This is a genomic window from Planctobacterium marinum, from assembly GCF_020687805.1.
GTDB lineage: Bacteria > Pseudomonadota > Gammaproteobacteria > Enterobacterales > Alteromonadaceae > Planctobacterium > Planctobacterium marinum.
The window spans coordinates 1-91,513 of sequence record NZ_JAJEWQ010000007.1 but is presented as its reverse complement, the minus strand read 5'-3'; the positions used below and the strand labels follow the sequence as shown (position 1 = coordinate 91,513).

87 protein-coding genes are annotated in these 91,513 nt (G+C 47.4%); 37 read left to right on the top strand and 50 right to left on the bottom strand.

The annotated features are described in order from the left end of the window. Together LJ740_RS19900 and LJ740_RS19895 are read right to left on the bottom strand one after the other, a co-directional pair. Positions 1-824, bottom strand: an 824-nt coding sequence (locus tag LJ740_RS19900; RefSeq protein ID WP_229530886.1) for a bile acid:sodium symporter family protein, incomplete at its 3' end; no start/stop codon positions are given. 25 nt (positions 825-849) lie between these two features. Next, complete coding sequence (locus LJ740_RS19895) at positions 850-1,653, bottom strand: class II aldolase/adducin family protein (RefSeq protein ID WP_229530885.1); 804 nt, start codon at positions 1,651-1,653, stop codon at positions 850-852. A gap of 93 nt (positions 1,654-1,746) precedes the next feature. Between LJ740_RS19895 and LJ740_RS19890 the strand changes: the two genes are divergently transcribed. Next, the gene (locus LJ740_RS19890) at positions 1,747-2,658 is read left to right on the top strand and encodes a LysR family transcriptional regulator (RefSeq protein WP_229530884.1); all 912 of its coding nucleotides are present in this window, start codon (positions 1,747-1,749) and stop codon (positions 2,656-2,658) included. On the opposite strand, the gene trpS is transcribed toward LJ740_RS19890, so the two are convergent. After that, positions 2,642-3,649, bottom strand: coding sequence for a tryptophan--tRNA ligase (gene trpS / locus LJ740_RS19885; protein ID WP_229530883.1), 1,008 nt, complete (start codon positions 3,647-3,649; stop codon positions 2,642-2,644). The genes LJ740_RS19890 and trpS overlap by 17 nt on opposite strands. Positions 3,650-3,679: 30 nt before the next feature. Further along, the gene (gene rpe, locus LJ740_RS19880; RefSeq protein ID WP_229530882.1) at positions 3,680-4,357 is read right to left on the bottom strand and encodes a ribulose-phosphate 3-epimerase; all 678 of its coding nucleotides are present in this window, start codon (positions 4,355-4,357) and stop codon (positions 3,680-3,682) included. 281 nt (positions 4,358-4,638) lie between these two features. Between rpe and LJ740_RS19875 the strand changes: the two genes are divergently transcribed. The 3 genes from LJ740_RS19875 to LJ740_RS19865 all read left to right on the top strand — a co-directional run bounded on the left by LJ740_RS19875 (position 4,639) and on the right by LJ740_RS19865 (position 6,192). Further along, entirely contained in the window at positions 4,639-5,283 is a 645-nt protein-coding gene (locus LJ740_RS19875) for a TorF family putative porin (RefSeq protein WP_229530881.1), read from the top strand. A 397-nt stretch (positions 5,284-5,680) separates the two neighbouring features. Beyond that, positions 5,681-5,959 (top strand): hypothetical protein, encoded by a 279-nt coding sequence (locus LJ740_RS19870; RefSeq protein ID WP_229530880.1) that lies wholly within the window; start codon positions 5,681-5,683, stop codon positions 5,957-5,959. A gap of 14 nt (positions 5,960-5,973) precedes the next feature. Then, positions 5,974-6,192 carry a DUF2970 domain-containing protein gene (locus LJ740_RS19865; RefSeq protein WP_229530879.1) on the top strand — a complete coding sequence of 73 codons (219 nt, stop codon included), beginning with the start codon at positions 5,974-5,976 and terminating at the stop codon, positions 6,190-6,192. Between the two features lie 3 nt (positions 6,193-6,195). On the opposite strand, the gene LJ740_RS19860 is transcribed toward LJ740_RS19865, so the two are convergent. From LJ740_RS19860 to pilM, 12 genes are all read right to left on the bottom strand, one after another. Next, positions 6,196-6,381, bottom strand: a complete 186-nt coding sequence (locus LJ740_RS19860) for a hypothetical protein (RefSeq protein ID WP_229530878.1) — start codon at positions 6,379-6,381, stop codon at positions 6,196-6,198. A 276-nt stretch (positions 6,382-6,657) separates the two neighbouring features. Continuing rightward, the gene (locus LJ740_RS19855) at positions 6,658-7,497 is read right to left on the bottom strand and encodes an RNA polymerase sigma factor (protein WP_229530877.1); all 840 of its coding nucleotides are present in this window, start codon (positions 7,495-7,497) and stop codon (positions 6,658-6,660) included. A gap of 96 nt (positions 7,498-7,593) precedes the next feature. Further along, positions 7,594-8,109: a YybH family protein gene (locus LJ740_RS19850; protein ID WP_229530876.1), complete on the bottom strand. Its 516-nt coding sequence runs from the start codon at positions 8,107-8,109 to the stop codon at positions 7,594-7,596. A 571-nt stretch (positions 8,110-8,680) separates the two neighbouring features. Then, positions 8,681-9,508, bottom strand: a complete 828-nt coding sequence (locus LJ740_RS19845; RefSeq protein ID WP_229530875.1) for a Dam family site-specific DNA-(adenine-N6)-methyltransferase — start codon at positions 9,506-9,508, stop codon at positions 8,681-8,683. A gap of 67 nt (positions 9,509-9,575) precedes the next feature. After that, positions 9,576-11,489, bottom strand: a complete 1,914-nt coding sequence (locus LJ740_RS19840) for an SPOR domain-containing protein (RefSeq protein WP_229530874.1) — start codon at positions 11,487-11,489, stop codon at positions 9,576-9,578. A gap of 100 nt (positions 11,490-11,589) precedes the next feature. Further along, entirely contained in the window at positions 11,590-12,657 is a 1,068-nt protein-coding gene (aroB, locus tag LJ740_RS19835) for a 3-dehydroquinate synthase (RefSeq protein ID WP_229530873.1), read from the bottom strand. Positions 12,658-12,683: 26 nt separating this feature from the next. Next, positions 12,684-13,199, bottom strand: a complete 516-nt coding sequence (gene aroK / locus LJ740_RS19830) for a shikimate kinase AroK (RefSeq protein ID WP_229530872.1) — start codon at positions 13,197-13,199, stop codon at positions 12,684-12,686. 160 nt (positions 13,200-13,359) lie between these two features. Continuing rightward, positions 13,360-15,090, bottom strand: coding sequence for a type IV pilus secretin PilQ (locus tag LJ740_RS19825; RefSeq protein WP_229530871.1), 1,731 nt, complete (start codon positions 15,088-15,090; stop codon positions 13,360-13,362). 4 nt (positions 15,091-15,094) lie between these two features. Beyond that, entirely contained in the window at positions 15,095-15,622 is a 528-nt protein-coding gene (locus tag LJ740_RS19820) for a pilus assembly protein PilP (protein WP_229530870.1), read from the bottom strand. Further along, positions 15,619-16,218 (bottom strand): type IV pilus inner membrane component PilO, encoded by a 600-nt coding sequence (locus LJ740_RS19815; RefSeq protein WP_229530869.1) that lies wholly within the window; start codon positions 16,216-16,218, stop codon positions 15,619-15,621. Before LJ740_RS19815 ends, LJ740_RS19820 begins: the two co-directional genes overlap by 4 nt. Then, a complete protein-coding gene (locus tag LJ740_RS19810; protein ID WP_229530868.1) occupies positions 16,215-16,802 on the bottom strand; it encodes a PilN domain-containing protein in 588 nt (195 codons plus the stop codon). The genes LJ740_RS19815 and LJ740_RS19810 overlap by 4 nt, the downstream gene beginning before the upstream one ends. Further along, positions 16,790-17,848, bottom strand: coding sequence for a type IV pilus assembly protein PilM (gene pilM, locus LJ740_RS19805; protein ID WP_229530867.1), 1,059 nt, complete (start codon positions 17,846-17,848; stop codon positions 16,790-16,792). The genes LJ740_RS19810 and pilM overlap by 13 nt, the downstream gene beginning before the upstream one ends. Positions 17,849-18,226: 378 nt before the next feature. Between pilM and LJ740_RS19800 the strand changes: the two genes are divergently transcribed. Beyond that, positions 18,227-20,830, top strand: a complete 2,604-nt coding sequence (locus tag LJ740_RS19800; protein WP_377306595.1) for a penicillin-binding protein 1A — start codon at positions 18,227-18,229, stop codon at positions 20,828-20,830. Positions 20,831-20,943: 113 nt separating this feature from the next. Then, complete coding sequence (locus LJ740_RS19795; RefSeq protein WP_267498374.1) at positions 20,944-22,635, top strand: NAD-dependent malic enzyme; 1,692 nt, start codon at positions 20,944-20,946, stop codon at positions 22,633-22,635. Positions 22,636-22,660: 25 nt separating this feature from the next. On the opposite strand, the gene LJ740_RS19790 is transcribed toward LJ740_RS19795, so the two are convergent. The 6 genes from LJ740_RS19790 to argC form a co-directional block, all read right to left on the bottom strand. Further along, on the bottom strand, positions 22,661-25,666 hold the full coding sequence (locus LJ740_RS19790; protein ID WP_229530866.1) for a hybrid sensor histidine kinase/response regulator: 3,006 nt from the start codon (positions 25,664-25,666) through the stop codon (positions 22,661-22,663). Between the two features lie 193 nt (positions 25,667-25,859). Further along, on the bottom strand, positions 25,860-27,842 hold the full coding sequence (argH, locus tag LJ740_RS19785; RefSeq protein ID WP_229530865.1) for an argininosuccinate lyase: 1,983 nt from the start codon (positions 27,840-27,842) through the stop codon (positions 25,860-25,862). A gap of 14 nt (positions 27,843-27,856) precedes the next feature. Beyond that, the gene (locus tag LJ740_RS19780) at positions 27,857-29,074 is read right to left on the bottom strand and encodes an argininosuccinate synthase (protein WP_229530864.1); all 1,218 of its coding nucleotides are present in this window, start codon (positions 29,072-29,074) and stop codon (positions 27,857-27,859) included. An 18-nt stretch (positions 29,075-29,092) separates the two neighbouring features. Next, the gene (locus LJ740_RS19775) at positions 29,093-30,007 is read right to left on the bottom strand and encodes an ornithine carbamoyltransferase (protein WP_229530863.1); all 915 of its coding nucleotides are present in this window, start codon (positions 30,005-30,007) and stop codon (positions 29,093-29,095) included. Positions 30,008-30,034: 27 nt separating this feature from the next. After that, complete coding sequence (gene argB / locus LJ740_RS19770; RefSeq protein ID WP_229530862.1) at positions 30,035-30,826, bottom strand: acetylglutamate kinase; 792 nt, start codon at positions 30,824-30,826, stop codon at positions 30,035-30,037. Between the two features lie 10 nt (positions 30,827-30,836). Further along, positions 30,837-31,871, bottom strand: a complete 1,035-nt coding sequence (gene argC / locus LJ740_RS19765) for an N-acetyl-gamma-glutamyl-phosphate reductase (protein ID WP_229530861.1) — start codon at positions 31,869-31,871, stop codon at positions 30,837-30,839. 487 nt (positions 31,872-32,358) lie between these two features. Between argC and LJ740_RS19760 the strand changes: the two genes are divergently transcribed. The 4 genes from LJ740_RS19760 to LJ740_RS19745 all read left to right on the top strand — a co-directional run bounded on the left by LJ740_RS19760 (position 32,359) and on the right by LJ740_RS19745 (position 35,777). After that, complete coding sequence (locus LJ740_RS19760) at positions 32,359-33,426, top strand: Kelch repeat-containing protein (protein ID WP_229530860.1); 1,068 nt, start codon at positions 32,359-32,361, stop codon at positions 33,424-33,426. 22 nt (positions 33,427-33,448) lie between these two features. Further along, the gene (locus tag LJ740_RS19755; protein WP_229530859.1) at positions 33,449-34,594 is read left to right on the top strand and encodes a GGDEF domain-containing protein; all 1,146 of its coding nucleotides are present in this window, start codon (positions 33,449-33,451) and stop codon (positions 34,592-34,594) included. A gap of 7 nt (positions 34,595-34,601) precedes the next feature. Next, the gene (locus LJ740_RS19750; RefSeq protein WP_229530858.1) at positions 34,602-35,030 is read left to right on the top strand and encodes a methylglyoxal synthase; all 429 of its coding nucleotides are present in this window, start codon (positions 34,602-34,604) and stop codon (positions 35,028-35,030) included. Between the two features lie 210 nt (positions 35,031-35,240). Continuing rightward, the gene (locus tag LJ740_RS19745; protein ID WP_229530857.1) at positions 35,241-35,777 is read left to right on the top strand and encodes a DUF3016 domain-containing protein; all 537 of its coding nucleotides are present in this window, start codon (positions 35,241-35,243) and stop codon (positions 35,775-35,777) included. 52 nt (positions 35,778-35,829) lie between these two features. On the opposite strand, the gene LJ740_RS19740 is transcribed toward LJ740_RS19745, so the two are convergent. Then, positions 35,830-36,294: a hypothetical protein gene (locus tag LJ740_RS19740; RefSeq protein WP_229530856.1), complete on the bottom strand. Its 465-nt coding sequence runs from the start codon at positions 36,292-36,294 to the stop codon at positions 35,830-35,832. Positions 36,295-36,393: 99 nt separating this feature from the next. Next, entirely contained in the window at positions 36,394-36,708 is a 315-nt protein-coding gene (locus LJ740_RS19735) for a primosomal replication protein PriC (protein WP_229530855.1), read from the bottom strand. 164 nt (positions 36,709-36,872) lie between these two features. Between LJ740_RS19735 and LJ740_RS19730 the strand changes: the two genes are divergently transcribed. Next, positions 36,873-37,061, top strand: coding sequence for a hypothetical protein (locus LJ740_RS19730; RefSeq protein ID WP_229530854.1), 189 nt, complete (start codon positions 36,873-36,875; stop codon positions 37,059-37,061). 6 nt (positions 37,062-37,067) lie between these two features. Here LJ740_RS19730 and epmB read toward each other — a convergent pair whose 3' ends face one another. Next, complete coding sequence (gene epmB / locus LJ740_RS19725) at positions 37,068-38,093, bottom strand: EF-P beta-lysylation protein EpmB (protein WP_229530853.1); 1,026 nt, start codon at positions 38,091-38,093, stop codon at positions 37,068-37,070. A 44-nt stretch (positions 38,094-38,137) separates the two neighbouring features. On the opposite strand from epmB, the gene efp reads away from it, so the two are divergent. From efp to LJ740_RS19705, 4 genes are all read left to right on the top strand, one after another. Then, the gene (efp, locus tag LJ740_RS19720) at positions 38,138-38,707 is read left to right on the top strand and encodes an elongation factor P (protein ID WP_229530852.1); all 570 of its coding nucleotides are present in this window, start codon (positions 38,138-38,140) and stop codon (positions 38,705-38,707) included. Positions 38,708-38,782: 75 nt separating this feature from the next. Continuing rightward, entirely contained in the window at positions 38,783-39,748 is a 966-nt protein-coding gene (gene epmA, locus LJ740_RS19715; RefSeq protein WP_229530851.1) for an elongation factor P--(R)-beta-lysine ligase, read from the top strand. A gap of 174 nt (positions 39,749-39,922) precedes the next feature. Then, a complete protein-coding gene (locus tag LJ740_RS19710) occupies positions 39,923-41,920 on the top strand; it encodes an ATP-binding protein (RefSeq protein ID WP_229530850.1) in 1,998 nt (665 codons plus the stop codon). Beyond that, on the top strand, positions 41,917-42,960 hold the full coding sequence (locus LJ740_RS19705) for an HD domain-containing phosphohydrolase (protein WP_229530849.1): 1,044 nt from the start codon (positions 41,917-41,919) through the stop codon (positions 42,958-42,960). Before LJ740_RS19710 ends, LJ740_RS19705 begins: the two co-directional genes overlap by 4 nt. 464 nt (positions 42,961-43,424) lie before the next feature. On the opposite strand, the gene LJ740_RS19700 is transcribed toward LJ740_RS19705, so the two are convergent. The 4 genes from LJ740_RS19700 to hutC form a co-directional block, all read right to left on the bottom strand. After that, positions 43,425-44,225, bottom strand: coding sequence for an alpha/beta fold hydrolase (locus LJ740_RS19700; RefSeq protein ID WP_229530848.1), 801 nt, complete (start codon positions 44,223-44,225; stop codon positions 43,425-43,427). Between the two features lie 147 nt (positions 44,226-44,372). After that, positions 44,373-45,878 (bottom strand): histidine ammonia-lyase, encoded by a 1,506-nt coding sequence (hutH, locus tag LJ740_RS19695; protein ID WP_229530847.1) that lies wholly within the window; start codon positions 45,876-45,878, stop codon positions 44,373-44,375. 9 nt (positions 45,879-45,887) lie between these two features. Beyond that, positions 45,888-47,558, bottom strand: coding sequence for a urocanate hydratase (gene hutU / locus LJ740_RS19690; RefSeq protein WP_229530846.1), 1,671 nt, complete (start codon positions 47,556-47,558; stop codon positions 45,888-45,890). A gap of 32 nt (positions 47,559-47,590) precedes the next feature. Beyond that, positions 47,591-48,295, bottom strand: a complete 705-nt coding sequence (hutC, locus tag LJ740_RS19685) for a histidine utilization repressor (protein WP_229530845.1) — start codon at positions 48,293-48,295, stop codon at positions 47,591-47,593. 89 nt (positions 48,296-48,384) lie between these two features. On the opposite strand from hutC, the gene hutI reads away from it, so the two are divergent. Further along, positions 48,385-49,635, top strand: coding sequence for an imidazolonepropionase (gene hutI, locus LJ740_RS19680; protein WP_229530844.1), 1,251 nt, complete (start codon positions 48,385-48,387; stop codon positions 49,633-49,635). Here hutI and LJ740_RS19675 read toward each other — a convergent pair. After that, positions 49,632-50,792, bottom strand: coding sequence for a GGDEF domain-containing protein (locus LJ740_RS19675; protein WP_229530843.1), 1,161 nt, complete (start codon positions 50,790-50,792; stop codon positions 49,632-49,634). The two genes, hutI and LJ740_RS19675, sit on opposite strands and share 4 nt — an antisense overlap. A 168-nt stretch (positions 50,793-50,960) precedes the next feature. Between LJ740_RS19675 and LJ740_RS19670 the strand changes: the two genes are divergently transcribed. The 4 genes from LJ740_RS19670 to LJ740_RS19655 all read left to right on the top strand — a co-directional run bounded on the left by LJ740_RS19670 (position 50,961) and on the right by LJ740_RS19655 (position 53,447). Continuing rightward, the gene (locus tag LJ740_RS19670) at positions 50,961-51,866 is read left to right on the top strand and encodes a diguanylate cyclase (RefSeq protein ID WP_229530842.1); all 906 of its coding nucleotides are present in this window, start codon (positions 50,961-50,963) and stop codon (positions 51,864-51,866) included. 98 nt (positions 51,867-51,964) lie between these two features. Further along, positions 51,965-52,321 (top strand): ArsR/SmtB family transcription factor, encoded by a 357-nt coding sequence (locus LJ740_RS19665; protein ID WP_229530841.1) that lies wholly within the window; start codon positions 51,965-51,967, stop codon positions 52,319-52,321. Then, positions 52,318-52,893: an SRPBCC domain-containing protein gene (locus tag LJ740_RS19660; RefSeq protein WP_229530840.1), complete on the top strand. Its 576-nt coding sequence runs from the start codon at positions 52,318-52,320 to the stop codon at positions 52,891-52,893. Before LJ740_RS19665 ends, LJ740_RS19660 begins: the two co-directional genes overlap by 4 nt. Beyond that, the gene (locus LJ740_RS19655; RefSeq protein WP_229530839.1) at positions 52,893-53,447 is read left to right on the top strand and encodes a DUF4287 domain-containing protein; all 555 of its coding nucleotides are present in this window, start codon (positions 52,893-52,895) and stop codon (positions 53,445-53,447) included. Before LJ740_RS19660 ends, LJ740_RS19655 begins: the two co-directional genes overlap by 1 nt. A gap of 68 nt (positions 53,448-53,515) precedes the next feature. Here the strand turns inward: LJ740_RS19655 and LJ740_RS19650 are convergent, their stop codons facing one another. The 4 genes from LJ740_RS19650 to LJ740_RS19635 form a co-directional block, all read right to left on the bottom strand. After that, positions 53,516-53,989, bottom strand: coding sequence for an EF-hand domain-containing protein (locus LJ740_RS19650; protein ID WP_229530838.1), 474 nt, complete (start codon positions 53,987-53,989; stop codon positions 53,516-53,518). A gap of 196 nt (positions 53,990-54,185) precedes the next feature. Next, a complete protein-coding gene (locus LJ740_RS19645) occupies positions 54,186-54,542 on the bottom strand; it encodes a DUF1428 domain-containing protein (RefSeq protein ID WP_229530837.1) in 357 nt (118 codons plus the stop codon). Positions 54,543-54,650: 108 nt separating this feature from the next. Next, on the bottom strand, positions 54,651-56,747 hold the full coding sequence (locus tag LJ740_RS19640; RefSeq protein WP_229530836.1) for a PocR ligand-binding domain-containing protein: 2,097 nt from the start codon (positions 56,745-56,747) through the stop codon (positions 54,651-54,653). Positions 56,748-57,277: 530 nt separating this feature from the next. Continuing rightward, positions 57,278-59,629, bottom strand: a complete 2,352-nt coding sequence (locus LJ740_RS19635) for a TonB-dependent receptor (RefSeq protein WP_229530835.1) — start codon at positions 59,627-59,629, stop codon at positions 57,278-57,280. A gap of 216 nt (positions 59,630-59,845) precedes the next feature. Here LJ740_RS19635 and LJ740_RS19630 point away from each other — a divergent pair, with 216 nt between their 5' ends. From LJ740_RS19630 to LJ740_RS19620, 3 genes are all read left to right on the top strand, one after another. Next, positions 59,846-61,390: a trehalase family glycosidase gene (locus tag LJ740_RS19630; RefSeq protein WP_229530834.1), complete on the top strand. Its 1,545-nt coding sequence runs from the start codon at positions 59,846-59,848 to the stop codon at positions 61,388-61,390. Positions 61,391-61,494: 104 nt separating this feature from the next. Continuing rightward, positions 61,495-62,496 (top strand): LacI family DNA-binding transcriptional regulator, encoded by a 1,002-nt coding sequence (locus LJ740_RS19625; RefSeq protein WP_229530833.1) that lies wholly within the window; start codon positions 61,495-61,497, stop codon positions 62,494-62,496. 101 nt (positions 62,497-62,597) lie between these two features. Further along, positions 62,598-63,848, top strand: a complete 1,251-nt coding sequence (locus LJ740_RS19620; protein WP_229530832.1) for an MFS transporter — start codon at positions 62,598-62,600, stop codon at positions 63,846-63,848. Here the strand turns inward: LJ740_RS19620 and LJ740_RS19615 are convergent. The 8 genes from LJ740_RS19615 to aroQ all read right to left on the bottom strand — a co-directional run bounded on the left by LJ740_RS19615 (position 63,838) and on the right by aroQ (position 69,251). After that, positions 63,838-64,254, bottom strand: a complete 417-nt coding sequence (locus LJ740_RS19615) for a DUF6010 family protein (protein ID WP_229530831.1) — start codon at positions 64,252-64,254, stop codon at positions 63,838-63,840. The two genes, LJ740_RS19620 and LJ740_RS19615, sit on opposite strands and share 11 nt — an antisense overlap. Positions 64,255-64,406: 152 nt before the next feature. Further along, complete coding sequence (locus tag LJ740_RS19610; RefSeq protein WP_229530830.1) at positions 64,407-64,787, bottom strand: VOC family protein; 381 nt, start codon at positions 64,785-64,787, stop codon at positions 64,407-64,409. A 153-nt stretch (positions 64,788-64,940) separates the two neighbouring features. Then, positions 64,941-65,498, bottom strand: a complete 558-nt coding sequence (locus tag LJ740_RS19605; protein WP_229530829.1) for a hypothetical protein — start codon at positions 65,496-65,498, stop codon at positions 64,941-64,943. 185 nt (positions 65,499-65,683) lie between these two features. Continuing rightward, a complete protein-coding gene (locus LJ740_RS19600; protein WP_229530828.1) occupies positions 65,684-66,523 on the bottom strand; it encodes an MBL fold metallo-hydrolase in 840 nt (279 codons plus the stop codon). Positions 66,524-66,542: 19 nt separating this feature from the next. Further along, the gene (locus LJ740_RS19595) at positions 66,543-66,872 is read right to left on the bottom strand and encodes a DMT family transporter (protein ID WP_229530827.1); all 330 of its coding nucleotides are present in this window, start codon (positions 66,870-66,872) and stop codon (positions 66,543-66,545) included. A gap of 87 nt (positions 66,873-66,959) precedes the next feature. Beyond that, a complete protein-coding gene (gene accC / locus LJ740_RS19590) occupies positions 66,960-68,309 on the bottom strand; it encodes an acetyl-CoA carboxylase biotin carboxylase subunit (protein ID WP_229530826.1) in 1,350 nt (449 codons plus the stop codon). An 11-nt stretch (positions 68,310-68,320) separates the two neighbouring features. Further along, positions 68,321-68,773: an acetyl-CoA carboxylase biotin carboxyl carrier protein gene (accB, locus tag LJ740_RS19585; protein ID WP_229530825.1), complete on the bottom strand. Its 453-nt coding sequence runs from the start codon at positions 68,771-68,773 to the stop codon at positions 68,321-68,323. A gap of 34 nt (positions 68,774-68,807) precedes the next feature. After that, positions 68,808-69,251, bottom strand: a complete 444-nt coding sequence (gene aroQ / locus LJ740_RS19580; protein WP_267498373.1) for a type II 3-dehydroquinate dehydratase — start codon at positions 69,249-69,251, stop codon at positions 68,808-68,810. Positions 69,252-69,589: 338 nt separating this feature from the next. Here aroQ and upp point away from each other — a divergent pair, with 338 nt between their 5' ends. Genes upp through LJ740_RS19565 form a run of 3 tightly spaced genes read left to right on the top strand, consistent with a single transcriptional unit; the run spans position 69,590 to position 70,909 of the window. Next, entirely contained in the window at positions 69,590-70,219 is a 630-nt protein-coding gene (gene upp, locus LJ740_RS19575) for a uracil phosphoribosyltransferase (protein WP_229530824.1), read from the top strand. An 18-nt stretch (positions 70,220-70,237) separates the two neighbouring features. Further along, positions 70,238-70,483, top strand: coding sequence for a hypothetical protein (locus tag LJ740_RS19570; RefSeq protein WP_229530823.1), 246 nt, complete (start codon positions 70,238-70,240; stop codon positions 70,481-70,483). Continuing rightward, positions 70,484-70,909, top strand: coding sequence for a hypothetical protein (locus LJ740_RS19565; RefSeq protein ID WP_229530822.1), 426 nt, complete (start codon positions 70,484-70,486; stop codon positions 70,907-70,909). Positions 70,910-71,045: 136 nt separating this feature from the next. On the opposite strand, the gene LJ740_RS19560 is transcribed toward LJ740_RS19565, so the two are convergent. Together LJ740_RS19560 and cutA are read right to left on the bottom strand one after the other, a co-directional pair. Then, positions 71,046-72,872: a protein-disulfide reductase DsbD gene (locus LJ740_RS19560; RefSeq protein ID WP_377306613.1), complete on the bottom strand. Its 1,827-nt coding sequence runs from the start codon at positions 72,870-72,872 to the stop codon at positions 71,046-71,048. Beyond that, positions 72,869-73,186: a divalent-cation tolerance protein CutA gene (cutA, locus tag LJ740_RS19555; RefSeq protein ID WP_229530821.1), complete on the bottom strand. Its 318-nt coding sequence runs from the start codon at positions 73,184-73,186 to the stop codon at positions 72,869-72,871. The genes LJ740_RS19560 and cutA overlap by 4 nt, the downstream gene beginning before the upstream one ends. 148 nt (positions 73,187-73,334) lie before the next feature. Between cutA and LJ740_RS19550 the strand changes: the two genes are divergently transcribed. Beyond that, complete coding sequence (locus tag LJ740_RS19550; RefSeq protein ID WP_377306615.1) at positions 73,335-73,826, top strand: FxsA family protein; 492 nt, start codon at positions 73,335-73,337, stop codon at positions 73,824-73,826. 93 nt (positions 73,827-73,919) lie between these two features. Continuing rightward, complete coding sequence (locus tag LJ740_RS19545; RefSeq protein WP_229530819.1) at positions 73,920-74,756, top strand: type 2 periplasmic-binding domain-containing protein; 837 nt, start codon at positions 73,920-73,922, stop codon at positions 74,754-74,756. A gap of 13 nt (positions 74,757-74,769) precedes the next feature. Here the strand turns inward: LJ740_RS19545 and LJ740_RS19540 are convergent, their stop codons facing one another. Together LJ740_RS19540 and LJ740_RS19535 are read right to left on the bottom strand one after the other, a co-directional pair. Further along, positions 74,770-75,636 (bottom strand): MBL fold metallo-hydrolase, encoded by an 867-nt coding sequence (locus LJ740_RS19540; RefSeq protein WP_229530818.1) that lies wholly within the window; start codon positions 75,634-75,636, stop codon positions 74,770-74,772. A gap of 219 nt (positions 75,637-75,855) precedes the next feature. Continuing rightward, positions 75,856-76,473 (bottom strand): DJ-1/PfpI family protein, encoded by a 618-nt coding sequence (locus LJ740_RS19535; RefSeq protein ID WP_229530817.1) that lies wholly within the window; start codon positions 76,471-76,473, stop codon positions 75,856-75,858. Between the two features lie 263 nt (positions 76,474-76,736). Between LJ740_RS19535 and LJ740_RS19530 the strand changes: the two genes are divergently transcribed. Next, positions 76,737-77,027, top strand: coding sequence for a co-chaperone GroES (locus LJ740_RS19530; RefSeq protein ID WP_229530816.1), 291 nt, complete (start codon positions 76,737-76,739; stop codon positions 77,025-77,027). 39 nt (positions 77,028-77,066) lie between these two features. Next, positions 77,067-78,710 (top strand): chaperonin GroEL, encoded by a 1,644-nt coding sequence (gene groL / locus LJ740_RS19525; protein ID WP_229530815.1) that lies wholly within the window; start codon positions 77,067-77,069, stop codon positions 78,708-78,710. Between the two features lie 159 nt (positions 78,711-78,869). On the opposite strand, the gene LJ740_RS19520 is transcribed toward groL, so the two are convergent. Both LJ740_RS19520 and LJ740_RS19515 read right to left on the bottom strand, forming a co-directional pair. Beyond that, positions 78,870-80,825, bottom strand: coding sequence for a TolB family protein (locus tag LJ740_RS19520; RefSeq protein ID WP_229530814.1), 1,956 nt, complete (start codon positions 80,823-80,825; stop codon positions 78,870-78,872). After that, entirely contained in the window at positions 80,755-81,063 is a 309-nt protein-coding gene (locus LJ740_RS19515) for a winged helix-turn-helix domain-containing protein (protein ID WP_229530813.1), read from the bottom strand. Before LJ740_RS19515 ends, LJ740_RS19520 begins: the two co-directional genes overlap by 71 nt. A 207-nt stretch (positions 81,064-81,270) precedes the next feature. On the opposite strand from LJ740_RS19515, the gene LJ740_RS19510 reads away from it, so the two are divergent. Further along, entirely contained in the window at positions 81,271-82,509 is a 1,239-nt protein-coding gene (locus LJ740_RS19510; RefSeq protein ID WP_229530812.1) for a serine hydrolase domain-containing protein, read from the top strand. Positions 82,510-82,623: 114 nt separating this feature from the next. Here LJ740_RS19510 and LJ740_RS19505 read toward each other — a convergent pair whose 3' ends face one another. Continuing rightward, positions 82,624-83,250 (bottom strand): hypothetical protein, encoded by a 627-nt coding sequence (locus LJ740_RS19505; RefSeq protein ID WP_229530811.1) that lies wholly within the window; start codon positions 83,248-83,250, stop codon positions 82,624-82,626. A 275-nt stretch (positions 83,251-83,525) separates the two neighbouring features. On the opposite strand from LJ740_RS19505, the gene LJ740_RS19500 reads away from it, so the two are divergent. The 4 genes from LJ740_RS19500 to LJ740_RS19485 all read left to right on the top strand — a co-directional run bounded on the left by LJ740_RS19500 (position 83,526) and on the right by LJ740_RS19485 (position 86,865). Continuing rightward, on the top strand, positions 83,526-84,077 hold the full coding sequence (locus tag LJ740_RS19500) for a hypothetical protein (RefSeq protein WP_229530810.1): 552 nt from the start codon (positions 83,526-83,528) through the stop codon (positions 84,075-84,077). A gap of 167 nt (positions 84,078-84,244) precedes the next feature. Then, on the top strand, positions 84,245-84,619 hold the full coding sequence (locus LJ740_RS19495; RefSeq protein ID WP_229530809.1) for a hypothetical protein: 375 nt from the start codon (positions 84,245-84,247) through the stop codon (positions 84,617-84,619). Then, the gene (locus LJ740_RS19490; protein WP_229530808.1) at positions 84,616-85,119 is read left to right on the top strand and encodes a hypothetical protein; all 504 of its coding nucleotides are present in this window, start codon (positions 84,616-84,618) and stop codon (positions 85,117-85,119) included. Before LJ740_RS19495 ends, LJ740_RS19490 begins: the two co-directional genes overlap by 4 nt. Before the next feature lie 60 nt (positions 85,120-85,179). Continuing rightward, complete coding sequence (locus LJ740_RS19485; RefSeq protein ID WP_229530807.1) at positions 85,180-86,865, top strand: AsmA-like C-terminal region-containing protein; 1,686 nt, start codon at positions 85,180-85,182, stop codon at positions 86,863-86,865. A 99-nt stretch (positions 86,866-86,964) separates the two neighbouring features. Here LJ740_RS19485 and LJ740_RS19480 read toward each other — a convergent pair whose 3' ends face one another. After that, entirely contained in the window at positions 86,965-87,435 is a 471-nt protein-coding gene (locus LJ740_RS19480; RefSeq protein ID WP_229530806.1) for a hypothetical protein, read from the bottom strand. Positions 87,436-87,953: 518 nt separating this feature from the next. On the opposite strand from LJ740_RS19480, the gene LJ740_RS19475 reads away from it, so the two are divergent. Next, on the top strand, positions 87,954-89,666 hold the full coding sequence (locus tag LJ740_RS19475) for an ATP-dependent nuclease (protein WP_229530805.1): 1,713 nt from the start codon (positions 87,954-87,956) through the stop codon (positions 89,664-89,666). 1 nt (position 89,667) lies between these two features. Further along, positions 89,668-91,302 (top strand): UvrD-helicase domain-containing protein, encoded by a 1,635-nt coding sequence (locus LJ740_RS19470; protein WP_229530804.1) that lies wholly within the window; start codon positions 89,668-89,670, stop codon positions 91,300-91,302. Positions 91,303-91,513 lie beyond the last annotated feature (211 nt).

Sequence of the window (91,513 nt, the reverse complement as noted above, 5' to 3'; positions counted from 1 at the left end):
AACACCGCGCCGATGTACATGGTTACGCCGTAAACTCCGGCGGAAGTGGCGTAGGCCGGATTGGATAAAAAGGTAATAGCAATCAAAATAGCCATTGAGGCATTTTGAATGCCCACCTCAATACCCAGGGTAACCTTTTCAGGTAAAGCCAAGCCGGTGAGTTTTGCCAGCCAAACGCCGGTGGCGATAGCCGCAAAATTAAGTACCAGGGTGGCCCAGAAAATCTGATCAAAGGAGGCCAACAGCATATCGATTTCCTGAATTACGATGGCAATGATCAGGGCAACCATAAACAATAGTGATATTTTGCGGAAAATCCCTTCTATCGCCAGGGCGCGTTGCTCCCAACGGGCGCGAAACGCAATCCCCAAAATCACAGGTAGCAAAGTTAACAACATCAGTCCTAACGAAGTATTTAACAGCGAAAAGGATTGAACCTGATCGGCAGCAAACTGTTGAATGGCAAACTGAATAATCCAGGGAGTGGTAAAAACGCAGATCAACGTGGTTACCGCCGTCAGCGATACCGACAACGCCAGATTGGCTCTGGCTAACTGGCTGATCACATTGGATGTTGTGCCGCCGGGACAGGCGGCTAAAATCATCAGACCAATTGCCAGTTCCGCCGGTAAATTAAATAGTACGGCTATTCCCCAGGCCAATATTGGCAACAACAGAATTTGGCCCACCAGACCGACAAAAATAGGTTTTGGTGTTTGCCAGAGCCGGGAAAAATCCGCTCTGGTGAGACTCAGTCCCATGCCAAACATAATAACGGCTAATATGGCCGGAAGTAATACCTGAGTTAATACCGAATCCTGCATCTGCTACCCTACACCCGTTTAAATATCAGTTTTTAAAACTGTCATCCTGTGCCTGCACAATCTGGTACAGGGGCTGGAAATTACCCCAGGTTACCAAATCATTGGCATTCATGGCACGCGTTTTCAACGCGATATCATGAGGAATGGGTTTTATCTTTCCGGCTGCCTGCGCCAATAACTGACTTTCGCAACAACTGTCCATAATAACAAAGTTAGCGGTGGCTGCATCAACGGTATTACCCACGGTCAGTAAACCGTGATTCTGCAGGACTACGGCAATGCCGTCTGAGAGGGCTTCGGCAATCAAATCACCTTCATCCAGTTCGGCTACCACCCCGGTAAAGTGATCAAACAAGCCATGATTCTGATAAAACATACAGGCATCTTGTGAAATTGGTTGCAGCTTTTCACCCAGCGCCGAAAAAGCCCGGCCATTGCGCGTATGGGCGTGGGCCACAGCATTCACATCGGGACGTGCCATGTGAATGCGGGAATGAATGGCAAAGGCGGCATTGTTGATGGCGTGCTTACCCTCAATAATTTTTCCTTCATGGCTAACCCTTACCAAATCACTGGCCCGGATATGGCGAAAATGCACCGCCAATGGATTCACCCAAAAAGTGTCTTTTTCTACGGCATCACGCACTGTGATGTGTCCGGCCAGGCCCTCGTCAAAACCGTGTAAGGCGAAGACCCTGAAGGCGGCGGCAAGTCGAACCTTGTCGTATTCCCGTTGTTGCAGCGGCTCGGAAAACACCGGCGGCTGAGGCACTGAAAACTTTTCGGCACCTATGGTCATGTTGTCGATAGTGGCTTGATGAGCAGACATTCAATTCTCCGGTTGTTTTTTAAGCACAACTGGATTCTACGTCTGCAACTGATAAACTCAAATGATGAATATTTATAGTTAGACATGAATCTCATGCATAGTATTGACTACAATTTGTTTCAGGTATTACTGACGATCTATCACCAGGGTTCTGTCAGCCGCGCCGCAGATAAACTCCATCTGACACAACCTGCGGTCAGCCATGCTTTGAGTCGCTTACGGCGACACTTTGATGACGTGTTGTTCGAGCGTCATGGCAAAAAGATGGTGCCCAGTGATTTTTGTCAGCACATCATTGCCGATGTAGAAAACAGCCTGCGCACGTTGCAGCAAACAATGTCGCAGCCAAAACACTGGGATGTCAGGCAACTGAATCGCAGCTTCAATGTCGCGGTAAGGGATATACTGGAAGCTTTGTATTTTCCACGACTGCTCGCGCACCTGCAGGTCATCGCTCCGAATGTGCGAATTCGCAATGTCAGTATTGAGCCAAAGCATCTGCCCGAAGCGCTTAAAAGTGGTGATATCGATTTAGCCCTGGATTCGTTGATTGCCATGCCGGCAAATATCCACAATCAAACATTAGGACGCAGTCGTTTTGTACTGCTGTGCCGTCAGGGGCATCCCATCATTGAACGTTGTGATTTAGCCAGCTATCAACAGTGGCCACATGTGGTGGCCGCCCTGAAAGCCTCAGATATCAATCTGGTAGACAATGCGCTGACCGCGCAGCAACTGCATCGCAATGTGGTGCTGCGCTGTGAGAATTTTTACGGGGCGGTGCAGACTGTGTGTCATACGGATCTGATCATGACAGCGCCGGAAAAAGCAGCGCGACAATTTGCCAGCCATCTGCCTTTGCAAATTTTGCCCCTGCCACTGTCACTGCCAGATATCAGTATTCATCTTTACTGGTGGCAGGTGGCAGAGTCAGACCCTGCCATTCGTTGGCTCAGGGATGAAATTCAACAGCTATCCCGTCGTTTATTCAGGGACGACGAATAAAGCCTACCGCTTCGTAAACTTTCGCCAGTGTGACCGCGGCTCTGGCAGAAGCGCGCTCGGCACCACTTTTCATGATGGCATCCAGTGCAGCGCGATCTTCCCGCAGGGCTTTGAATTTTTCCTGAATCGGCTCAACCAGGGCCACAACCGCGTCAGCCACGTCCGTTTTAAGATGGCCATACATCTTGTCTTCGTATTCCGGCACCAGGTCTGCAACGGGGCGATTGGTTGCCAATGACAACAGGGTCAGCAAATTGGACACGCCGGGTTTTTCCGCTGTATCGAAATAGATACGAGCCTGTTCATCAGAATCGGTAACCGCGCGTTTGATCTTTTTCGCTAACTTTTTGGGTTCTTCCAGTAATCCGATAAAGTTGTTGGGGTTGTCATCGGATTTAGACATTTTCTTCGTGGGTTCCTGCAGGCTCATAATGCGCGCACCAAACTCAGGAATATAAGGATCAGGCAGAGTAAACAACTCACCGTAGAGATTGTTCATACGGGTGGCGATATCGCGGGTTAACTCCAGGTGCTGTTTTTGATCTTCACCCACCGGTACCTTATCGGCCTGATACAGCAAAATATCGGCTGCCTGCAATGCCGGGTAGCTATACAGGCCGACATTGATATTATTTTCGTTCCTGGCTGACTTGTCTTTAAACTGCGTCATGCGGTTTAGTTCACCCATTTGGGCATAACAGTTCATGATCCAGGCAAGCTGCGCATGTTCAGGCACGTGAGACTGTACAAACAAGGTACTTTTAACCGGATCAATACCGCAGGCCACATACAGAGCCAGGCCATCAAGACAGGCTTCGTATAGCGCTTTTGGGTCCTGACGCACGGTAATGGCGTGTAAGTCCACCAACATATACAGACAATCGTGATCTTCCTGCATGCTCACCCATTGCTTAAGGGCGCCCATATAATTGCCGATAGTCAGTTGTCCGGAAGGCTGGCAGCCACTTAATACAATAGGTTTACTACTCATCAGAATATCTCTTTGGTCTCTTTACAATAATTAATGGTTGTCTGTTTGCGCTAATTCATGGCGCATGGCATCGATGACCTGCTTGTAATCAGGCTGGTTAAAAATCGCAGAGCCTGCCACAAACATATCGGCACCGGCCTCAGCTATGGCGCGAATATTATCGACTTTCACGCCCCCGTCAATTTCAATTCGGGTTTTCAGGCCTTGTTCTCTTATCAGATGTTGCAAATCTCGCAATTTATCCAGGGTTTTAGGGATAAACGCCTGACCACCAAATCCCGGATTCACCGACATCAACAGCACAAAATCCAGTTTATACAAAACGTAATCCAGCACTGAGAGAGGTGTGCCGGGATTTAAAACTAAACCGGCTTTGCAGCCCTTATCTTTGATCAACTGAATACTGCGATCAACGTGTTCACTGGCTTCAGGATGGAAACTGATATAGCTGGCTCCGGCATCGGCAAACTGGCTAATCAAATCATCTACGGGTTTTACCATCAGATGTACGTCAATGTCGGCGCTAATACCATAGTCTCTGAGGGCCTTGCACACCGCCGGACCAAAGGTCAGATTGGGCACATAGTGGTTATCCATTACATCAAAATGAACAACATCGGCGCCCGCGTCTATCACCCTGGCTACGTCTTCACCGAGACGGGCCAGATCGGCGGACAGGATTGAAGGAGCAATTAAATAATCGTTCATAGCCAGTCATTCTCTGTAGCAAAATTGCCGCTAAAAATACCAGCTTCAACCGCAGAAGGCTAAGCCTTATTTTGGTGCGCTCGCCCCAAAAACGTGCGTCATTTTCCATTTCGCCCCCGTGTTGCTTTCAGTGCCGTGCCTTAAGACAGCTTATTAAATTTTGATAAAGACAATATTTTCAATAACTTAAGAAAGTTTTCAGAAAGCTGGCAAGTTAAAAATTAAACAGGCATTAGTTTTGCTCAATGAATGCCAGCACACATACAAAAACGGAGAAACACATGAAATTAACCAGAACAACTCAAGCGGTCGCTTTCGTTTTAGCCGCATCAGCATTTTCCCAGGCAGCTTACGCAGACTTAAGCGCCAATGTCGGTTTAGTCTCTGAATACCACTTCCGTGGTATCCAGCAAACCAGCTCGGCCTCTGCCAGCGCCGGTGTGGATTATGAAAATGGCGGCTTTTACCTGGGCACCTGGGTTGCCGACGTTGAAGACGGTCTTGAAATCGATGTCTACGGCGGATTTGGCTTTGATATCAGCGAAGATGTTTCAGCCAGTATTGGTGTCACTACTTACCAGTACACAGGTGATTTCGATTCAGCCTACAACGAAGTGAACTTTGGCTTTGGTTGGGGTCCACTTTCCGTAGAGTACACCATCGGTGAATGGGATGATGACCTGGATTTAGGTATCCCGGGTGGTGATTACACATTCTTAGGTTTAACGTTGGAACACGAAGGTTTTTACGGCACCTTTGGTACTTTTGGCGACGAATCTGACGGTGAATACTTCGAAGTGGGCTATGGCACAGAAATCGGTGGTTTTGACGCCGGTGTATCTATGGTATTTGCCGACAGCGATTTAGGTGGCGGCAGCAGCGATGAGACAATCCTGTTCAGCCTGAGCAAGTCCTTCGATCTGTAAGCACGGTTTCACTCAGAAGCAAGGATGCTTCATACGCTTTAAATATATATCTGTCGGATTCTGTAGGGTGAGTCCGGTGGATGTATTCTGGCAGCCATATCTCGTATATGGCTGCCACTTCCCTTCCTCGTAAAATAACCTTTTCCATTCAGTTAAAATTCACACCTGCTGAGTAAACTATTCCTCAATCTGGTCATATTTTTCACTTTAGTGAACTTTTGTTACTGGGGTTGTCCAAAACTGCAGTGAACATAAATGCACTGATAACAGCGTATTGCTGAGATAAACGACAGATTTTTAACGACCAACGTCCTCATCAAACAGAGGTTCAACAAGTATAATGAAACAAAGTGTTGCAAAGCGGGTAGCGAATATGATCTCCACAAGAAACCAAAAAATGCTGATACTAAGTACAGCATTGGTGGCTATGCTATCTTTTGCCGGCAATCTTGAAGACGAAGGTTTGCGCTTTTGTAGTTGTCCCGCAGACAGCCGTTTTGACGAGTCTCTGCCGATGAGCCACCCACAGAATCTGTGCGCCAAAGAGCAAGCTTCAGGGGTCAGCTGGGTTTCCTGGTTTTCCGGTAGCAGCGCCAGTAAGCAATTCCATTATCTGGATTTATTGGAGCTGTTGACAAGAGTCACCGACAGCGCTCAGGATAGCAGCACCAGTTAATTCGGAAAACAGCAATGAATGGTACCTCAGACTCATCCAGGCAAACGGAAAAGGCCTCTTTGTGGCAGGTAACCAAAAGTGTTGCCGCCAGTATGTTTGGTGTACAGACTCAAAAGAACCATCAGGCTGATTTTCAACAATCCTCCTTTCTTCCCTATGTGGTTATCGGCGTGATATTTGTATTAGTGTTTATCGCCGTGCTGGTTGGCGTGGTTAATCTGGTTCTTTCCTGACACTTATTTGATTTTCTGACACTTTTCTACAACACTCATTTTAGGTCCTTTGGGTAGTTTAAGTTGCCAATACAAATGCACCCAACCGTTTAGCGGCGACGATGGCTGTTGCGCTTTATCCGCGCGATCATCAGCAACTTCTCCTTGGGTCGGATTATAACCTAAAAACACTTTAGTATCGGCATACAAAAAATAAGCTTTGCTGGCTACTTACCTTCCATAAATCTAACATCTAATTATGTAGACGTCCTACCAATTATGCATCAAACGAAGCTTACACTACTTGTGAATAGCCCAAAAAAGAATTCTATATATAAATAAATTCTGAGAATGAACGCCCACTTTGAACAAAGCATATCGGATTTAAACTTTTAAGAAAGGCGTAAAAGCGCATTTATCGACTGTCGGTTTCCTATTCTATGTATTTTGTAGTGCGTAAAAAGCAATACGCGCATCAGTATTTATTCAACTAGCGTAGTGACGCATTCCTTGCTTCACTAGCTCTTCGATGACTTGGCCAAATACCTCTGGCGAGCGATACGCCGGTACTGCTTGCTGTAACCGAGTTGCTTTCAAATGCTGTTGGGTTTCAGCAATGGTTTGTTTGATTTGCTGGTAAGTGTCGCTAGTCTGCACCGAGAAAAACATCTCGCTAGCATTTATTCGACCTCGACTGACCGCACCTGTTAGCTTGTTTGGGCAGCTACACTTTGCTGCGCTATGTACCAAGCCACAACTAGTGTTCATAAACTCAATCACCTTTTGTCGAGCGCGGCTAAGTTGTTGACGAAAATTCGCTTTCTCAATACCTAGAATTTCAGCCGCCTGTTGCTGCTCTAATTCGTAAATATCCCCCAAGATGTAAGCAAGGCGATGTGCTGGATTCAAGCACAGCAGCATTGCCATGGTACACGAGATCCTTAGCTCATTAATCATGGCGTTATATTCTGGTCTTTGTATTAGCCCGTCACCTGGCTGTTGTAAATCCGATTCTAGATCGGCTTGATAATCGTCAAAGCCCATTTGAGGCTGACGTGCCAGTACCTTCTTTTCCGTTAGCAGGTAGTTAGCAGCAACGCGATACACCCAAGTTTTAAACTGACTTTTAAACTCAAAACGAGACAACTTAGTGATCAAGCGGATCAAAATCTCTTGGGTCGCATCTTGCGCATCTTCTGGGTTGACTAGCATGCGCAATGCAAGGGCATACACATCGTTTTGCACCTCAGATACAACCAATTGCAATGAAGCCTTGTTGCCTTGGGTCGCTTGGCGAATATGTTGGTTTAACTCAATGGAAATCATCGGTATTCCTTCACTACTTGCTCATAGCATGTCATTGCACATAAAAAAGTTACTACAGCTAACCCATAAAGTAAGCTTGTAACAGCACATAGCGAGTTAGTCTGCTTGAATTGATTCAGCGTTCAATAGCATTTGTCCATGGGGATTATCTAACACCATCAACCACTTGCCGTTTTCCTGCTTCCGCAGTACTGCTATAGATAACCCCGATTGCTTAATCTCACTTCCTTCAGGCCCTGTTGCCGACATATCCCAAGGGGCGATATGCATTGCAATATCGCCTACAACAAACACCTGATGCCCATTTGGGTATGTAAATTGCGGCTTCATAGTAAACCATTGTTTAAAGATAGCTTGAATCTGCTCAAGATCAGAAATGGCCGTTCCCGGTTCAAACATTATCGCCACATTCGATTCATAACTGCTCATGACAGTCTCTATATCTGCTTGGTGAAACGCATTGGTCATGGTGTGCACTACACTTACAATTTGCTGTTCGGTTGGTTCAATGCTTAATTCGCTCATTGTTTTATTCCCCGTTATATTGCCAGCCGCCCAGCTTACAGAGGTAAGTAATAGGCTTGTACTGGTCAAGTATTTCAAAATTTTCATGGTTTATCCCCTTCGTAAGTCGATGCCTGCACAGCGAATAAACTTCACTGCGTTACGCAACAGACATTTATTTAGACGATCCGCAATGAACAGGTGTGACAAATATTTTTGAGAAAACTAAATGAAAGGACTAAATGGGAGGAGAAAGTCGCAGCACAATAGAACGCACCAATGATGCATTGGTGTGAAGGAAGCTAGCCCTTACTCCAAGTTTTGTTAGGCCAGAAATTCAAGCCGCAATGTCGAGTATAAAATGAATAAAAGCTATCGACGAGCCCAGGTGTAAGGTGATTGTTGGTTTGGCTTGACGCTGTTGGTTATGCGTATTGAGAGAAGCTGTCACGAGTTCGGGGTTATCGTCGTTAAGAAGGCTGAACTATAGTACTGAAATCTTGATTATGGTGTGACCCGGCCCTTACGAAATTTCCCTCTGGTTTCCGCATACGTCCCTTTTTATGCATCAAAGTCAAAATCTTTTTGGATGATGTAATTGTCAATCATTTTGATTTTTTTTCGGTCGACAGTCGGAGGTGCTCGGCTCGAATTGGCGGTAATGCTTGCATATTGCGTGCTAAGCTTTTGGGCGATAAACCGCCAGTAATTCCGCCACCTTTTTGCGACTATCGCCTTTTTGACTGATAAAACGGGAAACGGATAGCTTGCGCAGTTTGGCCGGTTTGTAAATTCGACGGGTAAAAGCTGTGTCATGATTGCTCACCAATACAAAACGCCCCAGTTTGTCACTGGCATGCAGCGCTAACTGCGCCAGCTCCTCCTGTGAGTCCAGACCAAAGCCCTGTTTTGAATAAGCAGTAAAATAAGCGGTTTCACTGACCGGCGCATAAGGTGGATCGCAGTAGATCACGGAATCATCCGGAGACTGCAACATCACCTGTTGAAATGGCAGGCAGGTAAAGGTGGCTCTGGCAGCTTTTTGGGCAAAAAACTGCAGTTCTTTTTTGGGGAAATAAGGTGCCTTATAGCGGCCAAATGGCACGTTGAATTTACCCGATAAATTGTATCGACACAGCCCGTTGTAACCATGGCGATTCAGATACAAAAACAGTACCGAACGCTCAAACGGATCAGTGCTGCCATTAAACCGCTCCCGTTGCTGATAAAACACCGCTTCCTGGTTAAATTGCGGGGTAAAGTAGTGCTCTGCCTCGGCAATAAAATGCGTACTGTCGGTTTGCAAAATTTTGTACAGGTTGATCAGATCTTCATTGATATCGTTGAGGTGATAGGCCTCATACTCAGAATTTAAAAACACCGAGCCAGCACCCACAAACGGCTCCACCAGCACTTTAGCTTTGGGTAGCTCTTTGTTGATCTTTTCAATGAGGCTATATTTGCCACCGGCCCACTTCAAAAATGCCCGGTGTTTCGATTGTGGCATGTTGTTATTATTATCTGACTTAGATCTCTGAACGCTGAGATTGTACCTGACTGAAAAAAAATTACAGCTAGTTAACGGTGATTTCACGCCGAATCTGAGCGACCGATTTAGCAAACGGGGCGGTTGTGCTGAACTTATCAGGCAAAGACGCGGCGGCGGCCCGGGCAACATCCAGGCTGGCGTAGTTTTGCTTTACCAAAACCACAAACCAGTCTCCACCATAACGCTGAGTCTGATAAACCCAGACATCATTCAGCAACTGATTATCCACCAAAAACTCCTGCAACAGGGTTTCTGTGCTGATGCCTGATACCTGCAATACGTATTCGCTGTCTGCCAGTTCCAGTAACAACGGTTCGTGATACTGATATCTGGGCGACGAAATGTCCGAATTGTTCTGAGTACCAGACTCTATCGGTTCGAAGCTGGCAATGTCTTCCACCGGGTAGTCATTGACATTGACGTCAGTGTTTACCGCCTGGTTTTGGGTTTCTGCCGCGCTGTCTGGCGACTGCGTCCCGGACAATAAACTCGCATTCCGGGAGACTGTGGCAGAACTATCTGCAACCTCACCCTGAGTCTGGTTTTCCTGTACAGTGACATTCTGTGCTGCAGGATTTGCGCTATTCACAGCACTTTCCTGAGCGGCCGTTTCGTCAATGCGGCGATTCACCGATGCGGTGTCAGCGTTGTCTGATGGTGGGTTTGCACTGTCTCTTGGGGTTGACGCATTGTCATCTCTTGGGGTTGACGCATTGTCATTAACACCGCCGTCACTGTTGAGTAACTCAAGGGCCACCAGAGCATCCATTACAGAAGCGTTAAGCTGTGCCTCAGATGCGGTCAATGCACTGGCCTGTTCGTTATCTGACTTTGCCGCATTGTCGCTACGGCTACCAGATTGTGTATCGCGCTGCGCCGGTAATGTGCCGGTATCCCGCAACTGTTTTAATTGTTCGGCGCTGATATCGGCAATGTATTCCGAGCTGGGAGAATCGGCGCTTTGTTTGCTAAAGGTATTAACAACCACAGGGGCAGCAACAGCCTCCTCAATTGCTTTGTTGTCGTCAGCGCGGCTGTTTACCACTGATTCATTGTTGTCCAGGCGCTGCATCGCATCACTAAAATTCGCTGCTACCCGTTGATTATCCGAAGAGTTTACCGCGCTTTCCTCCCGCGCTTCTTCGTTGCTTTGCTGATTTGCCAGAGCCACAGCTGCTTCCAAAGATAAGCCGCTACTTTCGCTGCTGTCGGAAGACGCATTCTGCTGAGTATCAGGTTTGGACTGGAATAAAAACTGGCTAAATTCACTCACTGCCGCTGAGGTCACATCAAAATACTGCCAGATGAGTATAGACGAGAAGCTGCCAACGAAGACCATGGCCAGTGCCAGTTTTACCCACCACTTTTGCAAAGGTGCTGTACCCAGCGCAGGTCGGCTGGCACGGTGTTTCATGCGCTCCTGAAAAAGCTTGCGACGATTGGCGATCATCTCATCTAAATCGCCTTCCACTTCGGTTTCTTCATCGTACTCAAGGGTTTGCGTGGTCAACAGAACCGGTTTGTCGTTGTTGTTGGTGGGTAGCCAGGATTTCACATCTTCCGCCCAAAAGTGATCACCGAACATCAAAATATTGATTTGCTCACCATTTCGGGCAAAGCGATTTTGCAACACCAGATCCCAGAGTTCCCGCAATACATCTTCCGGCACATTTTCCGCGCTGGTAATGGCGATCAGCACCGGCTCGGTTTTGTTGTCTCGCGCAGCAAACGACTGCACTAAAGACTGGTTGCGTTGCCAGCTGCACTGCAGTTGTTCTGCCAGTAATTGCCGGTAATAATTGTCGCTCTTACCTTTGCGGGCATTCACCAATGCTACATTGGCGTGCTGACTCTGCTGCCCCAGAAACGCTTCAACAAATCCCTGCTGCACAGCCACATCCTCACCGGTAATAAATACCATCTGTGATGAATGCGCCACGAGATATTCCAACCTTTGTGAAATATCCGTGTATTCTGTTAGCAGAGTAGAATGTCTCATGTTTGCAACTTATTACTCTTCAGGGTATGCCTGTTCAATATTAATTCAAAACGTCTCGCAACAGCGCGTCGTCAATGTCAGAAGTCACCACCGCCTGGCCTATTCCCTGAGGAATAATAAAGCGGATCTGCCCGGCTTCCACTTTTTTGTCATGCTGCATATGTTGCATAAACTGCGCATAACCCATGGACTTTGGCGCGGATATCGGTAAATCAAAAGCCGCATGTAATGCAGTAATGCGACTAACTTCTGACGCTGATAACCAGCCTTTTTTCTGTGCAACAACTGAAGCAATAATAGTGCCAGCAGAAACCGCTTCACCGTGCAACCAGTTGCCATAGCCCTGTTCGGCTTCAATGGCATGACCAAAAGTATGGCCCAGATTCAGCAATGCACGCAGTCCTTTTTCCCGTTCATCCTGTGCCACGATCTCCGCCTTAATCTGGCAACAGCGATAAATCATCTTTTGTAAGGTGTCGGAGTTCAGGGCTTTGATCGCATCCAGATTATTTTCCAGCCAGGAAAAAAACTCGGCGTCATAAATAATACCGTATTTGATGACCTCGGCCATGCCAGCCGCAAACTCGCGTGCCGGGAGGGTTTTCAGGGTTTCGGTGTCGATGATTACCGCTTTAGGCTGGTAAAAGGCGCCAATCATATTTTTACCTAAGGCGTGATTAACCGCGGTCTTGCCGCCAACACTGGAATCCACCTGTGATAACAGGGTTGTAGGAACCTGAATAAAGGGAATACCGCGCTGAAAACTGGCGGCCACAAACCCGGTCAGATCCCCAATGACTCCGCCACCCAGCGCTAATAAGGTAGCGTCTCTGGCAGCGTGGCGTTGCAACAACTCACCTATCACGGATTCCATGGTTTGCAGGGTCTTGTATTCTTCACCGTCTGGTACCTGGATAAACTGCACATCGATGCCAGTTAACGCAGCGCTTAACTTGTCAGCCCATAAGCCATAAACCGTTGGATTGGTAACCACAAACACTTGTCGGGTTTTCAGGAAGTCTCGAATGAGGTGGGCTTGAGAAAGTGAATCTTCGGAAATGGTTATGGGGTAGCTACGCTCCCCCAACTCTACTGTTAAGGTCGACATGCGCGCTCCCCCCAAATGGTGTTTTTTTATAAGCCGATTTTACTGATGATCGCGTTGGCTACAGCACGAGCGCTCTGATCATCGGTTTGCACCGTGTAATCAGCGATTTCTTCGTACAGTGGATTGCGCTCCCCGGCCAAATCTTTCAATACGGCTTCAGGATCGTTATTTTGCAACAACGGACGGCGTTTATCGCGTTGTGTTCTGGCTACTTGTTTATCGATAGTAGTTTCCAGATACACCACAATACCACGTGCCGATAACCGGTTTCTGACGGCATTACGCACCACAGAACCACCGCCAGTCGCCAAAACGATACCTTGTTTTTCAGTTAAATCAGTGATGACAGACTCTTCTCTATCGCGAAAACCTTCTTCGCCTTCAATATCAAACACCCAGGAAATATCGGCACCAGTGCGCTTTTCGATTTCCTGGTCTGAGTCATAAAATTCTAAATGTAATTCATCTGCCAGATGTCTGCCAATGGTACTTTTGCCAGCCCCCATCGGCCCAATTAAAAAAATGTTTCTTTTTTCGGCCATTTTATCTACGTCAACAATCTAAAAAAATGGAAATTCCAACCTCGCTCGATTTTCGAGAGCGGGATTATCTCAGTTACAGGCGCGATTTGGCAACCCTTTTGCTTGCCTTATCTTCAGTTTGCTTTGAACAACCCGCCAGTTATGGGGCTATTTTTGTGCTTTACAAGGTATCAGTGAGTATTTTGGGGGTAACAAAGATCAAAAGCTCCCGTTTATCGTTAACTTGCTGACTCTGTTTAAACAAATTGCCTACCACAGGTAAATCCCCCAGTAAGGGCACCTTAGTATCGGCATCAGAGATGGTTTGCTGAAAAATGCCACCCAGTACGATGGTTTCGCCGTTTTCTACTAACACCTGAGTGGATATTTCCTGGGTATCAATGGCGACGGCGGGACCGGTTGGCGTTGATACGGTTTCGCCACGGGTGTCCTGGGTTACCACCAGATCCAGAATAATGCGATTGTCCGGGGTAATATGCGGCGTAACCATCATACTTAACACCGCCTTTTTAAATTCCACCGAGGTCGCGCCACTGGATGTGGCCTGAACATAGGGAATTTCGGTACCCTGCTCAATGTAAGCTTCGTGTTGATTGGCCACCGTAATTCTGGGACTGGCGATGATTTCACCCTTGTTTTCCGTTTCCAGTGCTGACAGTTCCAAATCCAGTATAGTGCCATCAACCAGACGGGCCACTGTAAAACCAATTCGCCCCGCCGGTGAGTTAACCGGCAGATTTACGTTTAGCCTGTCATCAATACTGGGAATTGTACCACCGGCGATGGAATCTGCGGCTTCCAGCGAACCGGATACCCCATCTTCGTCCTGACGATCACTAAAGCCCCAACGCACCCCAAATTGTTCGTCTACCCCGTCCCGTACTGTAACCATGCGCGATTCGATCAATACCTGGCGCACCGGAATATCCAGAATTTCGATCATTTCCAGAGCGTCAGCAATGGATTCATTGGCGTCTTTGATAATCAAGGTATTGGTGCGTTCATCGACAGTGACATTGCCTCTGGCGCTCAACACACTGCCTTCACTGGATTTCAGAATCAGCGCCAGCTCTGACGCTTTGGCATAATTAATTTGCACATGGCGGGTGCTGAGCGGGGCCAAATCCGCAGCCTGCTTCTTGGTTTGTAAAATCTGCGCTTCGCGGGCAGCCAGTTCTTCTGCCGGTGCCACCAGTAAAATATTGCCTTCCATGCGCTGATCCAGTCCTTTTATCCTGAGGATCATACTCAGAGCCTGGTCCCAGGGCACATTGGTAAGACTGATGGTAACATTGCCGGTCACCGAATCGGTTGTCACCAGGTTAAACCCATTTACCTGGGCTATTATCTGCAATACCTGTCGCACCGGGACATCCTGAAAATCTAACGATATGGGTTCACCGGAAAATTGCGCTTTATATTGGGCTTCCTGGTCATCTGATTTAATGTCGCCAATCTGGATTTTCAGCAGGTTGCCGTCTTTTTCGTGGCGATGGGTAAAATCACCCGCCATTTCAATCACAACAGAAGATTGCGTAGCATCCTGAAAAGTCTCTACAAACTGAATTGGCGTGGTAAATTCTGACACATTCAGGCGCATCAATTGTCCCTCGCCCAATCGGGTTCCGTGCAGATTGACATGCAATAACTTACTGTCTCTGGACATCAGCACCTGATAATCAGCAGAATCAAATTCAATCAATAGCTCAGCGCTGTCGTCGGGAAGTTGCTGAAATTCAATGTTGGTTAATACCGAATGGGCTGAAGCTTTGGACGAGGGAGCCGGATCTACCAATTGCACATCGTTTGGCTGCGCGAGCGCTTCGGTAACACAAAACTGCACAATAACGATGACTATGCTCATTGTGAAAAGTGATTTGCAATTACCCATGTTATTAATCTCCGGAGCCGGTTGATATTGTTATTCTCGAGCTTTTTTCCTGCCAACACCCTGCGCCATCTGGCAATTGCTCAGTAAAATACACGGCATTTTCACTGATACGCGTTATCTTTCCAAAAAATAACCCCAGATGATCGCCAACCGTCACCCGATGTAACGTACCATCATTTGCTGTAATTAACGCCCATTTTTGTCCCTTGCTGGTAAAAAAGCCCTGAATACTGAGGGCGTCCGTACCAAAGGCTTCCAGCGGATCTTTTGGTCGGCGAATGTCCGGTTGCAGGCAATTGCCGGTGGCCTGGTCCTGCAGCGCCAGATCCTGGTTGCGGGGGCGACTAAAGGGACTTCTTTCTTCCTGTGCGGCATAGACAAACGCCGGCACGGGTTTAAATTCGGGATAAGGTTCAATCGGCGGCGGTGTTGACGTTTGCACGGTGGCTATAAATTGCTGCAAATCAGAGGTATCCGCAGAACAGCCCCCCAAAGCCGCGAGCACGGTTAGAACCATCAGAGACTGCCTCATTGTGCCTCCACCTCTGGTGTCGCCCGATAGGTTTTAGCAGACATGATGAGGCGAAGTTCCTGACCTGAAGTCACCATTTCAAAATCGTGTACCGTGACAATTCTGGGCAGGCTGGCAATCTCAGAAAGAAATTCGCCAAACTCATGATATTCACCATTGACTTCAATGCGAATGGGCAGTTCGGTATAAAACTCTTTGGGAATTTCCTTCTCCCAGTTGATACCTTTAAATGTCAGACCTGACGATGTGCCCACCAGAGTGATGTCGTCCAGTAGCCCTGGAGTTTCATTACTGGTAGGCAGCGATTTAACCACTTTTTGAAAATCCAGTTTCAACTGTGCTAACTGCTTTTCATAGGCTTCCAGGTTAGCGGCAATCAGATATTTGGCTTCATAGGTGCCTCTGAGTTCAAATTCGCGCTTTTGTTCGGCATCCAGTACCGGCAGTTTATCTTTCACCAGAAAATAAAAGGCGCCGCCACTCACCATAATAAATACCATGAGTGCAAATACGGTTTTGACTTCAAAAGGCCAGTAGGCGATTTGTTCAAAGTCCAGGTCGTTCATTTCCTTGAGTTTAGCGAAATCAAACTTCATGGTGTCTGCTCCGCATCACTGAGACTGACCAAAGGCGGGGCCACTTTGGGACTGATCATAAAAGTCAGTTTAAAATCACTGACCGCTTCGGTAGTACTGGTATCCGCCACCACAGAAGACAGATCGTTACCGACAAATACCGGCGAGTTTTCCAGGCGACGCATAAAGTCCGCAAGGCGGTTATTCGATTCACTGACCCCGATAATTTCAATGCGATTTTGCTTGCGATTGAGCTGCTTAAACGCAATACCGGGAGGTACCAGGGTAGCCAGCTCGTTAAGCACAATTGGACTGACGTTGCGATGCTCCTGCAATTGCTGGATCAGGGAAATACGCTTTTCTATATCTTCTTTTTGCTTCTTAATAGTGGCAATTTTACCTATTTTGACGTCGAGAATTGCCAGTTCTTTTTCCAGAAACTGATTTCGCTGCTGTTGGTTTTTGATCAGGGTATCCAGAAAACTGCCGATGCCCAACACCAGGCCTACAGCCAGCAACGCACAAAAAGCCAAAGTGGCAAGATAGAGCTGCTTTTGTTTTTCCCGTTGTTTTTCACGCCATGGCAATAAATTTATGTATGACATGTGGAGAACCCCCTCCAGGCAAGCCCGGCAGCCACAGCAAACTGCCCACCATGGAACCCGTCTACGCTGACATTTTTAGCCGTATCCAGTTGCGCTAATGGGTCAAATAGGGCTATTTCGGTGTTCATGTCCATGGCCAGATCTTCCACTACCCCAGATAAGATGGTGGCACCACCTGACATATAAATTTTGCCTGGCGGTTCAGCGTTAAAGCTGTTGACATACAACTGCAGGATGCGATTGATCTGCATTTGTAAGGTTGATAAAAATTGCGGGTACAGCAGCTCTCGCCAGGTATCGGGTAAATCGCCGGAAATCAGTCCTTTCTGAACATCGTTAACACTTAAATTGAAGCTCGCGGCAATTTCGTTGGCTAACATGTCAGTGCCAAAAGCCAGCTCGCGACTTAAAATTACCTGCTTACCCCGTATGACCGTCAGTTGTAACTGGGCCGCCCCGACGTTCAGGCAAAAAATCACTTCTTCATCACCAAATTGCCCGAAATTTACCATGGCATTGCCCAGGGCATAGCCTTCGACATCCATTATCTTCACTTCGAAATCCACTTCTCGGGATATCAAGGTGCGATTTTCCACAATGTTTTTGTGAGCGACACTGAGCAACACATCGGCGCGCCCGGGTTTGCGCGCACAGGGGCCAATTTCCTCGAAGTCCATATACACTTCGTTGAGCGGGTAAGGAATAAGGCTGTCAGCCTCAATTTCGATTTGAGCCTCGAGATCGATATCGCTCAACCCCAACTCCATATCAACAACCTTAGTGAGCACCGTAGAGCCGGATATTGCGATGGCGATATTTTTGACACTGGTTTGCAGGGCTTTGCGCACTTTTTTGAGGGCATGATTTACCGCATCAAAATCTTTAATTTCCCGTTCCTGCATGACATTGCCATAGATTGGCTCGCAGGCGATTGCATCAATACAGTAACGTTTGCCTTTCTGAGATAACAACAAGGCTTTGACATAGCGGCTTCCTATATCGACACCCAGAATTTGTTTGTTATTGTTGCCTATACTCAGATTCAAGCTGTTGTCTCTTTTTTGTGCTTATCAGAGCGTGTTGACCTTCAAACCTGTACCGCAAAGAACAACACTCTCTTGAATCATAGTTTAAATTTAATCAGATGTAACAAAAATAGTTAGCTGCTGCCAAACTAACGTATTAATTTATATGCATTTCATCGTATTCTGAGAGCAAATCTTTAATTTCTTCACTGAATTGCCCGAAGATAGTGATTTGATGGCCAGATAATTGTGAACTGACGCTCATGATTACTTACAACACTATTACCGGGGCAGTTTCAATAACCCCTCGTTTTAGGATAAAATGTCGGGCTTGTAATTAAGCCTCTTGATTGACACTGGAATTGCCAGTTACACAACGACGCGGGATAACGCCTAAACGTGAGTAAATTTTTTAAATACGTCATCAGCCTCTTTGCTCTGGGATCGATTCTGGCGGTTGTTGCTATCGCTGGCGTGTATTTTTATATCCGTGCCGATCTGCCCAGTGTGGAAGTGCTGAAAGATGTCAAACTGCAAACCCCCATGCAGATATTTACCCGTGATGGCAGGCTGATTTCTCAGTATGGTGTAAAGCGGCGTATTCCTGTCACCCTGGATGAGGTGCCACAGCAACTCATCGACGCAATTTTAGCTACCGAAGACAGCCGCTTTTACGAGCACCCAGGCATAGACCCCATCGGGATCATGCGGGCGGCGTTTAATCTGATGATTACCGGCCAGTTAAGTCAGGGCGGTAGTACTTTAACCATGCAGTTAGCCCGGGGTTTCTTTTTGACACGGGATAAGACCTTTGTGCGCAAATTGAAAGAGATTTTCATTGCCTGGCATATTGAACGGGTGCTTTCCAAAGACGAAATCCTGTCGCTGTATATCAATAAAGTAGAGCTGGGCCACCGTGCCTTTGGCTTTGGCGCCGCCGCTCAGGTTTACTACGGCAAGGAACTCAACGAGTTGAGCCTGGCGCAAATTGCCACTTTGGCAGGGTTACCCAAAGCGCCTTCCACCATGAATCCCATCAGCCGCCCGGAACGCTCGGTAAACCGCCGTAAGGTAGTGCTGGGCAGAATGCTCAACGAGAACTTTATATCCAGAGAGCAATACGAATTTGCCGCACTTGAACCGGTTACGGCCAAACTGCACGGCGCCGAAATCGAACTGGATGCGCCATATCTGGCTAATGTCATCTACAACGAAATGACCAATCTGTACGGCAAAGAAGAAGCTGAAACCGGTGGTTATAAGGTCTACGCCACCGCAAGTTTTGCTATGCAAAGTGCTGCCATTGACGCCCTGCGCCAAAACCTGCATGACTATGATGAACGCCATGGCTATCGCGGCGCGATAACGCAGCTTTGGCGCAAAACGCCCGCAGCAAATGATCCGGATAAAGCCAGTTTTGTCCCCGACATGGGCTGGTCTGAGCAACAAATAGCCAGGCACCTTGCCGGGTTTTCCGCCTTCGGGCCATTGGTACCGGCTGTGGTGACTGACATTTTCGAACAGGCAATTGCTGTCATTGACAAATCCGGCGCTTACCGTCGCATTGAATGGGACGGTCTGGCCTGGGCAAGACCTTACATTACTGATAGCCGGCAGGGTACACCACCAGAAACCGCCGCGGATATCGTGCAGGAAGGCGCGCTGATTTGGATTCGGCAACGCAACGAAGATCAACGTTGGCAATTGTCACAATTTCCGGAAGCCAGTAGTGCGCTGATTGCATTAGATCCCAACAACGGTGCGGTCAGGGCATTGGTGGGCGGCTACAGTTTTTATCAGAGTCAGTTTAACAGGGCAACTCAGGCGAAACGTCAGGTAGGCTCTAACATAAAACCCTTTTTGTACTCCGCCGCACTGGACCATGGTTTTACGATTGCGTCGATTATCAATGATGCCCCCATTAACCAGTGGGATCGCAGTTCCGGCAGAGCATGGCGACCGGCCAACTCGCCGGCCGTATACGACGGCCCCATCCGGATGCGCATCGCCCTGGGTAAATCGAAAAACGTTGTGGCAGTGCGCCTGTTGCGCGCCGTAGGGATTGATAATGTGCGAAATCACATGCGTAAATTCGGCTTTCAGATGGAAGATCTTCCCCGCGACGAATCACTTTCTTTGGGATCTGCGTCAATCACGCCCCTGGAGGTAGCCAATGGTTTTGCCACTATCGCCAATGGCGGCTACGCGGTTGAACCCCATTTTATTGAGCGCATTGAAGGGCAGTACGGCGAATATGTATGGCAGGCTAATCCCGCAACAGCATGTCCGGTATGTGCCGAAACGGAAGGACTGACGGCGCAAATTAGCACGCCGATTCCCGGCGATGCGCCTAACAATGAAACGGTACTCAGCCCATTGCCACCGCAAGCTGAACAGGTGGTTTCAGGCCAGAATACCTTTTTAGTTTCCGAGATGTTGCGCACCGCGATTACCGGCAGTGGCAGCGTCAAAAACAAAACCTATTGGCGTGGCACTGGATGGCGCGCTAACTCTTTGATACGGCGCAAAGATCTCGCCGGCAAAACCGGTACGACAAACGACTCTAAAGATACCTGGTTTAGTGGCTTTAATCCTGACCTGGTGGCGACCACCTGGGTGGGCTTTGACGATGCCAGTCGCTCATTAGGCAGAACTGCTGCATATCCTTACCTGATCCGCAATAATCCTCACAACACCACGATTATCGGTAATGCGATGCAGGGCGGCGAAGATGGCGCCAAGGCAGCGCAACCAGCCTGGATCAGATTTATGGAAAAAGCCTTACAGGATGTACCAGAAGTCAGCAGTACCATACCGGAAAATATCGTTTCGGTGCGCATCGACCGGACCACCGGTAAGTTGACCAACCGAACCGATCACACGTCGCGATTTGAGTATTTTATTGCCGGCACTGAGCCCACAGAGTGGGTGGCCGAACACGAAATTGTCGATCAGACTTCTGATGAGCAACAAACGCCGTCATTGGAAGATGAGATTTTTTAACCACAATTTTGCCGGTAGGCGCAGCAACAGGCTCGTCCTACCAGCATAATTGCGCTCAACTCTGACCGATTTACCGTTATACTTTCAACAACATTGACCCTACATTTAAAACTATGCAGCAAGATAACAACGATCCACTTTACATTCCCTATGCCGGTCCTGCTTTATTGGAAACGCCATTACTGAATAAAGGCAGTGCGTTTAGTCATGAGGAACGGGTTGCCTTTAACCTGGCAGGTTTATTACCGCCCCGATATGAAACCATTGAAGAACAACTGGAGCGCTGCTGGGCACAATACTCCAGTTTCGCCGAACCCATTAACAAACACATTTATCTGCGAGCCATACAGGACAATAACGAAACCCTGTACTACCGACTGATCCAGGAGCACATTGATGAGATGATGCCCATCATCTATACCCCAACGGTGGGTGATGCCTGTGAACAGTTCTCTGATATTTATCGCAAATCTCGCGGCCTGTTTTTGTCTTACGCTGACCGGCATGATATCGACGACATCTTGCGCAACGCCACCAAACGCAATGTAAAAGTCATTGTGGTAACCGACGGTGAGCGCATTCTGGGCCTGGGCGATCAGGGCATTGGCGGCATGGGCATCCCCATCGGTAAGTTGTCCCTGTACACCGCCTGTGGTGGTATCAGCCCCGCCTATACCATGCCAATTATGCTGGACGTAGGCACCAACAACAAAAAACTGTTGGAAGATCCCATGTACATGGGTTGTCGTCACCCCAGAATCAGTCAGTCTGAATATGATGAGTTTATTGAATTATTCATGAACGCCGTAGAAAAACGCTGGCCCGGTGTGATGATTCAGTTTGAAGACTTTGCTCAGCATAATGCCACCCCAATCCTGCAGCGTTACCGCGATAAATTTTGTTGTTTTAACGACGATATTCAGGGCACCGCCTCGGTCACTGTTGGCACCCTCATGTGTGCCACCGGAGCTATCGATACACAACTCAAAGATCTGAACGTGGTGTTTGTGGGCGCCGGGTCGGCTGGCTGTGGTATCGCGGAACAAATCATTCAGCAGATGACCGCTGAAGGTATTGACCCGGAGCAGGCCCGCAGTCAAATTTTTATGGTAGACAGGTATGGTCTGGTGACCGACAAAACCCCAAATCTGCGAGATTTTCAACAATGCCTGGCGCAGGACAGCAGTGCCCTTGCTAAATGGCAATTTGCGGGTGAATATCCGTCGTTGCTGGAAGTGATCAACAATGCCAAACCCACAGTCTTGATTGGGGTTTCCGGCGTAGGAGGTCTGTTTACTGAAGAAGTGATTAAGGCAATGGCTACTCATGTGGAACGACCTATTATCTTTCCGCTGAGCAACCCGTCACGCCAGGTAGAAGCACACCCTGCGGATGTGATTCGCTGGACCGAAGGACGCGCCATTGTTGCCACCGGCAGTCCATTTTTACCGGTTGAGTTTGAAGGTAAAAAGTTCACTATTCCACAGTGTAACAACAGTTACATTTTCCCGGGCATCGGACTGGGCGTACTGGCCAGTAAAGCCAGCCGCATCACCGACGAAATGTTACTCACTGCCAGCTCCACCCTGGCGGAATGCTCGCCACTGGCAACCACCGGTGAAGGTGAATTGCTGCCGCCGCTGAGACAGGTACAATCGGTAAGCAGGAAAATCGCGTTTGCGGTGGCCAAAAAAGCTCAGGAGCAGGAACTGGCGCTACCGGTAAGCGATGAAGTCATACTGTCCCGCATCGATAAGTTCTTCTGGCACGCCGAGTACCGCCCTTACAAACGCGTCAGCTTATAGGCAGACGCAAGGCCGCGCGAAGACCTTATGGCAACACGGCGATAAAGTCTTCTACGTGGCCTGTAAACTGTTGATACAATGCCGTGATCTTAGCGGCATCTTCGGTTTTCGCCGCGTTTTCTATCTGTTCAGCAACCCGGGCCACTTTCACAGCCCCGAGGCTACCACTGGAACCTTTAACTTTGTGAGCCAGTTTGCCCAACTCCAGATATTTGTGTTGTTCGATATATTCACCAAACAATGCCATCTCCTGAGGCATAGAACTGCGAAACAGGCCTATCAGGCGGGTAGCCAGGGTTTCACTGTTGCCAATTCGCTCCATAAAACCTTGTTTATCCCAGACTTTCTCACCATCGTCAAAATCGACAGTGTGTTTTAGTGGCACATCCGGTTCGATATTTACTTCTTCAATCCCGTCGGTGCGGTCTTCCACGCCCAACCACATATCCAGTTTGGCACGTAACTCATCGGCTGAGACAGGCTTCGACAGGTAATCATCCATACCGGCATTGATACACTTTTCGCGGTCCCCTTTCATGGCGTTAGCAGTCATGGCTATGATTGGTATGGAGGTTTTCTCAATGCCCTGAGCGCCGTTGCGAATTGCCCGGGTGGCTTCATAACCATCCATTTGTGGCATTTGGCAATCCATCAGAACCGCAGAAATGGGCGGACCACTGGCGTCAGAGTCATTTGCCAGACGCTGCACGGCTTCAACGCCATTTTCCGCCACAATCACTTCGTAGCCCAATCCCGTCAACATACCTTTGGCCACTTCCTGATTGATGACATTGTCTTCCACCAGCAGCAGACGGCATTTGTTTTCCTTTAAATGCGGCTTGAGCTGTTTCAGCTGTTCTTTGGTAACCATGGCGCTGGCAGGAAAATTAGAGCCGCCGTCTAACACCACCACTAAAGCGTCGTACAAATCAGAGCATGTCACCGGCTTGGTAAAATAGCCTTTGAAGCCGATCTGAGCGAAAAAACTGGGCTCTTTGGCGGAACCAATGGAAGTCATCATGATCATGGGAATGCGTCTGACGATAGCGTCTTCCTGCATCATTTTGCCCAGTGACGCCCCGTCCATTCCCGGCATTTGCATATCCAGAATAGCCACATCAAACTCCGGATTGCGGCGCAGTAATTTTAATGCGCTGACACCGTCTGCGGCTTCGGCCACCTGCGCGCCCCATTTGCTCAGTTGTTTGTTGAGCACTTCGCGATTGGTGGTGTTATCGTCAACAATCAGGATATGTTTACCGCGAATAGATGCCTTAGAGCGCGGCACTTCAATTTGCTTACCTGGCAACAGCTGAATATCAAAACCAAACGTACTGCCTTTGCCAAACTGGCTCTTAACCCAGATTTCACCCTGCATGACAGCACAGAGTTGTTTGCAAATTGCTAGGCCTAATCCGGTACCGCCGTATTTTCGGGTGGTGGAGCTGTCCACTTGGGTAAACGAACTAAACAGGTGAGGCAATTTATCATCCGGAATGCCGATACCGGTATCAGTGACGATACAGCGCAACCGCCAGTTATCTGGCAGACGCTTATCCAGGCTGATGGTAACGACAATTTCCCCCTGGGCAGTGAACTTAATCGCATTGCCCACCAGGTTGTTGACCACCTGACGAATTCGGCCCGGATCGCCTTTTGCCCAACTGCGCTCCAGATCCACTTCATCGATAATCAGTTCAAGCCCCTTTTCCTCCGCTCTTTGAGCCAGGCTTTCGATAGCATCGTCAAACAGTGAACGCACATCAAAATCAATCTCTTCCAGTTCAATCTTACCGGCTTCCACTTTAGAAAAATCCAGAATGTCATTTATCAAAGCCAGTAACGATTCGGCACTGGATTGCGCCAGCCGCAGATAGCGGCTTTGTTGTGGTTGCAACTTGGTGTCCATTAACAAGCCCAGCATACCGATAACGCCATTCATGGGAGTGCGTATCTCGTGACTCATGTTGGCTAAAAAATCGCCCTTGGCCTTTACTGCCGATTCAGCCCGTTCCTTTTCAGTAATTAACAGTTGTTGATGCTCTTCTATCTGGCTATTGATCACTCTGGACAACACCACCGCCAGTGCCACAAACAGCAGCAACAGTGAAATAGCAACGATAACGTTCATTTCCAGCAGGTCACTGACCTCCTGCAAGATTTCGTCCTCGCGACTGACACCAATAAACTTCCAACCCAACTGTGGCGATTTATAGACAGATGCAAAATAATTCACACCATCAATATTTACCGCTGAATTCCCCGATTGCATGGCAAAAACAGGCGCAAAATTACCCCCGTAAATGGTATCAATGTGCTTAAAGTTGTTCCCCGGCATATTGGGATCCACCAATACCGTGCCATTGTCTTCCACTAACATCACAAATCCGGATTTACCCAATTTAATTTGCGCTATGCGCTGGGTCAGGTTTTGCATCGACAAGTCCATACCCAACACTCCTGTCAGGCTGCCATCATCCTGATACAGTGCTTTGACGGTACTGATAATAACTTTATCGCCAATTTTCCAGTAATAGGCATCGGTTCTTACCGTTTCACCATTGGCTGACAACGCGGTTTGATACCAGGGCCGGATGCGCGGATCATATTGTCGGGAAATGGCCTCCTGTGGCCATGAAACGTAACCACCGGCCTGATTTCCCATATAGATGTAGGTTAGATCGGGGTGGCTGTCGGCAAAATCTTCGAACAGGATAAACAGGTCGCGCTCGGTAGCGCTGCCGGAAAGCGGGCGCATCATGGTCGCTGAGGTGGAGGTGCGGTAGCTGGTTAACCCGGAATGGGCCGAACGAACCAGCTCGAGACCGGCAACATAATCGACACTCTCTGCAATTTTTTGCAGTAGTATGGTTAAACCATTATTGATTTGGCGAACTTCGCGCTCATTGGACAGGGTAAAATTTTCAATTGCCTGTCGCTTGCCGTGTTGTACCATCAATATACTGATGATGACAGTGGGCAATACCACTGCCGAAACAAAAGCAATAACTAACTTTTGCGACATTTTCATAGGCAGAATGTCTTTCCTGGCAACTTATCAATCCATTCCTTTGCCGCCTTTTACAGATACGTTTCAGAAATTGATTGCAGTAAATGTGAATTAACTTCTCCTTAACACTATAAGACAATTAAAAAAGCCGCAAGAAGAATACCTTAAAGTTAAACCTAAGTATTAGACTTGCGGCCAGATGTCGGTACTTTTTTTAGCCCACCAAGGCTTTGACAATCAAATTAGCATCCAGTTGACCCGGCGCCGGTAACCCGACCAGATATTCCATGGCAACTTCATCACAAGCTTGTTTTTTGGGACAAATATCACAATCCTTGATGACTTTTTCTGGCAGGCCATTCATGTCGGTTTTAACAAAGCCTAATTTGCCAAAAAACTCCGGTACCCTGGTCAGAACAATCACCCGCTTAAGCTCAATGTGGCGCGCCTGTTCCAGCAAGTACTGGATCATGGCTTTGCCCTGTCCTTTACCCTGCACATCATGCTGTACACCAACAGAGCGGATTTCTGCTAACCCGGTTTGGTAGATATAAAGGCAGGCGCACCCTATCACCTTGCCATCCAGTTCTGCGACGACAAAATTTTGGATATCATGCACGATATTGTCACGGCTTCTGGGCAGGGTTTCACCTTTTGCAGACCAGAAACGCACTATGGCATCAATCGCGTCGACGTCGGTCATTTTCGCCTGTCTGACACTCAAAGCCGCGGCTTTTTGCGCATTAAGACGCTGTTGCACGTGGCGCAAGGCGATTTGTATTTGTGGCTCCGACGGACTACCGGTTACCTGACTGGGGAATATCTCCGCCAGGTCGCGCCGGGACGAGTCCAGCGCCAGCTCCACCTGCTCCCGGGAGGTACCACCCAGCACCTGCCGTTTATCAAGACAGGACTCTATGGTTAAGTATTGATACACATCCTGCCCGATTTCCGTTGAATAAGCCTGTAGTTCCGACAGGGTAAAATCCTCTAACGCCTTGCCTTCTGAAATAGCTTTGAGTACCACTTCTCCGACAATGTGATGCGCCTCCCGGAAAGGAATTTCTTTGCTTACCAGGTAATCCGCCAGCTCAGTGGCGTTGGCGTAACCTTGCTGGGCAGCAGCCAGGGTAGCGGCACTGTTGACTTTAATACCTTCGGCAACCAATACCCCCATCTGCAGGCAAATTTGCCAGGTGTCCATCGCATCGAACAAGCCTTCTTTGTCTTCCTGCATATCCTTGTTGTAAGCCAAAGGTAGTGCCTTCATGGTGGTCAGCATCGCTGTTAGCGAACCACAGACCCGCCCGGTTTTACCACGAATCAACTCCAGGGCGTCCGGGTTTTTCTTTTGTGGCATCAGAGACGAACCCGAGGTTACCTGATCACTTAATTCTACAAATCCGGCTTCGCCACTGTTGTAGAAAATCAGATCTTCTGCAAACCGGGACATGTGCATCATACTGATGCTGGCACAGGACATCAGTTCAATCACGTGATCTCTGTCGGAAACCGCATCCAGACTGTTTAGCGTGGGTCTGCGAAAACCTAAATCTGATGCTAAGGCATGGCGGTCTATCGGGTAAGCCGTACCCGCCAGCGCACCGGACCCCAATGGGGAGGTGTCGGCGCGGTACAGGGCGTCATTCAGGCGGCCGATGTCGCGGTCAAACATTTCCACATAAGCCAGGCACCAGTGACCAAAAGTAACCGGTTGCGCCCGCTGCAGGTGGGTATAGCCGGGTAATACCGTGGCCTTTTCTCGCTGCGCCAAATCCATGAGTGCCTGTTGAAAACTGACTAATGCCAGTGACAACTCTTCCCCTTTAGCCTTACACCAGAGTTTCAGATCCGTAGCCACCTGATCGTTTCGGCTACGGCCGGTATGCAGCTTTTTGCCCAAATCACCAACAGTGGCAATCAGCTTTTGCTCCACCCAGCTATGGATATCTTCAGCATCAGACTGCAGGATTTGCTGCGGATCTTGCTGGACTTCGACAGCCAAAGCCTGCAAGGCATTTTGCAATTTTTGTTGCTCAAGATCGGTTAATACCCCCACCTGCTGCAACGCTTTCGACCAACATATGGAACCCTGTATATCCTGCTCAACCAGACGATAGTCCACGGGTAAAGAATCATTGAACTTCTTAAACAATTCACTGGGTTGCTGTGTAAACCTTCCGCCCCATAACGCCATAATATGCCTCTCAATTAACCTTTTTGCTTGTCTTGCATGGCTTTGATTCTGCTCGCCAAACTGTACAGGCGGATAAAGCCCTCAGCATGCTTTTGATCGTAAACGTCATCGGCACCAAAGGTCGCAAAATCTTCAGAATACAGACTGTTCACTGATGCTTTTTGAATCACAGTGGCGCTGCCTTTGTATAGCTTGATCACCACTTCACCGCTGATTTGCTCTGCAAATACTTTAGCACCGGCAAGCAGTGACTGACACAGCGGCGTAAACCAGCGACCGTCATATAACACGTGAGAAAACTCCAGCCCCAGACTCTCTCTGTGTTTCAGTGAATGTTTGTCCAGCACCAGGCTTTCAATAGCCTTGTAAGCTTTGTAAATTAAAGTACCACCCGGCGTTTCATAACACCCTCTGGATTTCATACCCACCAGGCGATTTTCTACGATATCAATCCGACCAACACCATGAGCGGCCCCAATCTGATTCAGTTTCACCAGGGCGGATAACGGCGACAACGCCTCGTTATTTACCTTAGTCAGCATACCCTGTTCAAAACTCAGATGCACAGTTTCCGGTGCATCCGGCGCGTCTTCCGGATCTACCGTCATAGTCCAGACCTGCTTGCTGGGCTCATTCCAGGGGTTCTCTAACTCTCCCCCCTCATGCGAAATATGCCAGGCATTGGCGTCGCGACTGTAAATCTTAGTGGCAGAAGCCGTCGTGGCAATATTGCGGGTAGCCAGATAATCCAGCAGGTCTTCCCGCGAAACCATATCCCATTCCCGCCATGGGGCAATCACTTTCAGATCAGGCGCTAAGGCCGAGAAAGCCCCTTCAAAACGCACCTGGTCATTGCCTTTACCGGTACAACCATGGCACAGGGCGTCTGCTCCCACTTTTCTGGCGATCTCCACCTGTGCTTTGGCAATAACCGGTCTGGCCATCGACGTGCCTAACAGGTATTCACCTTCGTAAACGGCACCGGTTTGCAGTGTCGGGAAGATATAATCTTTAACAAACTCTTCCTTTAAGTCTACGATGTAACATTCACTGGCTCCGGATGCGATAGCCTTGTCATGCAGGCCCGTCAGTTCTTCATCACCCTGCCCCACATCAGCAGCAAAGGCCACGACTTCACAGTCGTAATTTTCTTTTAACCAGGGGATGATTGCCGACGTATCCAGTCCACCGGAATAGGCCAACACGACCTTTTTAACATTGTGCTCAGACATAATAAATCTCCTCAAAAATTAGTTTTTCGCTAACAGCCACAACAAAATGGCGTTTTGCGCATGCATACGGTTTTCTGCCTGTAACAGCAGTAAAGATTGTTCGCTGTCAGCCACCTTACTGGTGATTTCCAGATCCCGGTGAGCGGGTTGGCAATGCATTGCCCATTGCGCCCCGGATTGTTTCATCAATGTCTCATTGAGCTGAAAGGGTTGGAACTGATTCTTAATTTGTTCCAGCGGAGTGCTATCGCCCATGGAGATCCAGGTGTCAGTGTACAGTGCGTCAACGTCTTTCAGACTGTTGACATCATTAGTCAGGGTTAAGGTACTGCCACTGGATTGCGCCGCACTCTGGCACCAATCCACAATGCTGCTGTCGGGTTCATAACCCATCGGTGTGGCTATCGTCAGTTTAACCCCCAAAATTGCGCCCACTATCATCAGTGAATGAGCCACGTTATTTCCGTCCCCAAGATAGGCCAGGTGCACGCTGGACAGGTCATCGAACTTTTCTGCTAACGCCAAATAGTCGGCCAATGCCTGGCAGGGATGATAAAGATCACACAGGGCGTTGATCACCGGAACATGGGTATTTTCAGACAGGGTCTGCAAAGTACTATGCTTGAAAACGCGGGCCACAATCGCATCGGCCCAACAGCCCAGATTGCCCGCCATGTCCTTGCCCGACTCCCGGCCCGACAAATTGCCACTTTCCATATCCAGATATAGAAAATGCCCGCCCAGTTTATTGATACCAATATCAAAGCTCACACGCGTTCTCAGTGACGGCTTTTCGAACAAGCCCACAATGGATTTACCCGCTAATGCTGTTGCGTATTTTTCAGGATGCGCCTTGATGTCCAGTGCGGAGTCCAACAAGGCCTGGAGGTTGTCTTTCGACCAATTTGTGAAGGTTAATAAATCTTGTTTCATGATAACGGACCTTTTTCTTAATGTGGCTCAAACGGATTGTGCGGGGTTGTCAGGCTGAATACGCGTGCCACAAGGCTCCCCCTGAGTTAATGCCAGTAGTTGCTCCGGAGATTTCCAGGAACTGATAAACACGGACTTACCGGTCTGATTAGCGGTGGCCAATGCCGATTTGACTTTTACCACCATGCCGCCCTGAATTACGCCGCTGGCACAGTGTTCGGCAATACTATGACGATTCAGCGAGCTGAGCAGCACTTTGTCCGCATCCAGTACCCCCGGTACATCTGACAACAACACCAGCTCAGCCGCCAGTAATTGGGCAATGGTGGCGGCAGCGTCATCGGCATTCACATTTAGTAAGTTGCCTTGTGCGTCACTGGCAATGGATGAAATGACCGGCAAATAACCTTGGCTGCACAACAGTTTGAGCAGCACAGGATCACCCGGAATGACGTCTCCAACAGCGCCCAGTTCGACACTTTTTTGTTTGGCCTGGCAGGCGTTTCCGTCCAGCAGGGTTAATCCCACCGGCTTCAGATCACATACGCTCGCCGCCGCACAAATTTCGGTATTGACGGTACCGGCAAGGGCACCCACAACATAGGGTAAATGCGTCTTTGGCGTAACGCGTACACCATCCACTTTTTCACTGTTAAACGCCAGCTTCTCTAACAGCGCCTGCGTAGTATCGCCGCCGCCGTGTACCAGCACCGGAGCAAACTGCCCCTGTAGTTCGTGCAACACCTTGAGTACAGATTGCAGGGCAACATTGTCATTCAGCAATGCGCCCCCTACTTTAACGACAAGAAAGTTTTTCATATTCCGGCCCTCAGTTACCCTGGGTAAGTCCAAGTGAATCGGGCCAGCCCTGCATCAGATTGGCGCATTGCATCGCCTGAGAAGCGGCGCCCTTTAACAGGTTGTCTATTGCGCTGCTGATCACTATGTAGTGATTTTGCGCTGAATATTGCCAGTGCAGGTGACATTTCGGTGAATTAACCACCTGGTCCAACTTGGGCCAAACCGGTAGCATTTTCACGATATCAGACTGCCCGTAGGCTGACTGATAAGCGTCCTGAATGGCAGACTCAGTGACATTGGCCTGCAGTTTCAGGGTTATTGTGGCCAAAATTCCGCGCTTAAAATTGCCCAAATGCGGGGTGAAAATAACATCATTGTGCAAATAGCTACTGATTTCGGGTTGATGACGATGCGATAAAACACCGTAGGATTGCAAACTGACTTCACACAAACTGTTGGTCATACTGGCCTTTCTGCCTGCGCCACTCACTCCGGACGTCGCATTGATCACAGGCAACACTGTGTTGTCAATTAAACCGGCAGCCTGAAGTGGCTTTAACGCCAGTAGTGATGCCGTTGGGTAACATCCGGGAACCGCCACCAGATCTGCCTGCTTAATGTCTTCGGCGTACCATTCTGCTAAACCATAAACTGCCTGTTGCAACAGGGCATTTTGCTGGTGCTCAAATCCATAAAACTGAGAAAAAACCGCAGTATCTTTGATTCTGAATGCGCCAGATAAATCCAACAGTTTCGCACCCTGTTGCATTAATCTGGCGCTGATATCGTGGCTAAACTCGTGGGGGGTCGCTAAAAAAATCAGGTCGCTTTGTTCTGCAACCTGATCCAGTACCGCATCACTGAGTGCGGTTAAAGTCAATTTATCATCGGTAAACGGCACCTGATAAAACCGGCTATCCAGTTGCCAAAGGGCTTTTCCGGCATCCTGGCTATGTTCAGATACATACATTCCCTGAAGCTGCATTTTCGGGTGCTGCTCCACCAACAACGCCAGTTCCATTCCGGTGTAACCACTGGCTCCTAATAAGGATACGTTAATCATACTGATCTCTTGGTCAAATTTTTAAGAATAGGTGAAAAAAAGAAAGTGGCTGCTGAATATCAGTCAACCACAGTGCTCTATCGTCGGAATGTGAACAATTCCACCAGAGTAATGGCAGGAAGGAAACAAGATTGGCGTTGCATAAAGGCTTTCATGTTAGGTCTACAACAAATAAATTCGGGGTCAGCTTCTGTTGAGAGAGAATGTGCCACACAAAATATATTTATGCAACTTTTTTGCATTTTTATTTATTTTAAATTTTTATGACAATTCGTTTTTATCCATAATTTATTGCTATAGACTCCGTTTTTAAAGGGTTTCAACGACTATTATAACAACAATTGCAAATATGATTAATGAGTGAATATGTTTGTACCCGGGCAGCCCCCCCCTACTGGCGGGAAGACAACCCCCTGAGATAGCGCTACTGTAGGGAATATCTCATTCAAAAAATCACGTCTCTATGTTTTCAGGATACCGCATTACATTGCTTAGCATACTGCTGATCAATATTAAGAGCTTCGCCGCCACAATTCCCGACTTACCAAAACCGGTTAGCAATAACGCAACTGTGCTGGTTCAGAATGATGAGGCACGCTGGCTTATATCGTTTATGGGGCTGGGGGCAGGTAAAGACTGGCAGGATGTACACAACCAGGTGTGGTCTTTTAAATTCACCGAACAATATTGGCAACAACGTACAGCGGTACCCGCCTCATTACCGCTACAAGGCAGATTAGCCAGCGTCGCCGTGGGAGTTAATGGCATCGCCTACCTGTTTGGTGGCTACACGGTTGCCGCGGATCACAGCGAAATATCCAGCGCCGATAACTACGCTTATAACGTGCTTACTGATCAGTACACCAGACTGAAGAACATGCCGGTGCCGGTAGATGACAGCGTGGCTCTCGTTTACCAACAACGTTACGTTTATCTCATCAGTGGTTGGCACAATGATGGCAATGTCAATCTGGTGCAGATATACGATATCAAACGAGATTCATGGCAAATGGGCTCGCCATTTCCGGGAGCTGCGGTTTTCGGGCACGCGGGTGGCATTGTTAACAACAGAATGGTTGTTTGTGATGGCGTTAAAGTGCTGGCGCGCCAAAATGCGCGGCGCACGTTTGCGGCTGAACCCGCCTGTTATATTGGCCTCATTGATCCGCTCAACTATGCCAAAATAGATTGGCAAACCATTCCTCATCCAACCCACACAGCACGCTATCGCATGGCGGCAAGTGGAGTAAACACAGATTTTGGAGACGGCATTCTCTTTATCGGAGGCAGTGCAAATCCCTATAATTTTAATGGCGTTGGGTACAACGGCGAAGCGTCGGAACCGGACAATAAAATCTGGTTCTTTCATATTGATCAAAAACGTTGGATAATTGTTAATAATTCTGCACCAACTATGGACCACCGGGGCTTGTTACAGGACGATACTACGTTTTATATTCTCGGAGGTATGACGCACAGGCAGTCCGTATTAAATCGGGTTACTGACTTTAACAAGCAGGAATTGCTGTCTACTATTAACAACGCTATGCAGTAACCGGGGAAGAATAATTAAGGCAATGAAGCCCGAAACAGATGCAGACAAACTCAATCTGGACTTCCAGCGCCGGGCTGATTTTGATTTTATCAAAAGAGCCTTGCCGGGTGTTTACCTGTATCTGTTCGCCTGGCCACTAATCTTCCTTTCCACCGGCTTTTTTCGTCAGAACCCAATCGAAAGTAGCATGTTTGGTGCCCTGTTCACCATTGTCTGTGCGCTGAGACTCATACATGGCAGACTAACCGCCAAATATTATGACAGCCATTACAAGGCCTGGAATCTCTGGCTGACGAGTCTGTCCTTAATTCACGCTGCCACCTGGGGAGCATTGTTCTATCTGGTGAACTTGGTGCCTCGCTATGAAGAACTTTCGGTGCTGGTAAATCTGGTGATTGCCGGTATCGCCAGCGCCTCAGTGCAAAGCCTGATCCCCAAATTTGACCTGACTCGCTGGTATATTTCCATCTTGCTGCTGCCGGTTTGTTTCGCTACGGCGATAAGTGGTGAACAGTTACAACTGTGCATTATTGTATTGATGTTCTGGTTATATCTGATGTTTGTCGGCAAACGCTATCGCAGTGAATATGCCCGGGCCTTCAGAATTGAAAAAGCCCTGTCAGAAAAGCAGATAGAATTGCACAAACTCAACCGCACAGATCCCCTCACACAAAGCCACAACCGGCGCTGCTTTACAGAGCACTTTGAAAGTCTCTGGCAGCGCTGTATTTTAACGCAACAGCCGCTGAGTTTGCTGATGCTGGATATTGATCATTTTAAGAGCATCAACGACGACTTTGGTCACCCTACCGGAGACCAGTGCCTGGTGCATTTTGTTAAAACCATTTCCCCCATCACCGAACAGTATCAGGCGCAGCTGTACCGGTATGGCGGTGAGGAATTTGCCATCCTGGTACAGGGTAAAAACGAGGCGCAAACCGCCGAGCTGGCGGAACAGACCAGAACGGCCCTGGAGAGTACACCGCTTAACACCGGTGACAGCAGCATCAGGATGACCCTGAGTGCCGGTACTTGCTGTGTAGTGCCGACGGTCAGTAATTCCAAAATCCGCTTAATAGAGCTTGCGGATAAGGCCCTGTATAGTGCCAAAACTGCCGGCCGCAATCGTGTCGCCGCTAATCAGTATCCGTCAGCTAATGCAGAATGAGGTTAAAATGAACTCAGAAACGTCCCCTAAAACCATTGCTCTGGTGGCCCATGACCACAAAAAACCGGATTTACTGAAATGGGCGCAAAAACACCGTGAAGCACTGGCCATTCACAAATTGGTGGGCACAGGTACAACCGGTGGTCTGGTATCCGAGCAACTGAAATTACCAGTCACCCGGTTTAAAAGCGGGCCACTTGGTGGCGATCAACAGATTGGCGCGCTCATCGCGGAGCAGCAATTAGATCTGTTAATTTTCTTTTGGGATCCGCTCAACCCGGCCCCACATGATCCAGACGTCAAAGCATTGCTGAGATTGTGTTCTGTTTGGAATGTGCCCGTTGCCTGCAGTGAGGCCACAGCTGATTTGGTGATCACCTCGCCACTGTTTAATGACCCCGGCTATCAGCGCTATATTCCCACGTATAATAAATAGTGAAAGCTTTACACTCTGATTACATATATTTACCCCTTTCGGGGACACACTGAACTATAATTAAAGCGTGTTGTGATGTTTTAGTGATTACCTCGTTCTTATTCAATGAGGGAATAGGAGTGGCCGGACAATCGTTCTAAAGATAAGGTATTGTGCTGCCATATCCACTCAGATTAACAACAGGGCACAAAGTCAATCAGGAGAGTACAGATGAAAAAATTAACGCTGGCCGTTTTAATATCTACCTTTTGTTTTAGTGCGTCGATGCTTGCAGAAGAACAGGAAAGTGTCGACCGTGTTGACGAATCAGAACGCCTCACTGTCACCTGGGTGAACCCAAAAGAGTTTACAGACGTTAAGCCTTCTGGTGGCATCGCTTCCCGGTTCAGAGACCGGACTATGGAAAATCTGCATGAATATCTGGACGATTTGGCAAGTGATCTGCCGGCAGGGCAAAAGCTAACCATGAAAGTAACGGACCTTGATTTAGCCGGACGCGTTTGGCCCGGTGCCCGCGAGTATCGACTGATCAAGTCCATTGAAATTCCACGAATGGATTTCAGCTATCAGCTGGTTGATGCCGACGGCACCATTTTAAAGTCGGGCACTGAGGAATTGAAGGATATGTCATTCATGAGTAATGTCAGTCGAACCACCAGCAATGACTCGTTAAAATATGAAAAGACCATGCTTAAAGACTGGTTCAGAAAGGAATTTAAACAAGAACTACTGGCCAGTAACCACTAAGCAAGTACAAGTACCACAAAACGGGAGTTTAGCTCCCGTTTTTTATGCCTGGTTACAACAAACTCTGAATAGAACGATACACTTCAGCCGCTTTTTCAGCGGGAATGTTATTCTTTTGCGCACTACCTTCACTACTGGCAACACGCACGAACCCTGAATTATCGTTATCACTATCCTGTTCTTGCTGTTGAGAATCGTTGGCTTGTTCTTCACGGGCTTTGGCAAGCCGGTCGCTGAGTGCCTGTTGATTGGCTTCATTTTGCTGCAAAATGCGAGCCTGCGGCGATAGTTCCACTTCAGGCCGATTGGCCCTGCCAATACCAAATGCATTCACCGGCAAATTGCTATTGTTGTCTTGCTGAAACCCCGCGTTTAATGAGGTGGTTTGCGAAGTATTGATGGAAGGCACACGCGCGGCATTGCCGATACCAAATGTATCGGTATTCAGTAAATCACTGGCGGTCGCAGTGCGACGAAAACCAGCGTTTAAAATGTTGGTTGTAGTGGAAATTTCCATAACAACGCGTTTTACCTGTAACTACCCCTCACAGATAATTATGGTATTTTTTGCCTAAAAAACAAGCGATCCAACAACAATTAATTGCTAAGAACGTAATTATTCGGCCAAAACACCTTTAAATTGCGCCAAAGTTATAAACAACGCCTCCATTTTCTTTACCACGGCCGATAACGTTTGGTTGCGCTCTTCTTCGTCAGCGACTTGCTGCAGTGCTGCAATGTCCTCACTCAGCTCTGCGATGTAAGGAGCAAATCTTTCGCTGCTAGTGATAAATCCTGCTTCAGCCGGAAATATGGCTTTGTGCTTTGCCTTACCTTGCCCGCTCAGCTGGTCTAAGGCTTTATCTGCGTCCAACGCTTTGCGATATAACACCTGGAGATTTTCATTTAATTTGTCTAATACTGCGTCCACCCGAGCATCCCTATTTTTTTGAAAAAATAACTAAAGGAATATCAGCCTTAGCCGATAACCAAACGAAGGCGGGCAATTCTGCCTGCTTTTTAATCCGACGACAAGGCATACCAACGATTACCCCTCAACGGTAGCTGCGGCGTCACAACTTTAGGAACTTTGGTATGGAAATTTCAGGAAATTCTGGAAACTCCGGTGTGTCATCGTTAGAACTCAAGGGCTTGCAGCTGTCTAAAAACCAGCAAGAAGCAGAGGGCGCGCAGACACTTCAGCTGCTGGACTCAGCCGCTGGCGTACCGAGTGGCCCATCAGGTGATGTGGCAAAAGGCGGAAACATCAATACTTTCGCTTAATGTCCATTACGGATGAAGCCGTAAATCCATAGGCGTTTTGCCAGGCTGGCCACCAATCTCCCGGACGAGCTTGGGAACCAGATACCCTGGCTGGCGCTTTATCACCTCGGCCATAATGGCCCGCGCCTGGTCATCAGAAACCTCAAAATGACTGGCCCCCTCAACCTTGTCCAGCATGTGCAGATAATAAGGTAACACCCCTGCATCAAACAGAGTTTCATGCAGATGGATCAGTGCATCGGCACTATCATTGACGCTTTTTAGCAACACCGCCTGATTTAACAAAGTAACCCCTGCTTGTCGCAGTGTCAGTAATTTTTGTTTCAGCGGCGAATCGATTTCCTGGCCGTGATTTATGTGTACCACCATGACCGGTGTTAACCGGCTCTGCGTAAACCACCGCAAAAATTCGCTATTGATACGATTGGGGATCACCACCGGTAAACGGCTATGAATGCGCAACGTTTTTATATGAGCAATGGCCTCAATTTGTTGTGTCATCCACAATAAAAAGGCATCCGTGGCCATCAGAGGATCGCCCCCGGACAGGATAACCTCATTAATAGCCGTATCAGAGGCAATATAGTCAAACACCGGCAACCAATCTTGTTTACTCAGGGCATTGTCCTGATAGGGGAAATGGCGACGGAAGCAATATCGACAATTTACGGCACACCCACCTTTAACCACCAGCAGTACCCGGCTTTGGTATTTATGCAACAAGCCGGGCTGTTGATTGTCCTGCTCCTGCAGTGGATCTGCTGAATACCCAAGTTGACTGGTAAACTCTTCGGCCAGCGGAAACACCTGCCGCAGCAAGGGATCATGAGGATTTCCGGGCTGCATTCTGGAAACAAACGCTTTGGGCACCATCATGGGGAACAGGCTACGCGCACGAATATCGTCGGCATAGGTTTCCGGGTCCAGCGCCAGGTCCTGCAACAGGGCTTGCGGGGATTTATAAGCAGTGGCTAATTCTTTTTGCCAGTGACTCTCTACAGTGACAAGTTTTTCCGGTATTATCTGCGCCAATTATGTGCTACCCAATATAAATTAAAAGAATTTGAGAGGAATTTATGGCTAATTACAGCACGAATGAATTCAAATCGGGCCTAAAAATAATGCTCGACGGCGAACCTTGCAACATTTTAGAGAATGAATTTGTAAAACCAGGTAAGGGACAGGCCTTTAACCGCGTAAAAATTCGCAAACTGATCTCCGGCAAAGTACTGGAAAAAACCTTTCGCTCCGGTGAGTCGGTTGAAGGCGCGGATGTTATGGATCACGATCTGGCTTACCTGTACAGCGATGGTGAATTTTGGCACTTCATGAATAATGAAAGCTTTGAACAGCTGGCAGCAGACCAAAAAGCCGTGGGAGATTCAGTTAAGTGGTTAGTCGAAAATGACGTTTGCACACTTACCTTGTGGAATGGCTCACCGATTGCCGTTACGCCCCCCAATTTTGTTGAACTGGAAATCACTGAAACCGACCCAGGTCTGAAAGGCGATACAGCGGGCACCGGCGGTAAACCAGCGACACTGAGCACCGGCGCGGTGGTACGTGTACCTCTGTTTGTACAAACCGGCGAAGTGATCAAAGTAGACACCCGTACCGGTGAATATGTAAACCGCGTACAAAAATAAGCGATTTGTTTATTTACAAAGCCCACTGATAGTTATCAGTGGGCTTTTTTGTTAGTTATTACTGAGTAATACCCCATGAACTGGAAACCTGGCGCGGACTTAGCCACCTTACAGGCACGAGCTAAGTTACTTGCAGATATCCGTGCTTTTTTTGCCGAACGCAAGGTGCTGGAAGTGGAAACACCGCTGATGGCCTCCGCCGGTGTTACGGACCCACATCTGGTGAACTTTACCACACAACTGCATCAACCAGGGTCGCAGCAAGCACGTACTCTGTACCTGCAAACCTCGCCAGAATATGCCATGAAACGCCTTTTGTGCGCTGGTAGTGGTTGTATTTATCAGATTTGTAAAGCCTTCAGAAACGAAGAGCAAGGCCGCTTTCACAACCCCGAATTTACCATGCTGGAATGGTACCGGGTGGGTTTTGATCATTGGCAATTGATGCGGGAAATGCAGGATTTATTGCAACCCATATTGGCTTGCGATGAATTTGAGCAACTTTCCTATCAACAGGCATTTCAGCACTATCTGGGGTTTGACCCACTGTCGGACTCAGATGAACAACTCAGGGAGTTGTGCATCGAACAGGGCTATGAGAACTTTGCAGACAGCATGACATCTCGCGATACCCAGTTGCAGTTGCTGTTCAGTCACCTGATTGAGCCGCAAATTGGCCAAACCAGCCCCTGTTTTATTTATCACTTCCCGGCATCACAAGCAGCGCTGGCACAAATATCAGGCCAGGATCCCCGGGTAGCCGAGCGCTTTGAACTCTATTACAAAGGCATTGAGTTAGCCAATGGCTTCCATGAGTTGCAGTCGGCAGATGAGCAAGAAAAACGTTTTGCACAGGACAATCAGGAGCGCCTGGAGATGGGAATAGATGCCGCAAAAACTGACTCACATTTTCTTGCCGCGCTTAACTCCGGGTTGCCAGACTGTGCCGGTGTGGCATTGGGTCTGGATCGTTTGTTGATGCTCATTCAGGCGCATTCAGATATCGATAACGTACTGAGTTTTAGCCACAGCCGGGCCTGACTCCCGACGAAGTAAAGTGCACAGGCCGCCCTTAAACTTAAGTCGTAAACAGGCAAAAAAGCCGGGACGTTTTAGCAAAAATCCGCTATTAATTAAGGATACGCAAGCCAATTTAACGACAAATTAATGAGCTCATCAAACCAGCCAACTCTTGAGAGCCGATTGCAGAGGCGGTTGACCCGAGAGAAAAACGCCCGCAAAGAAGCAGAAAAGCTGCTGGAAGAAAAGAGCCTGCAGCTGTATGCCCTCAATAAAGAGTTAGAGCAATTTGCTGAAAAGCTGGAACAACAGGTCCTGGAGCGAACACAGGCGCTGGAAGTGGCAACACATAAAGCCGAGCAGGCCAACGAAGCTAAGTCGAAATTTCTTGCCAACATGAGCCACGAGCTTCGCACACCGCTCAATGGCATTTTAGGGATGATTTCCCTGACCCTGAAATCCACCCTCAACAACGAACAAAATAAATACCTGACTCTGGCACAATCCAGTGTCCATTCGCTGCTTGCAGTAATCAACGACATTCTGGATTTTTCCAAAATAGAGGCCGGTAAAATTGCTCTGGAAACTCACGAGTTTGATATTCGCACTCTGGTTGAAGAAATAGCCCTTATTCACAGTAAAGTAGCGGCTGAAAAAAACCTTGAATTACATTGCGACACCACAGAATTAAAGGGCACTTTAGTGATCGGTGATGCCCTCAGGTTTCGCCAGATCATTGATAACCTGGTAAATAATGCCATTAAGTTCACGGAACAAGGCGAGATCCAGATAATCCTGAGTTCAGACATCATCGCCGGGCACAATCACATTACCTGCAAAATAATCGATACCGGGCCAGGTATTCCACCAGACCAGCAACATTTACTGTTTAAATCCTTTACCCAACTGGATGGCACAACTACCCGAACCCACGGCGGTACAGGATTGGGCTTATCAATTGCGCAACGACTATGCCGACTAATGCAGGGCAAAGTGTCAGTGTCCAGTGAGCCCGGCAAAGGCAGCCAGTTCAGTGTCACATTAAGCCTGCCACTACCCACTGACTATCGTGAAACTGACCTTCTAAAACCTATCGCATCCGGCAAACGCGCACTCATTCTGGCCCTGGATAACACAGACAGGGCAATATTGCGCAAAATCCTGGAAAAACTGGGACTCAATGTCACCTGTAGCCAGGATATCGCCGACGCAGTGCAAATCCTGACGCAACAACCGGCCCAACCGCCGGACTTTCTATTTGTTGATGTCGGCTTTAAACAGTCATTAAAATCGCTGTGGCCCATACCTGAACAGGTCAGACCCGTGGTTGTCTGCCCGGTTGCCAGCGAGGTCAATACCACAGACTTAGGACTACCTGAAAACTACAGCAGCCTGGAAAAACCTTATAGCTTAAACGAGGTTATCGCCTGCCTTTGTGGTGCTTTAGACAGGGAAACCGGTCAGAATCAACAGCAAATTACGGAAAGCCGAAAAACGCAGTTTGAACATTTCACCGTGCTATTAGTGGAAGATGACATCATAAATCAACAGGTGGCAAAAGGACTGTTGGACCTGATCGGCGCAAAATCCATTCTGGCGGAAAGTGGTCAACTGGCTTTAGACCTGCTGAGTCAGTCAGGAGACAAGGTGGATATGATCCTGATGGATTGCCAGATGCCGCTTATGGATGGCTTTGAAACCACAGAAAGGATCCGCCAGGGTGAAGCGGGCGAACATTGCCGCAACCTGCCTGTTATAGCCCTGACAGCCAATGTAATGGAAAACGACAAACAAATGTGCCTACAGGCGGGTATGAACGCGCACTTAAGTAAACCTATCGCCTATGCGGATCTTAAAGCCACATTAAAGCACTGGTTATTGCAAGCTCCGTCAGCAAAATTAGCATCAGTGTCAGCTGTAAAACCCTTAACAACAGATATCGATAAAGGACAATTTGAAAACCTTACAAAACACCTGAATACCCTTCAGGCGCTGCTGGAAAGTTACGATACCCAATCCGGCGCATTGCTGGAGCAAATAATTCGATTGGTCAATGAACCCAGGATCAACAACACGCTGGCCCATATCAAAACACTGACCAACAAATACCAATATGAAGACGCCGCCAAACTGGTGGCAAATTTACGGCCAGAATTAACAGCGCTTGCCAAAAGTGCCGAAGGTGAATTATGACAACGGAATTCCCCAAACAAACCATTTTGATCGTGGATGATCATCAACAAAATATCGATGTACTCAGCAATATACTGGGCAACGAATATGCTCTAAAAGTGGCCACCAACGGTGAAACCGCGCTAAAAATCGCGCATCGATTTACCCCTAACCTGATTTTACTCGATGTCATGATGCCCAAAATGGATGGTTTCGAAGTCTGTAAACGCCTCAAAGCGCATTCGGATACTGCACACATTCCTATCATTTTTGTGACTGCGCTGTCCGATACCATCAATGAAGAAAGAGGTATCGCGTTAGGCGCTGTAGATTACATTTCTAAACCGGTGGTGCCCTCCATTGTACAAATCAGAGTGAAAACACATCTGCAACTGGCGGATCAATACAGAGCCGCCCAGGAATTGGTGGAAGCCAAAACAGCTGAGCTGGAAGCCAGCCAGAAAAGTGCCATCTTTATGCTCAGCAAAGCCGGACATTTTAATGACAATGATACCGGTTTACATATCTGGCGAATGGCGGCCTACGCCTGCGCCCTGGCAAAAAAAGTGAACTGGCATGTTGACGACGTAAAACTACTGGAACTGGCAGCGCCAATGCACGACACCGGAAAAATAGGTATCGCCGATGAAATTTTAAAAGCACCGCGCCGCCTCACCGATGAAGAAATGACTATCATGCGCACACATGCCGTTATCGGCCATCAAATCTTAAGTAAAAGCGACACACCGTTATTTCAGATGGCCGCTGAGATTGCATTGCGTCACCACGAAAAGTGGGACGGCAGCGGCTATCCCGATGGATTACGCGGGGACGAGATACCCCAGTCAGCCTTGATAGTCGCTATTGCCGATGTTTTTGACGCCCTTACCATGGTGCGCCCTTACAAAAAAGCCTGGCCTGACGATGAAGCCTTTGCCTTTATCCGCGAACAAAGCGGCAGCCACTTCTCTCCAGAACTAGTGGATGCCTTTTTCAGTATCAAAGAGGAAATTTTAGCACTTAAACAGTACTGGAATGACAAAGAGCAAAATGCAGGTTGATGTGTACTTTCAAGATTCTTAATTTTTACAAACTGATAATCGCCTGTAGTGTCGTCATCGAAAGAATGAACATGTACCAAAACCCATATACATATCCAGTTTCTACAATTTTGGTCATTTGCGAGAAACAGCACTTGTCTCATTGAAGCTTCTAACTTTCGTTTCGTAAACCGCCCAATACAGAGGCACCACAAAGCTCCTTTGGGTTGTAGACCAACACAATAGAGGAAAATTTGAAATGTAATTGGCCCCTATTCGTTCGCTTTTGTCTTTGACTGCGAGCGAGCAGTGACCTTACGGAATGTTCCAGATGCACCGCTGCGTTAACCGAAGGGAACGAGTTTGGCGTTTTGTCCATTAAAACGGAGTGTAATACGCCAGTTGCAATTTACTCTAACAGACCACATTCCCTTTCACTTTCCTTTGAGTTGATACAAGAAAAGACCTAGCACATTGCGCTCAGCCTACAGGTTATCGTAAAGCGCCAGCATGGCGTCTGTAACCTCGTTGGGCTTTTCAATAGCGGCGCTATGCCCGGCGTCTGGAATAATCGACAACCTGGCGCCAGGTATCACCTCTGCCATGCGTTTTGAGCAATTTAAAGGCGTCAGTGCGTCCTTTTCTCCCACGATAACCGCCACCGGCAAGGTCAGTTGCGATAACGACGACAACACATCATCCCGGTTAAAAATCGCCTTGCCAAAAGCCAGCATGGCTTTTTTATTTTGTGCCGTGACCACAGATTTCCAGTAGCCCACGGTCTTTTTGTTCGCAGGATTTTTAACGTATCGACGGTGAAACATCATGCACAACACCTGCCCGATAACCGGCCACCAGCCAAGATGCTGAACGGTTTTCAGTAGCAATTTATTTTTCTTCAGGGCTTTTTTGGGCTCACCTTCAGCAGAGGTACTCATTAATACCAAAGAGCGCAACAGATCCGGTCGCTGCAATGCCAGGCGCATCCCGACAAATCCGCCGGTAGACATTCCGACAAAATGCACCGGCCCCAGCTTGAGTTCATCCAGCAAGGCGATGGCATCTTTAACCAGATTATCCAACTCATAGCCTGCGGCAGTCACTTCGCTTTGTCCATGTCCACGGTGTTCGAAGGATATACAGCGAAAGCGTTCTTTTAGGCGCTCTACCTGTCCGTTAAACATCGAATGATTCATTAAATAACCATGGGAAAAAACCAGCGTTTCCTCCCCTTTCCCGGTGTCCGTGTAAAAAAGCTCTGCACCATTAACGATGAGTGTCGGCATAACAAGACCGTGATAAGTGGGTGAATAATGTTCAGAATAGCTAACATCCAGCGCTATGGATAGCCTGCTGTGGTTAAATTAAATACACTGAAAATAAAAAAGGCCATGATTGCGACAATCACAGCCCTGTTTCAGCACACTCGCAGATTAACGGATTAACCCGTTGAAGCCACCCGACTGAATGATGTCCTGCGCTTTGGCGATATCCGGCGAGAAATAGCGGTCGTGGTCGTAAAATGGCACCTGGGCCCGCACTATGGCGTAAGCCATTTCCAGTTTTTCTGAGGTTTTGTGAGGGCGTCGGAAGTCAATACCCTGCGCCGCCGCCAACAACTCCACAGCAACGATACCACGGCTGTTTTCTGCCATATCCATCAGACGACGGGCTGCAAAAGTAGCCATAGACACATGGTCCTCCTGATTGGCTGAAGTGGGTAAGCTATCCACAGAAGCCGGGTGCGCCAGGGTTTTGTTTTCAGAGGCCAGCGCTGCCGCTGTCACCTGCGCCAACATAAATCCGGAGTTAACGCCGCCGTTATTGACCAGAAACGGGGGCAAACCACTGAGGTTTTTATCAATCAACAATGCAGTACGACGTTCAGACAAAGCACCAATTTCAGCTATCACCAACGCCAGGTTATCCGCCGCGAACGCCACAGGCTCTGCGTGGAAGTTACCACCGGAGATAATATCTTCGTTAAATACCAGGGGGTTATCGGTAACGCCGTTGGCTTCGGTGGCCAGAATATTCGCAGCATGTTGCATCTGATCCCAGCAGGCACCCATCACTTGCGGCTGACAACGCAGAGAATAAGGATCCTGTACTTTGTCGCATTCCAGATGAGACTCACCGATTTCAGAAGTCTCTGTCAGCAACGCACGGAACATCTCAGCTACGCGGATCTGCCCTTTTTGACCACGCGCCTCGTGGATGCGGGCATCAAAAGGTACGCGACTCCCCACGGCAGCTTCGACGCTCATGGCACCGGCAACGATGGCAGCGTTAAACAGGTTCTCTGCATGGAATAAGCCTTCCAGCGCCAGCGCGGTAGAAGCCTGGGTACCGTTCAGTAAGGCCAGGCCTTCTTTAGGAGCCAGATTAACCGCTTCCAGGCCAGCAATTTTCAGTCCTTCTTCACCAGAGATGATTTCACCTTTGTAGCGCACATGACCTTCACCAATTAACGGCATACTCATATGGGCTAACGGCGCTAAGTCACCACTGGCACCTACAGAACCTTTTTTCGGTACACAGGGATAGACTTCAGCACTAACCAACGCCATTAGCATTTCAATCACTTTCAGGCGAATCCCCGAAAAGCCCCGAGCCAGGGCATTGATTTTCAGGGTCATCATCAGACGTACTGTGGAATCCTGCATTAACTCACCGGTACCTGCCGCATGGGACAAGACTATAGATTTTTGCAGAAGCTCCAGTTCCTCCGGTTTGATACGCGTGTTGGCTAGTAAACCAAACCCGGTATTAATACCGTACACCACCTGACCTGATGCCAGTACTTTGTTCACCTGATCGGAAGACGCTGTAATCGCCTCCTGTACCGAAGGCTCCAGACTCAGTTTAACAGGGTTGCGTACCACATCACGCAGTTGTGCCAATGACAAACTGCCGGGTTGAATCATTAATTCGTTCATGGCTATTCCTTATTTATTACCGGTGGACAACATAGGCAAATCCAGACCATTTTCTTTGGCACAATTGATGGCGATATCGTAGCCAGCGTCTGCATGGCGCATCACGCCCGTAGCTGGATCATTCCACAATACGCGGCGCACTCGCTCACCGGCTTCTTCGCTACCATCACAAACAATGACAACACCGGAATGTTGTGAAAAGCCCATGCCCACACCACCACCGTGGTGCAAACTCACCCATGTAGCACCACCAGCAGTGCTCAAAAGCGCATTGAGCAGAGGCCAATCGGACACAGCGTCTGAGCCATCCAGCATGGATTCGGTTTCGCGGTTAGGACTGGCCACTGAACCTGAGTCCAGATGGTCACGACCAATGACCACAGGCGCACTTAATTCACCGTTTTTCACCATTTCATTAAAGGCGTTTGCAATGCGGGCGCGATCTTTCAGGCCAATCCAGCAAATACGGGCCGGTAAGCCCTGGAACTGAATGCGCTCTCTGGCCATATCCAGCCAGTTGTGCAGATGCGGATTATCCGGGATAAGCTCTTTTACTTTGGCATCGGTTTTATAGATATCTTCTGGATCACCACTCAGTGCAGCCCAGCGGAAAGGCCCAATGCCTTCACAAAATAGCGGACGGATATAAGCCGGTACAAAGCCAGGGAAATCAAAGGCGTTTTCCACCCCTTCATCCAATGCCATTTGGCGGATGTTATTGCCGTAATCCAGAGTTGCTGCACCACGCTCCTGCAGGGTCAGCATGGCCTGTACCTGAACCGCCATGGATTGCTTGGCCGCTTTGACTACCGCCGCTTCGTCTTTCTGGCGCATTTCAGCGGCCTGTTCCATCGTCCAGTTTTGCGGCAAATAGCCGTTTAGCGGATCGTGAGCCGAAGTCTGGTCAGTGACCACATCCGGGGTAATACCTCTGTCCACCAGCTCTGCAAATACATCGGCCGCGTTACCTAATAACCCCACTGAAACCGGGGTATCAGCATTGTTGATAATGTCTAAGGCTTCATCCAGTGAGGTGGCCTTTTTGTCTACATAACGGGTACGCAAACGGAAATCGATTCGGGTTTCGTCACACTCTACCGCGATCATAGAAAACCCGGCCATAGTCGCGGCTAATGGCTGAGCGCCACCCATGCCACCTAAACCACCAGTAAGCACCCACTTACCTTTGGCTTCGCCGTTGAAGTGTTTACGGGCAACTGCACCAAAAGTTTCGTAGGTGCCCTGCACTATGCCCTGACTGCCGATGTAGATCCAACTGCCCGCTGTCATCTGGCCGTACATCATCAGACCTTCTTTATCCAACTGATTAAAATGTTCCCAGTTGGCCCAATGGGGTACCAGGTTAGAGTTGGCGATCAGTACACGCGGGGCATTACTGTGGGTTTTGAATACCCCTACAGGCTTACCTGATTGCACCACCAGGGATTCGTCGTCTTCCAGGCGCTGTAACACTTCTACGATTTTATCAAAGCATTCCCAGTTTCGCGCGGCACGACCAATGCCACCGTAAACCACCAGATCTTCAGGGCGTTCTGCCACCTCCGGATCCAGGTTGTTCATCAACATGCGCATTGCCGCTTCGGTTAACCAGCTTTTGCAGCTTAACTCTGTGCCTTTGGGGGCGCGGATCACTCTTGTAGGGTCATGACGATTGTTCATTTTAATCACCTTTGTTATGTCTGTTACCCGAATCAACCAAAGGTCAGGTGACTTCCTAACCGATAGCGGTCGCCGGGATGGGTCAATATGGCGTAGCTCACCGAGGCCTTTTTAGACCAGGTTCGACGAGTTACGCGTAAACAGGCGGTTCCTTCCTGAATAGCTAATAGTTTCTGTAACTCAGCATCCGGCACTATGGCTTCTACCAAATGCTCGGCCTCAGTCAGAGGTAAAATTTGGGTCAGATAATCGTGGGTGGTCTGATGTTCGAAGTCTTGCTGCAAATAATCCGGCGCTACTTTGGGATTCACGAAGCGCTCTTCCAGTTGCAAGATCTGTTGATTCTCCCAGTGCAACACCAGACTGCGATACACATCAGCACCGCTGGAAAGGCCAAGATTAGCGGCAACATTCGGTGTGGCCGGCACAGTGTGCAGCTGCAAACATTGCGCTTTGTGCTGATGTCCACGATCCAGAATCTCATCGGCAATATTGCGAATAGCCAGCATAGAAGACTGACTTTTTAAGCTGGCCACATAAGAAGCGGCACCCTGGTTACGCACGATAACGCCCTGATCAGACAACTCCTGCAAAGCGCGTCTGGCAGTCATTCGACTGACATTAAATTCTGCTGCCAGCATATTTTCTGAGGGCACAGGACTATACTCAGGCCAGTGGCCCGATTCGATATTGCGCAGCAGATGCTGCTTTATCTGTAGATATTTACTGACGGTCATCGTTTAATAAAGTGACACAGCAAACTTGTATATACAAGTAAAATTTCGCAAAATGTCACTCGAAAACTCAGCAACCTGGGGCAACCTGAATGAATTCAATAACTTCCGAAATCAATTCTGAGCAAGACAAGGTATTGCACAACCTTAATCTGGCCAGTTTGGAAAACGGTATTGCCGATGAGCAGCTCATTTATGAGGCTGCGGTAGTGATCAGCAGTGGCAAAATTTGCTGGCAAGGACCGATGAAGGAGTTGCCGAAGCCGTATCAACAACTGGAAAAAGTTGACTGTCACGGCCAATGGTTGCTGCCCGGACTGATAGACTGTCACACCCACCTGGTATTTGGTGGCGATCGCGCAGATGAATTTGAAAAACGCTTGCAGGGCGTCTCCTATGAGGAAATTGCCCGTGCCGGTGGTGGCATAATGAACACGGTGGGCGCTACCCGTGACGCTGATTTTGATCACCTCTACCAGCTTGCCCAAAAGCGCCTGCAGGCGATGCAGCAGCAGGGGGTTACCACCATTGAGATCAAATCGGGTTATGGTCTGAATACCGAAAGCGAATTAAAGATGCTACGAGTAGCCAGGAAACTAAAAGAAAACAGCCAGGCCAATATTCAGGCCACGTTTTTAGGGGCGCACGCCCTGCCCCCGGAGTTTAAAGACAACAGTGATGGTTACATTGATTTGGTGTGCAATGACATGTTACCCAAAGTAGCCCAGGAAAATCTGGCTGACGCCGCTGATGTGTTTTGTGAAGGTATTGGTTTTAATCTCGGTCAGAGCCACAAAGTGTTGTTTAAAGCTCAATCTCTGGGTTTGAAAGTGAAAGCCCATGTGGAGCAACTGAGTAATTTGGGTGGCAGTGAAATGGCTGCCGGTTTAAAGGCGCTTTCTGTGGATCACATTGAATATCTGGATGAACAAGGCGTTGCCGCCATTGCGCAAAGTGGTACGGTAGCCACACTGTTACCGGGTGCATTTTATTTCCTCAGAGAAACACAATGCCCGCCCATTGAATTATTGCGCCAACACAAGGTGCCAATAGCAATCGCTACCGATTTTAATCCTGGCTCATCCCCCATTGCGTCATTGCCGCTGATGCTGAATATGGCCTGTACTTTTTTCCGACTCACTCCGGAAGAAGCCTTGTTAGGCGTCACTAAACACGCCGCCGGCGCGCTGGGTCTGCAGGACAAAATTGGGACGATTAGTGTTGGTAAGCAGGCGGATCTGACCCTGTGGGATATTGGTCACCCAAGAGAACTGTGCTATTTCGCCGGATTGCACAAACCCAGCCAGGTTTGGTTTAAAGGTCAGCTATTGGGGCAAGTTTAAAGCGACAGCATCGACTGTCGCTTTTTGGCGGCGTACAGGCTTTTATCGGCACAGGCAATAATCTCATCCAGTCCCTGATTGGCCGTAACGTCACATATTCCATAGGATGCGCTGACAAATAAAGGGTAAGACAGGCCAGGCACGGGGGAAGCAGCACAGCGCTTATCAAAACGCTGCAAAAACTCCCGACACTGTTCCGGCTCACAATCCCACATCAGGATCACAAACTCATCACCGCCAATACGCCCGACAATATCGGATTTTCGGCAACTGGTGTTCAGCAAGTGGCTAAACCAGGTCAGTGCCCTGTCGCCAATGCTGTGGCCGTGTTTATCATTAATGGCTTTAAACTTATTTAAGTCCACCATCACCAGTACCAGTCCTTTGGTATCTACTCTGGCGGATTTTTCCAATGTAGTTTCATAGGCCTGCTCAAAGCCAAACCGGTTGTACAGACCTGTCAGATAATCGTGACGGGATTTTTCTGACAGCTCTTCGATCACATCCAGTAGCATCACCCCAAAAAAGCACACGCCTAACAGCACGTAAGCCAGCGGTGCCAAAAGCACCAGTAATTCAGCACTGCCGCCTGCGCCATTAAACAGACTGGTGGAAGGGTCGGTAATAAACACCGCCACGGTAACGAAATTGTGCAATGCGTAAACCAGAAATCCCAAAATAAGCAACCGGTCACCGTAGCGTGTTTTGCTGTAACGCAGAACACAGACTACGGTCATCATCGCCATGAGAGCACTAAAACCATGCATGGTGATGGAACGCAAACTGTAGTTATTGTCCACAAAAGTAAAACTGAATAAGAAAATTATCTGAATGGCAATCAGGGATAAAAACCATTGCCAGGCAAACGTCATGCGGTTGCGCAACCATACCCCAAAGGGCCACAGGTAAGTGGGCGCGCTGTAAATCAGGTTGTTGAAAAAGGTCAGATTTTTCCCTGGTAACTGACCATTGTATGCAAGGATAGCGGCCTGCAACCAGGCACTGCCGAGCAACAGGAATCCGGTGGCCCACCAGATAGCGGGTTGTTCATCGTAGATGTTATCGAACTTTTTTGCTGTCCGACTAATGAAATACAGCAATGACGCTGTAAAAAGAGCCATTATCGTGGGGACAACAAATAATATTCCGTCAATCAATATTCAATCCCTCGCTCACGGTACCAACAGGGGTTGGTATTACACTGTTAAATCTAGTTCAGGTGCCGGGGATTGCAAAAACAGAGCGGATTATCGTACCGCAGCGCTTATTGCAATCGATTGCATTTCATTGTAATTTAACGTTACGCAATGCTTTCGGATCGACCTATGGATTCACTCAGTCACATCACCGTGAGCGGTATGGTTAAGGCGCTGCAGATCAATCTGATGCGGTTAATATTCAGTAGTGGCTTATTGTTTTGCCTACCACTGCAGGCCCAGCAAAGCATAACCTACAGCATTACCGATAATCCTACGGAAGCACTCATTGTGGAACTGATGAAGTTAGGGTTTGAGCGAAGTCCACACACAGAAACACTGCAGTTCACAGCGAAACGTCTGAATATCAACGAAGCGCGCAAAATTCAGATGCTACATGACGGTCAGTTAGACGTTATCTGGACCGGCACCACCGCAGATTATGAACACAGTCTGTACCCCATCCGTATTCCGATTCTCAAAGGAATGTTGGGACATCGAATCTTTATTATTCGCACCGGAGAACAACAACGTTTTAGTCAGATAAGCAGTTTCGCACAGCTGCAACAAATTCCGCTGGGGCAAGGCAAGTTTTGGGGAGATACCAAAGTGTTAAAAAACGCCCGTATGACGGTGGTCGACCCGGTAAAGTACGAAAGTCTGTTTCATATGCTCGAGGGCGGGCGTTTTGACTTTTTCCCCAGAGCATTGCACGAGCCCTGGTCTGAAGTGAGCAGTCGCCAGGAACTCAATTTAACCGTTGAGCAAAAACACCTGTTGATATACCCCTTTGCGCTCTACTTTTTTGTTGCCAAAGACAATCAGGTCTTAGGCCTGCAATTGTATCAGGGACTGATGAACGCCATTGAAGATGGCAGCTATGATGCGCTGTTTTACAACCATCCGGTGATCAAAGAAACCCTGTCCCGTTCTGCATTGGGACAACGCATGGTGCATCGCCTCGCAAACCCCAATATGTCCCCCGACACTCCGGTTAACGATGCCAGACTCTGGCTGGATATCGACAACCTGTAATATCAGTCAGTAATAAAAAGTACGGTTTTTGCAGATAAAACTTGATCTACTTAAAAAGGTAACCTATAAGTTACCTATTAGTGAAAACAGGATGTAGTATGTCGCCCGAATCAATGGATGCGGTGTTTCAGGCTCTGGCCAATGAGAAACGTCGCAAGCTTCTGGATTTCATCAAGGAACATCCGGGTTGTCTGGTAAAAGATGTCTGTAAGGAATTTGATGTCACCCGGATCGCCGTGATGAAACATCTGACCGTGCTGGAAAAGGCGGATTTACTGATCACAGACAAACGCGGCAGAGACAAGCACCTGTATATCAACGTTGTGCCTATTCAGATGATACATAGCCGATGGACCACAGAATACAGCGCCCTCTGGGCTGGCAGAATGCTGGACATCAAATTTATGGCAGAGCAAAAGCAAGCCCAACCTGACAAAAAGCGAGAGCAAAAATGACCGATTCCACGCCCAAACCCGGTAAAATGCGTCAATCGATGTACAAAGTCTTTATCAACGCCAGTATAGACAAAGTGTGGTCTGAAATTGTCAATACCGACAGCCCCAGGTTATTTTTCTTTAACAGTCAGTGTGACACCCCGGGACTGGCGCCCGGTGCGCCTATGGCGATGCGCACACCGGATGGCAAATACACCAGTGTTATTGGCGAGGTTACCGAATTCGACCCGCCCTATCGCTATGCTCACACATTCAAATTTACCACTATGGATGATGCCTTCAGCAAGGTGACTTACGATCTCAAAGAGGTCAATGGCGGTACTGAATTTACCTTAATCTCAGAAAATCCCGATGTGGCAGAGGTTTCCAAAACCGAAAAAACCATGCAGGACGGCAACAAGTTCATTTGCGAAAACCTCAAATCTCTGGTGGAAACCGGAAAACCGACTTTCTCAGGCCGTATGATTCTGCTTATTATCAAGCTAACTCAAGGCTTTACCCCGAAAGTAGCACTCAGTGAAAACTGGAGTTTCGACAAGATTACCGAGCTACATAAAAAGGAGCAACACTAATGGCCAGCCCAGAACAACAATCACTGAGCATGTTGCAAAATCTGCCGGAAAAAACCGGTAAGCCGTTAGCTGAATGGTTAGGGATCATCGCCACACAACAACTGGACAAACACGGTAAGATTGTCGGCTACCTGAAAACCGAACATCAGATAACACATGGTTTTGCTAACCTGATCGCTCACGAATACCTCAATCAGGACAAAGCTGATGAGCCTGATCTGGTGGCGCAACAGTACAGCGGCGGTAAAGAAGGCTTATTGCCTATTTACGAGGCGCTCATTAGTGCCATTCAGAGCTTTGCTGCGGATTTGGAAATTGCGCCGAAAAAAGCCTATGTCAGCTTGCGACGGAATAAGCAGTTTGCCCTGATCCAGCCTTCCACTAAAACCCGACTGGATCTGGGAATAAATCTCAAAGGCACTGCAGCCACTGAGCGTCTGGAAAACGCCGGTAGTTTTAATGCCATGGTAAGCCACAGAGTCAGAATAACTGACAGCAAACAGATTGACGATGAGCTAATCAGATGGCTGAAAGCGGCCTGGCAGAGTGCCTGAAGCCGGGTATTTGAAGCTCAAAACGCAGGAAAAACTCACCTACGAGTGTTTCCTGCGTTTTACTTTACTCAGGCATAAGTATTGATGGGAGGCATTTTCTCGTTAAGAATTTGCCAGGGCTGCTGATCAGCCAAGCCATTACCATTTTGCACCTGTTCAATAGCGGCTTTGAGATCCTGATCTTCGTCACTATCAGTATCCAGAGAGTCCAGCAGATTTTGAAAAGCACTGTTTTGTTGGTAGCCCATCCCCGTTAACCCACTGCCTGCGCCCATTGACTGAAACTGCGCCAGGCGTTGTTGCATTTTTTCTTGTGCTGCCAGTTGCTCTTCCTGCGACAACTCACCATCTCCGTCGGCGTCCATGCGCTCAAACATCTTATCCATATTGGATGGTGTATGTCCCACTTCTTCCATTGACTCCGTTAATTCGGCCTTTGACAAAGCGCCATTATTATCGGTGTCAGCTTGCTGCAGTTTTTCCTGCATTTTTTGCATCATGGCTTGAGGATCAACCCCTGAAGCGCCTGTAATTGAAGTCATCATTTTTCTCCTAACTTGCGAGTATTCGCGTCAAAGATTTTGCAAATGACAGACCAATCATGAAATTAAAATATTTATAGAATTCAAAGAGATAGGTGTAAAGATAGGGTAAAGAAAACAATCGGGATAGAAACAGGCAAATGGCAGGTGTCAGTTGCCGGAAAACGGCAATGGTTTTCCGCAGCAACCGATGTTTTTAGTCTTCGACGATCATGGTAAATCCGCCGAATATCATGCGTTTTCCGTCAAAGGGCATAGCCTGCGGATCCCAGTCATTCATACGGGGATCTTCCATGGCCTTTTTCATGCCGCTGTCTCGCACTGCCTTTGACGGCCAGGTTACCCAGGAAAACACCACTGTTTCATCCTGCTGGCATTGCACAGCCATGGGAAACGAGGTGAGCTGTCCCTCGGGAACGTCATCACCCCAGCTTTCCACCACCTGAAGGGCGCCGTAATCTTTAAACACCCTGGCACTGAGCTGTGCCAATTCCATGTATGCCTGTTTGTTTTTGGTAGGCACAGCCAACACATAACCATCAACGTAACCCATTATTTTTCCTTTTTTAGTGTAAAAATTTCAAATCGGATAGTGACCATCATCGCAGGACCGAACATTTATTTAACGGGAATGCGCACTACCAGGCCAGACCGTTCCACCTCAGTCTATCAATAAACGCGCTAATGTTTGATACAAAACAGACATATCGATAGGTTTCCCTATATGTTCGGTAAACCCTTCCTGTTGATAACGCCTGAGGTCATCTTTCATGACATTTGCCGTCAGTGCCACGATTTTAGTATCTGGGTCCAGGCCTTTGATCCGTCTGCAGGCGGCAATGCCATCCAGATTAGGCATTTGTATATCCATGAGAATAAGATGGGGTGAACAGCGTTGAAAGGCTTCGATAGCTTCAACACCATCATTGGCAAACACCAACTCAGCCTGAGTTTCTTCAAGCATTCTGGCCACGATACTCTGATTGATTTCATTGTCCTCGGCGATGACAATGGTTTTTCCTTTCAGAATTGGTGCCTTTCCCTGATAGCGACCTGATGCTACTTTAATTTCATCGCCGCCTTGTTCCAGAGGCAGCATAACTCTGAATTCAGATCCTTTTCCCTGCTCACTGGTGACGTATATTTGCCCGCCCATTAAATCAATAAGATTCTTTGCGATCGCCATACCAAGTCCGGCGCCCCCAAAACTGCGCGTGGTGGTAGAATCGGCCTGTTCAAAGCGTTCAAACAGGGCTTTGATGCCATTTTGGTCCATGCCAATCCCGGTGTCTTTCACCATAAACTCCAGCACTGTACGAGGACCCATTTGCACCTGACTGGCGAGAATTTCCACTTTCCCTTTGCTCGTGAACTTAACCGCATTGGAGGCCAGGTTTAACAGAATTTGCCGGATGCGCACTGGATCACCCCGCCAGTTGTCGGTAAACCCCCCGGCAATTTTGATATGCAGTTCCAGCAGTTTACTTTGGGTAACGGGATACAAATCTGAGCTGATGGATTCCACAATTTGTTTTATAGAAATCGGCACGTTTTCCAGTTCCAGTTTACCGGCTTCTATCTTTGAATAATCCAGAATATCGTTAATGATGGTCAGCAAGGTTCGGGCTGAATACAGGGATTTATCGATCAGATCTCTGTCACTATCATCTGTAACATTGCGCTCCAGTAACTGTAAGGCACCCAGAACGCCATTCATGGGAGTGCGGATTTCGTGACTCATGTTCGCCAGAAAGGCGCTTTTGGAAATATTGGCCTGTTCGGCGCGTTTTTTAGCGGCATTGAGTTTCATTTCGTGCAATTTACTCAATGTTATATCTTGTACAATGGTCCAGATGCAGGCGGCTCCGGTAACTTCTACCGTTTTAACACCGTGCAATAACGCCGTTATGCCGGTGCCTCCCCGGGTTTTCAACCTCACTTCGACGGGTCCGAAAGTTTCTGAATTTTGCAACGCCTCAACAGTACGCGTCAGGGTTTCAGCACCAAAAGCAATAAAGTCGATCAGGCTGTATTCCGTCAGTTTATCTATGTCCAGCGCAACCAATTCAGTAAAAGCACTGTTTGCCAATACTATTCGCCCGGTGTTGGCATTACTTTTTGCGACACCTAAGGGTGCCACTGCAATAAAATCATTGAAGGAACTGGCCAATAACTCGTTTTGCCTGACCACCTTTTTGTTCATTTGACTGATTTTTTTATTCGCGATACCCAACTCAGCAATCATTTCTGCCAGGGTGGCTAAAAAAGTAAAATGACTTTCAATTTCTGTTTTTGAATAAACCGGTACCCGCGCAATCGCTTCGACGTAGCTGTCTTCATCAAACCCTACCTGTCTGGCCCGCTCTCTGAAAGTAGCTAAATCGGGTTTTTCGAAAAAAAACTGTCCGGTAAACAAATTGGCAACATGTTGATTTTCAATGACAACGGGGGTCGCCACATCCACCAGGCCATTTTTGCATTCGTACACATTGTATTTATGACCCTCTGCTAACTGGCCAGCAAGGGCAGTATCACTTTCCAGACAATTGGCGCAGGTACGGGTATTTTGACGGTGAAATTTGGTACAGGAGTCTTGCCAGTTGGTGGCGATTAGCACATTGCCATCGAGGTCTAACAACGCCGTCACCATCCCCGTCGCTGAAGAATATAACTCCAGTAACTTGGTGAGCCTTGGAATGTCGATTAAATCCGACACCAGGTACTCCGGAGAGATCAGGTGTGCCGGGTCGATTTTCATATCAGTCAGTTGTCAAATGTCACTCATTTAAGCGTAGTCCAAAATGACAAATAAAAAAGCCCCAAACTCAATAGAGACGGGGCAAAGGGGCATTTATACCAACTCCAATAAGCATTTGCCCTACTCAGTGGGAATTGAAACGCATTCAGACAAGGCGGATGTTCAAAGGTCTAGTGGGTTAAATCGAGAACATCCAACACCGTATGGATGCGTTTCAAACCCATCGAAGACGCTCCCTCAGCGGGTTACTTCTTTGTTGCGTGAAGTTTGTAAGACCACCAGTATTACTTCATTCACGCGCCGCGAATTAACCTCGCTGAGAAAGCGCTGAGCGAGCAAATGCTTATCGGAGCTGGTATCGAACATGAAACAAATCAATTTAACATTCGGGTTATAATTCAACTCTGAGCCCGGTAATTTTATTTCAGCAACAACAAGGCTGTGGAACAAAACACCCAAACCAGAGCAGAAACTAACCTGTAAATCTTGCGTACAACAATGAGGCCGGACTGATATCCGGCCTGGATAGCTTAATAGAACTCGTAGCTGACACTGAAGGTGGCAGATCTGGGCATAATATAACGCCCATTAGGTGCCGTCGGGTTACGCGGATCACCTTCGGTCAGGGCGTCCTCATCAGTGACATTTTGCATGGACAACTCAAACTTAAGCCCTTCCTCTGTGAGCAAGGTAAAGCCCAGATCCAGTTGCTCATAGCCTTCCAGTACAACGGTGTTTTCATTGTTGGCAAAACGGTCATCTACCAGAATCACGTTGGCATACACGGAAGCCATGTAGTTAGCGATTTCAAAATCGTAACTTGGCGTGGCGCGCAGTTGCCAACCGGGTTGACGTTGCGCTTCATTGCCCACCAGCTCCGGGTTGGAATCACTCTTAGTGATCTCAGTTTCCTGTAACGTTGCATTCAGGGTCACAGAAAAACCATTGTCGTTAAACCAAACCGCATCCAATTCAACACCATAAGCTTCGGTAAAAAAGCGTTGTGAAGGGGCGCTGGGGAAAGGCGTTTGCGATGATTCACTTTCGTTGAAGAACGCTGTTGCGTAGAAATTATAGTTATTTCTCGCCAACTTATACCCCAACTCGTACTGACTGACGTCAAATATCAAATTTGAGCCGGCTTCATAAGCACCATAGTTGTCACGAAAATCGTCAAAATAGGGCATTTTTGAACCTTCACTGGCTCGCAGGAAAACACCACTGCTGTTCTCAAACTGATAGTTAACCCCTAAAGTCCAGGCGGTATCTGACTCATCGTATTGCACCACTTTATCAATCGAACCATCCAGACCTTCGTCTACAGAATACTCAATTTCGTGATTTTCGCGGCGAATACCGACATCCGCGCTTAGCTGCTCGGTAAATTGATAATCCAATGCAGCGTAAAAGGCGGTTGTTTTACCATCACCGGTGCTGTTGATATCATAGTTCCAGCCACCGTTATCGACACAGCTGTCCTGCATATCATTACACACGATACCGGTCAGGTTTTCACCGCCCTGAGCAATCACATGATATGACTGATTTCCGATAGACCACCAGTCATTGGCAGAAAAGTCAGATGCGTACAAACCAAAAGACGCTTCGTAATTGTCGCCGACTTTGGTTAAAGCCAGATCATTGGTGAAGGCTTCGATTTCTTTGCGTACAACCCAACGGCCCACTTGTTGGATCAGGGTGCTGTCCGCATACTCAGTACCTGTGACCGCGCCGGTAACAGGCACCAGATTGCCATTCTCATCCTGATAACGCTCTGCGTTGTCTTCGCCTATCGCCACCAGTTCCGCAATGGTTTTAGGCGTACCATTGGGTACCAGTCCTAACGTATCGGCATCGCCTTTGGTGAAAGCAAAGCGGTCAACGAAGGTCCAGCCATTGCCCAATTCCAGGTTCACCGAGCCACCGGTGATGGAGCCATCCCAGCCACGGCCTTCGCCAAAATCAAACGCTTCGCTGGTGCCGTCAGGTCCGTACTGAATACTCGCCTGTCGGTTTAACGTACCCAGTTGGGTGTACTCGTTATCCACACCATCCACCAGCGGTGTAGGCAAATACCAGGCACCGTGATCGTCAGTAACGCGGGTAAAGAAGTTTAGTTTGCCGTTGTCCAGCTCTTTGGTCAGATTAATGGTGAACTGTTGGCCTTTTTCAGAGTTGAAACCGGCATCGCGGATACCGGAACTCTGTTGCACATAACCACCAATCATATAGTAGAAGTCGTCAGCTAACGAACCACTCAACACCCCATCAAGGCGTTGCAGATCGTAACTGGATGTCGTGTACTTGAGTAAGCCCTCAGTGGCATCGCTGCCTTCTTTTAACAAAAAGTTAGTGGTTAAACCTGGCTGACCATTGGAAACCACAGAGTTTGGACCACCGCGTAAGCCATCCATAAATGAAATGGTTTCATCCACACGGAACAGCGTGGAATTCTCTAAAAAGGACAGCGTGGGTGGCTGATACACGGGTACACCCTGCAACTGAACAGTCAGAAAGGGGGCATCACCGGTACTTGGAAAGCCACGTACAAACACATTAGCGCCTGATACACCGCCAGAGCTTTCCGCCCAGATACCTGGAATAGCCTTAAATACGTCAGCGGTGGACTTAGGCACCAGCTTTTTAATGTCTTCGGCACTTAGTGAAGTAGTTGCAAAGCTACTGTCTACCTTGCGCACGGCTTTACCGCTGGCAGTACCGGTTACGATGATCTGTTCATACAGATCCGGTTTTTGGGCACCGTCATCAGGGGTTTCGGCTTCCTGTGCTGATACTGTGCTAAACATCGCCAGTGAAACCGCAGCGGCCAGTGCCGACTGTTTTAAATTTAACAAATTATTGTGGGGTCGTGTGTTGCTCATTGTGTGTATATCCTCTGCTCCCAGATGTTACTTAATTGTTAATCTAGGATCTATTGCAATCGATTGCAAGTATTTTTTGCAAACGATTGCATTTTAAGATTTTAGCAGTACACTGCAATCAAGATGATATGATTTTAAAGGGGGATACGGGCGACCGGACCAAACGCCATGCAGATAAATGGCTGGTCACAAGTGCAAAAGGCGTCCAGAGTTGTTATGGAAATGTTAGAAAAAACAAATACATCCAACGCGTTTTTAAACAGTGAGTTGTTCACTGCGGTGCAGTCATCAGAATTGTTTCCTGACAGTAAAACGTTTGCCGATGCCATCCCCAAATTACCATTCGCTGAAATCGAAAATAACTGGGTTAAGCAATCCCGGTCGGCGCATTTCAAACTGGCGGATTTTGTTGCCGAGCATTTTATAGTGCCGCACGCCAATAACGAAACCCTGCGGCCCGATACACAGCAAGATGCCCTGAATTATATTCAGGCTATGTGGCCTAAATTGCACCGCCACCCGGATGCACAAACTCATAGTACCCTGATCCCATTGCCGCACTCTTATGTGATACCAGGCGGACGGTTTCAGGAGATTTACTACTGGGATTCCTATTTTACTGCTCTGGGTTTATGCCACGACGGGCATCATCAATGGGTACTGGATATGTTTCTTAATTTTCAGTATCTGTTACAGGACAATGGTTGTATCCCCAATGGCAATCGCGATTATTATCGGGGACGTACCCAGCCTCCAATAATGGCCTTGTTGCTGGATTTATTGTTAAGCAATAAAACACAGCTACCGGCAGTGCAACAAGCTGACTTCCTGACAAAAGCGGTGGACAGCCTGGAACAGGAATACCGGTACTGGATGCAGGGTGCAGATGCCCTTTCTCCACAGAACCGGCAAAATCACCGCTGCGTTTTAATGTCCGATGGTGCTGTGCTGAATCGCTATTGGGATGAGCACACCGGCCCCAGACCCGAATCCTGGCGGGAAGATTTAGAACTGGCATCGGCACTCCCCGAAACTGTCCGTAGCAGCTGCTACACCCACATTCGCGCGGCCTGTGAATCCGGATGGGACTTCAGTTCCCGATGGCTGGCAGAGCCGGATAAACTGGAAACAATTCGCACCGCAGACATAGTTCCGGTGGATTTGAACTGTTTGTTGTGGCAATTGGAAACCAGCCTGGCCCACTACAGCACGTTACTCGCCGAAGAACACAAAGCCAGCCAGTACAAACAAGCGGCACAACAACGCGCCAGAGCTATTCAGCGCTGGTTCTGGCAGGAAAGTCAGGGCTTCTATATGGATTATGCCATCGCAGAAGACAGGGCATCACAGGTGTTTTCACTGGCCGGTGTGCTGCCACTGTTTGTGGGTATTGCAACAACAGATCAGGCCCGGCAGGTAGCCAACAAACTGCGCGGCGAGTTTCTGAACTCTGGTGGCCTGGTCACCACCTTAACCAGTACTCCACAGCAATGGGACAGCCCCAATGGCTGGGCTCCGCTGCAGTGGTTTTCGGTGATTGCGATGGAAAATTACGGTGAGCAAACTCTCGCCAATGAAATCATGGACGCCTGGCTTGGCAATGTCGAACTCTGCCTGGCAACGCACGGCTGTATGCTGGAAAAATACGACGTAGTTCAACCGGGCACCGTTGCCGGAGGTGGCGAATATCAGGTGCAAACGGGGTTCGGCTGGACTAATGGTGTATCCCGTGCCTTTTATAAAAAGCGCCATCAGCGCTAATTGGCGGTTGGATTTTTGAGTGGATTGTTGTTACATATAGTCTTTTACAGTCCACAGGGCGCAAACAGGTTTGTGTCTTTAGTATTCACCAGGTCACCGGATTAATGACAAAAAAAGCCAGCACCCTCACGGATGTCGCCCGCATCGCCGGCGTTTCTGAATCTACCGTATCCAGAGCCCTAAATGACAGCCACCTGGTCAGCGAGAAAACCCGTAAGCGCATAAAGCAAATCGCGGCGGATATGGGTTTTAAAATTAACACGCTGGCCCGAAATTTACGTACTCAAAAATCCTATACCATCGCCGTTGTACTGGTTGTGAGTTCAGAAGAAGACCAGTCCGCCAGCGATCCTTTCTTACTCAGTCTGGTGGGTGTCATTGCCGATGAGCTTAGCAAGCGCAATTATGATTTGTTGCTCTCTTCCCATCCGGGAAAATCACTGGAAAAGGTGCCGGAGCTGGTCAGTCAGAAAAAAGCCGACGGCGTGATCTTATTTGGCCAGGGCGACGACATTGCCCACTTCACCGAAGTGGTCAAGCCTGAGTTACCGGCGATAGTCTGGGGGCAAGTGGCCCCCGATTCGGGTTACGTTACCGTGGGTACAGACAATTACCAGGGTGGCTTGCTGGCGACCCAACATTTGCTGCAAACCGGGCGCAAAAATATCTGCTTTGCCGGACACTTGTCCTATGAAACCGCACAGCGCTACCAGGGTTACCAGCAAGCGATCCGCGACGCCGGCAAACAATACAGTCACCATCTGGATGTGCACTTTAGTTTCTCAGATGCTTACGCCATCACTCAATCGCTGTTACAGGACGAGCAATTTCATTACGATGCCATCGTTGCGGCCAGTGACACCATTGCCCTGGGCATGATGAAAGCCCTGAGCGAAGCGGGCAAGCACATTCCGCAAGATGTGGCTTTTGTAGGCTATGACGATATCTCAGTATCGACTTATACGACCCCGTCCCTGTCTACCATTCGCCAGGACACCCGCAAAGGCGGCGAAAAATTAGTAGAGCTGTTATTTGAACGCCTTGAGGGTAAGTCGGCGGAATCTTTCCTGCTGGATACGCAATTGATAAAACGCAGTAGTAGCTGAACCGGGCAATTTTCAACGTTAACATCAAAATAACAATTGCAATCGATTGCAATTCAGAAATTCTCATGTAATGATTAAGCGGGATTTCTGGAGAAGCAACTATGGTAAAAGCCACCACCACTGAATCTAAACATCTGGTGTTTTTGAGTCTGATTTGTACCTACGTGGTGTTTGCCATTTTGCTCAACAGTGTGGGCACGGTTATCCTGCAGTCCATTGAATCCTTTAATGTCTCTAAAACTCAGGCCAGTACCCTTGAGGGCTTTAAAGATTTACCCATCGCAATCGTCTCCTTTTTACTGGCCTCCTGGTTGCCGCGTTTCGGATTTAAACGAGCCTTGCTTACCGGCCTGACTATTGTCACTCTCAGTTCAGTGCTCATGCCATTAGTGGGTAACTTTCTGATGACTAAGTTGTTGTTTTTGTCCGTCGGGGTCAGCTTCGCATTGGTGAAGGTTTCGGTTTATTCCAGTATCGGCCTGATCGCTGATGACGCCCGCCAACACGCCGCGAAAATGAACCTGCTGGAAGGCTGCTTTATGGTGGGTGTATTGTCCGGTTACTGGATATTCAGCTTTTTTATTAATCCTGATAACCCAGCGTCGCCGGAGTGGCTCAATGTCTACTGGCTGGTGGCAATACTCTGTGCCATTGCACTTTTTGTGGTTCTTATCTCGGACTTTCCGGCACCGGAGGTCACCACCACAGAATCCAGTTTTGACAGTTTTAAAGCCATGCTGTCGCTGGTGTGGTTACCCTTCGTCGTCATGTTTGTTTGCTGCGCCTTCTTCTATGTATTGATTGAACAAGGACTCGGCACCTGGTTGCCCACCTTCAACAAAGACGTGTTGGGACTGAGTAACAATATCAGTGTTCAGATCACCAGCATTTTTGCTGCCTCACTCGCTGTGGGACGCCTTTCAGCGGGCGTTATTCTGAATAAAGTTGACTGGTTTGTGTTTCTGCTGGTCTGCGTTATTGCCATGGCAGCACTATTATTACTGACCATTCCACTGACACTACAGGAACGCCCTGACGCCGCGATAACCAGCTGGCAGGCAGTACCTTTCGCCGCCTGGTTGCTGCCTCTCATCGGCCTGTTTATGGCCCCAATTTACCCGGCGATTAACTCAGTGGTACTTAGCGCTCTGCCCAAAGCACAACACGCCAGTATGACCGGCTTAATTGTGATCTTCTCCGCTCTGGGCGGTACCTTTGGCAGCCTGGTCACCGGTACTGTTTTCGATTTGTTCGACGGCCAAACCGCCTTTTACACTATGCTGGTGCCTATGGCGATTTTATTGCTGAGCCTGGTGTTTTATCGTCGCGCCCTGTCTAAAACTATGTATTGATCGCCATTGGCTGTTTTTCCAGGCTTCTTTTCAGCAAATAAGCAGCCAGTACAACATCAAATGAAATGCACGCCCAAGCGTACCAGGCAGGCGCAATGTGTGCTCCCGGGCCAAATAAATGCAGTGCAGCATCCCAGGCAGGATGCAGTAACCAGCCAATGGCCAGCCATACGAGTCCGCGCTGCAAAGCCAACCAGTAGAAAGCGCTATATAAAAGAACCCCAACAAACTCGGTTGCCAGCCACTTAGTATCCCCCCAGATAATTGCAAAACCGATATAAATAAGCGCAGCAATCACCAGGCTACTTCCCATAACATGAACTAACCTTTTACCACGCAGCTTTCGCGTAATAAAAATAAGTGGGCTTACCAGCAACAATCCCAGAAACAACCAAAGCAAAATCATCTTACTTTTCCTAAATTAAACTCAATAATACACCGGCCTATTGTCGTAGGATTCTGTGACAACCTGGTTACCAGTAAAACCGGGGGGATTGGAAATACACTGGCAGTCAGGCCTTTGCAAATGCTTGCTGTTTAGTGCTACCTGAGCGGGTTTTATTCAGTCCCGTTGGGATTGAAATGAAAGTTGAGCTTATTGCCATCCAGATCCCGAATATAAGCACAATAGAAACCACCGGAACGAATACCAGGTGCGCCTTCATCGGAGGCGCCAATTTCCAGGGCTTTGTAATACAGCGATTCAACCTGTGCTTGTGATGCTGCCTGAAACGCGATCATGGTGCCATTACCGGCTGTGGCCTGTTGACCATTTTCGGGGTTCAGCAAGGTAAATATGACAGACGCGTCGTCTTTTGCCCATGCAATGCAGTTTGCCTGGTCGTATACTCTTTTCGCACCTAAAATGGCAAATAGCTGATCGTAAAAGATGCCGCCGTTTAGGACATCATTTGTCCCTAACGTGATGTATCCAATCATAGTGTTGCTCCTGGTTTTCCTGACCTATTAATGGCTAGTAAAGATAATGCCTGAGGGCGGCCAGGCTTCCAACCAATCTTATACCATTCCAGGCACTGCGATAGCCAATATCCACACAAGCCAGCAACAACTGTTAATTAGTTTAATTTTGACTTACCGGGTTTCGTCTATACACCTGGCGTAATCATGTTTAGCCATAGGATCTGCAGAAAATCTGTTATTTTTTTTGATTCTGTCGCATATATCTTCATCGTAAGCAGCCTGGATAAATTGCCAAAAATCAAGGTCAGTCGGAGACCGTTCAATAGCACAGTTCTTCGACCCAATAGCCGACTGTAACCACATATACCTGACAACTTCACTGTTCGCCCTGTTGTAAGCACTAAAGCTATTTTCTGAATCAAGAATACGAGACTTGATTTCAATCTGATGTTCTTCGGTTTTCAGACACATCATATGCTCCACCATATTGGCAAAACTCTGTGCTCGCTTTATGCCTTTAGTTTCTATAAAACGCGACAGAAAAAATGCGTAATAACTCAAATGGGTCTGTTCTGTGATATCAGACGTCAAACTCGCTATTTCACGATCGACATCGTCTCTGATGCCATTTCCGTTTACGTCATTGATGTCTCTTTGATAGCTATCGGGTTGGGCCAGCGTAAATAGTGGAAGGGTTAGTAAGAGGATGAGGTACCGTAATCGGCTCATTGCATGATTCTCCTTTTGTCAACGTTCTGTCCTTGGTTAAGCCCCTGTCAATGCAGGTGCTTTTTTTAACCATTATAATCATCATATACGCTGAAGACAAGAAACGGACCATCTCCGTCTAACCGGGAAAAAAGAAGTAATGCAGCTCTACACTGTCACTTGTGGGGAACCTGATTACTCACTGATTACTGCACCTTATTTAGGGCCTGCGCCTGTTGCTGCTCGATAAATTGAAGGAAGTTTTCCCGATCAACAAACGGATTCTTCAAATCATTAGTGTTAATCGCCGTACGGGATTTAAATAAATGATTTTTATGGGGATGATTTGCAAGGTTGACGGTTACCACAGGACTTTCAGCGCTGAGTGTTTTTATGCGTGACATGCTGGCTATAAACAGTTTGGTCAGTTGTTTATTTTGAAGATTTGCGCTGTGCCCTCCGGTGACAAATACGCGGTACAATTGCCCTCGATGCCTTGCCATAAAATCAATCGACATATCCCCCTGTGTATGACCGGGGGTAAGGTAAAACTTAAACCTTGTATTAACAATAAGCAGGCTCATTTCATCCTTTACAAATGATGACACTTCAGGCGGCCTGAACTTCTTCTCACCGCGGCTTTGTTCAGCTTGCTGCAGAGCCAGTGCATAACCCTGCTCGGAAATAGTGACCTCAGCAGCGTATAACTCCTGTAAATAGCTGTCACCAGCCACATGATCTGAGTGACCATGGGTCACCAGAATGTGGCTCACCCGTGCACCTTGTAAGCCTAACTTTTTAAGGTTGAGAGGAAGCCATTGGCTATAGGGAAACTCCAGCGTATCAATGATGATCAGTCCGGTAGAGGTTGTCACCGCGTAGGAAGAAACCCATTTATCACCAATGTAATAGACATTATCGAACATCTGGAATGGTTCAATGTAGCCATTGTCCTCGTGCATATCCGGAATTTTTGCTGCGCCATAGCCGACCATAGTGAGCCACAACAGGACGATTATCCTTAACCTGAATATCACGGTAGCCATAGCTTTTACTTATTCCGCCTCAATGGCTCACCGAATTTGAAAATACATTCATCACAACCACACCGCTAATGATCAGTACAATCCCCACAATGGCCGCTAAATCCAGTTTCTGACCAAACAAAATCAATCCGGCGATGGAGATTAATACAATGCCAAGCCCTGACCAGATGGCGTAGGCGATGCCAATGGGGATAGTCTTCAATACCAGTGATAAACAATAAAATGCGATACCAAACCCGATAACCACTACAGCAGAGGGGATAGATTTAGAAAACCCTTCAGAGGCCTTCAGGGCGCTGGTAGCGATTACCTCAGCGACAATTGCAATTGCCAGATAAAAATAGGCCATTAACTACTCCGGAAAATCTATAAGAACTTATTCACACAAACAAAAACGGGCCATCCGGCCCGTTTTGAATCGCTTATAAAGGTTGCCTTAATGGCCGCCAATCCCCAGCTTTTTCTCCAGGTAATGAATGTTGGTACCACCGGCACCAAAGCTTTCATCTGCCATGATTTTTTTCTGAAGTGGAATGTTGGTTTTGATTCCTTCCACTACCAGTTCGTCCAGTGCATGACGCATTCTGGCGATGGCCACATCACGACTTTCGCCGTAGGTGATCAGTTTACCGATCATGGAGTCATAGTTAGGTGGTACTGAATAGCCCGCGTAAATGTGGGAATCCCAACGCACCCCTAAACCACCTGGCGAATGGAACATATCTATTGCGCCCGGAGAAGGAATAAAGGTATTCGGATCTTCAGCGTTGATACGACACTCAATGGCGTGACCTTTGATGTTGATTTGCGACTGGTCAATAGACAGCGGTAAACCACCGGCAATACGCAGTTGCTGTTTGATCAAATCAACCCCGGTGATCATTTCTGAAACCGGGTGCTCTACCTGAATACGGGTATTCATTTCGATGAAGTAGAACTCGCCGTTTTCGTACAGAAACTCAAAAGTACCGGCACCGCGATAGCCGATTTCCACACAGGCACGGCAACAACGCTCACCGATTTTGGCGCGCATTTCAGGGGTAATTCCTGGCGCAGGTGCTTCTTCCACGACTTTCTGGTGACGACGCTGCATAGAACAGTCCCGCTCACCTAAGTGGATCGCATTCCCCTGACCATCGGCCAGTACCTGAATCTCAACGTGACGTGGGTTTTCCAGGAATTTCTCCATGTAAACCACATCGTTGTTAAAGGCCGCTTTGGCTTCCGCCTTGGTAGTTGCAATGGCGTTGATCAGCTCACCTTCAGAGCGCACCACCCGCATACCGCGACCACCACCACCACCGGCAGCTTTAACAATAATGGGGTAACCGATGCGTCGGGCGTGAGCTTTGTTCGCATCCTGGTCGTCCGTTAATGGCCCATCAGAACCCGGTACACAGGGAACACCGGCCTTTTTCATGGCATTGATGGCTGACACTTTGTCACCCATCAGACGAATAGTGTCGCCTTTGGGACCAATGAAAATAAAGCCGCTTTGCTCAACCTGATCAGCAAAATCAGCGTTTTCCGCCAAAAAGCCGTATCCCGGGTGAATAGCAATTGAGTTAGTGACTTCTGCGGCGGCGATAATGGCAGGAATGTTCAGGTAGCTTTCCTGAGCTGCTGCCTTTCCGATACAGATAGACTCATCGGCCAGCAACACATGCTTTAAATTTCGGTCTACCGTCGAGTGTACGGCCACTGTTTTAATGCCCAGCTCTTTACAAGCCCGCAATACTCTCAGTGCAATCTCACCCCGGTTGGCGATAAGAACTTTATCCAACATGAGCTTGCCTCTTATTCGATGATAAACAGAGGCTGATCGAATTCTACAGGCTCTTCATTTTCCACCAGGATTTGCTTAACCACACCCGACTTATCGGCTTCGATTTGGTTCATCATCTTCATGGCTTCAACGATACACAAGGTATCACCCACAGATACGCTTTGCCCTACTTCAACAAACGCTGGCGTACCAGGTGAAGAAGAACGGTAGAAGGTACCCACCATTGGGGAGCGAACCGTATGGCCTGTTGGGGCTGCGGGTGCAGCTGGCTCACTGGCGGCAGGCGCAGCCGGTGCAGCAACTGGGGCATGGGCCATCGGTTGAGCCATAGGAGCCGCCATATAAGCGCCACCACTGTGACCGCGATTGATGCGTACAGATTCTTCACCTTCAGTAATTTCCAATTCAGCAATACCGGACTCTTCCACCAGCTCAATCAGTTTTTTAACTTTACGTATATCCATTGTTGACTCTCTATGTAATCAATTTAATTGTTTGTTATGAATGTTGCACATTGCCATGGCGCAATGCAGCTTGTAGGGCGAAGTGGTATCCCTGCTCACCCAAACCGCAGATCACGCCTTGTGCGACATCAGCCAGATAAGAATGATGACGAAAAGGCTCGCGGGCATGGACGTTAGACAGGTGTACTTCGATAAAAGGTACAGACACACTTAACAGCGCGTCGCGCAGCGCGACGCTGGTATGGGTAAAAGCACCAGGGTTGATAATGATAAAATCGGTTTTGCCGAAACCGGCGTGAATTTTGTCAATCAACTCATGCTCAGCATTGGATTGCAGGTGCGCTAAAATGGCACCGTTGTCGCTGGCAACCTGTTGTAAACCCTGCACAATATCAGACAAGGTGCGATGGCCGTAAACTTCCGGCTCGCGCTTACCTAACATGTTTAAATTGGGACCGTTAAGCAATAGTATGTTCAAAGTAATTTTTTCTTAGTTTGCTGCGAATACTGAATTTATAGACTAAAAATCATCAAACGTCGTCGAAAACACTTAATATTTAACAGTATGAAACAATTATGTCAGACGCAACATAAAAACAGGTTAAATAATGAGCGATCAGTTTCGCAATATCCTATAATTCGCTCCATTATAGGTAAAATTGCAGAAAAGGCAGCATTTTACTGGTCTAATCTGCGAAGATTAGCGCATTTTCTTAGCAAGTCATTTCTTTTTGAAGACAATTTAATGACATTTCAAAAGCAACAGAATCGGTTTAAAGTACACTTATAAAAATCCAGACAACGGAAAACAACACTATGCCAGTCCATTACATTAAACACCCCCTTATCGAGCATAAAATTGGTTTAATGCGAACCAAAGACATCAGCACCAAAAACTTTCGGGAACTGGCCGGAGAAATAGGCGGTTTGCTGACTTATGAAGCCACCCGTAATCTGCCCACAGAAAACGCCGAAATTACCGGCTGGAGTGGCGAACCAATCCAGGTACAACAAATTCACGGCAAGAAAATCACCCTGGTGCCGATTTTGCGGGCAGGTTTAGGTATGCTGGATGGGGTAATGAACCTGGTGCCCACGGCAAAAATCAGTGTGGTGGGTTTTTATCGTGACGAGGAAACCCTGCAACCGGTTCCCTACTTCGACAAAGTTATTGAAGATGTTGAGCAACGCACCGCACTTATTTTAGATCCCATGTTGGCCACCGGCGGTACTATGAATGCCACCATCGACCTGCTCAAAAATAAAGGCTGTACTTCTATCGCCTGTCTGGTGTTACTGGCAGCACCTGAGGGTATCTATAATGTTCGACAGATCCACGACGATGTTGACATTTATACCGCCGCCATAGACGAGCGTTTAAATGATAACGGCTATATTTTGCCAGGCCTTGGCGATGCCGGTGATAAGATATTTGGCACCAAGTAAACACAATCGGATAAGCGGATGAATAACGACAAGTTGCAACTGGAAATCGAAGGACAAAACGTCGCCGTATTGTCCTGCAGAGCTTATGAAGAGTTACTTAAACTCGAACTGCCCAACGATGCGATCAGCAGCGTATTTCATGTAAAGGACAGTCCACGCTACCAGATCAATATGGGAAACTCAGTGGCAGGCTATTATAAAATATTGTCTGCCCGTCCATTGGCAAACCAGAGCAGCACACTGTTGTCGCTGCACAAACAATAAATGACGACAGATTTATTCCTGCTGCCGGTTGCGGCCTCGGTTTGTCTGATTATGGCACTACTGGAGGCCTGGTTGTTGACTGCCGCCCGCTACCTGAAATGGCGCTGGGTAAAAAAGGTATTTCCTAATTACCGGGATCTGGTGCGTTCTCACATCGATTATCTGATCATGTCTGCCATTATCTTTGTGGTTTTTCTGGTGCTGCTGCAGTTGCAAATCAATCCTCCATCACTCATTTTATGGCTGACCCTGATTGGTGCCATTTACAACCCGTTTGGCTTTATTCTGCAGGCCATAAAACCGGATATTGTCGGTGAAGACACCTTATCTAAAGTCGGCGTAGTGATTGGTTTTCTGCCATTGAGTATCGGCTTGGGATGGTGTGTAGTAACCATACTGGTCGCCAGCGTTTACCGACTGACTTAAATTAATAGTGTCTCGGAAATAGCAAAGCGGGCAGAACAGCTTTATTTAAACAGGGTGGCGTGTCATACAGAGATTTGTGAATTGACCACTGGCGAGTCGCCCCGCCAGTATCTCCTGCAAGTCAAATAGTTATGAGCTACAGCGCATTGCGCACATGCGCTTCAAATTTATCGGCCTTCATAAAACCAGTAACTCTGGCGCTGTCCAGCTCATTGCCCTGCTCATCAAAAAATAAGATGGTGGGTAGCCCTAAAATGGCAAAGTTTTCCTGAAACTCCAGCGATTGCGGTGTATTGTCGGTCAAATCAATTTGCATCCACACGGTATTCGACAGGGCATCCTGTACTCCGGCATCGGTAAAGGTGTACTTCTCAAACTCTTTACAGGCCACACACCAGTCGGCGTATAAGTCGATCATCACAGATTTACCTTGCTGATTGGCTTGCGTCAGCTTGGCTTCGAAGTCGGCCAGGTCTTTCACAATCAGAAACTCGGGATGGGCTTTGGCTGCAGTCGCCGTCCCGTCGGAATGATTAACTAAGCCCGTTGCCAGCTGGATTTGTTGCCAGCCCCACAGCGCAGATGCAAACAAACCCAGGAAAATCACCACAATCCGCACACCTTTCCAGAAGCTTGCTGTACTGTTTTGATTCATCACATAAAAATAGCCAAACATGGCTAATCCCACCGCAGCCCAGGCCAGGTTGGTCCAGAGATTTTCTACCATGCGCTCCAGGAATAATAACGCGACGGCCAGCATCATAAAGCCAAAAGCGACTTTCACAATGTTCATCCAGTTGCCCGCTTTAGGCAGCAACTTACCACCGGTTACAGCGAAGATAATCAACGGGATGCCCATGCCAATGCTCAGAGCGTATAGCGCCGTAAAGCCCAGTAACAAATCACCACTTTGGGCAATAAACAGCAATATGCCGGTCAGCGGTGCAGTAGTACAGGGGGAAGCCACCAGCCCGGAAATTGCGCCCATAATAAACACGCCCACAAAGCTGCCGCCTTTTTGTTGAGCGCTCATGCTATTCAGTTTTACCTGCCAGCTTGAAGGCAGTTGCAGTTCATATGCACCAAACATCACCAGTGCCAATGCGGTAAAGATGACGGTGAAAGTTATTAAAATCCAGTCTGCCTGCAGTGCCGCCTGAAACTGCACACCGGCACTGGCTACCGCCAACCCGATCAGGGAATAAGTAATGGCCATACCCTGAACATAAAAGAATGATAATGTCAGCACCCTGGAAGTTTTAACCTGTTTTCCCTGCCCCACCACAATACTGGAAATAATGGGATACATAGGAAACACACAAGGGGTAAAGGCCAGCGCCGCACCCAGCAGCACAAAAAGCAGTAATGTCATTGCCAGTGGTTGCTCGCCGGATAACATGGCTTGCAGTTCAAATTGCTCAGATACGGAACCAGTTTCAGACTCCATAGCTTCAGAAGATTGAGCCGCTTTAGCCAGTTCGGCATCACCAGCAACCGCACTCAGATAAACCACTTTAGTGGTGGGTGGATAACACAAACCGGCTTCTGCACAGCCCTGATAGCGGACCTTGAACACCCCGTCCTGTTTGGCATATTGAATATCGTGTCGAATTTCTAACTGTTCAAAATACACATCGGATATGCCAAAGTACTCATCTTCGATTTGCTGATGTTCAGTAACAAACACGGCATCAGTTACGGTGACGTCCCTGGCAACGTATTTATATTGCTTTTTATACAGGTAGTAGCCCTCGGCAATCTGCCAGCTTAATATCAGCTGCTCATCTTGTTGATCAAACTCAAAGATAAAGGCTTCATCGACGGGCAAAAACTCGGGCTCTTCAGAGAATAAATCGTCTACCTGAGTATCAAATTGCAGGGCCTGGGAGGGTTGCAACCAGGACAGCTGCAACACCATTAAAATGACTGAAAAAATTAAAACAAACTGCTTGTTATTGCTCATTTAACCGTACTTTTTATCCACTTTTCATATTCATCACCTGCAGCATCGGCATTTAACACAATCCACTCAGGAACATCATAGGGATGCGTTTTAAAGACCAGTTTCTGCAAGGCAGCCACAGCCTCTTTATGAGTTTTAAGTACCAGTTGGCACTCAGAATTTTGCTGTACCTTACCCTGCCAACGATATACCGACAAAATCCCGGGCACAATGTTCACGCAGGCCGCCAGGTTCGCCTCAATGGCTTTGCAAGCAATGTCGCGTGCATGGGATTTATCAGGACAAGTACACAAAACAACACATAAATCTGACATAATAGCTCCTAAAGACCTGTACTCCTGAGATCATATTTCATGCTCAAGAAAAAACAGGGATACAAACTTGGTTACATAACATAGCATTGAGTTTTTATTCAGAGCCTCAATGTCTATAGGGATAAAGCGTAGGCCAAAAGAGACGAACGTGTTTGCAAAACTTTTCATATTATTCGCGATTTTACCCATTATTGAAATAGCCTTGCTGATCAATGTTGGAGAAATAATTGGTGGCTGGAATACCGTCGCCATAGTCATTATCACAGCCTTTTTGGGTGCCCACCTGGTGCGTCAGGAAGGAATACAAACCCTGACGAACGCTCAACTCAAAATGCGCAGTGGTGAAATGCCCGGCCAGGAAATGGCGGAAGGTTTGCTATTGTTAGTTGCGGGTGTGTTGCTGGTAACGCCAGGATTTATTACTGATGCCATCGGGTTTCTGTTTGCCACACCGTTCACCCGCCCGCTCATTGCAAGGTATCTGATGGCGAATCTGGGTCATCGGGTGGTCATGCACAGCGCCGGGGGTTTTCAGCAGGCGCAGTTTCAGCAACATCAACAAACTCAGTCCCGGTATCAGTCATCCAAACCGCAAGATCCAACGGTGATCGAAGGCGAATATCAGCGCAAAGACGATTAGAAACTCATGTGCCTTGTACTAAAGTACCAATGAAAAATCATTGAAACTGGTCTTTAATTAGCACTATGAAAAGACCAAATATTTTACCCTGACATGCGTCGCTATTTCGCACTGTTCTTTGTGCTGATGGTCAATAGTGCCATCGCCGAAGAACTTTTCCTTACCTATCCTCATCAGTCATTTTCTGACGGATACCCGCTGGCGTTGCTAAAAATGGCCCTCAAAAAGGGACAACCGGATAACCAATATCACCTCACTGAGTCCGGCATAAAGATTCAACAGGGGCGCGCACTGGTGCTGTTATCACAAGATATTGAACTGGATGTGGCCTGGAGCATGACTTCCATTGAACGAGAAAAAAAGCTTCGGGCCATCAAAATCCCCATTTATAAAGGCTTGTTTGGCTATCGCATATTTTTAATTTCTGCTCAAAACCAACATCGTTTCAGCAAAGACATGTCACTGTCAGGGTTACAACAAGAACGCCTGGCTGTGCAGGGTCACGACTGGCCAGATATCAAAGTGCTGCAACACAATGGATTCAGGGTAGAAGGCGTTGAGATCTACGACGCCATGTTTGAACTGGTGGAAAAAGGTCGGGCCGACTACTTCCCGCGCTCAATACTGGAAGTGTGGGGAGAGGCCCAACAGCACCAGCAACACGGCCTGGTAGTGGAACAACAGCTGGCATTTGCCTACCCTGCCTACATCTTCTTTTTCGTACACAAAAACAACCGGGCACTGGCCGAGACAATCGAAAAAGGCATTCTGGCCAGTATTGACGATGGTTCTTTTGATATTTTATTCGATACAATTGAAAACGGCGCCATCGAAAGAGCCAACCTCAATAACCGCAAGATTATCCCACTACACAATCGCACCGTGAACAGCAAAGGGGTTTACCCCTGGCCGTCATTGTCACAGCAATGAATTTTAATAATCTCTAGCTTTCATCTACGATTCCCAACACATCTTTGACGAAATGTATGGTATATGGGCTGAGCCTTTGGTAATCATTTAGCGGTTTCAGTAAGTTGTGAATATCCTGGCTTTCGGCAATTTTTGTCGGTTTGAGTCCTGATTTATGAAGCGATTTAACTTTTTCTACAAATAGTCCGTAGGTTGCCATCAACTCTCCCATATCCGCTTTGTTGCCAAACTCCTCTGCCGTCCAGTTCCCTGGGTAATAAATGGTTTCTTCGTCTCCCTGAGCCAGGATCAAATCTAACGCTGCGATATGCTCATCGGGACCGTTGGGGCCAGAATAGACAATCCAGTCAAAACTTAACGCGTCACCTGCGAAAATGACATTGCTATTTTCAAGTTTGACCATGACATGATCAGTAGTGTGAGCTTTGGTTGGAATAACCCAAAGTTTCTCTGTACCTACATCCAACCGATAGGGTTTATCCACTAATATCCTGTTTTCAAACACATTCGGGATAAGGTTTTTATGAGCGATGAATGTTGCGCCACGCTCTACAAAATATCTGCTGCCATAATATTGGTAGTAGTCGCCATCAATACTAATGACATGTCGGATGGGTTTATCAGTTACCTTTTTAATAAGCCCTTCAACGTGGGGAGAGAACTCTTTCATCATGGTAGTGATGAGTACAACACTGTGTTCTCCGACTACGGCAGCAAAATTGATTGATGCATCGCCATAGTCCTGAGTCATCACATACAAGCTTTCATTCACTTTTTTAGTCTTGAAGAGACTTAAATCCAGGTCCGAAGCAGAGACAGAAGATACAATGATATATAGAAATACCAGGACGGTTGTGGCGATTTTAAATTTGAGCTTCATTGTTAGTTAGTCCATTTTTTTGTTCTAAAAGCGGAACAAAAATGTACTACAAGAATGTCGAGCTTAGTATGAAGCCTGTCCCGTTTATTCGGTGATTGAACCAGAACAATATAAATACCGGTAGAACATTGCATTTTTTGCAATATTTCAGCCCCGATTTAACACGCCCGTTTGAGATAAGCAAAAATTTCAGATGAAATACAAGACGCGCTGACTAAATCAGTCGCGCCCAAAATCCATCCCGCAGTCCGCGCTATTGCGATGATACTCCATGTAGATTGCGGTTTTGTTGGCCACCTTTGCACTGGTAATGTCCTTAAGTAAATCCAGCGCGGCATCTATACCAGCCGATATACCGCCTGCAGACAGCAGTTTGCCAGCGCGCACGTAGCGCAAATGTGACTGAGGAAATGCATCGGGGGCCAGCGCCACTAGCTGTGGATATACTTCCTGATGTGTACAGAACTGTTTTCCTGACAACAACCCCATACCGGCTAACAACCGCGTACCGGAACACACGGTTAACACCTGTTCCGCCTGCTGATACCGCTGCTTTACCCAGCACTGATATTCGGGAAGCTGAAATATCGCTTTGGTGCCGTCGCCACCTGGTATCACAAGATAATGAATATCATCTGGACAACTGGCAAAACTGCAGTCTACACCCACTCTCAAACCATTCACTGCGCACACATCTTTGCCATCAATACTGACAGTGAGCACATTTAACAGCCCATAGTCATGTAATTCATTAGCTACTGAAAACACCTCAAAAGGGCCGGCAAAGTCCAGCACTTCCACCTGATCAAACATTAATATCGCAAGATTTTTCTTCATGGTTATTGATTCCTGAATATTGGCACTGCCCCTGATTATTCCGCTTTGACAGGGTGTTTTTCGGACTTTGATACGACGAATTGCGACAAATAAACAAAAATTTCACTTTTTTTAAAAAAAAGTCCTTGAGATCGATTCTGAGACCCCCATCTAGGCAGGCAGACATAAACAACATGCCACTTTGCCAATTGGCACAGTGGTTAAAATAACCGCCCATTTGGGTACTTATTTGACTTAAACAAGACTTATCAGGAGATCTTGAGATGGCAATTCGTCCTTTACACGATCGCGTTATCGTTAAGCGTCACGAGCAGGAAACTAAATCTGCTGGCGGCATCGTTTTAACTGGCTCTGCTGCAGAAAAATCCACTCGTGGTGAAGTTATCGCTGTTGGTAACGGTCGCCTTCTTGACAATGGTGAAGTTCGCGCACTTGACGTAAAAGTTGGCGACATCGTTGTTTTCAATGATGGATACGGCGTTAAAACTGAAAAACTGGATGGCGAAGAAGTGCTTATCATGAGCGAAAGCGACATCCTTGCAATCGTCGAATAATACAACCCCATCAACTAAGCATAATTAGAGGAAATTAAAATGGCAGCTAAAGAAGTTCGCTTCTCAGATGACGCTCGCGCAAAAATGTTGGCGGGTGTTAACGTTCTGGCAAACGCAGTAAGAGTTACTTTGGGTCCTAAGGGCCGCAACGTTGTTTTAGACAAGTCTTTCGGCGCACCTACCATCACTAAAGACGGTGTATCTGTAGCCAAAGAAATCGAACTGGAAGACAAGTTCGAGAACATGGGCGCACAGATGGTTAAAGAAGTTGCGTCTAAAGCTAACGACGAAGCGGGTGACGGTACTACTACTGCCACTGTTCTGGCGCAATCTATCGTAACTGAAGGTCTTAAGTCTGTTGCCGCGGGTATGAACCCAATGGATCTTAAGCGCGGTATCGACAAAGCTGTTGCTGCAGCGGTTGAAGAATTAAAATCCCTGTCTACAGATTGTAAAGACAGCAAGTCAATTGCTCAGGTAGGTACTATCTCTGCAAACTCTGACGAAGAAGTAGGTAACATCATTGCTGAAGCAATGGACCGTGTAGGTCAGGAAGGCGTTATCACTGTTGAAGAAGGTCAGGCGTTGCAAAACGAGCTGGACGTTGTTGAAGGTATGCAATTCGACCGCGGTTACCTGTCTCCTTACTTCATCAACAACCAGGACAACGGTACTGTTGAACTGGAAAACCCTTTCATTCTGTTGGTTGACAAAAAAGTATCCAGCATCCGTGAATTGCTGCCAGTATTAGAAGCTGTTGCTAAAGCCTCTAAGCCGCTGTTGGTTATCGCTGAAGACTTAGAAGGCGAAGCACTGGCCACTATGGTGGTTAACAACATGCGCGGTATCGTTAAAGTTGCTGCGGTTAAAGCACCTGGTTTCGGTGACCGTCGTAAAGCTATGTTACAAGACATCGCGACTCTGACTGGCGGTACTGTAATCTCTGAAGAAATCGGTCTTGAGCTGGAAAAAGCCACGCTGGAAGATTTAGGTACTGCTAAGCGTATCGTTATCAACAAAGACAACACAACTGTTGTTGACGGTGCTGGCGACGAAGAAGCCATCAAAGGTCGTTGCGCGCAAATCCGTGGTCAAATCGAAGAATCTACTTCTGACTACGACAAAGAAAAACTGCAAGAGCGTCTGGCTAAATTGTCTGGCGGTGTAGCAGTAATCAAAGTTGGCGCAGCCACTGAAGTTGAAATGAAAGAGAAGAAAGCTCGCGTAGAAGATGCACTGCACGCTACTCGCGCTGCCGTTGAAGAAGGTGTAGTACCTGGTGGTGGTGTTGCTCTGGTTCGTGTTGCTGCTAAATTAGCAGGCCTGACTGGTGACAACGAAGACCAGACTCACGGTGTAAACCTGGCACTGCGCGCGATGGAATCTCCTCTGCGTCAAATCGCTTCTAACGCCGGTGCAGAAGCTTCTGTTGTTACTAACGAAGTTAAGAACCACGAAGGTAACTACGGTTACAACGCGGGTAACGACACTTACGGTGACATGATCGAAATGGGTATCCTTGACCCAACTAAGGTTACGCGTTCAGCTCTGCAATTCGCAGCGTCTATCGCCAGCCTGATGATCACTACCGAGTGTATGATCACTGATGCACCTAAAGATGAAGCGCCTGCGCCAGATATGAGCGGCATGGGCGGCATGGGTGGCATGGGCGGCATGATGTAGTGCGACCCAGCTACTTAAGCTAACTATGAAAAACCCGGCGCCTGCCGGGTTTTTTGTGGGTGATACAATACGCTACTGTGGCTCAATAATAGTAAACAGCTTACCCGAGTTTTTTAAACTTCTGATTTGTTGGTAATGACCGGCAGTTCTAAAACCGACTCACTGCAGTGTCAGCTCCACCACGTCCTTGCGGGCTGCGACACGTAAGGTCAGTAACATCTGTTGCTCATTAATATCCGTGATGTAATCAACGGTATCCGGCAATTGGGCAATAATGCCTGAACTATTGTCTTGCAGATTATAAAACCACAGCTGATAGTCGCGATAGATGCTGTATATCTGCTCGCCACGAACCACAAAGTGTTTGTGCCGACCTGTGCCGTTTTCGATTGGGATAAGCTGATCCTCAGCGGGACCCGGTTGCCAAAAGCGGTCCAGGTTATCCAGATAAATGATTTTGCCATCGTCGGTTTTTTGTGCCCAAATCACCTTTTTATTATTCACTACACGTACACTAAGTTTATCCAGGTCTATTTCCACCAGCCGACTGATGCCCTGAATTTGGGCCATGGCCAGCACCGTTTGCCCGGCACTATCCCAGTGAAAAAGATCGGTCACCGGATAGGGAAGCTGGATCTCAGTTTCGCGACCATTAAGTTCAATGCGCTTTAATTCGTAGGACGCGCTGACTAACACACTTTGCCCGTCAGCCGCCCAGACAAAACTGGGGATAAAGGTATCTAACGGAAACTGGCTAAGCTGTGTTGTTCTTTCGCCATCGGTTAACCAGATCTGCGCCGCACCAGAGCGGTTGGAAACGTAGGCAATCCAATCCCCCTCAGGCTGAAATCTGGCCTGTTCATCCTCCAATGTAGAGCGGGCCAGCGTCTCATCAAGCATTTGTTGCCGGGTAATATTACCGGGTGTGTTGTCTGAGAACGGGCCAGGCAATAACACAATATCACTGTCGTAAAAGCCTTTAATGGCCAGCATATGTTTGCCATCCGGATGAAATACCGGTGTCCCCATAGCCTCATCCAGTGGCACAGTAATGCGCGCCACCTGGCCCTTATGAGACAGGCTAAAGAGTTGCCTGCCGGTGCTAAATAGCAATAACTCATCCAAAGCCGAAAAACGCGGATAAATCGGGCGATATTTTGCAATCTTATCCGGCAATTGGATCGCATGGCTGGACACCAATTCTCCGTCCGGATTGCGCATGTCGATATACGCCTTGCCATCACTATCGATACGCGACAGTGCCAACAAATTTAGTGCCGGTGAATAATCATAGGCAATCAGGTTGCCTGATTCAGGTGCAAACAAAGTGCTGCTTTTGTCTTCCTGGATGGAATAGCTAATAAGTTGCCAGCGGCCCTCATGTTTCTGCATTAAGGCAATGTCATCACTATTCAGCCAGCGGGCTGTGCGAATTTCAGTATTTTTACACTCCATCAGTGTTTCCGGACGCTGTGGCGACCTGAGGGCCTGTTCAAAATTTATGCTTTGCAGCTTAAAACAGCTGTTTTGCGTAATGGGTGTTCTGCAATCCACCTCTTTTACAAACGCCAGGGTTTTACCATCGGCTGAAAACGCCGCACTATCAAATGCCCCAACCTCCTGGGTCAGTTGAAACTCTTCCTGAGTTTCTCTGTTCTTTGCCCAAAGGTTGTTCACGCACAGCACTTCCGGATAACGTTTAAACACAATGTATTTGCCATCCGGTGAATAAACACTGGCCAGTTCCCGGTTGTCTGTTGAAGTCAGCGCGCGAATATTATCAATAGCAAACCGGGGCTCTGACTCAGTCCAGAAACGGTTTGTTAGCAACGTGCCCACAATCAGCAGTAAAGCCACCAGCGCGAATAGTGCGGTTCGTTTTTGACGTATGCTATGGGTTGAAGAAGGGGATGCAGGCTTGCCGGAAGAGGTTGAAGATTCATCATCGGTTGTAGCAGCCTGCGTGCCATTGACGACAACGTCTTCAGTCAGTGTATCACTGTGTTGGTCATGGCTGCTTTGTGGCGAAATCCCCGTTTGCCAACTAACGCTGCATTCCAGGCTGTAACCTTTTTTTGGCATGGGTTTTAATGATGTGCTGTTGTCTGCTGTCATCACCTAATGCCTTGCGCAGTTGGGCAATACAGCGTTGCAGCGTATTGGGAGACACCACGGTATCTTTCCAGATGTTGTCCAGCAGGTCGTCCTGACTTACCACTTTGCCCTGATGTTCCGCCAGATAGGTCAGCACCGCCAATACTTTCGGCGGCAGTGTCAGTGTTTCGTTATTGTGGGTGATCTGATTCCGGGAAAGATCAATAAAAAACCCGCCCAACCAATATTGTTCTGCCATAACCCCTCTGACGCCAGGCTCGTCCCAAAGATACCAACGTTACCACTATCACCGGCAGAGAAGAATATGATTTCCGCTTATCAGCAAAAAATCAGCGACAAGTCAGCGTTTTATCATGTTTTACGGGGTAATTACGACAGACTGGTGATGAGATCAATAACCACGACTCAGCACCTGGCTGAGGAGTCCGAATTTTAAAGGACAGACATGAAAACAAAAATCCGCCACTTATTCACAATCACCACTATCAGTATGATCTGCAACTTCGCACTTGCCGGTTCAGGGATAGATTCGTCAGGGGCCCCCAGAGCCACCGCAGAAGAAGCCTTAATCAAACACTGGCGAGAGCCAGAACTCAATCAGAGATTCATGGATATTCCGGAACTCGAAAAGGCCTACATCAGTGCCAGTCCGGAAAACCTTAATGATGGCATAGCCGTCGGCAACCTCAGCTCCCGCCTCGGCGATAACGCGGCCATTGTTAAACTGGCCAAAGAAATTGCAGAAGAAAAGCACGGTCAACTGGACAGTTTGCTAATTGCACATCAGGGAGAGTTGCTGTTTGAATCTTATTACCGGCGCGGCCGAATCGACTTATCGCACCCGCAATCTTCTGCCACCAAAAGTTACACCTCACTGGCCGTTGGTCGTGCAATACAATTGGGTTATTTGTCGATGGCGGATTTGGACAAACCGGTGATCAGTTTTCTCAAGGATTTGGATCACGCCCGGTTAGCAGATGGCGCAGGGAAAGTCACCCTTCGCCATGCCCTGACCATGACCACCGGGATCACTATTAGTGAAGAGCAATGGCAGCAAATCAATGACAATCCGGAGAAGCTCAAGGGGCAACAGGAAGTTCAGGTCATTCTGGAAACCAGCCAACCCATCAGCGACGACACTCAGGTGTTTAAATATGGTACCGGCCCGCAATTGATCATGCAGGTGCTGGATGCGGTTGTACCCGGCTCTGCTCAAAACTTTATTAAAACAGAATTGCTCGACAAACTCGGTATTCACAATTACAGCTGGAAAAACGCCGCCAGTGGCCTGCCGGAATCTGGCTGGAAAGCCAGTATCACCTCGCGGGATATGCTGAAATTTGGATTGCTGTTCAGTAACAAGGGTAAATGGCAGGAACAACAACTGATTTCAGCGGCTTACCTCAGCGACGCGACCCGCCGTCATATATTCACCGGCGATGATGATATATACGGCGGTGGTAAAGATGTGTCCAGACAGGGTTACGGGTATTACTTTTGGGGCACCGATTTACATCACAATGGAAAACATTACCCGTCAGCTTCAGCCCAGGGCGGCGGCGGTATGTATATATTGCACGTTAAAGAACTCAACCTGGTGGTAGTAGTAACAGCACATCATCGCGATCAGACAACACAACAAATGATCGCTGAGCGAATACTGCCAGCTTTTGTAGCGAGCTGACAGGGCAGTACTATCACTAAAGAACCCTGCTTTTTCCGGCGCCTGTCTTGGCATCAGGATAAAGCAGGGTTATTGCGTTTCTATCCAGCACATCAAACCGGAAATGAAGATACGCTAAACAGCCACGCGGCAGGTTAACTGAAGCAAAGTATTGCCCTGAACCTGACAGACCATATTAGCCTGTGAACTTAGCCGGTTCACAGCCTTAAACAGGGTGGCCTGAAGTTGCAACTGTTGCTGCAACTTTGCCATAGTCGCCGAAGGATCAGGCGCCGGAAAATTGATGGCAAACCCCTTGTCAAACTCGCTAAACTCAACATCGGCTATATCCCGACATAACCCAGCTTGCAACCTGCATGCAGCGACTAATTTACTGCCACGTTCGCGGAAAATAATAACATCGGGATCTGAGTTTTGCTGACTATCGGCAACGTGATTGTTGTTATCTTCTGTCCAATCTTTCCCGTTAGCATCGAACGAACTTTCCAAATCCTGAAGGTAGTTGTAATGCCCATCATTAAGCGCTGCTGTAGCAAATTCTTCTATGATTCTTTGTTCAGACAATTCTGTCCGGTTGTAAATTATCAATGACTTTACGCCATCTGTGACGCTATAAGAAACCCGAACTTCTTCCCCTGATGAAGCACTAAACCACAGCTCCTCAGTCAATGTATTTGCCAGCGTCTTAGCAGCCATCAAAGACAAAAAAGTGAAAAAAACACATGCGTACATTTTGCTCATAGTTTGTTCATTAATACCCTATCCATGTAATAACCGGCCCCCTAAACAACCAATAAGGACGGTTAATTAAGCTACCTGAAAGTTTAATTAAACCCTTTAAATGCTGCAATACCCGATCTGTCATTTAATAGCACAGTGGCTGCGAAGTCATCGCACTACAGGGATTTGTAAGGCGTTTGACAACACGGAGCCGCCACATTACATTGGTTCGAATATTTACCGGCTTTAACCTGAGCTGCCAGCAAACACATTTACCCCGGCAAGAGGACTGAGAAATGAAAGTATCAATGTACACTTTGCTTGTCGTAATTGCCGTGATTTGGGCCAACAAGGTTGATGCCGATGTAGCAAACTGTATTCCTGAGTGTCAGTTCTATTTGTCAGAGGGGCACGCAAACGCGGTTAAGGTGTCGGTGCCCAATACCTGGTTTCAACTGGATGCCAGTGATCCAGACAATAACCAGGCAACCATACATATTGACCTGAAAGATCCAGGTCAACCCCAATATAACAATGTCCCTCATACCTTCACACTGGGCCACAGTATCGAGTTTGTCTCTGATCCAAGGTTAAATGAAGCTTTTCGGTTTACCCTGGAAGCAATCGAAAGTACACAGGTCAAAATTTCCATCAAACAATTAGCTGAACAAAGCCCGGACAATGGTGCATGGCGCACAATACAATTCCTCGCTAAACAGGCCAACTATCTGGTGGGTGCTTTGGGTCTGTTATGTGTAATAATTCTGTTTATTAAAAAGCCGGAAAACTACATTGCTTTGTGTGGTGTCGTTTTTGGCGTGGCAACCCTCATCATCGGCATGATATAGGCCTTGTTGGCGTAGGCCCGTTATTGCACTGCGCTTAGTAAATTCAACAAAACGTTACATTTAATTGCGTCGTTTCTCGGGGAAATTGGCAATATCTTTACCCCGCACCTTTCCTAAATATGCAGTTATGGTAAATTTATATTCAGCGTCTTTATTATTCTTACATTATGTTGCCATCCTATCAGGTCATCGTTAAAAAGCAGTTAATCAAAGTAGACCTTGAGGGGGACTGGGATAATAAGTCTGACCTGGCTTACCTCAACGAACTGGCGCTCACCATGCGCAACATGCAATCCGCTCCCTGGGGATTGGTGGTAGATATGCGAGGCTGGGTTGTCAGTAAAGAGACCCTTGGTTTTAAACAAAAAACGGCATTTCATATGGACCGGCGCAATCAGGTAGTGGAGTGCTGGATAGTGGACAACCTGAATCAGGGTGCGCATCTTATTCACTTTATCGAAAAGGCGAAAATTCCCCTGAAGCGCTGCACCAGCGTTGACAGTGCGCAACTGTGGTTGAACCAATACGGCTTCAATCTTTGAACAGCATTGACATGTATCAGTCACGCCAGATTAATCATATCGTCACAAATCCGGCTTACACTGCGCAGTGTACTCTTTCTCACTCACCAACCATGAAAAGTCCAACCTATTCCATCACCACGCAACATAAAGTTATTCAGGTTATTTTGAAAGGCGAATGGAACCCGGTTATCGATTTGCGTTACATGTGTGAACTGGCAGATACGGTCAGAACGGTAAACAACAAAAAGTGGTCGCTCATGGTGGATATGAGCCAATGCCACATTCACGCCAATAATATCGCCGGACAGTACGCCAATAGTTTAAGTACCGATCGCCGTAATCAACTCTCCGAAGTCTGGGTAGTCAATCGTGCCGATCAGGGGGACTTCTTTCTTCAGTTTGGCAACACCTCGCAAATCAAAGTCCACAAGTGCTTTTCCCGCAAAGAAGGGCAGCTGTATCTGGAGAGACAAGGTTTTTTGCCTGCTCAGATAACAGAGGAACTTTGCTGCGGATAGGTTGTCTTCACTTTCTGACAAGCAATTTTAGGGTCGGTTTAAAAAAGGAGTGGTATCAATATGACGTTAGCTAAGAAGATCGTTTCCACCGTCGTCGTTGTGCCTGTACTGTTGCTCCTGTTAGCCGCACTATTTTGGGATCCAAACTGGTTTAAAGATGAAGCGACTCCCTACCTGAACGATGTCGAAAGTCACAGCATTGCATTCGAGGATATCGAACACAGCTTATTCAATCCGGGTAAAATTACCATCAAGCAATTGCGCGTGAACGGCCCGATTGTCAATGGCGATATTGGTACCCTGGTGGTAGACGCAAGTATTATGGATGCCATCAGCAAAAACATTATCCTTGACGAGGTTCGATTGATCGCTCCTGATCTGCAAATAAACATGCAGGCGCTGGATGACTGGTTAGCAACACGTCCGGCTCAGGCTGAGCCCGAAGCCGATAACGCCGCTAACACACTTCCGGTCAAGCGAGTGCTGTTACATAAGCTGAGTATCGAAAAGGCCAATCTGCAGGATGTCTCTGCACAGCAGCAATTTATAGTGAATAACCTGAACTTACAGCTTGAAGATGTGCATATTGCGGAACAATCCGAAATCATCATTTTAAAAGATCACTCCCCTATCCGCGCGAAACTGGATGTTGCGCAGTTGCAGGCTCAGGGTGCCAATTTGGGTAAGGTAGCTACCACAATAACTGCCACAGAAAACAATATCAGGCTCGACAACCTGAGCCTGAACACCGAGCGTACCCGGTTGCATTTATCCGGAACTCTGCAAAACCCGAAAGGCGACGCCAACCTGACATTAAACATTGCGGATAGTCAGCTGGCTTTGGCAGATTTCGCTGCCTTGCTACCGCAATTTCCGCTGCAAAACTTAGGCATGATGACACTTTCCGGCGAGGTGCAAACAAGCGGCAAACTGAGCCAGCCTGTGAACTTGCTCAATGACCTGATCAGCGATCTCCGACTGCAACTGGACACAGGTAAAAGTCAGCTGGATGTGGCGGGTAAAGTTACCAGTGACGCAGGCCATTCACGTATTCAACTGGACATCAACGAGAGTCAGGTCAACCTGGATGAATTTCACGCCTTTATGCCAAGCTCTCCGGTTAAACCCTCTGGCACCATGGCATTATCAGGACTCATTGATGCCCAGGGTCTGCTTCAGGACCCACAATCCTTTTTAAAAACACTGTCAGGCAATATCGAGTTGGGCTTAGACGGCGGCAAACTGCAGGGCGTAGATATCAACAAAATAGTAAAAGGCTTTAAAGATAGTAAAGAAAGTGACTGGAAAGACGTGGGCAGCTTTCTGATCACCGGGCCAGTAGGTATTCTGGCAGCGAACGTATTTGATTTGGGAAGTGGCGCGAATGCGTCTGGTGGCGAAACCCTGATCCCACAATTTAAGCTAAAGAGTAAAATGGATAACGGTGCCTTACTGCTCAAAGATACCGCCATCGCCACCGATAAATACCGGCTGGCATTTGAAGGTCAGCTGAACCCCACCGACAAAACCTTTAACGATTTTACCTTTGCCTTGCTGGATAAAGCCGGTTGCGCCGATATCAAACAGACTCTGAACGGCAGTATGTCCAATCCCAAAAGCGCCATCGCACAATCGCTACTGGATTCCGCCTTAGCGCCACTTTCTGGGTTACTCAAATCCGTGAAAAACAGCGCCTCAAAGTGCACACCATTTTATCAGGGTGACGTAGCGCACCCTGAAAACTGATACCACTATTTCTGTTAATATTTTAGCCTTTGGGGCATTGGTGCGAAGCGTTTGAATGAAAGAATACCGAATCCGGCAAGGCCAATGGCCTGCCCTTATTCAATTACATTGTTCACCGGCCTTTGAAGCATTAACCCTGCTCTCTTTAGCATTTCCAATGATATATACCATGAGGATAAAGCCTGAAAAAAGCACACTATTAAATGCGATGCTCGCCCAAGGCCACCACCACAAAACCTGATAAACGGCAAAAACAGATTCACTCAGCCCGCTACAGGCATTATTAACGTAAGTTGCCGCATTAATTGCTCTGTCGGCAATGCCTGTCAGGTTGACGATGTGGAATAACCACATAAAGGCTGAACCGAACAGCAGCGCTTTCCAAACCAGCTTGTGCTCGTTAATAAATTTCCTGGCCTCTGCTGAGGTCAGTACCCAGCCTATGGCCACTATCAAAGATGCAATCATGGAGTAAACAGTATTTATGTAATCCGACTTCGCCGCTTTCATTGCATCGAGGGCAATCTTGCAGATCTCAATCACATTTTCCGGGTTCGCTACGATATCCATATTATTCCCTCAGGTTGCTACACACTAAGCGGCAGATTAGCGAGCAATTATTTACCTTGGCGATTATTTTTGCAAATAAGCCGGTGGTGGAGAATGCCCCTGTTTTTTATTTTGATGTAACAAGTCATCCTTCAGGATTAGTTTTTGAATGCTTTGCAGACAGATTCTTGTCCGCTCTTACCGTGAAGTAATCAATCGTGCATCTGGAAATATGCTAAACAACAGGTTGTTCCCAACAACGATAATCACTATTCAAATACCCAAGTGTTAACAAGTTTCTCCCATAGTCAGGAAAACGACCCATTGGTTCATTTTTGTAGTGAACCCACTCGATGTATAAGTTTATTTCAGACCACTTCTGGTATTATCCGGGTAAATTTGTTATCAATTGAAAAAAGAATGAAAACGACCCCGCACCTGGTAGAAAAACGCCCCGTTGGGTCGATATTAAGTTGTTATAGAACAGGCGCATACGCGAATTTGTCAAGTTAAGTAGTTCTCATCTTAAGGGTAAGTAAGTGCAGATAGAAAAAGTAGAAATCACTAATTTCAGAAACTTTGAGTCCGCGATAATCGCTTTTAGAAAAAGCACTCTTGTTATAGGGGCAAATGACGTTGGCAAGACGAACCTAATGTTTGCCTTAAGGCTTCTGCTAGATAAATCCCTATCGGAAAGAGATATTGAGCCATCAGAAACAGACTTTAATATTAAACCTGATGGCTCACAGGCAAATGAATTTAGCATAGTGATTCATTTTTGTGATGTGAAAGAAGAAGCAGTTTTATCCGTTTTGCGTGAATATGTAAGTGATGATTCCAAAACAGTATTTAAGCTGGCAGCGTCTAGAGAAAACCTAGAACATAAGTTCTACGCAGGGGCTGATGAAACAGACCTAGAAGAAATAAGCAATCGATTCTACTTGAAGTATATAAATCTTAGGTATATTAAATCGCAGCGAGATTTACAGAAGTTTATAGATATTGAAAAAAAGCAACTTCTAAAACTATCTCAAACCGACAGGAACGATGCTGATGCAGCATCTGATAATAAACAACTCAACAAAATTGGAAAGAGCCTAAACATAGTTAATGAACGAGTAAGGCGCTTAAACTACGTAAAGAGCTCTACTAATTTAGTAAATGATGAGCTGAAAAAACTTGCTCATACCTTTGATGGTTATGGAGTGCATTTAGATTCCGGTGCAATCCAAGTTCAGCAATTTATTGACAGCCTACAGTTAAGCGCATCATCTAATGGATCAAAGATCATGCTTGGCGGTGATGGGCGAAACAACCAAATTCTTTTAGCGTTATGGAAGGCAAAAAGCCTAAGAGATCATGACCCTGATCATGAGGTCGTATTCTACTGTGTTGAAGAGCCAGAGGCTCATTTGCACCCGCACCAACAGAGGAAGCTAGCCGATTATCTAAACAATGAATTACCTGGCCAAACATTAATAACAAGCCATTCCCCCCAAATTACAGCTAGATACTCCCCAGACTCAATCGCCCATATTATAAATCGGGGAAATGGCAGCTACGCCGCAAATGATGGGTGCTCGGAATGTATCAGTGACACATGGGACGAACTTGGCTATAGAATGAGTATCCTCCCTGCTGAGGCATTCTTTTCAAGGGTTGTTTTATTGGTAGAAGGCCCATCTGAGCAACTTTTTTATACTGAATTGGCAAAAGAAAATGGCATAGATTTAGATTTCTATAATATATCAATTTTATCGGTAGACGGAGTTCAATTTAAAGTTTATGTAGATGTACTAAATGCAATGGAAATTCCATGGGTCTTAAGAACAGACAATGATGTTTCCAAAATTACAGTGGGCGGTGTAGAACTCCGGAATCTGGCTGGTATTAATAGGTGCCTAGACTTATTAGGTATGCAAAAGTATGACCATCGAGATGTAGATACAACAGCAGAATCAATAGTTCAGAATGGGATTTGGCAGAATGTATCCAATCAAATTAATCCGCATAATACGTTCCTTTCTAAAGTTGACTTGGAGCATGATTTGGCGAGTGAGCTGCCTGCACAAGTAATCGCTTATACAGAAAAAGCTAATACCGCTGACGCCATTAAGTATATGGCAGATAAAAAAGCAGTTCGTATGCGTGGGTTTTTGAATGCTTATAAGAATGAATTGAATAATCTAGGGGCTGGAGATCTAGTAAAACCTTTATTAAGAAGCTTAGAAATTGCTAAAGGGTTAGCTTAGAATGACTAATTCTTTTATCCCCACGCCTGATCAACAGGCAGCAATAGACTCCAATGCCAACATGGTTATTACAGCATGTCCTGGAAGCGGTAAAACATCGATAGTTGTTCATAAAATAAGAAAAGAGATTCCTGAAATAGGGAATCATAGAGGCGTGATAGGTATAACATTCACAGTTAAGGCCAGCAAGGAGCTAAAAAGAAAGTGCAAGAAAGATGGCTTCAACACGAAACGTAGTTTCTTCGGAACAATTGATCACTTTTGCTTAAGTGAAATTATATTCCCCTTCGCCAAAAGAATGTGGGGGCCAGCTGATAGTCGCCTTGAGTGTATAACTTATGATGAGCTGGATGAAGGATTAAAAACCAAGCTGCCGCCATTAAGTGATGCGGGTGTGGTGCTTTCAACTAATGACTATGATCAATATGAAGATGAATTTATTCAACAGTATAAAAACGGAATTGTTCTTCTTGAAGCAGTTGGAATATTAGCAAACCACATTTTAAATAATTCAATTGCATGCCAAAGGTATATATCGGCCAGATATACATCACTATATGTGGATGAATACCAGGATTCCTCACAAGCACAGCACAAGTTATTCCTTAGTTTATTGCAGTTGGGGCTAAGGGCAGTAGCTGTAGGGGACGTGCAGCAATCTATTTATGCTTGGCGAGGAAGTAGTCCCGAATATATCAATGAACTAATTTCCTTACCTGAAGTATTTGAACACCACATTGTTAATATTAATCATCGGTGTCACCCATCCATAACAAATTATGCAAATAGATTGTTTTCTGAAAGTGCAAATCTTTTGCCTGTCAACGAAATAAGAGTCTTCCGAAGAGTATTTAACGGAACACAAATTGATCTAGCTAATGAACTGAACACCTATCTACCTCAAACTGCTGCTTCATTTGGTGTTACCAATCTTTCAGAGATAGCAATTTTAGTAAGAAACAATAGAAGTTTGGACTATTTAATATCGGAGTTGAATATACCGCACCGCGTGTACAATGATGACCCCCTGGGCTTGATAAATACACGAGCCAGCAATCTTTTTTCTGACCTTCTTAGGTATAGATATGACAGTGCTTTTTTAAGTACTGACATTGATGCTGTCCGTGAATATGAAAGTAGATGTACACGAGCGGAGCTCGCTAGAGTAAGATCAGAAATCGTGTTAGTGCGGTCAATCGGAGAGCAATATTTAGAAGAGGCTATTCTTGGTATCTCAAGAGAACTTCTGGGAGGTGATGTGGCTTCTAGAGACATTGATGCGCTGAAGGTCGTCATTAATTCTACTGATGCACTAAGTCAATATGCTCCTAGTAATGACAGTGAAGTTCAAGTGATGACGCTTCACAAGTCTAAAGGGTTGGAGTTTGAGATAGTCTTTCATCTTGACCTGTATGATTGGGTTTTCCCATATAGAGAATATACGGGAGATTTTAATGATGAGATTTACCCTAGTTGGGATCAAGACCTAAACCTCCATTATGTAGGAATAACAAGAGCTAAAACTGCATGTATTTTAGCTCGAAGTACACGCCGTCTTAATAATCAGGGGCAAAATAGACAAGGTCAGAATTCTGCTTTCTTAGAATTAAATGGGCTTGGTGGACTATATGCATAATCGACATTATCAGTTGCTGAAGGGGTTCACAGCTTCGGTTATTGATATTTTTAAATATCGACCAGCCCTACGAGAGACTACAGATGCTCTATAATCGGGTAGCCGGAGGTCTCTAACCTCCAGCCCCCACAACACCCTGCATGCGGCTCCGCACAGGGCGTTTCATTCAGGATAGTGAAGCGCTATCCAACCATCTCGTAGCGAATAAAGC

Bases quoted from the DNA above. Each gene is read 5' to 3' on its own strand.
- LJ740_RS19895 (WP_229530885.1), bottom strand. From the start codon at position 1,653: ATGTCTGCTCATCAAGCCACTATCGACAACATGACCATAGGTGCCGAA.
- LJ740_RS19890 (WP_229530884.1), top strand. From the start codon at position 1,747: ATGCATAGTATTGACTACAATTTGTTTCAGGTATTACTGACGATCTAT.
- trpS (WP_229530883.1), bottom strand. From the start codon at position 3,649: ATGAGTAGTAAACCTATTGTATTAAGTGGCTGCCAGCCTTCCGGACAA.
- rpe (WP_229530882.1), bottom strand. From the start codon at position 4,357: ATGAACGATTATTTAATTGCTCCTTCAATCCTGTCCGCCGATCTGGCC.
- LJ740_RS19875 (WP_229530881.1), top strand. From the start codon at position 4,639: ATGAAATTAACCAGAACAACTCAAGCGGTCGCTTTCGTTTTAGCCGCA.
- LJ740_RS19870 (WP_229530880.1), top strand. From the start codon at position 5,681: ATGCTGATACTAAGTACAGCATTGGTGGCTATGCTATCTTTTGCCGGC.
- LJ740_RS19865 (WP_229530879.1), top strand. From the start codon at position 5,974: ATGAATGGTACCTCAGACTCATCCAGGCAAACGGAAAAGGCCTCTTTG.
- LJ740_RS19855 (WP_229530877.1), bottom strand. From the start codon at position 7,497: ATGATTTCCATTGAGTTAAACCAACATATTCGCCAAGCGACCCAAGGC.
- LJ740_RS19850 (WP_229530876.1), bottom strand. From the start codon at position 8,109: ATGAAAATTTTGAAATACTTGACCAGTACAAGCCTATTACTTACCTCT.
- LJ740_RS19845 (WP_229530875.1), bottom strand. From the start codon at position 9,508: ATGCCACAATCGAAACACCGGGCATTTTTGAAGTGGGCCGGTGGCAAA.
- aroB (WP_229530873.1), bottom strand. From the start codon at position 12,657: ATGTCGACCTTAACAGTAGAGTTGGGGGAGCGTAGCTACCCCATAACC.
- aroK (WP_229530872.1), bottom strand. From the start codon at position 13,199: ATGGCCGAAAAAAGAAACATTTTTTTAATTGGGCCGATGGGGGCTGGC.
- LJ740_RS19825 (WP_229530871.1), bottom strand. From the start codon at position 15,090: ATGGGTAATTGCAAATCACTTTTCACAATGAGCATAGTCATCGTTATT.
- LJ740_RS19820 (WP_229530870.1), bottom strand. From the start codon at position 15,622: ATGAGGCAGTCTCTGATGGTTCTAACCGTGCTCGCGGCTTTGGGGGGC.
- LJ740_RS19815 (WP_229530869.1), bottom strand. From the start codon at position 16,218: ATGAAGTTTGATTTCGCTAAACTCAAGGAAATGAACGACCTGGACTTT.
- LJ740_RS19810 (WP_229530868.1), bottom strand. From the start codon at position 16,802: ATGTCATACATAAATTTATTGCCATGGCGTGAAAAACAACGGGAAAAA.
- LJ740_RS19795 (WP_267498374.1), top strand. From the start codon at position 20,944: ATGCAGCAAGATAACAACGATCCACTTTACATTCCCTATGCCGGTCCT.
- LJ740_RS19790 (WP_229530866.1), bottom strand. From the start codon at position 25,666: ATGAAAATGTCGCAAAAGTTAGTTATTGCTTTTGTTTCGGCAGTGGTA.
- argH (WP_229530865.1), bottom strand. From the start codon at position 27,842: ATGGCGTTATGGGGCGGAAGGTTTACACAGCAACCCAGTGAATTGTTT.
- LJ740_RS19780 (WP_229530864.1), bottom strand. From the start codon at position 29,074: ATGTCTGAGCACAATGTTAAAAAGGTCGTGTTGGCCTATTCCGGTGGA.
- LJ740_RS19775 (WP_229530863.1), bottom strand. From the start codon at position 30,007: ATGAAACAAGATTTATTAACCTTCACAAATTGGTCGAAAGACAACCTC.
- argB (WP_229530862.1), bottom strand. From the start codon at position 30,826: ATGAAAAACTTTCTTGTCGTTAAAGTAGGGGGCGCATTGCTGAATGAC.
- argC (WP_229530861.1), bottom strand. From the start codon at position 31,871: ATGATTAACGTATCCTTATTAGGAGCCAGTGGTTACACCGGAATGGAA.
- LJ740_RS19755 (WP_229530859.1), top strand. From the start codon at position 33,449: ATGAAGCCCGAAACAGATGCAGACAAACTCAATCTGGACTTCCAGCGC.
- LJ740_RS19750 (WP_229530858.1), top strand. From the start codon at position 34,602: ATGAACTCAGAAACGTCCCCTAAAACCATTGCTCTGGTGGCCCATGAC.
- LJ740_RS19745 (WP_229530857.1), top strand. From the start codon at position 35,241: ATGAAAAAATTAACGCTGGCCGTTTTAATATCTACCTTTTGTTTTAGT.
- LJ740_RS19740 (WP_229530856.1), bottom strand. From the start codon at position 36,294: ATGGAAATTTCCACTACAACCAACATTTTAAACGCTGGTTTTCGTCGC.
- LJ740_RS19730 (WP_229530854.1), top strand. From the start codon at position 36,873: ATGGAAATTTCAGGAAATTCTGGAAACTCCGGTGTGTCATCGTTAGAA.
- efp (WP_229530852.1), top strand. From the start codon at position 38,138: ATGGCTAATTACAGCACGAATGAATTCAAATCGGGCCTAAAAATAATG.
- epmA (WP_229530851.1), top strand. From the start codon at position 38,783: ATGAACTGGAAACCTGGCGCGGACTTAGCCACCTTACAGGCACGAGCT.
- LJ740_RS19705 (WP_229530849.1), top strand. From the start codon at position 41,917: ATGACAACGGAATTCCCCAAACAAACCATTTTGATCGTGGATGATCAT.
- LJ740_RS19700 (WP_229530848.1), bottom strand. From the start codon at position 44,225: ATGCCGACACTCATCGTTAATGGTGCAGAGCTTTTTTACACGGACACC.
- hutH (WP_229530847.1), bottom strand. From the start codon at position 45,878: ATGAACGAATTAATGATTCAACCCGGCAGTTTGTCATTGGCACAACTG.
- hutU (WP_229530846.1), bottom strand. From the start codon at position 47,558: ATGAACAATCGTCATGACCCTACAAGAGTGATCCGCGCCCCCAAAGGC.
- hutC (WP_229530845.1), bottom strand. From the start codon at position 48,295: ATGACCGTCAGTAAATATCTACAGATAAAGCAGCATCTGCTGCGCAAT.
- hutI (WP_229530844.1), top strand. From the start codon at position 48,385: ATGAATTCAATAACTTCCGAAATCAATTCTGAGCAAGACAAGGTATTG.
- LJ740_RS19670 (WP_229530842.1), top strand. From the start codon at position 50,961: ATGGATTCACTCAGTCACATCACCGTGAGCGGTATGGTTAAGGCGCTG.
- LJ740_RS19665 (WP_229530841.1), top strand. From the start codon at position 51,965: ATGTCGCCCGAATCAATGGATGCGGTGTTTCAGGCTCTGGCCAATGAG.
- LJ740_RS19660 (WP_229530840.1), top strand. From the start codon at position 52,318: ATGACCGATTCCACGCCCAAACCCGGTAAAATGCGTCAATCGATGTAC.
- LJ740_RS19655 (WP_229530839.1), top strand. From the start codon at position 52,893: ATGGCCAGCCCAGAACAACAATCACTGAGCATGTTGCAAAATCTGCCG.
- LJ740_RS19650 (WP_229530838.1), bottom strand. From the start codon at position 53,989: ATGACTTCAATTACAGGCGCTTCAGGGGTTGATCCTCAAGCCATGATG.
- LJ740_RS19645 (WP_229530837.1), bottom strand. From the start codon at position 54,542: ATGGGTTACGTTGATGGTTATGTGTTGGCTGTGCCTACCAAAAACAAA.
- LJ740_RS19640 (WP_229530836.1), bottom strand. From the start codon at position 56,747: ATGAAAATCGACCCGGCACACCTGATCTCTCCGGAGTACCTGGTGTCG.
- LJ740_RS19635 (WP_229530835.1), bottom strand. From the start codon at position 59,629: ATGAGCAACACACGACCCCACAATAATTTGTTAAATTTAAAACAGTCG.
- LJ740_RS19630 (WP_229530834.1), top strand. From the start codon at position 59,846: ATGGAAATGTTAGAAAAAACAAATACATCCAACGCGTTTTTAAACAGT.
- LJ740_RS19625 (WP_229530833.1), top strand. From the start codon at position 61,495: ATGACAAAAAAAGCCAGCACCCTCACGGATGTCGCCCGCATCGCCGGC.
- LJ740_RS19620 (WP_229530832.1), top strand. From the start codon at position 62,598: ATGGTAAAAGCCACCACCACTGAATCTAAACATCTGGTGTTTTTGAGT.
- LJ740_RS19615 (WP_229530831.1), bottom strand. From the start codon at position 64,254: ATGATTTTGCTTTGGTTGTTTCTGGGATTGTTGCTGGTAAGCCCACTT.
- LJ740_RS19610 (WP_229530830.1), bottom strand. From the start codon at position 64,787: ATGATTGGATACATCACGTTAGGGACAAATGATGTCCTAAACGGCGGC.
- LJ740_RS19605 (WP_229530829.1), bottom strand. From the start codon at position 65,498: ATGAGCCGATTACGGTACCTCATCCTCTTACTAACCCTTCCACTATTT.
- LJ740_RS19600 (WP_229530828.1), bottom strand. From the start codon at position 66,523: ATGGCTACCGTGATATTCAGGTTAAGGATAATCGTCCTGTTGTGGCTC.
- LJ740_RS19595 (WP_229530827.1), bottom strand. From the start codon at position 66,872: ATGGCCTATTTTTATCTGGCAATTGCAATTGTCGCTGAGGTAATCGCT.
- accC (WP_229530826.1), bottom strand. From the start codon at position 68,309: ATGTTGGATAAAGTTCTTATCGCCAACCGGGGTGAGATTGCACTGAGA.
- accB (WP_229530825.1), bottom strand. From the start codon at position 68,773: ATGGATATACGTAAAGTTAAAAAACTGATTGAGCTGGTGGAAGAGTCC.
- upp (WP_229530824.1), top strand. From the start codon at position 69,590: ATGCCAGTCCATTACATTAAACACCCCCTTATCGAGCATAAAATTGGT.
- LJ740_RS19570 (WP_229530823.1), top strand. From the start codon at position 70,238: ATGAATAACGACAAGTTGCAACTGGAAATCGAAGGACAAAACGTCGCC.
- LJ740_RS19565 (WP_229530822.1), top strand. From the start codon at position 70,484: ATGACGACAGATTTATTCCTGCTGCCGGTTGCGGCCTCGGTTTGTCTG.
- LJ740_RS19560 (WP_377306613.1), bottom strand. From the start codon at position 72,872: ATGAGCAATAACAAGCAGTTTGTTTTAATTTTTTCAGTCATTTTAATG.
- cutA (WP_229530821.1), bottom strand. From the start codon at position 73,186: ATGTCAGATTTATGTGTTGTTTTGTGTACTTGTCCTGATAAATCCCAT.
- LJ740_RS19545 (WP_229530819.1), top strand. From the start codon at position 73,920: ATGCGTCGCTATTTCGCACTGTTCTTTGTGCTGATGGTCAATAGTGCC.
- LJ740_RS19540 (WP_229530818.1), bottom strand. From the start codon at position 75,636: ATGAAGCTCAAATTTAAAATCGCCACAACCGTCCTGGTATTTCTATAT.
- LJ740_RS19535 (WP_229530817.1), bottom strand. From the start codon at position 76,473: ATGAAGAAAAATCTTGCGATATTAATGTTTGATCAGGTGGAAGTGCTG.
- LJ740_RS19530 (WP_229530816.1), top strand. From the start codon at position 76,737: ATGGCAATTCGTCCTTTACACGATCGCGTTATCGTTAAGCGTCACGAG.
- groL (WP_229530815.1), top strand. From the start codon at position 77,067: ATGGCAGCTAAAGAAGTTCGCTTCTCAGATGACGCTCGCGCAAAAATG.
- LJ740_RS19520 (WP_229530814.1), bottom strand. From the start codon at position 80,825: ATGACAGCAGACAACAGCACATCATTAAAACCCATGCCAAAAAAAGGT.
- LJ740_RS19515 (WP_229530813.1), bottom strand. From the start codon at position 81,063: ATGGCAGAACAATATTGGTTGGGCGGGTTTTTTATTGATCTTTCCCGG.
- LJ740_RS19510 (WP_229530812.1), top strand. From the start codon at position 81,271: ATGAAAACAAAAATCCGCCACTTATTCACAATCACCACTATCAGTATG.
- LJ740_RS19505 (WP_229530811.1), bottom strand. From the start codon at position 83,250: ATGAGCAAAATGTACGCATGTGTTTTTTTCACTTTTTTGTCTTTGATG.
- LJ740_RS19500 (WP_229530810.1), top strand. From the start codon at position 83,526: ATGAAAGTATCAATGTACACTTTGCTTGTCGTAATTGCCGTGATTTGG.
- LJ740_RS19495 (WP_229530809.1), top strand. From the start codon at position 84,245: ATGTTGCCATCCTATCAGGTCATCGTTAAAAAGCAGTTAATCAAAGTA.
- LJ740_RS19485 (WP_229530807.1), top strand. From the start codon at position 85,180: ATGACGTTAGCTAAGAAGATCGTTTCCACCGTCGTCGTTGTGCCTGTA.
- LJ740_RS19480 (WP_229530806.1), bottom strand. From the start codon at position 87,435: ATGGATATCGTAGCGAACCCGGAAAATGTGATTGAGATCTGCAAGATT.
- LJ740_RS19470 (WP_229530804.1), top strand. From the start codon at position 89,668: ATGACTAATTCTTTTATCCCCACGCCTGATCAACAGGCAGCAATAGAC.